At 73.0% G+C, this 103,421-nt stretch carries 98 protein-coding genes, 3 tRNA genes and 2 pseudogenes; 63 read left to right on the top strand and 40 right to left on the bottom strand.

All coding sequences use genetic code 11. The features are described 5' to 3' along the window. On the top strand, positions 1-976 hold a 976-nt coding region (locus GXB85_RS11170), incomplete at its 5' end, for an RHS repeat-associated core domain-containing protein (RefSeq protein WP_161917725.1). Positions 977-1,056: 80 nt separating this feature from the next. Next, entirely contained in the window at positions 1,057-1,296 is a 240-nt protein-coding gene (locus GXB85_RS11165) for a hypothetical protein (protein ID WP_161917724.1), read from the top strand. 79 nt (positions 1,297-1,375) lie between these two features. On the opposite strand, the pseudogene GXB85_RS11160 reads toward GXB85_RS11165, so the two are convergent. After that, positions 1,376-1,885, bottom strand: a pseudogene (locus tag GXB85_RS11160) (transposase); the annotation flags it as partial. A gap of 670 nt (positions 1,886-2,555) precedes the next feature. Between GXB85_RS11160 and GXB85_RS11155 the strand changes: the two are divergent. From GXB85_RS11155 to GXB85_RS11140, 4 genes are all read left to right on the top strand, one after another. Continuing rightward, positions 2,556-3,041 carry a hypothetical protein gene (locus tag GXB85_RS11155; RefSeq protein WP_161917723.1) on the top strand — a complete coding sequence of 162 codons (486 nt, stop codon included), beginning with the start codon at positions 2,556-2,558 and terminating at the stop codon, positions 3,039-3,041. Between the two features lie 629 nt (positions 3,042-3,670). Continuing rightward, the gene (locus GXB85_RS11150) at positions 3,671-3,988 is read left to right on the top strand and encodes a hypothetical protein (RefSeq protein ID WP_161917722.1); all 318 of its coding nucleotides are present in this window, start codon (positions 3,671-3,673) and stop codon (positions 3,986-3,988) included. A 195-nt stretch (positions 3,989-4,183) separates the two neighbouring features. After that, entirely contained in the window at positions 4,184-4,408 is a 225-nt protein-coding gene (locus tag GXB85_RS11145) for a DUF2283 domain-containing protein (protein WP_370524181.1), read from the top strand. A gap of 117 nt (positions 4,409-4,525) precedes the next feature. Next, the gene (locus GXB85_RS11140; RefSeq protein ID WP_161917720.1) at positions 4,526-5,056 is read left to right on the top strand and encodes a hypothetical protein; all 531 of its coding nucleotides are present in this window, start codon (positions 4,526-4,528) and stop codon (positions 5,054-5,056) included. A gap of 485 nt (positions 5,057-5,541) precedes the next feature. Here the strand turns inward: GXB85_RS11140 and GXB85_RS11135 are convergent, their stop codons facing one another. The 4 genes from GXB85_RS11135 to GXB85_RS11120 all read right to left on the bottom strand — a co-directional run bounded on the left by GXB85_RS11135 (position 5,542) and on the right by GXB85_RS11120 (position 10,035). Continuing rightward, positions 5,542-6,843 carry a Fic family protein gene (locus GXB85_RS11135; protein WP_161917719.1) on the bottom strand — a complete coding sequence of 434 codons (1,302 nt, stop codon included), beginning with the start codon at positions 6,841-6,843 and terminating at the stop codon, positions 5,542-5,544. Positions 6,844-6,992: 149 nt separating this feature from the next. Then, entirely contained in the window at positions 6,993-8,201 is a 1,209-nt protein-coding gene (locus GXB85_RS11130; RefSeq protein ID WP_161917718.1) for an ABC transporter permease, read from the bottom strand. Continuing rightward, the gene (locus GXB85_RS11125; protein WP_161917717.1) at positions 8,198-9,007 is read right to left on the bottom strand and encodes an ABC transporter ATP-binding protein; all 810 of its coding nucleotides are present in this window, start codon (positions 9,005-9,007) and stop codon (positions 8,198-8,200) included. The genes GXB85_RS11130 and GXB85_RS11125 overlap by 4 nt, the downstream gene beginning before the upstream one ends. Next, positions 9,004-10,035 carry an efflux RND transporter periplasmic adaptor subunit gene (locus tag GXB85_RS11120; RefSeq protein ID WP_161917716.1) on the bottom strand — a complete coding sequence of 344 codons (1,032 nt, stop codon included), beginning with the start codon at positions 10,033-10,035 and terminating at the stop codon, positions 9,004-9,006. Before GXB85_RS11120 ends, GXB85_RS11125 begins: the two co-directional genes overlap by 4 nt. A 210-nt stretch (positions 10,036-10,245) precedes the next feature. On the opposite strand from GXB85_RS11120, the gene GXB85_RS11115 reads away from it, so the two are divergent. The 5 genes from GXB85_RS11115 to GXB85_RS11095 are packed head-to-tail and all read left to right on the top strand — an operon-like array spanning position 10,246 to position 14,785. Further along, positions 10,246-11,109 carry a DUF4129 domain-containing protein gene (locus GXB85_RS11115; protein ID WP_161917715.1) on the top strand — a complete coding sequence of 288 codons (864 nt, stop codon included), beginning with the start codon at positions 10,246-10,248 and terminating at the stop codon, positions 11,107-11,109. Next, positions 11,106-11,729 carry a hypothetical protein gene (locus GXB85_RS11110; RefSeq protein WP_161917714.1) on the top strand — a complete coding sequence of 208 codons (624 nt, stop codon included), beginning with the start codon at positions 11,106-11,108 and terminating at the stop codon, positions 11,727-11,729. The genes GXB85_RS11115 and GXB85_RS11110 overlap by 4 nt, the downstream gene beginning before the upstream one ends. After that, positions 11,726-12,736, top strand: a complete 1,011-nt coding sequence (locus tag GXB85_RS11105) for an AAA family ATPase (RefSeq protein ID WP_370524180.1) — start codon at positions 11,726-11,728, stop codon at positions 12,734-12,736. Before GXB85_RS11110 ends, GXB85_RS11105 begins: the two co-directional genes overlap by 4 nt. A 4-nt stretch (positions 12,737-12,740) precedes the next feature. Beyond that, positions 12,741-14,135 carry a DUF58 domain-containing protein gene (locus tag GXB85_RS11100; RefSeq protein WP_370524179.1) on the top strand — a complete coding sequence of 465 codons (1,395 nt, stop codon included), beginning with the start codon at positions 12,741-12,743 and terminating at the stop codon, positions 14,133-14,135. Next, positions 14,132-14,785, top strand: a complete 654-nt coding sequence (locus GXB85_RS11095; protein WP_161917713.1) for a hypothetical protein — start codon at positions 14,132-14,134, stop codon at positions 14,783-14,785. The genes GXB85_RS11100 and GXB85_RS11095 overlap by 4 nt, the downstream gene beginning before the upstream one ends. A 26-nt stretch (positions 14,786-14,811) precedes the next feature. On the opposite strand, the gene GXB85_RS11090 is transcribed toward GXB85_RS11095, so the two are convergent. Then, positions 14,812-15,822, bottom strand: a complete 1,011-nt coding sequence (locus GXB85_RS11090; RefSeq protein WP_161917712.1) for an EamA family transporter — start codon at positions 15,820-15,822, stop codon at positions 14,812-14,814. Positions 15,823-15,953: 131 nt separating this feature from the next. Between GXB85_RS11090 and GXB85_RS11085 the strand changes: the two genes are divergently transcribed. From GXB85_RS11085 to GXB85_RS18260, 3 genes are all read left to right on the top strand, one after another. After that, positions 15,954-16,214, top strand: a complete 261-nt coding sequence (locus GXB85_RS11085; protein ID WP_161917711.1) for a hypothetical protein — start codon at positions 15,954-15,956, stop codon at positions 16,212-16,214. Then, complete coding sequence (locus GXB85_RS18265) at positions 16,211-17,659, top strand: hypothetical protein (protein ID WP_161917710.1); 1,449 nt, start codon at positions 16,211-16,213, stop codon at positions 17,657-17,659. The genes GXB85_RS11085 and GXB85_RS18265 overlap by 4 nt, the downstream gene beginning before the upstream one ends. 166 nt (positions 17,660-17,825) lie before the next feature. After that, the gene (locus GXB85_RS18260) at positions 17,826-18,398 is read left to right on the top strand and encodes a VanZ family protein (RefSeq protein ID WP_161917709.1); all 573 of its coding nucleotides are present in this window, start codon (positions 17,826-17,828) and stop codon (positions 18,396-18,398) included. Positions 18,399-18,410: 12 nt separating this feature from the next. On the opposite strand, the gene GXB85_RS11070 is transcribed toward GXB85_RS18260, so the two are convergent. Beyond that, on the bottom strand, positions 18,411-18,797 hold the full coding sequence (locus GXB85_RS11070) for a phage holin family protein (RefSeq protein ID WP_161917737.1): 387 nt from the start codon (positions 18,795-18,797) through the stop codon (positions 18,411-18,413). A gap of 85 nt (positions 18,798-18,882) precedes the next feature. On the opposite strand from GXB85_RS11070, the gene hisC reads away from it, so the two are divergent. The 7 genes from hisC (at position 18,883) to GXB85_RS11035 (ending at position 27,223) form a co-directional block, all read left to right on the top strand. Next, on the top strand, positions 18,883-19,992 hold the full coding sequence (gene hisC / locus GXB85_RS11065; protein ID WP_161917708.1) for a histidinol-phosphate transaminase: 1,110 nt from the start codon (positions 18,883-18,885) through the stop codon (positions 19,990-19,992). Positions 19,993-20,510: 518 nt separating this feature from the next. Next, the gene (locus GXB85_RS11060; protein WP_161917707.1) at positions 20,511-21,260 is read left to right on the top strand and encodes a cysteine hydrolase; all 750 of its coding nucleotides are present in this window, start codon (positions 20,511-20,513) and stop codon (positions 21,258-21,260) included. Next, on the top strand, positions 21,260-21,979 hold the full coding sequence (locus GXB85_RS11055; protein ID WP_161917706.1) for an AmiS/UreI family transporter: 720 nt from the start codon (positions 21,260-21,262) through the stop codon (positions 21,977-21,979). The genes GXB85_RS11060 and GXB85_RS11055 overlap by 1 nt, the downstream gene beginning before the upstream one ends. A 71-nt stretch (positions 21,980-22,050) precedes the next feature. Continuing rightward, complete coding sequence (locus GXB85_RS11050) at positions 22,051-23,154, top strand: AAA family ATPase (RefSeq protein ID WP_161917705.1); 1,104 nt, start codon at positions 22,051-22,053, stop codon at positions 23,152-23,154. Positions 23,155-23,418: 264 nt separating this feature from the next. After that, a complete protein-coding gene (gene pdhA / locus GXB85_RS11045; RefSeq protein WP_370524178.1) occupies positions 23,419-24,537 on the top strand; it encodes a pyruvate dehydrogenase (acetyl-transferring) E1 component subunit alpha in 1,119 nt (372 codons plus the stop codon). Beyond that, a complete protein-coding gene (locus GXB85_RS11040; protein WP_161917704.1) occupies positions 24,534-25,535 on the top strand; it encodes an alpha-ketoacid dehydrogenase subunit beta in 1,002 nt (333 codons plus the stop codon). The genes pdhA and GXB85_RS11040 overlap by 4 nt, the downstream gene beginning before the upstream one ends. An 89-nt stretch (positions 25,536-25,624) precedes the next feature. Further along, positions 25,625-27,223 carry a dihydrolipoamide acetyltransferase family protein gene (locus tag GXB85_RS11035; protein WP_161917703.1) on the top strand — a complete coding sequence of 533 codons (1,599 nt, stop codon included), beginning with the start codon at positions 25,625-25,627 and terminating at the stop codon, positions 27,221-27,223. Between the two features lie 13 nt (positions 27,224-27,236). On the opposite strand, the gene GXB85_RS11030 is transcribed toward GXB85_RS11035, so the two are convergent. Then, on the bottom strand, positions 27,237-28,907 hold the full coding sequence (locus GXB85_RS11030) for an MDR family MFS transporter (RefSeq protein WP_370524177.1): 1,671 nt from the start codon (positions 28,905-28,907) through the stop codon (positions 27,237-27,239). Between the two features lie 67 nt (positions 28,908-28,974). On the opposite strand from GXB85_RS11030, the gene GXB85_RS11025 reads away from it, so the two are divergent. From GXB85_RS11025 to GXB85_RS11005, 5 genes are all read left to right on the top strand, one after another. After that, positions 28,975-29,997, top strand: a complete 1,023-nt coding sequence (locus tag GXB85_RS11025; RefSeq protein ID WP_161917702.1) for a hypothetical protein — start codon at positions 28,975-28,977, stop codon at positions 29,995-29,997. A gap of 121 nt (positions 29,998-30,118) precedes the next feature. Continuing rightward, on the top strand, positions 30,119-31,117 hold the full coding sequence (gene trxB, locus GXB85_RS11020) for a thioredoxin-disulfide reductase (RefSeq protein WP_161917701.1): 999 nt from the start codon (positions 30,119-30,121) through the stop codon (positions 31,115-31,117). Next, positions 31,114-31,434 carry a thioredoxin gene (trxA, locus tag GXB85_RS11015; RefSeq protein WP_161917700.1) on the top strand — a complete coding sequence of 107 codons (321 nt, stop codon included), beginning with the start codon at positions 31,114-31,116 and terminating at the stop codon, positions 31,432-31,434. Before trxB ends, trxA begins: the two co-directional genes overlap by 4 nt. Positions 31,435-31,522: 88 nt before the next feature. Next, positions 31,523-32,884, top strand: coding sequence for a PLP-dependent aminotransferase family protein (locus tag GXB85_RS11010; protein WP_161917699.1), 1,362 nt, complete (start codon positions 31,523-31,525; stop codon positions 32,882-32,884). Further along, the gene (locus GXB85_RS11005; RefSeq protein WP_161917698.1) at positions 32,881-33,819 is read left to right on the top strand and encodes a D-alanine--D-alanine ligase; all 939 of its coding nucleotides are present in this window, start codon (positions 32,881-32,883) and stop codon (positions 33,817-33,819) included. The genes GXB85_RS11010 and GXB85_RS11005 overlap by 4 nt, the downstream gene beginning before the upstream one ends. Positions 33,820-33,832: 13 nt before the next feature. Here GXB85_RS11005 and GXB85_RS11000 read toward each other — a convergent pair whose 3' ends face one another. The 8 genes from GXB85_RS11000 to rpmH form a co-directional block, all read right to left on the bottom strand. Further along, entirely contained in the window at positions 33,833-34,975 is a 1,143-nt protein-coding gene (locus GXB85_RS11000) for a ParB/RepB/Spo0J family partition protein (protein WP_161917697.1), read from the bottom strand. Beyond that, positions 34,975-35,997 carry a ParA family protein gene (locus GXB85_RS10995; RefSeq protein WP_370524176.1) on the bottom strand — a complete coding sequence of 341 codons (1,023 nt, stop codon included), beginning with the start codon at positions 35,995-35,997 and terminating at the stop codon, positions 34,975-34,977. The genes GXB85_RS11000 and GXB85_RS10995 overlap by 1 nt, the downstream gene beginning before the upstream one ends. 104 nt (positions 35,998-36,101) lie before the next feature. Then, positions 36,102-36,833, bottom strand: coding sequence for a 16S rRNA (guanine(527)-N(7))-methyltransferase RsmG (gene rsmG, locus GXB85_RS18255; RefSeq protein WP_370524175.1), 732 nt, complete (start codon positions 36,831-36,833; stop codon positions 36,102-36,104). Positions 36,834-37,990: 1,157 nt separating this feature from the next. Beyond that, positions 37,991-38,506 carry a R3H domain-containing nucleic acid-binding protein gene (locus GXB85_RS10985; RefSeq protein ID WP_161917695.1) on the bottom strand — a complete coding sequence of 172 codons (516 nt, stop codon included), beginning with the start codon at positions 38,504-38,506 and terminating at the stop codon, positions 37,991-37,993. Between the two features lie 25 nt (positions 38,507-38,531). Beyond that, positions 38,532-39,689, bottom strand: a complete 1,158-nt coding sequence (gene yidC / locus GXB85_RS10980) for a membrane protein insertase YidC (RefSeq protein WP_161917694.1) — start codon at positions 39,687-39,689, stop codon at positions 38,532-38,534. Then, a complete protein-coding gene (yidD, locus tag GXB85_RS10975) occupies positions 39,686-40,039 on the bottom strand; it encodes a membrane protein insertion efficiency factor YidD (protein WP_161917693.1) in 354 nt (117 codons plus the stop codon). The genes yidC and yidD overlap by 4 nt, the downstream gene beginning before the upstream one ends. Then, on the bottom strand, positions 40,039-40,398 hold the full coding sequence (gene rnpA, locus GXB85_RS10970) for a ribonuclease P protein component (protein WP_161917692.1): 360 nt from the start codon (positions 40,396-40,398) through the stop codon (positions 40,039-40,041). Before rnpA ends, yidD begins: the two co-directional genes overlap by 1 nt. Before the next feature lie 6 nt (positions 40,399-40,404). Then, positions 40,405-40,542, bottom strand: coding sequence for a 50S ribosomal protein L34 (rpmH, locus tag GXB85_RS10965; protein WP_013885212.1), 138 nt, complete (start codon positions 40,540-40,542; stop codon positions 40,405-40,407). Between the two features lie 457 nt (positions 40,543-40,999). Between rpmH and dnaA the strand changes: the two genes are divergently transcribed. The 12 genes from dnaA (at position 41,000) to GXB85_RS10910 (ending at position 53,826) form a co-directional block, all read left to right on the top strand. Further along, positions 41,000-42,457, top strand: coding sequence for a chromosomal replication initiator protein DnaA (gene dnaA, locus GXB85_RS10960; RefSeq protein ID WP_161917691.1), 1,458 nt, complete (start codon positions 41,000-41,002; stop codon positions 42,455-42,457). 477 nt (positions 42,458-42,934) lie between these two features. After that, a complete protein-coding gene (dnaN, locus tag GXB85_RS10955) occupies positions 42,935-44,065 on the top strand; it encodes a DNA polymerase III subunit beta (protein WP_161917690.1) in 1,131 nt (376 codons plus the stop codon). Between the two features lie 10 nt (positions 44,066-44,075). Then, positions 44,076-44,972, top strand: coding sequence for a phosphogluconate dehydrogenase (NAD(+)-dependent, decarboxylating) (gene gnd / locus GXB85_RS10950; RefSeq protein ID WP_202627852.1), 897 nt, complete (start codon positions 44,076-44,078; stop codon positions 44,970-44,972). Position 44,973: 1 nt separating this feature from the next. Then, positions 44,974-46,191, top strand: coding sequence for a DNA replication/repair protein RecF (gene recF / locus GXB85_RS10945; RefSeq protein WP_161917688.1), 1,218 nt, complete (start codon positions 44,974-44,976; stop codon positions 46,189-46,191). 22 nt (positions 46,192-46,213) lie between these two features. Next, positions 46,214-46,789: a DUF721 domain-containing protein gene (locus tag GXB85_RS10940; RefSeq protein ID WP_370524174.1), complete on the top strand. Its 576-nt coding sequence runs from the start codon at positions 46,214-46,216 to the stop codon at positions 46,787-46,789. Positions 46,790-47,052: 263 nt separating this feature from the next. Further along, positions 47,053-49,113, top strand: coding sequence for a DNA topoisomerase (ATP-hydrolyzing) subunit B (gyrB, locus tag GXB85_RS10935; protein ID WP_161917687.1), 2,061 nt, complete (start codon positions 47,053-47,055; stop codon positions 49,111-49,113). Positions 49,114-49,234: 121 nt separating this feature from the next. Continuing rightward, on the top strand, positions 49,235-51,823 hold the full coding sequence (gene gyrA / locus GXB85_RS10930) for a DNA gyrase subunit A (RefSeq protein ID WP_161917732.1): 2,589 nt from the start codon (positions 49,235-49,237) through the stop codon (positions 51,821-51,823). Beyond that, positions 51,820-52,509: a DUF3566 domain-containing protein gene (locus GXB85_RS10925; protein WP_161917686.1), complete on the top strand. Its 690-nt coding sequence runs from the start codon at positions 51,820-51,822 to the stop codon at positions 52,507-52,509. Before gyrA ends, GXB85_RS10925 begins: the two co-directional genes overlap by 4 nt. A gap of 98 nt (positions 52,510-52,607) precedes the next feature. After that, positions 52,608-52,681 (top strand) — tRNA-Ile (locus GXB85_RS10920). Positions 52,682-52,703: 22 nt separating this feature from the next. Then, positions 52,704-52,823 carry a DLW-39 family protein gene (locus GXB85_RS18250; protein ID WP_237728181.1) on the top strand — a complete coding sequence of 40 codons (120 nt, stop codon included), beginning with the start codon at positions 52,704-52,706 and terminating at the stop codon, positions 52,821-52,823. 15 nt (positions 52,824-52,838) lie between these two features. After that, a tRNA-Ala gene (locus GXB85_RS10915) sits at positions 52,839-52,911 on the top strand. A gap of 60 nt (positions 52,912-52,971) precedes the next feature. Then, positions 52,972-53,826, top strand: coding sequence for a formate/nitrite transporter family protein (locus GXB85_RS10910; RefSeq protein ID WP_161917685.1), 855 nt, complete (start codon positions 52,972-52,974; stop codon positions 53,824-53,826). Between the two features lie 12 nt (positions 53,827-53,838). On the opposite strand, the gene GXB85_RS10905 is transcribed toward GXB85_RS10910, so the two are convergent. After that, complete coding sequence (locus GXB85_RS10905; RefSeq protein ID WP_161917684.1) at positions 53,839-54,489, bottom strand: ThuA domain-containing protein; 651 nt, start codon at positions 54,487-54,489, stop codon at positions 53,839-53,841. 49 nt (positions 54,490-54,538) lie between these two features. Here GXB85_RS10905 and GXB85_RS10900 point away from each other — a divergent pair, with 49 nt between their 5' ends. Together GXB85_RS10900 and GXB85_RS10895 are read left to right on the top strand one after the other, a co-directional pair. After that, positions 54,539-54,712 (top strand): hypothetical protein, encoded by a 174-nt coding sequence (locus GXB85_RS10900; RefSeq protein WP_161917683.1) that lies wholly within the window; start codon positions 54,539-54,541, stop codon positions 54,710-54,712. Positions 54,713-54,821: 109 nt separating this feature from the next. Then, entirely contained in the window at positions 54,822-56,114 is a 1,293-nt protein-coding gene (locus GXB85_RS10895) for an endo-1,4-beta-xylanase (protein WP_161917682.1), read from the top strand. A gap of 43 nt (positions 56,115-56,157) precedes the next feature. On the opposite strand, the gene GXB85_RS10890 is transcribed toward GXB85_RS10895, so the two are convergent. Further along, positions 56,158-56,547: a VOC family protein gene (locus GXB85_RS10890; protein WP_161917731.1), complete on the bottom strand. Its 390-nt coding sequence runs from the start codon at positions 56,545-56,547 to the stop codon at positions 56,158-56,160. A 97-nt stretch (positions 56,548-56,644) separates the two neighbouring features. On the opposite strand from GXB85_RS10890, the gene GXB85_RS10885 reads away from it, so the two are divergent. Both GXB85_RS10885 and GXB85_RS10880 read left to right on the top strand, forming a co-directional pair. Further along, the gene (locus GXB85_RS10885) at positions 56,645-57,631 is read left to right on the top strand and encodes a sigma-70 family RNA polymerase sigma factor (protein WP_370524173.1); all 987 of its coding nucleotides are present in this window, start codon (positions 56,645-56,647) and stop codon (positions 57,629-57,631) included. 94 nt (positions 57,632-57,725) lie between these two features. Then, positions 57,726-58,325 (top strand): NAD(P)H-dependent oxidoreductase, encoded by a 600-nt coding sequence (locus tag GXB85_RS10880; protein ID WP_161917680.1) that lies wholly within the window; start codon positions 57,726-57,728, stop codon positions 58,323-58,325. A gap of 73 nt (positions 58,326-58,398) precedes the next feature. Here GXB85_RS10880 and GXB85_RS10875 read toward each other — a convergent pair whose 3' ends face one another. Next, positions 58,399-59,544, bottom strand: a complete 1,146-nt coding sequence (locus GXB85_RS10875; RefSeq protein ID WP_161917679.1) for a hypothetical protein — start codon at positions 59,542-59,544, stop codon at positions 58,399-58,401. A gap of 58 nt (positions 59,545-59,602) precedes the next feature. On the opposite strand from GXB85_RS10875, the gene GXB85_RS10870 reads away from it, so the two are divergent. Beyond that, positions 59,603-60,142, top strand: coding sequence for a peptidylprolyl isomerase (locus tag GXB85_RS10870; protein WP_161917678.1), 540 nt, complete (start codon positions 59,603-59,605; stop codon positions 60,140-60,142). Positions 60,143-60,176: 34 nt separating this feature from the next. Next, on the top strand, positions 60,177-61,013 hold the full coding sequence (locus GXB85_RS10865; protein ID WP_161917677.1) for a rhomboid family intramembrane serine protease: 837 nt from the start codon (positions 60,177-60,179) through the stop codon (positions 61,011-61,013). A 652-nt stretch (positions 61,014-61,665) separates the two neighbouring features. On the opposite strand, the gene GXB85_RS18245 is transcribed toward GXB85_RS10865, so the two are convergent. Continuing rightward, positions 61,666-61,911, bottom strand: a complete 246-nt coding sequence (locus GXB85_RS18245; RefSeq protein WP_161917676.1) for a cell division protein CrgA — start codon at positions 61,909-61,911, stop codon at positions 61,666-61,668. Positions 61,912-62,000: 89 nt separating this feature from the next. Between GXB85_RS18245 and GXB85_RS18865 the strand changes: the two genes are divergently transcribed. From GXB85_RS18865 to GXB85_RS10845, 4 genes are read left to right on the top strand one after another with little or no spacing between them, the layout of a single operon-like run. Then, positions 62,001-62,771 (top strand): DUF881 domain-containing protein, encoded by a 771-nt coding sequence (locus tag GXB85_RS18865; protein WP_370524172.1) that lies wholly within the window; start codon positions 62,001-62,003, stop codon positions 62,769-62,771. Beyond that, complete coding sequence (locus GXB85_RS10850; RefSeq protein ID WP_161917675.1) at positions 62,768-63,577, top strand: class E sortase; 810 nt, start codon at positions 62,768-62,770, stop codon at positions 63,575-63,577. The genes GXB85_RS18865 and GXB85_RS10850 overlap by 4 nt, the downstream gene beginning before the upstream one ends. Beyond that, positions 63,574-63,732, top strand: coding sequence for a hypothetical protein (locus GXB85_RS17850; RefSeq protein WP_202627876.1), 159 nt, complete (start codon positions 63,574-63,576; stop codon positions 63,730-63,732). The genes GXB85_RS10850 and GXB85_RS17850 overlap by 4 nt, the downstream gene beginning before the upstream one ends. A gap of 1 nt (position 63,733) precedes the next feature. Continuing rightward, positions 63,734-64,393, top strand: a complete 660-nt coding sequence (locus GXB85_RS10845) for an aminodeoxychorismate/anthranilate synthase component II (protein ID WP_161917674.1) — start codon at positions 63,734-63,736, stop codon at positions 64,391-64,393. A gap of 9 nt (positions 64,394-64,402) precedes the next feature. Here the strand turns inward: GXB85_RS10845 and pknB are convergent, their stop codons facing one another. The 7 genes from pknB to GXB85_RS10810 are packed head-to-tail and all read right to left on the bottom strand — an operon-like array spanning position 64,403 to position 73,298. Beyond that, positions 64,403-66,424: a Stk1 family PASTA domain-containing Ser/Thr kinase gene (pknB, locus tag GXB85_RS10840; protein WP_370524171.1), complete on the bottom strand. Its 2,022-nt coding sequence runs from the start codon at positions 66,422-66,424 to the stop codon at positions 64,403-64,405. A gap of 2 nt (positions 66,425-66,426) precedes the next feature. After that, positions 66,427-67,887, bottom strand: a complete 1,461-nt coding sequence (locus GXB85_RS10835) for a serine/threonine-protein kinase (protein WP_161917672.1) — start codon at positions 67,885-67,887, stop codon at positions 66,427-66,429. Then, complete coding sequence (locus GXB85_RS10830; protein WP_161917671.1) at positions 67,884-69,335, bottom strand: penicillin-binding protein 2; 1,452 nt, start codon at positions 69,333-69,335, stop codon at positions 67,884-67,886. The genes GXB85_RS10835 and GXB85_RS10830 overlap by 4 nt, the downstream gene beginning before the upstream one ends. Then, positions 69,332-70,783 (bottom strand): FtsW/RodA/SpoVE family cell cycle protein, encoded by a 1,452-nt coding sequence (locus tag GXB85_RS10825; RefSeq protein ID WP_161917670.1) that lies wholly within the window; start codon positions 70,781-70,783, stop codon positions 69,332-69,334. The genes GXB85_RS10830 and GXB85_RS10825 overlap by 4 nt, the downstream gene beginning before the upstream one ends. Before the next feature lie 47 nt (positions 70,784-70,830). Further along, complete coding sequence (locus tag GXB85_RS10820; RefSeq protein ID WP_161917669.1) at positions 70,831-72,075, bottom strand: Stp1/IreP family PP2C-type Ser/Thr phosphatase; 1,245 nt, start codon at positions 72,073-72,075, stop codon at positions 70,831-70,833. Positions 72,076-72,079: 4 nt separating this feature from the next. Then, entirely contained in the window at positions 72,080-72,583 is a 504-nt protein-coding gene (locus GXB85_RS10815; RefSeq protein WP_161917668.1) for an FHA domain-containing protein, read from the bottom strand. A gap of 7 nt (positions 72,584-72,590) precedes the next feature. After that, complete coding sequence (locus GXB85_RS10810) at positions 72,591-73,298, bottom strand: DUF3662 and FHA domain-containing protein (RefSeq protein WP_161917667.1); 708 nt, start codon at positions 73,296-73,298, stop codon at positions 72,591-72,593. A gap of 246 nt (positions 73,299-73,544) precedes the next feature. On the opposite strand from GXB85_RS10810, the gene GXB85_RS10805 reads away from it, so the two are divergent. Next, positions 73,545-73,627: transfer RNA gene (locus GXB85_RS10805), tRNA-Leu, on the top strand. A gap of 73 nt (positions 73,628-73,700) precedes the next feature. Here the strand turns inward: GXB85_RS10805 and GXB85_RS10800 are convergent. Continuing rightward, entirely contained in the window at positions 73,701-74,111 is a 411-nt protein-coding gene (locus GXB85_RS10800; RefSeq protein WP_161917666.1) for a Rid family hydrolase, read from the bottom strand. 72 nt (positions 74,112-74,183) lie between these two features. Here GXB85_RS10800 and GXB85_RS10795 point away from each other — a divergent pair, with 72 nt between their 5' ends. Next, positions 74,184-74,552: a helix-turn-helix domain-containing protein gene (locus tag GXB85_RS10795; protein ID WP_161917665.1), complete on the top strand. Its 369-nt coding sequence runs from the start codon at positions 74,184-74,186 to the stop codon at positions 74,550-74,552. 20 nt (positions 74,553-74,572) lie between these two features. Here the strand turns inward: GXB85_RS10795 and GXB85_RS18860 are convergent. Both GXB85_RS18860 and GXB85_RS10785 read right to left on the bottom strand, forming a co-directional pair. After that, positions 74,573-75,283: pseudogene (locus GXB85_RS18860) on the bottom strand (serine hydrolase); the annotation flags it as partial. Between the two features lie 157 nt (positions 75,284-75,440). Next, complete coding sequence (locus GXB85_RS10785; protein ID WP_161917664.1) at positions 75,441-76,349, bottom strand: LysR family transcriptional regulator ArgP; 909 nt, start codon at positions 76,347-76,349, stop codon at positions 75,441-75,443. Between the two features lie 70 nt (positions 76,350-76,419). Between GXB85_RS10785 and GXB85_RS10780 the strand changes: the two genes are divergently transcribed. After that, complete coding sequence (locus tag GXB85_RS10780) at positions 76,420-77,031, top strand: LysE family transporter (protein ID WP_161917663.1); 612 nt, start codon at positions 76,420-76,422, stop codon at positions 77,029-77,031. Positions 77,032-77,042: 11 nt separating this feature from the next. On the opposite strand, the gene GXB85_RS10775 is transcribed toward GXB85_RS10780, so the two are convergent. Then, positions 77,043-78,062 carry a LacI family DNA-binding transcriptional regulator gene (locus GXB85_RS10775; RefSeq protein ID WP_161917662.1) on the bottom strand — a complete coding sequence of 340 codons (1,020 nt, stop codon included), beginning with the start codon at positions 78,060-78,062 and terminating at the stop codon, positions 77,043-77,045. 197 nt (positions 78,063-78,259) lie between these two features. On the opposite strand from GXB85_RS10775, the gene GXB85_RS10770 reads away from it, so the two are divergent. The 5 genes from GXB85_RS10770 to GXB85_RS10750 all read left to right on the top strand — a co-directional run bounded on the left by GXB85_RS10770 (position 78,260) and on the right by GXB85_RS10750 (position 85,598). Then, on the top strand, positions 78,260-80,284 hold the full coding sequence (locus GXB85_RS10770; protein WP_161917661.1) for a beta-galactosidase: 2,025 nt from the start codon (positions 78,260-78,262) through the stop codon (positions 80,282-80,284). After that, positions 80,281-81,201, top strand: coding sequence for a carbohydrate ABC transporter permease (locus tag GXB85_RS10765; RefSeq protein ID WP_161917660.1), 921 nt, complete (start codon positions 80,281-80,283; stop codon positions 81,199-81,201). Before GXB85_RS10770 ends, GXB85_RS10765 begins: the two co-directional genes overlap by 4 nt. A 77-nt stretch (positions 81,202-81,278) precedes the next feature. Then, on the top strand, positions 81,279-82,103 hold the full coding sequence (locus GXB85_RS10760) for a carbohydrate ABC transporter permease (protein WP_237728187.1): 825 nt from the start codon (positions 81,279-81,281) through the stop codon (positions 82,101-82,103). A gap of 62 nt (positions 82,104-82,165) precedes the next feature. Then, entirely contained in the window at positions 82,166-83,509 is a 1,344-nt protein-coding gene (locus GXB85_RS10755) for an extracellular solute-binding protein (RefSeq protein ID WP_161917659.1), read from the top strand. A 13-nt stretch (positions 83,510-83,522) separates the two neighbouring features. After that, positions 83,523-85,598 carry an alpha-galactosidase gene (locus GXB85_RS10750; protein ID WP_370524170.1) on the top strand — a complete coding sequence of 692 codons (2,076 nt, stop codon included), beginning with the start codon at positions 83,523-83,525 and terminating at the stop codon, positions 85,596-85,598. Positions 85,599-85,653: 55 nt separating this feature from the next. On the opposite strand, the gene GXB85_RS10745 is transcribed toward GXB85_RS10750, so the two are convergent. Then, positions 85,654-86,169, bottom strand: coding sequence for a hypothetical protein (locus tag GXB85_RS10745; RefSeq protein WP_161917658.1), 516 nt, complete (start codon positions 86,167-86,169; stop codon positions 85,654-85,656). A 107-nt stretch (positions 86,170-86,276) separates the two neighbouring features. On the opposite strand from GXB85_RS10745, the gene GXB85_RS10740 reads away from it, so the two are divergent. The 4 genes from GXB85_RS10740 to GXB85_RS10725 all read left to right on the top strand — a co-directional run bounded on the left by GXB85_RS10740 (position 86,277) and on the right by GXB85_RS10725 (position 90,899). Further along, positions 86,277-87,554: an MFS transporter gene (locus GXB85_RS10740; RefSeq protein ID WP_370524169.1), complete on the top strand. Its 1,278-nt coding sequence runs from the start codon at positions 86,277-86,279 to the stop codon at positions 87,552-87,554. Continuing rightward, positions 87,551-88,657 (top strand): DUF4118 domain-containing protein, encoded by a 1,107-nt coding sequence (locus GXB85_RS10735; RefSeq protein WP_161917657.1) that lies wholly within the window; start codon positions 87,551-87,553, stop codon positions 88,655-88,657. The genes GXB85_RS10740 and GXB85_RS10735 overlap by 4 nt, the downstream gene beginning before the upstream one ends. Next, complete coding sequence (locus GXB85_RS10730; RefSeq protein ID WP_161917656.1) at positions 88,654-89,343, top strand: response regulator; 690 nt, start codon at positions 88,654-88,656, stop codon at positions 89,341-89,343. The genes GXB85_RS10735 and GXB85_RS10730 overlap by 4 nt, the downstream gene beginning before the upstream one ends. A 149-nt stretch (positions 89,344-89,492) precedes the next feature. Beyond that, positions 89,493-90,899 (top strand): TrkH family potassium uptake protein, encoded by a 1,407-nt coding sequence (locus GXB85_RS10725; protein WP_161917655.1) that lies wholly within the window; start codon positions 89,493-89,495, stop codon positions 90,897-90,899. A gap of 40 nt (positions 90,900-90,939) precedes the next feature. On the opposite strand, the gene GXB85_RS10720 is transcribed toward GXB85_RS10725, so the two are convergent. Next, positions 90,940-93,279 (bottom strand): SpoIIE family protein phosphatase, encoded by a 2,340-nt coding sequence (locus GXB85_RS10720; RefSeq protein WP_161917654.1) that lies wholly within the window; start codon positions 93,277-93,279, stop codon positions 90,940-90,942. A 125-nt stretch (positions 93,280-93,404) separates the two neighbouring features. Beyond that, complete coding sequence (locus GXB85_RS10715; protein WP_161917653.1) at positions 93,405-93,803, bottom strand: hypothetical protein; 399 nt, start codon at positions 93,801-93,803, stop codon at positions 93,405-93,407. A gap of 76 nt (positions 93,804-93,879) precedes the next feature. Between GXB85_RS10715 and GXB85_RS10710 the strand changes: the two genes are divergently transcribed. After that, complete coding sequence (locus GXB85_RS10710; RefSeq protein ID WP_370524168.1) at positions 93,880-95,445, top strand: aspartate:alanine exchanger family transporter; 1,566 nt, start codon at positions 93,880-93,882, stop codon at positions 95,443-95,445. A 16-nt stretch (positions 95,446-95,461) separates the two neighbouring features. On the opposite strand, the gene GXB85_RS10705 is transcribed toward GXB85_RS10710, so the two are convergent. From GXB85_RS10705 to GXB85_RS10680, 6 genes are all read right to left on the bottom strand, one after another. Continuing rightward, entirely contained in the window at positions 95,462-96,523 is a 1,062-nt protein-coding gene (locus tag GXB85_RS10705) for a winged helix DNA-binding domain-containing protein (protein ID WP_161917651.1), read from the bottom strand. Positions 96,524-96,661: 138 nt separating this feature from the next. Then, complete coding sequence (locus tag GXB85_RS10700) at positions 96,662-97,954, bottom strand: EAL and HDOD domain-containing protein (RefSeq protein ID WP_237728184.1); 1,293 nt, start codon at positions 97,952-97,954, stop codon at positions 96,662-96,664. 78 nt (positions 97,955-98,032) lie between these two features. Then, on the bottom strand, positions 98,033-98,467 hold the full coding sequence (locus GXB85_RS10695; RefSeq protein ID WP_161917649.1) for a flagellar assembly protein FliW: 435 nt from the start codon (positions 98,465-98,467) through the stop codon (positions 98,033-98,035). Beyond that, positions 98,464-99,348, bottom strand: coding sequence for a flagellar hook-associated protein FlgL (flgL, locus tag GXB85_RS10690; RefSeq protein WP_161917648.1), 885 nt, complete (start codon positions 99,346-99,348; stop codon positions 98,464-98,466). The genes GXB85_RS10695 and flgL overlap by 4 nt, the downstream gene beginning before the upstream one ends. A gap of 5 nt (positions 99,349-99,353) precedes the next feature. Then, positions 99,354-100,787: a flagellar hook-associated protein FlgK gene (gene flgK, locus GXB85_RS10685; protein ID WP_161917647.1), complete on the bottom strand. Its 1,434-nt coding sequence runs from the start codon at positions 100,785-100,787 to the stop codon at positions 99,354-99,356. A 4-nt stretch (positions 100,788-100,791) separates the two neighbouring features. After that, positions 100,792-101,274, bottom strand: a complete 483-nt coding sequence (locus GXB85_RS10680; protein ID WP_161917646.1) for a flagellar protein FlgN — start codon at positions 101,272-101,274, stop codon at positions 100,792-100,794. A gap of 304 nt (positions 101,275-101,578) precedes the next feature. Between GXB85_RS10680 and GXB85_RS10675 the strand changes: the two genes are divergently transcribed. Together GXB85_RS10675 and GXB85_RS10670 are read left to right on the top strand one after the other, a co-directional pair. Then, on the top strand, positions 101,579-102,466 hold the full coding sequence (locus GXB85_RS10675) for a sigma-70 family RNA polymerase sigma factor (RefSeq protein ID WP_370524167.1): 888 nt from the start codon (positions 101,579-101,581) through the stop codon (positions 102,464-102,466). Between the two features lie 143 nt (positions 102,467-102,609). Continuing rightward, positions 102,610-103,421: flagellin (locus GXB85_RS10670; RefSeq protein ID WP_161917645.1), on the top strand; the 812-nt coding region annotated here is incomplete at its 3' end.

Genomic DNA, 103,421 nt, shown 5'->3' with positions numbered 1-103,421 from the left:
CAGCGCGGTCGGGGCCCGCTACTACGACCCCACCCTGGGCCGGTTCATCTCCGTGGACCCCGTGATGGACCTGACCGACCCCGCCCAATGGCACGGGTACTCCTACGCCAACAACAACCCCATCACCTACACCGACCCCACCGGCCTCAAGCCCATGGCCATCGACGGCGGACACGGCGTGGGCAAGCGCACCACGCCTTCCAACTCCGAGGCAGCCGCCAAGAGCGCCCCGGCGAGCTCAAGCACCAGCCGGGGCGACACCTTCAGGGCTCCCGTGAGCACGCCGTGCGTACGCATGTCCTACGGCTGTCTGAACGGCAGCTCTGGAAGGCCGGGAAGGGCCGTCGCTGGGCCATCGCGTGCCAACAACCTCCCTCCGGTCTACGTCGTGCAGCAAGGCACCAGCCCAGAACAGGTGGCGATCAACGCCGCCTACGCCAAGCTCTTCGCCGACGAGGCGATGAAGAACCAGGAGCCCTGGCAGCAGGACCTCTACGAGTTCACTCAAGGTCTCGATGCCGTTCTCGGGCCGATGATCCCGCTGCTGATGGCCGGGGCCGGTTCGATGCGCGCGGCTCCGCGCACAGCCCCCCGGGCTGCCGCGGGAAGTGCCAAGGCACAGTTCGTGCTCTCCCCCACCCTGGTAGGCAAGCCAACCGCTAGCACCACTGGAAGCGGATGGACGCGCGTGGGACGGTGGACGAGTCCCGCCGAGCACGCGGCCATGAAGGAGACCGGCAGCATCCAGTGGAACGCACGCGGTGTTCACCGCGTCGCTACCCCTGCATCGCCTTCGACCTATCGAAATGCACCAAAGGGGGACATTTATGTCGAGTGCGATGTTCCAAGTGGAGTTCTGAAGCCGCACAGTGAGGGAACTTCGATCATCTACGGACCGCAATCCCTGCAGGCGAGGTTGCCCGGTAGGGCGCAAACTGGGCAGGTGCCCTTCCAGAACCTGGTCGAGTCGAGGTAGGTATGCCTGAGTCAAATGTCAAGTTTCTTGACGCCGTAGTCTCGTGGCACGGGCGCAATGCCAATGCTCTCCCGCCTCAGGTGCTCGTGCAGCTCGTCGGGCCCACCGCGGGGGACAACAAGAACTCGGTCGGCTTGGAGTTCACGGCGCCATCCCTAGCTGCAACTGTGGAGGTCTGGGACTCAGGCGAGTGTGAGGTGATTGCATCAGAGATGGACGATCCGGAGGGCGATCCTGCGGTCAGCGTCCTCGAACTCGCCGATCCAAATGAGGTGGGTGACGTCTTGGCTCACGTTGTTGCGCAGCTCGCTGCACAGTGACGCGTGGGTCGCGAGCTGACGGGAACTGGGCAACCTCGCCTCAGCTTCTTGAGTCGCCCTGGGTCTGATGGAGGCTCGGCTATGGGATTTCGACCAGGTGCTGGTCGATCCCCTGGGCAGCGTAGAAGGTCGTCTCGAACTCGGTGGGCGGGACATCGCCGAGGTAGCCGTGTAGCCGCTGGGTGTTGTGCCAGTGGACCCAGCCGAGGGTGGCGAGTTCGACGTCCTCGACGTTTCTCCAGGGGCCGGTGCGGGCCGGGCCGCGGATCAGCTCGGCCTTGTCGTAGCCGTTGACGGTTTCGGCCAGGGCGTTGTCATACGAATCAGCCACCGTCCCGATCGAGGGCGTCGCGCCGATGTCGGCGAGTCGTTCGCCGTAGCGCAGCGAGGTGAATTGACTGCCGGCGTCGCTGTGACACCGCAGCCCGGTGATCGTCGTCCCGCGGGACCAGCAGGCCATCTCGATCGCGTCGAGCACGATCTCGGTGCGCATGTGCAGTGCGACCCGCCAGCCCACGATCATCCGGGAGAAAACGTCGGTGATGATGCAGACGTAGGCCACTCCCGCCCAGGTCGGCACATAGGTCAGGCCCCGTGCGTACGCGCGTCGTACGGCTGCCTCAACGGCGGCTCCGGAAGGCCGGGAAAGGCCGTCGCTGGCCCATCGCGTGCCAACGACCTCGCTCCGGTCTACGTCGTGCAGCAGGGCTCCAGTGCCGAACACCTGGCGATCAACGCGCCCTGCGCCAAGATCTTCGCCGACGAGGCGATAAGGAACCAGGAGCCCTGGCAGCAGGACCTCTACGGCTTCACTCAAGGTCTCGACGCCATTCTGCTCCCGCTCTTCATGATTGGTGGGCTCAAGCGTCCCGTGGGTCCCCGCACGGGCGGCCCACGTGCCCTCCCAGGAAATGGAACCGGAGGCGCACAGTTCGTCCTCGCCCCGAATCTGTTGGCCAAACCCGCCGCAACCACCTCAGCAAGCGCAGGGTGGCGAGTCGGCGACGACATCTAGACCCTGACGAAGGCGGGAAACTCGCCGTCCTGGTCGACGGTCCGCGCGCGGTTATGGAAAAGTGAGGCTGCGAACCCGCAGTACGGCACGTGGACAGCGGGGCAACTCGACCGAATGGGCACCGGCAGAGCGCCGCAGCGCTACAATCCCGACAAGGGCGGCATCGAGTCCATGGATCTGAGCCACGAGCCCGTACCGTTCAGAAACGGCGGCACGACCGTCGTGCCACGGTGGCCGCAGGACCATGCAGCCGTGGACCCGTTCCGACACCCGGGATACTGATGTGGTTGATCTCTCGATTCTCTTTGCGCAACAACAAGCCAGCAGAATTGACTGGGACGGGCCTGTCTTCAGCCTCTATGAGCTGCCGACACACACGACCCGGCTGGGCGTGGAGTTCATGCGGGCGGGATCAGAACTGCGTCAGGGCGTCCGTCTGAAGATCCGTGGTGGCAAGCTTGAAGCCAACGGCGTCGCGACCTCGGACCTCGTCTTATGGCAAGACTCGAGCCCCACGTGTGTTGATGTGCTGGTGCGGTGGGGGAAGCAAGGCTCTCGCTCCCTACGCGTATGGAACTGCTGGGAGGTCAACGGCGTCATGCATGCATGGCTCGGCAACGCCGGCATGCGAGTCGAGCGGACGCCCGAGGGCGTCATCGTCCTCAACTGCAGTGATGGCCGCGGCGAGCCCGACTTCGGCGATCTCCTCGTCAAGATCGCGCCCGAGTGACCTGAATCGACAAGTCGCGCGATGGCTATGCGGGTCGACTGGAAGCGATGGAGCGATGGAGCGACGACGAGGTCGGCGTTCGCTAACGAAGAGCAGCTGGCCCGAACCCTCTTGCATGAGCGCTTCCACGTCGACCAGATCCGTTCCGGAATGGGGTACCCGGCGTCGCCTGCCGCGGCCGGTCCTTGGGAATCGGCGGCGCACGCCGCCGAGGAAGCGCGGTGGGGCTCACGATGACGACCGGGTCGCGATCGTCGGCTAGCGAACGCGAGCGCTGGCTCGATGCCTACGAGATTGCCTACTCCTTCGCGGATGGAGCCGACGGGCTCGTGTGTCCCCCTGCGGCCGGCAAGGGTTGTGCCTCGTCTCCGTGTCCTTCGGCTCTAGTGGTGCGTCGGTCATGCCGGCCTTCTGGTGCCCGGAGTGCATGCGCGGGCTGCCGCCGCTGCGCGCGCGTTGCTCCGTGGGCGCGAGCAGTCCCGTGGGAAGATGCGCAGGTCCCTGAGTACCGCATGCTCTCGGAGTGACCTCGTCGGCCGAGAGCGTCGCGGGCTGTCTGAACGCGCCCACCACGTCACCTGCGAATGGCACGACTGCACTTGCGACGACGAGTTGAACTGGATGGCTCCTTGACCGACGACGCGCTGACCTCCTGGGGTCTCGATCTGCCTGGCCTCGACGCCGACGGGGCTCACCGAATCGCTGCCGTCATTCGCGACACGTTGCCCGATCAGCACGTCATCGTCAGCGATCCGTCCCTTGCGCTTACGTTGCGCATGGACAGGGCGACGGTCGCGGCTCTCCGGCGCACTGTGGCACTTGCGCTTCGGGACATCAGTAGTGCCGCCGAAGAACCCGTACTGCGAGGGCTGGCCGAGGATTTCGAAGAGTGGCTGTCAGGTGGAGGCGAACAGGGGGACGACTTGCTGTCCGACAGGAGGCGCTGAGCCGGCGTGGGCCATGAAGGCGGCTGGGGCCTTCACTCGCTGAACGATCATGGGCGGCGGTCGATGAGAGGCCTGCGCGCCGCCGCGGCTCGGGCTCGGGCGCCTAGCTGGGACAGCCCTCGACCGCCGTTTCCGGACGGTCCGAAGCAACCACCAACCTCGCGGCGGTAGACCATGAACGATCACAACTTGTCAGTGCGCGTCACCTACGACGCGGCGACGGACGCTGCATACATCTACCTCGATGGCGAGACGTGGTCGGGCGGCGTCGCTGACACAGTGCCTGTCGACCCCCTCGTCGCACGAGGAATGATCAACCTCGACTTCGACCGAGAAGACCGCCTTGTCGGGATCGAGGTGCTCGCGGCGAGCCGCCGCCTCCCTCGCTCCTTCCTGGAGCCACACGCTGGGAGCGACTGACGACTCATGGAGTCCCGGCCGGGGATAATCGTGCCCGCGTGCTGACGGCCGCTGGCGTCGCCAGTGACGTCCGGATCGGCATCGAGACTCGGCTACCTACGAGTGGAAAGGTCCAAGGTGACGGTATTCCGCCCGGAGGAGTGGCCCGAGGCTGAGTGGCTCTCTGGTGTGCCGGGTGCAGCGAGTGTCTTCTCGACAGCGCACGTGTCAATGGCCAGCGCGGCGGCATGCCTAGCTCTCTTCTCGCCCGACTTCATCGAGCACGAAGGTTTCGTCGTCCCCGTGCATGACATTTTCGACGAGCGCAAGATCGGCTCCATTATTGCGTCATGGCGCTCTCAGCCGCAGATCGCACAGGCACAGGTCAGTTCTCGCTCGCTCCTCGAGGTCTTCGGCGAAGAGGAGAGCGGACGACACGTCCCTGACGCCGTCCTCGACGCGTTGGGGACGGCCATGGCCGCGAGCTGGGAGCGCGCATTACGTGAGCAGCTGCCGGATGCTCCCTTTCGCGCACGAGTGATCCCGTTTGCGGAGGATGGGTGGGGCACGACGGTTGACGTGGTTCGGACGACGGAGTGGCCCAGGCCGAGTCGTCGTTGGTTCAGGCGTACCAGGGGACGCGCCAGCCGCGAACCTCGCGCAGGCTGAGGTGCCGTGAGTCGCCGGCCTTGACACCGTCGGGCTCGACGGGTCTCTCAGTAGCGGGTCGCGTCGATGACCTTGACGCGCACGGCGACGGTCGCGGGGATCAGGCCGGCCAGTGCGCCGACCCCGGTGGTGCACGCCATGCCCGCCAGTGCGGCAGCAGTCCCGAACTCTTCGGGTTCTGGCAGGTCGGCAGTAGCGAGCCTGAGGACGAACAAGTGGCCGAGATCATTCCTCACCCCGACGTCGTGGGCGCTATCGCGTTCTTCCGGTGGGCTGTAGCGGAGCTTGCCGTCTCGGACCCGCCTAGTGCTGCGGTGCTGGCGGACATCCGGACTAGCGCAGCGGTCCTGAGTGGCGCGTGGCGGTGACCCGGGAGGGCTTCACCCGCGGCGACAGCGTCGTGGACCACATGCACGTCCATTTCCGTGGCGGGTGACTCGCCCGCGGTCGAGCCGGCGTGGAACGTGCGCTGAGCGGCTGGCCGGTCAGGGTTCGCTGAGCTGGCGACGTCCGGCGCGGGCCGCGAATGCGTCCAGCGCGCTGAGGACCTCACTGGACTGCCACAGGATCGAGCGCCGGCGACCTCCCACCGGGGCCAGCACCCCGGCCTCGACCAGGCGTCGGACAGCCTTCATCGCATTGGTGTGGGAGACGCCGACCTCGTGCTGCACAACCGCGGTGTTGATCACCGGTTGGCGCAGCACCAGGTCCATCAGGGGCCAGACCGTCGAGTCCGAGCGTGCCTTGATCTTGCTCGCCCACTCTTCGCGGACCGCGCGCAGGTCATCGACCAGGCGCCGGCCGTTGGCGACGGCGTCGAAGGAGGCCTGCGCCATGGCGTCGACGATCGGGGCGGCGTCACCGCGCCGGTAGGCGGTGAGGGCGTCGAAGTAGCCGCGGGTGTCGACCAGCAGCCCGGCGGAGACCGGGACGGTCACCGAGCGCGTGAGTGCCCGCTTGCGCAGCAGGGCGTGGATCAGTGCGCGTCCGGTGCGGCCGTTGCCGTCGGGGAAGGGGTGGATGGTCTCGAACTGGGCGTGGGCGATCGCGGCGTGCTGCAGCGCGGGGATGTCTTCCCGAGCGGTGAACGCGACGAGGTCGTCGATCGCGGCCGCGACCCGGTCGGCGTGCGGTGGGACGAATGCGGCCCTGTGGGGCGAGTACCCACCGCCGCCGATCCACACCTGCTGGGCGCGCCACCGGCCGGCGATGTCCGGCTCGGCGGTCTCCATCAGCGAGCGGTGCATCTCGAGGATGGAGGCTGCGTCGAGGCGTTCGGACAGCTCGATGGCGGCCTGCATGGCGTGGACGTTGCCGACGATCTGGGTGGCGTTGCGCTTGGCGTCCTCCCCGAGTGCTGCCAAAGCGATCTGCTTGGCGCCGGAGGTGAGGTTCTCGATCTGGGAGGACGACGCGGACTCCGACCGCAACAGGATCGCAGCGAACGGGGCGACGTCACGGCCGAGCTCGGCGTCGAAGTCGCGGACCACGACGGACGCCTCCTCCGCAGCCGCAGCCGTCGCGCGCGGGAGGCGCACCTCAAGGTCAGCGATCTCTGGTGTGATGGCCGCCCAGTACGGCTGGCCGAGCAGCTCGCGCTGGGAACGGGAGAACAGCTCCGGCGGGAAGGAGGACCGCCACGGCAGCTCCTCCCAGTCGACCGCAGGCCACGTGGCCTCGGGCGCCGCGACCACGGCGGGCCCGGTCTCGGAGCGGGCACGGGTTGCCCGCGCGCCGCCAGCGGCGGAGCCGGCCGGGGTGCGGGACTCCTCGTCAACCGTGGCCACGCTTCGACGCTATCACTCGCTACGACGCTAAAGATGGATAACAGCGAGCGCAGTGCATCCTTGCTCACGCGCGGTGGGGTGTGCGGCAACTTAGAGTGCAAGCACCGGACTTCGAGCGGCGGGCGGCAGGTTCATTGCGCGAACATCGCTCAGTATCGGATCGCGTCGATGACCTTGACGCGCACGGCGACGGTCGCGGGGATCAGCCCGGCGAGCGCACCGACCCCGGTGGCGCAGGCCATGCCCACCAGCGCGGCGGAGACGGGGAAGGGCGGCATGTCCTGGATCCCGCCGCCGAACACGGCCTCGACCGGCACGTTCCTGATCACCACCACGGCCAGGCCCACGCCCACCAGCCCGGCGACGAAGGTCGCGACCACGGACTCCATGAGCACCCCGAAGAAGATCCGGCCCGACGTCGCGCCGAAGCTGCGCCGGATGCCGATCTCCCGGATGCGGTGCCGCACCGTCACCAGCGCGATGTTCACCAGTCCCAGCCCGCCCAGCAGCAGCGCGAACGCACCTACGCCCAGGCCCACCCAGCGCGCGCCGTCGTCCAGGGCCTGCATGCCCGTGTCGCGGTTGTCCCACACCTGCACGTCCCAGCCCGGCAGCACCGCCATGACGTCGCGCCGCAGCATGGGCGAGAGCTCGTCGACCACCTCGGGCGGCACCCACACCTTGAGCGACGGCGCGGGCGCACCCCAGCCGCTGCTCGCGTCCACCGTGTACCAGCGGGTGAGCTGGTCGTAGAGCACGTAGGCCATGGGCTCGGCGCCCGGCCACGTGTCCGGCACCACGCCCACCACCGCGCTGCGCACGGGCATCTCGTCACCCAGCAGCACCGTGGGACGCGCGTCGAGCCCACCGACACCCAGCCGCGTGAGGAACGCCTGGTTCACCACGAGCTGGGGTGCGAACGACTCCGTATCGGCGTCCGTGAACCAGCGGCCGTCCTGGACCCGTACGCGCTGCATGGTGCCGAAGTCCGGGTCCACCGCGCGCAGCTCCACCTGCGCGGTGCCCTCGGGGAAGCGCATGGGGGCGTTCGTGTACCAGTCGCGCGTGGCCCACGTGATGTCGTAGCGCTCGAGGGCCGTCGTGTAGACCGCGTCGAGCTCGGTGGCCGGCGGCGCCTGGTCGCTCATCGGGTAGGCGTCGAGCGACAGGGTCACCTGCCGCCCCATGTCGCGTTCCATCTGCTCGGTGAAGCCCTGCGTGAGCATCGCGACGGCCGCGGTGACCCCGGTGATCGCCATGACCGCCACCGCCACGCCGATCAGCGCGAGCAGCACGCGCAGCCGGTGGATGCGCAGCTCGTCCCAGGCCTCGACGACGGCCCCCACGAACCCGGTCACGGTCGCACCTCGGTGGCGGGAACCCCGTTCGAGGCCGTCGGCACGGACGGCCCCAGCTCGGGGATCGCGGGGAGCGCCGTCGGCACGTCACCCACCCAGTCCGTGCGCCCCACCGCACCGCCCAGGTCCACCGGCACCAGCACGCCGTCGGCCAGGCGGTAGTGCCGCTGCGCGCGGGCCGCGACCGCGAGGTCGTGCGTGATGGTGACGAGCGCGGCACCGGTGCCCGAGGCGATGTCGTCGAGCAGGGCCATCACCTCCTGGCCGGTCTCGACGTCCAGGGCACCCGTGGGCTCGTCCGCGAGGATCACGCGCGGCCCGCGCACCAGCGCCCGCGCGATCGCCACGCGCTGCTGCTCCCCGCCCGAGAGCTTCTCGGGCATCGTGTCCACGCGGTCACCCAGGCCCACGCGCTCGAGCATCTCGGCCGCGAGCCGCCGTCGGGCCCAGAACTGCCGGCCGCTCGCGTACATCAGCGGGGCCGCGACGTTCTCGAGGGCCGTGCGCCCGGGCAGCAGGTTGAACTGCTGGAACACGAAGCCGAAGTCGCGCCCGCGCCGCCGCGTGCGGGCCCGGTTCGAGAGCTTGCCGATCGGTACGCCCTCGAGCAGGTACTGGCCCGTGGTGGGCGCGTCGAGCAGGCCGAGGATGTTGAGCAGCGTCGACTTGCCCGTGCCCGAGCGCCCCACCACGGCCACGTGCTCACCCGTGTCGACGCTCAGCGTCACCCCGCGCAGGATCTCCAGCAGCCTGTCGTCCGGCAGGCGCACCGAGCGCGTCACCTCGGTCAGCTCGAGCAGGCTCATCCGCCGCACACCATGGGGTCCCACTGCATCGGGTCGGCGCAGTCCACCTCGCCCGAGCCGCCGGGCACCGGGATGAACTGGAGCACCAGGTCGCCCAGCGCGAGGCCCTCGGTGACCTGCACGTTCTCGCCGTCGGTCAGGCCCAGGGTGACCGCGCGCTCCTCGGGCTCGGCACCCTCCTCCGCGACCACCCACACGTTGCCGGTCTGGACCGTGCCCTGCACGGCCGTCACGGGCACGACGACGGCGTCCTCCGCGCTCCCGTTGACGATCTCCAGGTCCGCGCCCAGGCCCGGGAAGGCCGTGACCTCCGCGGGCAGGGCGCACGTGACCGTGCCCGACGGCGATCCGCCACCCGGGTCCGTGGGCGCGAGCGGGTCCGCCGTCGGGTCCGCGGCCGCCGCGCCGATGCGCAGGCCCGTGCACGTGAAGGGCGCCGGCCCGCCCTTGAGCGTCACCTGGGCCTCGGTAGGCGCGCCGACCAGGCGGTACTGCTGGTCGGGGGTGAGGGTGCCGCTGACCGAGAGCGTGCCCGGGGTCACCTGGCCCACGGTGTCGCCCACCGAGACCACCTGGTCCTTGAGGGTCGGCATGCTCAGCACGCCCGCGACGGGGGCCTTGACCTCCTCGAGCACCACGATCGGCTTGCGCTCGATCATCGTGGTCTCGCCCGTCTCCGGGTCCGTCTTGGTGATCGGGTCCCGCGGCGTCTCCTGGCGCAGCTGGAGCACGGCCGTGCCCGCGTCGACGCGCTCGCCGTCGGCCACGAGCACCTTGGACACCGTGCCCGCGAGGGTCGCGCGCACCGGCACCGGCGGGTCAGCCACCACCGAGCCGCGCACGGTCACGCTGTTGGTGACGGTGGCCGTGGTGGCCTCGATCACCGGCTCGACCACCTGCCCGGTGGGCTGCTCGCCACTCGCCTCGACGGACACGTCCGCACCCGTGAACGCGATCTTGACCAGGGCGACGGCGATGACCGCCCACACGACGAGGCGCAGGGCCGGGAAGACGTAGCGGCGGACCACGGGCAGGCTCCTGACGACCGGACGGACGGTGCACGGGGAACCCGGCGGTCGCGCCCTCGCGCCCGCTCCTGCCCCCGCGCCGCACCGTACTCCCGGGCACCCCGGAAAAGGTACGTTCCGGGCACGGACACGCGACGATGATCACCCGGACGGCCCCGGGTACGACGGCGCCTCCTCGGCCGTGACGGAGGGCTCGGCCATGATGGGGGAGTGGACCGGGCGACGGAGTCGGGGGCCGCGCCACCGCGCGGTCCGCACCCGCACGCGCCCGCTCCCGACGAGCCCGGGCCCGGCGCCGCTGGACGCGTGCTGGGGGCCGGGGTGCTGCTGGCGCTCGGGGTGGCCGCGGCGGCGCTCGCCGGGCCGTGGCAGCCGCGCACGGGCCCCGGTGCCGAGCCGCCCGAGGTCCCGCCGCCGTCGTTCGCCCCGCAGACGCTGTCCCCCGACGAGGAACAGCTGTGGCAGATGCTCGACCGCCAGGGGCAGCAGCAGCCGTGGGACCTCACCTACGTCGGCATCGGGCTGCTCGCGCTCGTCCTCGGCCTCGTGCTGTTCGGGGTGCTGCGCGTGCTGCGGCAGCTCGCCGAGCGGCGGCGCGGCGAGGGCGCGCCCGACGACGCCGGGCTGGAGCAGGGCGCGCTCGTCGCCGGGGGTGACGTGGCCCCGCACCTGCCCGCGCTGCGCGACGGCGTCGAGGACGCGGGGGACCGGCTGCGGCGGGTGCCCCTGCCGGGTGATGCCGTGATCGCCGCCTGGGTGGCGCTCGAGAACGCGGCCGCAGGCTCGGGCGTGGTGCGTCGCGCGTCGCAGACCCCCACCGAGTTCACGCTCGCTGTGCTGGACCGCACACCCGCGGACCCTGCCGCCGCGCGTGAGCTGCTCGACCTCTACCTGCGCGCGCGGTTCGGCGACGAACCCGTGGGGCCGCGTGACGTGGACCTGGCGGCCGACGCCGTGCGGCGGCTCGCCGACTCGCTCGACCCGCCACCGGCGGGGGAGGCGACAGGGCCGGGCGGGCCGGGGCGCGAGGGGCCCGGGACGCCGTCGTCGGATGCGCCGGGAGCCGGCTCATGAGGCTCGACTGGCGGCCGTTCGCGGTGGCCGCGGGCCTGGGCGTGGCGTCCGGCGTGCTCGGTCTGGGGGCCGGGGACGCCGTGCTCGTGGGGCTCGTGTGCCTCGTGCTCGGCCTGGTGTGGGTCACGTTCGCGCACGGCGACGCGCACCCCTGGCCCGAGGCGCGGCTCGAGGAGAAGGACGGCACCCGGCTCGATGTCGCGTCGCTCACGTGGGCCTTCCTGGGGCGCGACGGACGCGTGTCCGAGGCCGCCGTCCGGCGCCTGCGTGAGGTCGCCGCGCGCCGTCTGCTCGACCACGGCGTGCACGTGACCGGCGCGCTGGGCCGCACCGGCTCCGCCTGGCAGAGCCACGGCGACGACGTGCTGCGAGCGCGCGAGCTGCTCGGCGAGCGCGCGTGGCGCAGCCTCACCGCCCCCGGCGGGATGATGCCGACCGTCGCCGACGTCGCGCACTGCCTCGACGTGGTCGAGCAGCTGGGTGCGGTCGAGGGGCGCGGCGTGCGTGACCCGCGCGACCCCCGCCTGCCCCGAGCCGCCGTCGGCGGCCGGAGCCCTCGCACCCCCGAACCCGGCCCGGCCGCGCCGGCCCGCACCCCCGACGGAAGGTCCGCCACGTGAGCGTCCCCAGCCCCGAGAACCCCGCCGCACCTGCCCAGGTGCTCCCGCCCGTCGAGGTCGCGCGGCGCTGCCAGGCGGTGCTGGCCGAGGTGGGCAGCGCCGTGGTCGGCATGCGCGAGCCGCTGCGCATCGCGCTCGCCGCGGTGCTCGCGGGCGGGCACGTGCTGTTCGAGGACGTCCCGGGGCTCGGCAAGACCCTCGCGGCGCGCAGCCTCGCGACCACGCTCGGCCTGCAGTTCAGCCGGATCCAGTGCACACCGGACCTGCTGCCCGCCGACATCACGGGCAGCTCGGTGTACGACCCTGAGCAGCAGGGGTTCCGGTTCCGCCCGGGCCCCGTGTTCGCCGGCCTGCTGCTCGCCGACGAGATCAACCGCACGGCCCCCAAGACGCAGTCGGCACTGCTCGAGGCCATGGCCGAGCGGCAGGTGACCGTCGACGGGCGCACCTACCCGATGGCGCGGCCCTTCCACGTGATGGCGACGTCGAACCCCGTCGAGTACGAGGGCACCTACCCGCTGCCCGAGGCGCAGCTCGACCGGTTCATGGTGCGGCTCGCGGTGGGCTACCCCGAGCGCGAGGCCGAGGCCGACGTGCTGCTGCGCCGCCTCGACCGCCGGCAGGAGGCCGCACCCGTGCGGCAGGTGGTCGACGCCGCGACGCTGCTCGAGATGCAGGCCGGGGTCGAGGCCGTGCACGTAGACCCGGACCTGGTGGGCTACTGCGTGGACCTCGCGGCCGCGACCCGCGGGCACGAGGCCGTCGAGGTGGGCGCGTCGCCGCGCGGGTCGCAGGCGCTGCTGCTGGTCTCGCGCGCGCTCGCCGTGGCCGAGGGGCGGCGGTTCGTGACGCCCGAGGACATCAAGGCCGTCGCCGTCCCCGCGCTCGCCCACCGGCTCACCCTCACGCCCGCGGCCTGGGCGGCCGGTGTCGCGCCCGAGGACGTGGTGCGGGACGTGCTGGCGCGCACGGCCGGCCCCGCGACGGTCCCGACGGACGGTCGCTGAGCACGTGACCTACGAGCCCGTCGACCCCGACGCCCCGCGCGAACCCACCGGGCCCCGCGCGGGTGACGTGCCGCCGGACGACAGGTGGCCGGCCTCGCCGCGGCTCGTGCACGTGCTGGGCGTGGGGCTCGTGCTGCTGGTGCTCGGTGCGGTGAGCGGGCGGCCCGACGTGATGCTGCTGGTCGCCGGGCCGGTGGTGGGCGGGCTCGTGGCGCTCGGTGCACGGCCGCGCGGGATGCTCTGGGCGGACGTCGAGCGCATCGACGCCGACGACGTGCCCGGGACGGAGGCCGCCGGCGCCCCAGGGGGGCGACCCCGTGCCGTTCTCGCGGCGCGGCTGCACCTCGCGGCACCGCCCGGCACGGACGCGGCGCGTGTGCGCGTGAGCCGCCCGGGCCACGGCGCGGTCGAGGCGCTCGTCGACGTGCCGCTGCGGCGCGAGCTCGACGTGACCGCGGCGTCGGTGCGGACGGGCGCGCAGCCGCTCTTCCGGGTCGAGCACCAGGGCGTCGGCGGGGGAGCGGCGCTCACCGGGCCCGTGGGCGAGGCGCCGGCCGACTCGGTGCTCGTGCTTCCGCGCGGTCGCACCATGCCGGCCCTGCCGCTGCCGTCGCGGCTGCGCGGCCTCACGGGTCAGCACGAGGCCCGGCGTCCGGGCGACGGCGGCGGGCTGCGCGACATCCACCCGCTCATGCCCGGAGAGTCGATGCGCCGCGTCGACTGGCGCGTCACGGCCCGTCGGTCGCCGGGGCTCGAGCAGCTCTACGTGCGACGCACCCTCACGTTGTCCGAGGCGCTCGTGACCCTCGTGGTGGACTCGCGGGACGACGTCGGGCCCGATCCCGCGACGTGGAGCGGCACGCGCCTCATCCGGCCCGACGACGCCACGAGCCTCGACCTCGCGCGCCAGGCCGCGGTGACCGTCGCCGAGGGCTACCTCGCGGCCGGGGACCGCGTGGGCGTCGAGGACCTCGGGGTACGTCGTCGGGCCCTGCGGGCCGGAGCGGGGAGACGGCACCTGGACCGCGTGGTGCACCAGCTCGCCGTCCTGCGTCCCGAGGGCGAGCCGCGGCGCCGCCTGCGCCCGCCGCACGTGCCCGCCGGCTCGCTCGTCTACCTGTTCTCGACGTTCCTCGACCCCGAGCCCGCCGAGCTCGCCGTGGTGTGGCGGCGCGCCGGGCACCGCGTCGTGGCCGTCGACGTGCTCCCGCGGCTGCGCGAGCAGGGCATGGACAGGCGCGAGAGGCTCGCGCTGCGGATCGTGCGGGTCGAGCGGCAGGACAGGCTGGCCGACCTGGTGGGCGCGGGCGTCGAGGTGGTCGAGTGGGCCGACCCAGGCCGCGCGACCGCTCGCCTCCAGGTGCTCTCGCGCCGCTCGCACGCGCGGGGCTCGGCATGACGCGCCTGGTCGACCGCGTGCGGCGCAGGCTCGGCATGCGCGTGCGCGACCCTGAGGCCGTGCCGCCCCCGCCCGCGGTGCGCCTCGTGCTCGCGGGGGCCGTGCCGGGCGCCGTGGTGCGGCTGCTGCCCTCGGCGCTCGTGCTGCTCGCGGTCGCGCTCGCGGCGCCGCACCCGGTGCTGTGGCTCGGGGGGCTGGCGGCTGCGGTGCTGGTCGCGTGGCGGCCGGCGTGGCCCACGGTGCCGGTGCTGCTGCTCGTGCTGGGCGTCTGGCTGCTCGGCGGGGAGGACAGGCTCACGCCCGCGCGGGTGGCCGGCGGGGGGCTGCTGGCGGTCGCGGCGCTCGTCGCGGTGGTGCACCTGCTGGTGCGGATGGCGGCCCTCAGCACGCACGTGACCTGGGACGGCCTGGTCGAGGTGCCGGTGCTCCTGCGGCTGCTGCGCTCGGTGGCGGGCATGCAGGTGGTGGTCCAGGCGCTCGTGCTCGCGACCGTGTGGCTGCGCGGCAACCTCGGCCTGTCGACCCTCGGGCAGGGCTGGGTGCGACTGGTCGCGGCCGTGGCCGTCGTTGCGGTGGTGCTCGTGGTGCTGCCGCGCCCCTGGCTCGTGCGCCGCCCGCCCCGCATCGAGGAGTCCGCTCGCTACGACTGACCCGGCGCGGCGCGGTGCGGCCTGGCTCAGCCGAGGACGGCGTCGGGCACCGGCGGGACGGTCGGGCGTCGGCGCGCCGTCTCGGCCAGCGCGACGCCCACGAGCACCACGACACCGCCCACCAGCTGCACCGGCGTCATCGACTCGCCCAGCACCACCCAGGCCGTGGCCGCTGCGCCCACCGGCTCGAGCATGCCGATCACCGCGGACCGGCCCGGGCCCAGGCGTCGCACGCCCACGAGCACCAGCACGTACGGGATGACGGTGCCGAGCACCACGACCCACGCGACCAGCAACCACAGCGGGACCGCCACGTCCAGGCCGGCGGGCAGGGCGACGTCGTCGGCGAGCACTCCCGAGTCGAAGGTCCACAGCGGCTGCGCGACCATCCAGAACAGCGCGGCGAAGACCAGCGACCAGGTCTGGGTCGAGAGCGGGTCGCGGCGGCGCACGAGCCGGTCACCCAGCACGTAGTAGGCCGCGAGCGACACCGCCGCGCCACCGGCGGCGACGAGGCCCAGCAGGTCGAGCCGCACGTCCGGCCCCACCTGGGCCACGAGACCCAGCCCCGCGACGCACGCCGCGAGCGCCCACCACACACGTGCGCGCACGTCCTCACGCAGCACGAACCGCGCCCACAGGGCGACCAGCACCGGCGCCGTGAACTCGATCAGCAGCGCGAGCCCCACGGGCAGGCGTGAGATCGCGACGAAGTACAGCCACTGCACCATCGCCATGCCGACCACGCCCAGCAGCGCGAGGCCCGCGAGCTCGCGCCCGCGCGGCAGCCGGGCACGCGGGGTCACCACCAGCACGACGACGACGAGCACCACGGCAGAGCCCACCGAGCGCAGCTCGACCAACCGCTCGGGGCTCAGTCCCGACTGCATCGCGAGCTTCGACACCGTCCCGTTGACGGCGAAGAGCAGGGTGCTCACGAGCACGGCGCCGACGCCGACGGCGGTGCCTGCGGTCCCCGACGACGCGGACCCACCCGACGGCGACGCGGTGCCCGGGCTCACGGAGGGCGCGCTCACGAGCGCGAGCATAGGACCGTCCCCAGGCCGGTCTCGCCGGCCTTCTCCCCAGGTGGGACGGGCTCGTGCCCGGCGGGGTCCTGAGCCCCACCTAGCGTCCCGACCGGTCAGCCGAGAGGGAGGGGGCGCGCGTGGGTGCGACGAGCGAGGCGCAGGCCGCGTTGCGGCAGCTCGACGAGCAGGTGGGCGAGGCGGTCGCGGCGCTGCGGGCGTGCGCCGGGGTCGACTGGACGGGGCCGGCCGCGCGCGGGTTCGCCGCGCGTGTCGAGGAGGACCTGGCGGGGCTCGCCCGGGTCGCGAGGCACGTCCCTGCGGCCGGTGCGCTCGTGCTGCGGCACGGCCGCGCCGTGGACGAGGCACGCGCAGCCCGCCTGGTGGGGACGGGAGCGTGAGCGACACCGGCGGGATGACCGTGGTCGGCGGAGCGGGCGGCACGGCGGCGCAGCTCGAGGAGCTCACGGCGCTCGCGCGCCGGCTGGGTGGTGTGGCGACGCTCCTCGACGGCGCGCACGTCCACGTGCGTCGGGTGTCCCGCATGGTCGAGGCCACGTGGGACGAGTCACCGGGCACGGCGGCTGCCGCGCACGGTGCTGCGCAGTCCCTCGACGTCGGACGCAGCGGACTCACCACGGCGGCGACGGCGGTACATGCGCTCGCCGACGCCGTGGCGCGGGCCGCCGAGGCGTACCGGCGCGCCGAGGACGACGCGCTGGCCCGGATGCGGCGCGTGGTGGTGGCCGGCGGGTGGGCGCTCGGCGAGGCGGGGCCGGGGGCGTGGCTGCTCGCGGGCGCCGGTCTGCGTCTCGTGCTGCCGTCGGTGCTGCTCGCGACCGGGGCGGTGCTGCTGAGCGGGCGCCGGCCGACGGGGGCTCAGCTCGAGGTGGTGACGGCCGGGGCCGCGGCGTTCGGGCTCGGGGCGGTGCCGGGATGTGTCCCGCCCGGCCAGGCACCGGTGGGCCGGCTCGCGGGCGCCGTCGGCGGCGGGCTCACGGCCTACGGCAACGCCACGGGGCGACCCTCGACGCTCGTGGTCGCTCCGGTGCTCGGTGCACCGGCCCTGCGGCCGACGACGGCGCCGCGTGACCTCGGCACGGTGGTGCGCCGGACCGCCGAGCTCAGCCCGAGCCGCGGCGGGCCTCCCGGCACGGTCGCGGTGCAACGGCTCGACCACGCGGACGGGCGTCGCACGTGGGTGGTCGCCGTGCCGGGCACCCAGAGCACGAGCCTCGGCGGTGGGCGCAACCCGCTCGACATGGGCTCGAACCTGCGCCTGGTCGGTGGCCGGGCGAGCGACTCCTCGCACGTGGTGCGGCAGGCGATGGAGCGCGCCGGGGTCGAGCCCGACGAGCCCGTGCTGATGGTCGGCCACAGCCAGGGCGGCATGGCCGTGATGGACGTCGCGGGTGACCCGGCGCTGCGCGACCGGTTCGACGTCGCCGCCGTGCTCACTGTCGGTTCGCCCGTGGCGCACCAGCCGCTGCCCGCCGACGTCGAGGCACTGCACGTCGAGCACGTGCAGGACTACGTGCCCGCGACCGACGGCGCCCCCAACCCGGCGGACCCGCACCGCACCACGGTGCACGTGGACCTCACCGAGGCTCCGTCGGCCGAGCAGCGCGCGGCCGCTCTGAGCCCGGTCGCGGCGCATGAGGCCGACCTGTACGCGCGGACCGTGGAACGGATCGGCGCGCTCGACGACGTCTCGCTCGCCCGGCACGAGGAGGCGGTCGCCCGTGTGCTGGGCGACGGGTCGGCGACCGGCACCACGCAGCTGTGGTCGGGCACGCGCGTGCCCGACGGCGTGCGTGGGGACAGGGGCGGCGGCGGTGGGTTCTGAGCCCGGAGCGGCCGGGAGCGATCTGGCTCACGCGCATGCGACCCGCGACGGCGCTGGTCACCTCCCGATCCGACCCCGGGTGGATGCCGCTGGTGTGCCGGTCGTGCGACGGTGCCCGGGGCCGGTCCCTCGACCCGCCCGTCCCCGAGCAGGAAGAGCAACGCCCGTGTTCCGGCAGGTCCCCGTCCTCCCCGTCGTCCTCCCGCTCGCGGCCGTCGCGCTTGCCGCGCTCCTGTGGTCGCTGCACCGACGCGGTCGGCTCACCGTGCAGCGGGGGGCCGTCGCGCTGGCGCTGTGCGTGTACCTCGCCGGGATCGTGGCGAACACCGTCTTCCCGATCTTCCTCGACAAGCCGGTCGGTGACGCGCCGTGGAGCAGCCAGCTCGTCCTGGTCCCGTTCGCCGACTACGAGGTCGCCGACGCCGTGATGAACGTGGCTGTCTTCGTGCCGCTCGGCGTGCTGCTCGCGCTGATCCTCGGGTGGTCGCCGTGGTGGCGGCCGGTCGCCGCATCCGCGGCCGTCAGCCTGGCGATCGAGGTTCTCCAGCTGCTCACGAACCACTTCCTGGGCAGCGGTCACGTCGCCGACGTGAGCGACCTGCTCTCGAACGTCGCCGGTGGCGCCGTGGGCGTCGCTCTGCTCGCCGGGGCCGCGCGCACGTCATGGGGCCGGGTGGCGGTCACGGCTTTCCGGTGGGACGCCCCTGGCGTCGAGACGCCGCTCCCCGTGGGCCGGTAGCCGGGCGACCCGTCAGCGCTTGTCGCGCGCCCCGGGGATCACGACGCTCAGCAGGAAGCTCGCGATCGAGATGATCAGGGCACCCAGCACCGCGGTGCCGAAGTTGTCGATCCGCAGGCCGTAGTCGGTCTGCTCCGAGAGCCAGGCCGTGAGCATGAGCATGAGCGCGTTGACCACGAGCGTGAACAGGCCCAGGGTCAGGATGTACAGCGGCAGCGAGAGCAGCTTGACGACGGGCTTCACGATCGCGTTGACCAGCCCGAACACGAGCGCGAGCACCAGGAACACGATCACCGTGGTCGCGGTGTCGTCGCCGCCGATCACCTCGAGGCCGGACAGCATGACCGTGGCGAGCCAGATCGCGGCGGCATTGATGATCACGCGCAGCAGGAAGCTCATGGTCGTCATGCTTCCACGAACGGGCGCCGGCGCGCAGGTGCCCGGGGCGCACGGGTGAGCGGCACGACGTCGTCGGCGGCGGTGCATGGGCGGTACACGTGCACGGTGGCATCCTGAGCGCGTGACGACCTCCCCCGTGCCGCCGCTGCGGCAGGCCGTGCAGCAGATCCCCGCCTACGTGCCTGGCGCCCGCCCGCAGGGCGCCTCGGCGCACAAGCTGTCCTCCAACGAGAACCCGTTCCCGCCGCTGCCCTCGGTGCGCGCCGCCGTCGAGCGCGCAGCGGGCGACCTCAACCGCTACCCGGACATGTTCGCGACCGAGCTGGTCGGTGCCCTTGCGCGCCGCCACGGCGTCGAACCCGCACAGGTGGTCGCCGGTACCGGCTCGGTCGCGGTGCTGGGGCACGTGCTCCAGGCCGTGTGCGACGCGGGCGACGAGGTGGTCCACGCGTGGCGCTCGTTCGAGGCGTACCCGATCCTCGTGGGCCTGCAGGGTGCCGTCGGTGTGCGCGTGCCGCTCGACGCGCACGGCGGGCACGACCTCGAGCGCATGGCCGACGCCGTCACGCCGCGTACGCGTGTGCTCATGCTGTGCACCCCGAACAACCCGACCGGCCCGGCGCTGCACCACACCGAGGTGCTCGACCTGCTCACGGCCGTGCCGCAGGACGTGCTCGTGGTGCTCGACGAGGCGTACGTCGAGTTCGTGCGCCAGGCCGACCCGCTCGACAGTCGCGCCGTGCTCGCGTCGCACCCGAACGTCGTCGTGCTCCGCACGTTCTCCAAGGCGTACGGGCTCGCGGGCCTGCGCGTGGGCTACGCGCTCGCGCACCCCGAGGTCGCGCGGGGCATCCGCACGGCCTCGACGCCGTTCGGCGTGAACCACCTCGCGCAGGTCGCGGCACTCGCGTCGCTCGAGGCGGCCGACGAGCTCGCGCAGCGCGTGGACGCCGTCGTCGCCGAGCGCGAGCGGCTGGTGACCGGGCTGCGTGCTCAGGGCTGGACGGTGCCCGACGCGCAGGGCAACTTCGTGTGGCTCGCGACGGGTGCCCGCACGGCCGACCTCGCGGCCGACGCCGCCGCGCAGGGCGTGCTCGTGCGCCCGTTCGCGGGTGAGGGCCTGCGCATCAGCGTGGGCGAGCCGGCCGCGAACGACGCCGTCCTGCACGTCACCTCCGCCTGGCCGACCACCTGACCGCGGCGGCACGGGTGCGGGCCGCCCCCGCGCGCGTGCCGGGTGCCGCCACGCGTCTCGGAGCGCGGGACGCGGGGTTCCGGTGCGTGGATGCGCGCGAGTACGGTCCGACCGTGAGCACCGCAGGGGAGCACCTGACCGACGCGCCGTCGCGCGCCGTCGTCCGGCTCGCACGCGCGACCGGACCTGCCGTCGCCTCCTGTCGAATGCCCTGCTGAGTCCCGCACGAGCGGGCCACCCCACGCCGACGACGGCGTGCGGTGCCGTGACCTGAGCCGCTGACGTCCGTCCCGGCCTGGTCACCCCCTGAGTCGCCGCCGCGCGCGCCCGTCGCCCGGCCGTGACTCCGCCCCGAGGTCCCGCCTGCGCGCGGCCCTCGCTCCGTCGCACGCACGGTGCCGTGGCCCTGCCGCGTGCCCGAGCCGCGCCGTCGTCGTGCACGCGCACCGTGCCGACCCCGTACCCGCTGTGCCATCCGCCTGTCCGCCCGCCCGGGCGCCACCACGAGAGGACCGACCATGACCGTCGTCGACACCACCCGCACCACGCCGCTCGAGCCCGCACCCCTTCCCGCCGAGGCCGCGGACTTCCCGCCCACCAACCACGCGTCGATCCCGCCGCTTCCCGAGCACTGGCGCAAGCTCGACCTGCGCGAGGTGCTCAGCCGCCCGGCGGCGTTCCTGTCCGTGAGCCAGTCCAACTCGCTCTACCGGCCCGGCGGCGCGCAGTACCACGAGGCCCACGCTGTGCGCGGCAGCCTCGAGGCGACCGTGCGCTCGGTGCAGGCCGCCCGCCGCGCCCCGAACTTCGTGTCCTTCAACTGGATCGGGTACTCGATCTTCCGCGACGGCTACCCGCAGACGGACTTCGACCGCGCCCAGTACTCGTCGTGGACGGGCCACATCGACGCGACGCCCGAGCAGATCGCGTGGGACGACGCCCTGGTCGACGAGCTGCGCGAGCTCGTCGAGCCGGGCGACAACGAGCTCTACGAGCGCGCGCTCCAGACGGCGTTCGTGGGGACGGACCTGCCCCTCGAGCTCGCCCGCAAGCGCGTCGAGGTGGTCGTGATCACCGGGATCCACCTCGACTGGTGCATCGAGGGCAACGCGCGCCTGGCACGCGACCATGGCCTGCTCCCGATCGTGATCGGCGACGCCACGGGCGCCCAGCACCCGAGCCAGGAGCCGGCGACGTTCGAGCGGATCAGCAACTTCTTCGCGCCCGTGATCACGTCCGAGCAGTTCGTCGAGCTGGTGTCCCGCTGATGGGGAACGTCGGCCTGCTCCTGGTGGGTGTGGTGCTGCTGGTCAACGGGCTGAGCTCGCTCGGCGTCGTCCCGGCCCGCAGCGCGGCGCCGCTCAACCTCTTCGTCGGCGCCGTACAGGTGGTGCTCCCGACGATCATCCTGGTCCAGCACGGCAGCGACCCGGCCGTGCTGAACGCGACCTGGCCGAGCTACCTGTTCGGGTTCACGTACCTGTGGTTCGGGCTGCAGATCCTGTACTCGATCGAGCCGCAGGGCTTCGGGTGGTACTCGGCGTTCGTCGCCGCGATCGCGGGGTACCACGCGGTGCTGTCGATCGGCACCGACCCGGTGTTCGCCGTGATCTGGGCGACCTGGGCCGTCATGTGGTCGCTGTTCTTCGTGCTGCTCGGCCTGGGCCGCACGCAGGTGGCCGGCTTCGACCTGGGCCGGTTCACCGGCTGGTTCCTGGTGTGGCTCGGCGTGCCGACGTGCACCGTCTCGGCGCTGTTCCTGCTCCAGGACCGCTGGACCACGAGCCCGACGGCGGGGCTGGCCGCGCTCGCGGGGCTGCTCGCCCTGACGGCGCTGTCCGTCGCGCTCACGCGGGTCGGCGCACCGCGCCTCGAGGCGGCCTCGGCCGGGCAGCTCGCACCGGACCAGGGCACCCCGGACGAGGCCACCCCCGGCCAGGGCACCCCAGCCGAGCGCCTCGAGCCCGCGCTCACGACGAGCGCCTGAGTGACCCCCGCGGCCGGGCCCCGATCGACGGGCCCGGCTCGCGGGCGGGTGGTGGTCGGTACGGTGCACGGGTGATCCGGACGCTCGCGGTCGAGGGGTACCGCTCGCTGCGGGAGCTCACGCTCGAGCTCGGTGACCTGACCGTCGTGACGGGCCCGAACGGCAGCGGGAAGACCAGCATCTACCGCTCGCTGCGCCTGCTCGCCGACCTGGTGCGCGAGGGCGCGATCTCGACGCTCGCCCTCGAGGGCGGCATGCAGTCCGCCCTGCACGCGGGCCCGCGCGAGCGCGGCAGCGTCGCGATGCGGCTGGGGTTCGCGAGCGACGACCTGTCGTACGCGATCGATCTGGGCCTCCCGCAGGGCGGGCCGTTCCCGCTCGACCCGGAGGTCAAGGTCGAGGCCGTGTGGTCCGGGCCCGTGCTCCGCCCCGCGACGCTGGTCGCGGACCGCAAGGGTCCGCGGGTGCGCACCCGGGACGACGACGGCGTGTGGCGCACCGCGGACTGGAAGCTCGCCGCGCACGAGTCGCTCATGGCCGCGCTCGCGGACCCGTCCGAGACCCCCGAGCTCTACGCGATCCGGCAGCAGGCCACCGGCTGGCGCTTCTACGACCACATGCGCACCGACGCCCAAGCGGGTGCCCGGCGTCCCGGCGTCGCGACCTTCACGCCGGTGCTCGCACCCGGAGGGGAGGACCTCGCCGCAGCCCTGCTGACGATCGAGCGCGTGGGAGCGGGCGCGCTGCTCGCGAACGCCGTCGCGGAGGCCTTCGACGGTGCCGACCTCTCGATCCCGGTGGACGAGGACGGCGTGTGCCGCATCGCCCTGCACCAGCCGGGCCTGCGGCGACCGCTCGGCGCTGCGGAGCTCTCCGACGGCACGCTGCGGTTCCTGCTGCTCGCGGCCGCGCTGCTCTCGCCCCGACCGCCGTCGCTCCTGGTGCTCAACGAGCCCGAGTCCAGCCTGCACCCCAGCCTGGTGCCCGCGCTCGCGGCCCTGATCAGCTCGGCGAGCGAGCGCAGCCAGGTGGTGGTGGTGACGCACTCGGCCGAGCTGGTGCGCGGTCTGCGACCGGAGGCGGAGCTCGTCGAGCTGTCGCGCACCGGCGCCGCGACGTCGGTCGAGGGCCGGCTCCGCTTCGAGGGCCCCGCCTGGACCTGGCCCAAGCGCTGACCCCGCCCAGCCCTGAGCTACCGCCGAGATCGGCCTTTCCGTCGCTTCCCGGCCGTGCCGAGCGACAGAACGCCCGATCTCGGCGGAAGGGGTCCGGGTGGACAGGGTGCGCGCGAGGGAAGAGCGTTGGAGGGTGCGTACAACGGTGTCGCCCGGAGGTTTGTGGGACCAAGCACCCCACAACCTACGGAGCCGTAGCCTACGCTGACGTAAGTTGGCCTGCCGCTCCCGTCCCGGCACCCCCGGACCCCCGGAAGGACCCGTGTGAACGAGCCCGACCTCGTCCAGCTCCTCAGCCCCACCGGGCACCGAGCGGACCCCGACGCCCACCCCGACCTCGAGGCCCGCGTCGCGCACCTCGACGCCGCCGCCCTTCGCGAGCTCTACCGCGACATGGTGCTGGTGCGGCGCTTCGACACCGAGTCCACGAGCCTCCAGCGCCAGGGTGAGCTCGGCCTCTTCCCGCAGGCGCTCGGCCAGGAGGCCGCGCAGGTGGGCTCGGGCCGCGCGATGGCCCGGCAGGACTACGTGTTCCCGTCCTACCGCGAGCACGGCGTCGCCCACGTGCGCGGCGTGGACATGGTCGACGTGCTGCGCCAGTTCCGCGGCATCGACCACGGCGGCTGGGACCCGGCCGAGCACAACTTCCACCTGTACACGCTCGTCATCGGTTCGCACACGCTGCACGCCACCGGGTACGCGATGGGCGTCCAGCGCGACGGTCTGGTCGGCACAGGCGACCCCGAGCGCGACACCGCCGTCGTCGCCTACTTCGGCGACGGTGCCACGGCCCAGGGCGACACCAACGAGGCCTTCGTCTTCGCGGCCGTCAACAACGCGCCGCTCGTGCTGTTCTGCCAGAACAACCAGTGGGCGATCTCGGAGCCCACCACCAAGCAGTCGCGCGTGCCGATCGTCGAGCGCGGCCGCGGGTTCGGGGTGCCGAGCGTGCGCGTCGACGGCAACGACGTGCTCGCCTGCTACGCCGTGACGGCCGAGGCGCTGGAGCGGGCGCGCACCGGCGGCGGCCCCACCTTCATCGAGGCGTACACCTACCGGATGGGTGCGCACACCACGTCGGACGACCCGACGCGCTACCGCTCGGCCGCCGAGGAGGAGGAGTGGCGCCGCCGCGACCCGATCGACCGGCTGCGGCTGCACCTCGAGCAGCTCGGCGCGCTCGACGGCGAGTTCCTGGCCGAGGTCGAGGCGCAGGGCGAGGCCTTGGGCGAGCGTCTGCGCCGCGAGGTCCGGGCCATGGCGGCGCCGTCGTCGGGCTCGATGTTCGAGCACGTGTACGCGACCCCGCACGCCGGGGTCGAGGCCGAGCGCGCGTGGTTCGCCGAGTACGAGGCGCTGTTCGTCGAGGAGGGCACGCGATGACCGGGACGACGACGGCGACCACCGAGCGCCTCACGCTCGCCAAGGCGCTCAACCACGGCATGCGCCGCGCGCTCGAGAACGACCCCAAGGTGCTCCTCATGGGCGAGGACATCGGCCAGCTCGGCGGGGTGTTCCGGGTGACCGACGGGCTGCAGAAGGACTTCGGCCCGGACCGCGTGGTCGACACGCCGCTCGCGGAGTCCGGCATCGTCGGCACGGCGGTGGGCCTCGCGATGCGTGGCTACCGGCCGGTGTGCGAGATCCAGTTCGACGGCTTCGTCTTCCCCGCGTTCGACCAGATCACCACCCAGCTCGCCAAGGTGCACTACCGCTCGCGCGGCCGCATCAGCCTGCCCGTGGTGATCCGCATCCCCTACGGCGGGGGGATCGGCGCGGTCGAGCACCACAGCGAGTCGCCCGAGGTGCTGTTCGCCCACACCGCCGGCCTGCGCGTGGTCTCGCCCGCGACGCCGTCGGACGCCTTCACGATGATCCAGGAGGCCATCGCCTCACCCGACCCGGTGATCTTCCTCGAGCCCAAGGGTCGCTACTGGGACAAGGGCGACGTCGACACGAGCCTCACCACGGGCGGCGGGCTCGACGGCGCCCGCGTGGCGCGCGAGGGCACGGACGTCACCGTGGTCGCGTACGGACCGACGGTCGCGACCGCGCTGCGGGCCGCCGAGGCCGCGGCCGCCGAGGGCACGAGCATCGAGGTGGTGGACCTCCGCAGCATCTCGCCCATGGACACCGCGACCGTCGCCGCGTCGGTACGCCGCACGGGCCGCTGCGTCGTGGTGCACGAGGCCCCCGTCTCCTACGGCAGCGGCGCCGAGCTCGCCGCCCGCATCACCGAGGAGTGCTTCTACCACCTCGAGGCACCCGTGCTGCGGGTGGGCGGCTTCCACACGCCCTACCCGGTCGCGCGGCTCGAGCACGACTACCTGCCGAGCCTGGACCGCGTGCTCGACGCCGTGGACCGCGCGCTCGCGCACTGACGCCCGCGACGGGGCCGACGACGTGACCTGACGTCCCGACCGGCCCGGCCAGAACACCCGACCACGACCACCGCACCGAGGAGCCACCAGTGCCGAGGTTCGAGCAGTTCCGACTCCCCGACGCCGGCGAGGGCCTGACCGAGGCCGAGATCGTCGAGTGGCGCGTCGCCGTGGGCGAGCGCGTGACCGTCAACCAGCCGCTGCTCGAGATCGAGACGGCGAAGTCGCTGGTCGAGCTGCCGAGCCCGTACGCGGGCGCGGTGCACGAGCTGTTGGTCGAGCAGGGCGCGACCGTCGAGGTCGGCACCCCGATCATCGTCATCGACACCGATCCGGAGGCCGGCCCGGCGCCCGCCCCCGAGGGCGGCGTGACGGACGCGGCCGACGACGTCGTGCCCTCGCCGCGTGGCGAGGCCGGTCCCGCTGCCCAGGACGTGGGCGGCCAGGCCGCCGACGACGTCGCCTCGGGTTCCGGTGGGGGCAGTGGTGCGGTGCTCGTCGGCTACGGCGTGCCTGAGCACGCGACCGCGCGGCGGGCCCGCCGCGCGGGACCGGCGGACCGCGCGTCGGCGGCGGACGAGGCCGCAGCTGTGCGGCCGGCGGGGGACCCGGTGGCGGACGGCGCCGAGGAGACGCCGCCCGGCGGGACGCCGGGGGTCGGGAACGACGCGCCGTCGTCGGGCGGGTCCGCGGGCCGGGGCGCGGTCGCTGGATCGCCGTCGTCGGCCGGGGGGCCGAACGGGAACGGCCGAGGTGCGAGCACATCGTCGTCGGGTGAGCGGAACGTGATCCTCGCGAAGCCCCCGGTGCGCAAGCTCGCGCGTGACCTGGGCGTCGACCTCGCGACGGTGAGCCCCACGGGTCCTGGCGGGATCGTGACGCGCGAGGACGTGCTCGCGCGCAGCAAGGAGAACGAGCCGCAGACCCTCGCGACGTACGCGAGCGACGACCAGCCGTGGCTCGCGTCGGGCACCGTGACGCAGGACGGCCGCGCGACCCGCGTGCCGGTGAAGTCGGTGCGCAAGCGCACGGCCGAGGCGATGGTGTCGAGCGCGTTCACCGCCCCGCACGTCTCGGTGTTCCACACGGTCGACGTCACCAAGACGATGCGCCTGGTGAGCCGGCTGCGCGAGGACCGTGAGTTCGCCGACGTGCGTGTGACGCCGCTGCTCATCGCGATGAAGGCCGTGCTGCTCGCGGTGCGGCGCCACCCGGAGGTCAACGCGAGCTGGCAGGACGAGACGCAGGAGATCGTCTACAAGCACTACGTGAACCTGGGCATCGCGGCGCAGACCCCGCGGGGGCTGATCGTCCCGAACATCAAGGACGCGCACCGGCTGAGCCTGCACGACCTCGCGCTCGCGCTCGCGGACCTCACGTCGACCGCGCGGGCCGGGCGCACGACACCGGGGGACATGAGCGACGGGACCATCACGATCACGAACGTGGGCGTGTTCGGGATCGACACGGGCACGCCGATCCTCAACCCGGGGGAGTCGGCGATCCTGGCGTTCGGGGCGATCCGTGAGCAGCCGTGGGTGCACAAGGGCAAGATCAAGAAGCGGCACGTGACGCAGCTAGCGCTGTCGTTCGACCACCGCCTGATCGACGGCGGCCTGGGGTCGCGGTTCCTGGCCGACGTCGCCGCCGTGCTCGAGGAGCCGGGTCAGGGCCTGGTCTGGGGCTGAGGCCCCGGCGGGGTCAGGCGCCCTGGGACTCGGCGTCGAGGCGGTCCTGGATGCCCGAGGTCTGGCGCAGCGGCACCGCCGGCAGCAGCCACGAGAGCGCGAACGCCACGAGCATCACGGCCGCGGCGCTCATCAGCACCAGGCTGGTGCTCTGCGCGAAGCCCTCGGTGAACGGCACCGCGAGCCGCGGGTCGAGGGCCCCGATGAACGACGAGTCGTCGAGTGACGGCACGCCGCCGGTGCCGTTGACCAGGTCCACCACCGGCGCGTTCGCAGGGTCGGCGACCACGGCGTCGTCGGCGAGCGCGGCCCGGAAGGGTTCGGTCCCCAGCGCGTCGGTGAGCGCTGAGCGGATCCTGTCGCCCACGCTCGTGAACAGGATCGACAGGAACACCGCGGTGCCGAGCGTGCCGCCCATCTGCCGGAAGAACAGGGATGCCGAGGTCGCGGTGCCCAGGTCACGCGGTGGCACGGCGTTCTGCACCGCGAGCACCAGCGGCTGCATGCAGAAGCCCAGCCCGAGCCCGAACACCACCGAGCGCGCGCCCACGTCGACCAACGACGAACCCGCCGTCAACCCGCTCAGCAGCACCGCGCCCACGGTCAGCAGCGCCGTCCCGAGCACGGGGAAGCGCCGGTAGCGGCCGGTGCGCGCGACGGTCTGCCCGGACACCACCGACGCCGTCATGATCCCGAGCGTGAGCGGCAGCAGCGCGAGCCCGGCGGCCGTGGGCGACATGCCGCGCGAGATCTGCAGGTAGAGCGGGAGCACCGCCATCCCGCCGAACAGCCCCGTGCCGATCACCAGGTTGATCAGCGCCGCCGTGCCGAAGGTCCGGATGCGGAACAGTCGCAGCGGCAGCAGGGCGTCGTCGCCCGCGCGTCGCTCGGCGAGCACGAACAGCGCGAGCCCCACCACGCCCAGCGCGTAGGCGCCGAGCGCGCGACCCGAGCCCCAGCCCCAGTCGCGGCCCTGCTCGGCGACGAGCAGCAGCGGCACGAGCCCGACGACGAGCGCCACGGCCCCCGGCCAGTCGATCCGGTGCTGCCGGCGCGGCACGGGCGGCAGCTTGAGCACGCGCGTGATCACGAGCATCCCCGCGAGGCCCAGCGGGACGTTGATGAGGAAGATCCAGCGCCACCCCGTGAGCCCGAGCAGCGACGGGCTGCCGGCGAGGAAGCCACCGATGATCGGCCCGATCACCGACGACGTGCCCCACACCGCGAGGAAGTACGCCTGGTACTTGGCGCGCTCGCGCGGGCTCAGCAGGTCACCGAGGATCGTGATCGCGAGCGACATGAGCCCGCCGCCGCCCAGGCCCTGCACCGCGCGGTAGGCGGCGAGCTCGTACATCGACCCCGCCGTGCCGCACAGCAGCGACCCGAGCAGGAACAGCGCGATCGCCGCGAGGTACAGCGGCTTGCGGCCGTAGAGGTCCGAGAGCTTGCCGTACAGCGGCGTCGAGATGGTCGACGTGATCAGGTACGCCGTCGTCACCCACGCCTGGAGCGACAGGCCGTTGAGGTCGTCCCCGATGGTGCGCACCGCGGTCGCGACGATCGTCTGGTCGAGTGCACCCAGGAACATGCCCAGCATCAGGCCGCCGAGGATCGTGAGGATCTGCCGGTGGGTGAGCGTGAACGTCGCGGGAGGCGCACCCGCAGGGGTGCCGGTGCTGGTCACCTCGGCACCTTACGTCCGCCCTCCGACGCCGGCCCGACGGCGTCCGGCCGGGACCTACCCTGGTGCGGTGCCCTCCTCCACGTCCGCGCTGCGCGCTGCGCCGACGACGCCCTACGCGCGCGTGGGCGTCGCGGCGGGGGCCGTCGCCGCCGCGCCGGCGGGCCGCGGGGCCGCCGCGAAGCCCGACGAGGCGCCGCCCGCGGGGCCCCCCGTCACGTCGGCGTCGACGAAGGGCGCCACCCCCGCCTCGGGACCGGACTCGGACACGACGGCCCTGCCGCTCGTCACGGCCGCTGCTCCGGCACCGACCGACCGAGGTGCATCCGCCCGGGCCCCTCGGTCCGTGGCCGACCCGCGACCGGCCGCTGCCGGTGCGGGCGCCGGAGGGGCGGGCACGCTCGCACGGGTCCCCGAGGTCGCGACGCGCCGGTTCGATCCCACGCCCTGGGTGCTCGGCCTCGTCCTCCTCGCGCTCGTGATCGCCGTCGTCGTCGCGGTCAGCCGCATCACGGCGCCGCTGCCACCCATCGGCGGCAGCGACGGGTTCGGGGACGTGACGGACACGGTCGAGAGCCCTGCCCCCGAGGAGCCCGAGGAGCCCGAGGGTGACGGCGAGGGCGAGGCCGCGCCCGAGACCACCGACGAGCCGCCGGTCCCGCCCACGATCGCGTCCGCCACGCAGATCGACCCGCCCCCCAACGGTGACAACAACGAGCACCCCGAGGCCGTCGACCGCGCGATCGACGGCGACCCGGAGACGTTCTGGTTCTCCCGCACGTACGCCTCCGCGACGTACGGGATGAAGGCGGGGATCGGCTACGGGCTGACGCTGGCCGAACCCACGATGGTCGCTTCGGTCACGCTCGACGTCGCGGGCTCGGGGGGCAACGTCGAGGTGCGCGCGACCGACCCGGCGACGCCCACCGAGGGCGACGTGCTCGCGTCGGGTCCCGTCGGGCCGGACACCGTGCTCACGTTCGCCGAACCGGTCCGGGCCTCGAGCATCGTGCTCTGGTGGACCGAGCTGCCCCAGACCGCCGACGGCAGCAACCGGATCGAGCTCCGCGAGGTCTCCGTCGCCGGTCCCTGAGGCGGCCGCACCGGGAACACGTGCGCCCTAGGATCTGTTGAGGCAGACGAACCCACGGGACGACACCCCGGGCTGAGCCCCGCACGCGTCCCCTCCCCGAGCACGAGGACGGCGACACACCTTGACCGAGCCCAGAGATCTCGTCATCGTCGGGTCCGGCCCGGCCGGCTACACGGCGGCCGTGTACGCCGCGCGCGCGGGCCTCGCGCCCGTCGTCGTCGCCGGTGCCGTGACGGCCGGCGGCGCGCTCATGAACACCACCGAGGTCGAGAACTTCCCCGGGTTCGTCGACGGCATCATGGGCCCGGAGCTCATGGAGAACATGCAGAAGCAGGCCGAGCGCTTCGGTGCGCAGGTGGTCTACGACGACGCCGTCGAGCTCGAGCTCACCGGTCCCGTCAAGACGGTCCGCACCGGCAACGGCGAGACCTACACGGCACGGGCCGTGATCCTCGCGACCGGCTCGGCGTACCGCGAGCTCGGGCTGCCCGACGAGAAGCGGCTCTCCGGCCACGGGGTCTCGTGGTGCGCCACGTGCGACGGCTTCTTCTTCCGTGACCAGGACGTCGTCGTCGTGGGCGGCGGCGACTCGGCGGTCGAGGAGGCGACCTTCCTCACGAGGTTCGCGCGCAAGGTCACGATGGTGCACCGTCGCGACGAGCTGCGCGCCTCGAAGATCATGGCCGACCGCGCGTTCGCCGATCCCAAGATCGAGTTCGCCTGGAACAGCGAGGTCGTCGCGATCCTGGGTGAGGACAAGGTCACCGGCGTGACGCTGCGCGACACGGTCACCGGTGCCGAGCGCGACCTGCCCGCCCAGGGCCTGTTCGTCGCGATCGGCCACATCCCGCGCAACGAGCTGCTCGTGGGTCAGGTGGCCCTCGACGCGGACGGCTACGTGCTGGCGGGCGGTGACGGCCGCCGCGGCACCGCGACCGACCTCGACGGCGTCTTCGCGTGCGGCGACCTCGTCGACCACGTCTACCGGCAGGCGATCACGGCCGCCGGCACGGGCTGCGCCGCGGCCCTGGACGCCCAGCACTACCTGGCGGACCTCGTCCACGCGACGACGCCACCCGACCCGGCACACCTGCCCGAGAAGATCGAGGAGACCCTGTGAGCACCGTCACCGTGACCGACGCCAGCTTCGCCGACGACGTCCTGAAGTCGGACGTCCCCGTGCTGGTCGACTTCTGGGCCCCGTGGTGCGGGCCCTGCCGCCAGGTCGCGCCGATCCTCGAAGAGCTCTCCGAGACCTACGCGGGCCGCATCACGGTCGCGAAGCTCAACTCGGACGACAACCCGCAGACCACCGCGGCCTACGGCATCACGTCGATCCCCACGCTGAACATCTACAAGGGGGGCGAGCTCGTCAAGCAGATCGTGGGCGCGCGCCCCAAGCCGGCCCTCGTGACGGAGATCGAGTCCGTCCTCTGAGTCGACGCCTTCCTGCGACGGGGCCCGTCGCGTCCTCCTGCCGGAGCGGCGCGACGGGCCCCGTCGTCTGCGTGGCAGACTCGGGCGCATGACTCCCGAGAACGGCGAGCCGACGGGGCGGGTGACACCTGCCCCCGGCAGCGCCGCCCACCCCGCCCAGCCCGCCGCCGGGACCCGTCTGGACCCCTGGCTCGGCGCCTACGCCGACCGCACGCACGGCATGCGCGCCTCCGAGATCCGCGCGCTCTTCGCCGTCGCGAACCGTCCCGAGGTGGTCTCGCTCGCGGGCGGGATGCCCAACCTCGACGGCCTCCCGATGGACGCGCTCGCCGAGTCGGCCTACCAGCTCGTGCTCAAGCGCGGCACCACGGCCCTCCAGTACGGATCGGGCCAGGGCGACGAGACGCTGCGCGAGCAGATCCTCGAGGTCATGCGTCTCGAGGGCATCGAGGCGCACCCGGACGACGTCGTGGTCACGACCGGCTCGCAGCAGGCGCTCGACCTCGTCACACGCCTGTTCGTCAACCCGGGCGACGTGGTGGTGGCCGAGGCGCCGTCGTACGTAGGGGCGCTCGGTGTCTTCCGTGCGTACCAGGCGGACGTGGTGCACGTGCCCCTCGACGAGCACGGGCTGGTCCCGGAGGCGCTCGACGAGACGCTCACGCGACTCGCGGCCGAGGGACGCACGGTGAAGCTGCTGTACTGCGTGCCGAACTTCCACAACCCGGCCGGCGTGACGCTGAGCCTCGAGCGCCGGCCGCGCGTGCTCGAGATCGCGCGGCGCCACGGTGTGCTGGTGGTCGAGGACAACCCCTACGGCTTGCTGGGCTTCGACGGCGACCCGCTGCCGGCCATGCGCTCCATGGAGGACGACGGCGTCATCTACCTCGGCTCGTTCAGCAAGACCTTCGCGCCCGGCTACCGCGTCGGCTGGGCCGTCGCACCCCACGCGGTGCGCGAGAAGCTCGTGCTCGCGAGCGAGTCCGCGATCCTGTGCCCCTCGAACGCGTCGCAGCTCGCGATCTCGCAGTACCTGGCCCACCACGACTGGCGCAACCAGATCAAGGTGTACCGCGAGATGTACCGGCAGCGTCGCGACGCCATGATCGGCTCGCTCGCCGAGCACATGCCGGAGGCCACCTGGACGGTACCCGCGGGCGGTTTCTACACCTGGGTGCGGCTCCCGGACGGGCTCGACGCCCAGGCGATGCTGCCCCGAGCGATCACGGCGCTGGTCGCGTACGTCTCGGGTACCGCGTTCTACGCCGACGGTCAGGGAGCGGACCACATGCGACTGTCCTTCTGCTATCCGACGCCCGAGCGCATCCGCGAGGGGGTGCGCCGGCTCGCGGGCGTGGTCGAGGCCGAGCGTGAGCTGGTCGAGATCTTCGGCACGGCCGCCGCGCGCGAGGGTCGCATCGTCGAGTCGCCCGGTCCGGACCTCGCATGAGCCCCCAGGTGCTGGTGCTCGCCGGAGGCCTCTCGCACGAGCGCGACGTCTCGCTGCGCTCGGGGCGTCGGGTCGCAGAGGCGTTGCGCGGATCGGGCGTGGACGTCCAGGTCCACGACGTCGACGCGGACCTGCTGGGCACGCTCCGGGAGGTAGGTCCCGACGTCGTCTGGCCCCTGCTCCACGGCGCGGGCGGTGAGGACGGGTCGGTGCGTGACGTGCTCGAGATGGTCGGGGTCCGCTACGTGGGGGCGGATCCACGGGCGAGCCGCTGCGCCTGGAGCAAGCCGGTCGCCAAGACGATCGCGGGCCGCGCGGGGATCGCGACACCCCGATTCGTGACGCTGCCGCAGAGCCTGTTCCGCGAGCTCGGTGCGCCGCGGGTGCTCGACACGGTGCTCGAGGCGCTGGGGCTCCCGCTCGCGGTCAAGCCTGCCAAGGGCGGCTCGGCGCTCGGTGTCACCGTGGTGCGCCAGGCAGGCGACCTCCCGCGCGCGATGGTCAACGCCTTCGCCTACGGCGACACCGCGTTGATCGAGCAGGGCGTCGACGGTGTCGAGCTCGCGGTGAGCGTGGTGGACACGGGCGCCGGGCCCCAGGCGCTGCCCGCGGTCGAGCTCGTGACGGACGGTCCGTACGACTACGACGCCCGGTACTCGCCCGGGCGCACGGAGTACTTCGTCCCGGCCCGTCTCGACGCGGACGCCGCTACCGCGGTCGCCGAGGCGGCGGTCCGTGTGCACGAGGTTCTCGGGCTGCGCCACCTGTCGCGCACCGACATGATCCTCACCGCGGACGGGACCCCGCACATGCTCGACGTCAACACGGCCCCCGGGATGACCGAGACGTCGCTGCTGCCCCAGGCCGCGGTCGCCGCGGGCCACGACCTGGGCGCGCTGTACCGAGCGCTCGTGGAGAACGCGCTGCGCTCCTGACCGTGCGTACGCGTCAGCGCAGCAGGCCAGGGTCCTCGGGTGAGATGACCTCGAGGATCCGGTTGAGGTCCTGCACAGATGCGAACTCGACCGTCAGGCGGCCCTTGCTCTTGCCGAGGGCGATCTTGACCCGGGTGTCGAAACGATCCGAGAGCCTCGACGCCAGGTCGTCCAGGGCGGCGTTCCGGTCCCCCGGGCGTGGGCGACGTGCCGGGGTCGGACGCTCGGGCTCGCCACCGAGCGTCACGATCTCCTCCGTGGCGCGCACGGATAGGCCCTCGGCCACGATCCGCTGCGCCAGGCGCTCCATCGCGGCGGCGTCAGGCAGGCCGAGCAGCGCCCGGGCGTGGCCTGCCGAGAGGACGCCGGCTGCGACGCGGCGCTGGACCAGCGGCGGGAGGCGCAGCAGGCGCAGCGTGTTCGAGATCTGCGGCCGCGACCGGTGGATGCGCCGGGCCAGGTCCTCGTGCGTGCAGTCGAAGTCGTCGAGGAGCTGCTGGTAGGCGGCGGCCTCCTCGAGGGGGTTGAGCTGGCTGCGGTGGAGGTTCTCGAGCAGTGCGTCGCGAAGGAGGTCGGCGTCGTCCGTGTCGCGGACGATCGCCGGGATACGAGCGAGGCCGGCCTCCTGGGTCGCGCGCCAGCGACGCTCCCCCATGATGAGCTCGTAGGCCGGTTCGTCGCCGCTCCCGGGCACCTTGCGCACCACGACGGGCTGGAGCACACCGATCTCGCGGATCGAGCCGACCAGCTCGGCCAGCGCCTCCTCGTCGAACACCGTGCGCGGCTGACGAGGGTTGGGCTGGATCGCGTCGACGGGAAGCTCGGCGAAGTGGGCGCCGGGGACCGGGACGAGCTCGACCGCGTCCGAACCCACCTGCTTCTCGTCCGGAGCACCCGGCCCGGCGTCCCCCGACGCCGCCGGCTCTGACGACGCAGGCTCGGCCGACGACGACGCTGGTGCAGGCTGGCGTGCGTCGTCGGTGGATGCGACGTCGCGCCCGTCCTGTCCCGGCTCCTCGGTCGCCGGACTCTCCTGCTGGGCTGGGACGGCGGTGCTTCCCGGGAAGAAGACGTCGACCGGACGGGCGTCTCCGCTCGGGGCGTTCGGGATCAGCGCCCCGAGTCCGCGGCCCAGTCCCCGGCGCTTCTCGGCCATCAGCTCTCCTCCGTCGTCGTACCTGTCGACTGGGCCACCGCGGCGGTCGCGGCGCGCTCGGCGATCTCACGTGCGGCCGCGAGGTAGGACAACGCGCCTGTGGAGCCGGGGTCGTACGTCATCACGGTCTGTCCGTAGCTCGGGGCCTCGGAGATCCGGACCGAACGGGGCACGGTCGTCCGCAGGGTCTGCTCGGGGAAGTGCTCGCGCACCTCGGCGGCCACCTGCTGGGCGAGGTTCGTCCGGGCGTCGTACATGGTCAGGAGGATCGTCGAGACGTGCAGCGCCGGGTTGAGGTGGTTCTTGATGAGCTGGACGTTCTTGAGGAGCTGGCTCAGACCCTCGAGCGCGTAGTACTCGCACTGGATCGGGATGAGCACCTCGCGAGCGGCGACGAAGGCGTTCACCGTGAGCAGGCCCAGGCTCGGAGGACAGTCGATGAACACGTAGTCGAGGCGGTCCTCCCCCGCGGCGGCACGGGCGTCCAGGTACGCCTCGATCGCGTTGCGCAGACGGTTCTCGCGGGCCACGAGCGACACGAGCTCGATCTCCGCCCCCGAGAGGTCGATCGTCGCGGGAGCGCACCACAGCCGTGGGACGCGCTCCGTCGGCTGCACGACCGCGGCCAGGTCCTCGTCCTCGACCAGCACCTCGTAGACGGACGGCGTACCAGCGCGGTGGTCGACACCCAGGGCCGTCGACGCGTTGCCCTGAGGGTCGTTGTCGATGACCAAGACGTTGAGCCCGGCCTGCGCGAGAGCAGCCGCCAGGTTGACGGTGGTCGTCGTCTTGCCCACGCCACCCTTCTGGTTGGCGATCGTAAGCACCCGGGTGCGTTCGGGACGCGGGAAGCGGCGACCCGAGAGGTCGATCCGCCGACGCGCGTCCGCCGCAAGCTGGGCCGCGAGCGGTGTGGAGTCGTCGACGGCGGGCAGGCTCTGGATGATCGCTTCCCGGCGTTCGTCGTCGGACCACGTTTCACGTGGAACGAAGTCGTCCCGCGCTCGGTCGTGCTGCTCCACCAGGTCTCCCGTCATCGCGTGCGCACACATCCTGCCACTGCTGCAGCGCTCCTCCGTACCGCCCCGGCGAGCGCACACCCGTAGTTCGCCCGCGCGCGTCCGCCTCAGCGCCGTCGACGGCGCACGCGTGGTCGCGACCGGCCTTCCTCGCGCCGCGGCACCTCGGGCGCCGTCCTACGCACGCGGACCACCGAGGTCGCACCCAGGCCCTCGAGGGTCCTTGCCTCGAGAACCTCTCCCGTCCCCGCACCCAGGCGTCCGAGTGTCTCGTGGGCCGCTGCGAGCTCCTCGGCGGACCGATCACCCTTGAGCGCGAGCAGAACCCCGTCCTTGCGCAGCAGCGGCAAGGTCCATCCGGCGAGCCTGTCGAGCGGCGCCACCGCTCGTGCCGTGACCACCTCGGCGTAGAGCTTCCCGTGGAGCTCCTCGGCACGCGCGCGCACCACTCGAACAGAGCTCATACGGAGCGTCTCGACGACCTCCTCGAGCCACGTGACGCGCCTCAGCATCGGCTCGACGAGCACCACGTCGAGGTCGGGTCGCATGGCGGCGAGCACAAGACCCGGGAGCCCCGCTCCCGATCCGACGTCGACGACCGTGCCCTCGGACGGCAGGAACTGGGCCACCGCAGCCGAGTTGAGGATGTGCCGTTCCCAGAGGCGCGGGAGCTCACGGGGTCCGATGAGACCCCGCACCACACCGTGCTCGGTGAGCAGGTCCGCGTACGAGCGCACCGCCGCGTACCTCGCCCCGAGGTACTCCTCGATCTCTGCAGTCGCCGGGCTCGCCGCGCCTCCTTCGGACCCGCTGGTGATGTGCCCTGTGTGCGTCTCCACTCCCCCACCGTACGGACATGCTCCGTTCCACGTGAAACCACGTTCCACGTGGAACCAGCGACGGGGCCCAAGGGTGCCGCTGCGGTCGCCGGCGGCTGCGCTGCGCCTGCGGCCACAGGCCGCGTTCACGGACGGGAGCACGACAGCACGTGCACGCGCGATCTGCCCATCTGGGGACGACGACGACCGTGCGCGCAGTGGGCCCCGTGGACGGGCGTGGGACCTCGAGCAGCCGCGCCCCCCAATGTCGAGCCGCGCCGCACTGGATCGACCGTCGCCCATGCTGCACGCACCTACGGCCGCACGCCACGGAGGCTCCTACGTCGGCGGCGAGGCCATCAGGTGCCGCCGCGCAGCCAAGCGCACACCCAGTCGTACGCATGACTGACAGAGCGCCCGTTGAAGCACCGGCGGTCAAGGTGACAGCCGAACATCCTTGCCAGGCGACACATGAGTGCACTTCGTCGCCTGCGACAGCTCCCCCCCTTGCTGGTCCGCTACTGAACTGCCAGCCCTGGTACGTCCCACACCGCCAGCGTGGCCACGTCCCCCTGGTGCACGAGACGTGCGCGCGCAGCTCTGTCGCTCACCGTGTCCGAGCGCCTCCTATCCAACTGGCCGAGGAGCCGCGGCGCCTTCGTTCCACGTGGAACACGAAGGGTCGCCCGACCCCGGTCCTCAAGTCGCGTCGTGAAGAGGCCCAGGCGAGCCAGCCCTCTGTCGGTACGGATCGACGACGCACCCCGCGAACGGGCCTCTGCGTCTCGCTCGCGGCTCCTGTTCCACGTGAAACATCGGGGTGACGCTACCCCCGCGCCCTCGGGCCGACCGTCTGGCCCGACCTCGGTCCTACGCCATCCCGAGAGCCCGGTCCACGGATCGGCGGAGGCCACACGTCACGAACCCGACGTACATCCGTCCGTGGACGTGCTCTTCACGGACGGTGCCGGCAACGAGGGAGCGCTCCACGTTCGATCTACCCCCGCGGCGCACGTCCCCCGCGGACCTCGGCTCGCCCAGCCCCCTGGTGAACCCTTCCATCGACCGTCAGAGGCGCCCGATCCTCCTGCTCGACGGGACGCATGATTCACGTGGAACGTCGGAAGACGACGACGGCGAGCTCCCCGGGGAGCTCGCCGTCGTCGTCCTGACCCAGCTCAGGCCGGGTGGATCACCACGTAGCGTTCAGGCTCCACACCTTCGCTGTCGCTCACGAGCCCGGCCTCGGCCACGACATCGTGGACCACCTTGCGCTCGAACGGGTTCATCGGGTCGAGCGACACCGAGGAGCCGGACGCCCGGACCTCCGCGATCGCCGAGCGGGCGACCTCTGCGAGCTCCGCACGCCGGGCGGCGCGGAAACCAGCGATGTCGAGCATGAGCCTGCTGCGGTCACCCGTGCGCGTCTGCACGGCCAACCGGGTCAGTTCCTGGATCGCGTCGAGAACCTCACCGTCGTGACCCACGAGGCGCCGCAGAGCTCGCTCGGATCCAGGCTCCGCCACGATCTCGACAGCCGCCCGTCCGTGGTCGATGTCGATGTCGATGTCGCCGTCGAGGTCGGCGATGTCGAGCAGTTCCTCGAGGTAGTCCGCCGCGATCTCACCCTCCTCCTCGAGACGCTTCAGGGTCGGGGTGTCGGACGCGTCCTGCGCCGGCGTGCTCTCGGTCATCGGGGTCTCCTCGGGGGCTGCAAGGTCAGGGGCGGGGCTTCGGCGCATCGCCGCTACCCGTCCCGCCGTCGGGACGTGGCTTCTTCTTCTTGCGCGGGGCCGGGGCCTGAGCCCCGTCGCCCGGACGCTGGGGCTCGGCAGGCGCCGCGGGCTCCGACGCGTCGGCCTCCGACGGAGCGGGCTCGGTCGGTGACGCGTCCCCGGGCTTCGGCGCACCACCGACACCCTTCGCGCGGTCCTTGCGCTTGGGCTGCGGGCGCTGCCCGCGGGGCTTCTCCTCGATCGCGGGCTTCTCCTCCTCGAGGACCTGCCCACGTGCCGCCGCCCGGCGTGCCCGGCGCTCCTTGAGCATGCGCTCGGCCTCCGAGCCAGGGGTGGGGTTACGTCGGATGACGTAGAACTGCTGACCCATCGACCACAGGTTCGTGGTGGTCCAGTAGATGAGCACACCGATCGGGAAGTTCACGCCCGAGACGGCGAAGATCACCGGGAGCAGGTAGAGCAGCATCTTCTGCTGCTGCGCCATCGGTCCCTGGAGCGCGGTCGCCGGCATGTTCTTCTGCGTCAGCTGGCGCTGGGTGAAGAACGTCGTCGCCGACATCAGGATGATCAGGACGACGGTCACGATGCGGGTCTGGGTGCTCGCGCCCTCCTGGAGGAAGAAGCTCGAGATGTCCGCACCGAAGATGGTCGCCTCGTTCGCCTGCTGAGCGAGCTCCTGCGTGAGCGGACCGATCGCAGTGACGTCACCGTTGGCGTAGCGACCCTCGGCCAGCGGTGTGAGCTGGTAGAGCACCCGGAACAGGGCGAAGAAGATCGGTGACTGCGCCAGGATCGGCAGGCACGACGAGAACGGGTTCGTCCCGTGCTTGCGGTACAGCTCCATCGTCTCGCGGCTCATCGCCTCGCGAGAGGCCGGGTCGGTCTTCCCCTTGTACTTCTTCTGGATCTTCTGCAGGTCGGGCGCAAGCAGCTGCATGCCGCGTGACGCCTTGATCTGCTTCACGAAGAGCGGGATGAGCAGGATCCGGATGACGATCACGAGACCGACGATCGACAGCGCCCACGACAGGCCGGACGCCTCGTCGAGGCCGAACAGCGTGCTGGTGAGCTTGTGGAACTGCACCATGATCCACGCGACCGCCACCATGAGCGGCCAGAGGATGTTGTCGGGAAAACTCATCGGGTGGAGCTCCTCGTTGGGTCGGTCGCGTGCTCGGTCGAGCGCTGGGGACGAGCACCTGCATCAGGAACCTTCGCCGGAGGCACGTCGTCGACACCGCCCGGACTCCAGGGGTGGCAGCGCAGCAGCCGTCGCCCGGCGAGCCAGCTCCCGCGGAGGGCACCGTGGCGCTGGACGGCGACCAGGGCGTACTGCGAGCAGGAGGGGTAGTAGCGGCAGCTGGGGCCCGTCATCGGCGACACGAGTGTCTGGTACACGCGGATGAGTGCGACGAGGAGCAGCCTCGGCACGGCGCGTACGAGCTCGAGGCCTCGCCTCGGGAACGACCTCCCGGCCGTGGCCGCGGTCATCACGCGTCGCCGTCGACAGGACGCGCGCGGCGCACCGCCGTGCCGAGCGCCGAGAGGTAGTCGTCACGCAGGCGCGCGTACGGCGCGGTCGCGGCAGCGGGCAGGGCGCGCACCACGATGTGCGCACCACCGGGCAGGGCGTCGCTGTGCTCGACCACCACGCCTCGCAACCTCCGTCTGACCTTGTTCCGGACGACCGCGTTGCCCACCGACCTTGCGACGACGAAGCCCACGAGCCCGTCGGGCCCGTGGGTCCTCACGCAGTGCACGACGAGCGTGTCACGGCCTGCCCGGGCACCCCTGCGGACGGCATGCGCGAAGTCCTCGGACCGGCGCAGTCGCAGGGGTGCGGGAAGCACCCGCGCTCAGGCGGAGAGCTCGGACCGACCCTTGCGCCGGCGAGCGGCGAGGATCGCGCGGCCGGCCCGGGTGCGCATGCGCAGCCGGAAGCCGTGGGTCTTGGCTCGACGCCGGTTGTTCGGCTGGAAGGTGCGCTTCGACACGTCGGACTCCACTGGTTCGGTTCAGGTCACCGCCTGGTCGGCGGACACTCGGTACGGTCGGGCGGCTCCTACCCACACCTCCGCCCAGCACTGGCCTCGGTCGGGGACCAGGCCGGCGGGCGATGCACGGGCACGCTGACAAGAGCCGTCACGAACGGCTGTGCAACGGTACGCGGAGGGCACGCGGGGGTCAAACCACACGTCTCGCTCGCGCGGGGCGACCACAACTCTCCAGGATCCACCCTTCCGGCCGAATCGTGCCGCCGACACACCGAGGCAGGATGATCGGCTGCACCCACAGCTCTGCACAACTCTGTGGACAGACCGGGTCCCTCACGTCCCCGTCCCGTGCGGCGGACCTGCACGCACAGTCTGTGGACAACTGTGTGGATCACGGTTCACCGTGCGAGACTTCTCGCGGACGACGCCTCGCGCAGCGCAGACCAGGAGCCCCTCAGTGCCAGCACAGGACGACCCCATCGCCGAGGTGTGGGCCACCGCCATCGACCTCATCTCGCGCGACCCGGCGACGAGCGCGCAGCAGCTGGCGTTCATCCGCCTGGCCGAACCCATGGGGTTGCTCGACGGGACCGTGCTGCTCGCCGTGGGCAACGACTTCACGAAGGACTACCTCGAGTCCCGCGTCCGCACGGAGATCACACGGGCCCTGACCGCCGTGCTCGAGAGGGACGCCCGGTTCGCCGTGACCGTCGACCCGGCGCTCGACGACGCCGAGCCCGCGCGCACCGCAGACGACGGGTACCGGCTCGGCACCGTCCGCCGCCCGGACTCCGCAGCCGAAGGCGACCTCGAGGACACCGGACCCCGTCCCGAGGACCGCGCCCCCGCGCGGCCCACCTCGAGCCGGCCGCCCGCCGAGCCGGCGCGGCTCAATCCCAAGTACCTCTTCGAGACCTTCGTCATCGGGTCCTCGAACCGGTTCGCCCACGCCGCAGCCGTCGCTGTCGCCGAGGCGCCCGCCAAGGCGTACAACCCGCTGTTCATCTACGGCGACTCCGGGCTGGGCAAGACCCACCTCCTGCACGCCATCGGGCACTACGCGCAGTCGCTCTACTCAGGGATCAGGGTGCGGTACGTGAACTCGGAAGAGTTCACCAACGACTTCATCAACTCCATCGGCGAGGGCCGCGCCGGTGCGTTCCAGAGGCGCTACCGCGAGGTGGACGTCCTCCTCATCGACGACATCCAGTTCCTTCAGGGCAAGGAACAGACGATGGAGGAGTTCTTCCACACGTTCAACACGCTCCACAACGCGAACAAGCAGGTCGTCATCACCTCCGACCTGCCGCCCAAGCAGCTCAACGGGTTCGAGGACCGCATGAGGTCGCGGTTCGAGTGGGGGCTCATCACCGACGTCCAGCCGCCGGACCTCGAGACGCGCATCGCGATCCTGCGGAAGAAGGCCGGCAGCGAGAACCTCCAGGCGCCGCACGACGTGCTCGAGTACATCGCCTCGAAGATCTCCACCAACATCCGCGAGCTCGAGGGCGCACTGATCCGCGTCACCGCGTTCGCGAACCTCAACCGGCAGCAGGTCGACCTTGCACTCGCCGAGATCGTCCTCAAGGACCTGATCACCGACGACGACACCGCCGAGATCACGGCCGCGGCGATCATCGGGCAGACCGCAAGCTACTTCGGGCTCACGATCGACGACCTGTGCGGCAGCTCGCGCTCGCGCGTCCTCGTGACCGCACGGCAGATCGCGATGTACCTCTGCCGCGAGCTGACGGACATGAGCCTGCCCAAGATCGGTCAGCAGTTCGGCGGCCGCGACCACACCACGGTGATGCACGCCAACCGCAAGATCCGTGAGCTGATGGCGGAGCGCCGGTCGATCTACAACCAGGTCACCGAGCTCACGAACCGCATCAAGCAGCAGCACCGGGGCTGAGGCACTACCGGGTCGCTCCCGGTCGACCCCCGCCTCCACGCCCGCCAGGGATGAAGGCGTGCGATCTCCCCTCGATGGAAGTTCTCGTCATCGTCATCGGTCGTGTGGAGAGTGTGGACACACGGTCGACGTGCAGGTCAGCGAGCGGATCTGGGTGTGGACCGGCTGAGGACGGAGTAGTTGACGGCGCGGGGTCGTCGTGGACGACGGGATGTTGTTCACCTGCCGTCCACGGACGGGACCACACGTGTCCACACGGACGGGTGCCTCTGTCCACGGCCGTCCACAGGGATGTCCACAGGTGTGAACAGTCGTCCTACGGGTGCGCCCGACGAGCGTCCGGGTGATCACGCAGAGCCGCCCCGGACGACGTGGTCCGCGTGCGTACCCCGTGACGGTCGTCTCGCGTACTGTTCACACGGATCAGCCGCGCGCCGTCGGGCACGCGGCGCTGCCTGCGTGCGGAGGGAAACAGCGATGAGGTTCAGGGTCGACCGGGACGTCCTTGCCGAGGCGGTCACCTGGACCGCTCGGTCGCTGCCCACCCGCCCCCCGGTCCCCGTGCTCGCCGGTGTGCGCCTCGAGGCCGACTCCTCGGGCGTCGTCCAGCTCTCGAGCTTCGACTACGAGGTCTCGGCACGTTCGGAGATCGCGGCAGACGTGAGCGAGCCGGGAGTGGTGCTCGTCTCCGGCCGGCTCCTCGCGGAGATCTCGCGCGCGCTGCCCCCCAAGCCCGTGGACGTGGTGCTCGACGGCTCCAAGGTGACCGTGACCTGCGGTGCGAGCCGGTTCACCCTGCTCACGATGCCGGTCGAGGACTACCCCGCCCTCCCGGCCATGCCCGACGTCGTGGGGAGCATCGCAGGCGATGCCCTCACCCAGGCGGTCGCCCAGGTGACCGTCGCCGCGAGCCGTGACGACACGCTCCCCCTCCTCACGGGCGTGCGCATGGAGATCGACGACGACACGATCACCATGCTCGCGACCGACCGTTACCGCCTCGCGCTGCGTGAGCTCACGTGGACGCCGGCCAGCCCCGGCATCTCGCAGGTCGCGCTCGTGCGTGCGCGCACGTTGTCCGACGCCGCCAAGTCCCTGGGTGGCTCGGACCAGGTGACCGTCGCGCTCGCGACCGGTGCGGGTGTCGACCTCATCGGCTTCGAGGCCGGTGGACGTCACACGACCTCCCTCCTGGTCGACGGCGACTACCCGGCCGTGCGCCGCCTGTTCCCGGACGAGACGCCGATCCACGCGGTCGTGTCGACCCAGCAGCTCACCGAGGCGGCCCGACGTGTCTCGCTCGTCGCCGAGCGCAACACCCCGATCCGGCTCGCGTTCTCCGAGGGCCAGGTTGTGCTCGACGCCGGCCAGGGAGACGATGCCCAGGCGTCGGAGGCGCTCGAGTCCGCACTCACGGGTGAGGACATCACGGTCGCCTTCAACCCGCAGTTCCTGCTCGACGGGCTCGGTGCCCTGAGCACGGACTTCGTCCGGATGTCGTTCACCCACCCGAACAAGCCGGTCGAGTTCACCGGTCAGGAGAGCCTCGAGGGGGACGACGACAGGAGCTATCGGTACCTCCTGGTGCCGATCCGATTCGCCAGCTGAGGTGGAGCACATGCACATCGGTCTCGTCGGTCTCGGCAAGATGGGTGCGAACATGCGCACCCGCATGCGCGAACGCGGGGTCGAGGTCACGGGCTACGACCGCAACCCCGACGTCTCGGACGTCGCGAGCCTCGGCGAGCTTGTCGCGGCGCTGCCCGAGGGCGGGCGCGTCGTATGGGTCATGGTGCCCGCAGGGGACGTGACTCGCGGTGTGGTCGAGGAGCTCGCCGGCCTGCTGACGGCCGGGGACCTCGTGGTGGAGGGTGGGAACTCCCACTTCACCGACGACCGCGAGCACGCGGCCCGCCTCGCCGAGCACGGGATCGGCTACGTGGACGTCGGCGTCTCGGGCGGCGTCTGGGGCCTCACCAACGGCTACGGCCTCATGGCGGGCGGCGCCGAGGACGACATCGCGCGCCTCATGCCCGTGTTCGACGCCCTCCGTCCCGACGGTGAGCGCGCGAACGGCTTCGTCCACGCGGGCTCCGTGGGCGCGGGCCACTACGCGAAGATGGTGCACAACGGCATCGAGTACGGGCTCATGCAGGCCTACGCCGAGGGTTACGAGCTGCTGGTCGCCCAGGACGTCGTCACCGACGTGACGGGCACGCTCCGCGCGTGGACGCAGGGCACCGTGGTGCGGTCCTGGCTCCTCGACCTGCTCGTCGAGGCCCTCGAGCAGGATCCGTCGCTCGCCTCGATCGACGACTTCGTCGAGGACTCCGGCGAGGGACGTTGGACGGTGGACGAGGCGATCGACCAGGCGGTCCCGCTCCCCGTGATCTCGGCCGCGCTCTTCGCGCGCTTCTCGTCGCGCCAGGTGGACTCCCCCGCGATGAAGGCCGTCGCCGCACTTCGCCAGCAGTTCGGCGGGCACGCCGTGCGGCCCGCCGGCCCGCCCGCCTGACGTGCACGTCAGCGCCCTCTCCCTGACCGACTTCCGCTCCTACGAGCAGGTCGACGTGACGCTGGAGCCCGGCGTCAGCGCCCTCGTCGGTCCCAACGGCCAGGGCAAGACGAACCTCGTCGAGGCGGTCGGCTACGTCGCGACGCTCGGCAGCCACCGGGTCCCGACCGATGCCGCGCTCGTGCGCGCGGGTGCCCCGCGCGCTGTCGTGCGCCTGCGTGCTGCGCGTGGGGACCGCTCGAGCCTCGTCGAGCTCGAGATCAACCCGGGCCGGGCCAACCGTGCGCAGGTGAACCGTGCCCCTACGCGTCGCGCGCGTGACGTCCTCGGCATCCTGCGCACCGTGCTCTTCGCGCCCGAGGACCTGGCGCTCGTCAAGGGGGACCCGGACACGCGCCGCCGCTTCCTCGACGACCTCGCGGTGCAGGTCGCGCCGCGGACCGCGGGCCTCCTCGCGGACTACGAGCGTGTGCTGCGTCAGCGTGGTGCGCTGCTCAAGTCGGCAGGTGCCGTGCGCCGCGGACGGCGCGGGGACGAGGAGGCTGACCTGCGCACCCTCGACGTCTGGGACGGGCGCCTCGCCCATCTCGGCGCGCAGATCCTTGCGCGCCGGGTGCGGCTCGTGAACCACCTGGCGCCGCACGTCGAACGCGCGTACGCGCAGGTCAGCGACGGGCAGGGGGCCGCAGAGCTGGGGTACCGGTCGTCGCTCGTCCAGGCCCAGGACGACGAGCCGGGCGGCGCCGAGCGGGTGCCGCACCTCGACGCGACCACCGAGCTGCTCGAGGCGCAGCTGCTCGAGGCGATGAGCCGGCGCCGAACGCAGGAGATCGACCGGGGCGTCAACCTCGTCGGCCCGCACCGTGACGACCTCGTCCTGACCCTCGGTGGGCTCCCCGCCAAGGGCTACGCGAGCCACGGCGAGTCGTGGTCGTACGCGCTCGCACTCAGGCTCGCGTCCTACGAGCTGCTGACGCACGGCACGCCCGACGACGCCGCGGGGACCGGCATCTCGGACTGGGGCGAGGGCTCGGAGCCGGTGCTGATCCTGGACGACGTCTTCGCCGAGCTCGACTCGCGCCGCCGGGGGCGCCTGGCGACCCTCGTGGCGCGTGCTGAGCAGGTGCTCGTCACGGCCGCGGTCGCCGAGGACGTGCCCGAGCAGCTCGAGGGGGCGCGTTACGACGTCATGGCGGGGCAGGTCACGCGTGTCCGATGAGGTCCCCGGCCGGGATGAGGACGTGGCGGACGAGGTGCCGGCGCCGCCGGCCGGTCGCACCCCGCTGGACCCCCACCGTCCCGTGGCCGAGCAGCTCGGCCTGACGCCGCCGGCCGAGGTGGCGCGCGCCGCGCTCAACCGTGCGGTGGCGGCCGCACGCGCGAGGGGGGTGCGACCCGGGGCACCGGGCAAGCCGCGACCTGCACGCACGTCGGGTCCGACGTCGGGCCCGGGCGCGGACGGCAGGGACCCGGCCCTGCTCGGCGACACCCTCGCCCGGCTCGCGGCCGAACGCGGCTGGTCCGCCGAGCTGTCGGTGGGTGGCGTGGTGGGCCGCTGGCGCGAGGTCGTCGGTGACCAGGTCGCGGACCACTGCACGCCCGAGACCTTCGAGGAGGGCAGGCTGGTCATCCGCACCGACTCGACCACGTGGGCGACGAACCTGCGGCTGCTCGTGCCCGAGCTGCTCGGCAGGCTCGAGGTCGAGCTGGGCAGCGGGGTGGTCCGCGAGGTCACCGTGCTGGGCCCTGCGGGGCCGGGGTGGGGCCGTGGCGGACGACGGGTCGCGGGTCGCGGGCCGCGCGACACCTACGGCTGACGTCGATCGGCGGGAACCGGCCTGAGACGCCTCGAGCCGCCCCGCGCCACCACCTGGTCACACCCTGGGTTCGGATTCGGCCCACACCGCTGGGGAAACCGCTGAGACGGGCTGTTGACGGGGTAGACTGACTCCTGTCATTCCTGGTGCTCGCACGGGTGCGCGGGGGGCCGTTCCGGTGCTGCTGTGCGGCGTCCGGCGTGGTGCCCCGGTCCGGCGGGCGCCGCGTGCGCGCACGTCCACCCGAAGGAGCACCACGGCCCGTGGCTGACAGTCCTGCAGCGCCCGACGGCGCGACGACTCCCACCCCCGCCACCGGCACCGGCTACGACGCCAGCGCCATCACCGTCCTCGAGGGGCTCGAGGCCGTCCGCAAGCGGCCGGGCATGTACATCGGGTCGACGGGGCCGCGCGGCCTGCACCACCTGGTGTACGAGGTGGTGGACAACTCTGTCGACGAGGCCCTGGCCGGGTACTGCACCGAGATCGACGTCACGCTGCTCGCCGACGGCGGCGTGCGCGTGAGCGACGACGGACGTGGCATCCCGGTCGCGATCCACCCCACCGAGGGCCGGCCCACGGTGCAGGTCGTCATGACGATCCTGCACGCGGGCGGCAAGTTCGGCGGCGGCGGCTACGCGGTCTCGGGGGGTCTGCACGGCGTCGGCATCTCGGTCGTGAACGCGCTCTCGACGCGCGTCGAGACCGTGGTCAAGCGCGACGGCTTCACCTGGCACCAGTCGTTCGCCGACGGCGGCAAGCCCGTGGGCGACCTGCGCAAGGGTGAGGCGACGGACGAGACCGGCACCACTCAGACCTTCTGGCCGGACCCGGCGATCTTCGAGACCGTGGAGCTCGACTACGAGACGCTGCGCTCGCGCTTCCAGCAGTACGCCTTCCTCAACAAGGGCCTCAAGATCACGCTCACCGACGAGCGGCCGGAGCACACCGGGACCGAGGACGAGGTCACGGCGGCACCCGAGGCCGAGGACGCCGAGGGCACGCCGCCGGGGGCGAGCCTGCGGACCGTCACGTACAAGTACGACGGCGGCCTCATCGACTACGTGGCCCACCTCAACGACGCGAAGAAGGTCGACGTCGTGCACCCGCAGGTGGTCGACATCGAGTCGGAGGACACCGACCGCAAGATCTCCGTCGAGATCGCGCTGCAGTGGACCAACGCCTACTCGGAGTCCGTCCACACCTACGCGAACACGATCTCGACCACCGAGGGCGGCACGCACGAGGAGGGCTTCCGCGCCGCGATGACCTCGCTGGTCAACCGGTACGCGCGCGACAAGGGTCTGCTCAAGGAGAAGGACGACAACCTCACGGGCGACGACGTGCGCGAGGGCCTGACCGCCGTCATCTCCGTCAAGCTCGGTGAGCCGCAGTTCGAGGGCCAGACCAAGACCAAGCTCGGCAACACCGAGGCCCGCACCTTCGTGCAGAAGGTCGTGCACGAGCAGCTCGGCGACTGGCTCGACGCGCACCCGGGCGAGGCGCGCGACATCATCCGCAAGTCGATCCAGGCGGCCACGGCCCGGATGGCTGCGCGCAAGGCGCGCGAGGCGACGCGGCGCAAGGGCCTGCTCGAGTCCGGTGGCATGCCCGGCAAGCTGCGCGACTGCCAGTCGAACAACCCCGCCGAGTGCGAGGTGTTCATCGTCGAGGGCGACTCGGCCGGCGGCTCGGCGGTGCGGGGCCGCAACCCGCGCACCCAGGCGATCCTGCCCATCCGCGGCAAGATCCTGAACGTCGAGCGCGCGCGGCTCGACCGGGCGCTGGGCAACCAGGAGGTCCAGGCGCTCATCACGGCTTTCGGCACGGGGATCGGCGAGGACTTCGACATCGCCAAGCTCCGCTACCACAAGATCGTGCTCATGGCCGATGCGGACGTCGACGGCCAGCACATCTGCACCCTGCTGCTCACGCTGCTGTTCCGCTACATGCGCCCGCTCATCGAGGGCGGGTACGTGTACCTCGCCCAGCCACCGCTGTACCGGCTGAAGTGGTCGAACGCGCCGCACGACTACGTGTACTCGGACCGTGAGCGCGACGCCTTCCTCAAGGAGGGCCTGGCCGCGGGCAAGCGGATCCCCAAGGAGAACGGGATCCAGCGCTACAAGGGTCTCGGGGAGATGGACTACTCCGAGCTGTGGGAGACCACGATGGACCCCGACCAGCGCACGCTGCTGCAGGTCACCCTCGACGACGCGGCCGCGGCCGACGAGATCTTCGCGGTGCTCATGGGCGAGGACGTCGAGCAGCGCCGCAGCTTCATCCAGCGCAACGCCAAGGACGTCCGCTTCCTCGACATCTGAGGCCCGGCGAGCAGCAGCACGACACGACGCGCGCACGCGCGCGCACGAGAGGTAGAGACCTGTGACGGACGTGACTCCCCCGGTCGGTGACCGAGTGAGCTCGGTGGACCTGCAGCTCGAGATGCAGCGGTCCTACCTCGACTACGCGATGAGCGTGATCGTGGGGCGCGCACTGCCCGACGTGCGGGACGGGCTCAAGCCCGTGCACCGCCGCGTCCTGTACGCGATGTACGACGGCGGCTACCGGCCTGACCGGCAGTTCTCGAAGTGCAGCCGCGTGGTCGGCGACGTGATGGGCAAGTACCACCCGCACGGCGACACGGCGATCTACGACGCCCTGGTGCGCCTGGTCCAGGACTGGTCGCTGCGCTACCCGCTCGTGGCCGGGCAGGGGAACTTCGGCTCGCCCGGGAACGACCCGGCCGCCGCACCGCGGTACACCGAGTGCAAGATGGCCCCGCTCGCGATGGAGATGGTGCGGGACATCGACGAGGAGACCGTCGACTTCCGCGACAACTACGACGGCCGTACGCAGGAGCCCGCCGTCCTGCCCGCGCGCTTCCCGAGCCTGCTCGCCAACGGCAGCGCGGGGATCGCCGTCGGAATGGCCACGAACATCCCGCCGCACAACCTGCGCGAGCTCGCGGAGGGCGTGCGCTGGCACCTCGAGAACCCCGAGGCCTCGAAGGAGGAGCTGCTCGAGGCACTGATCGAGCGGATCCCCGGCCCCGACTTCCCGACCGGCGCGACCATCCTGGGCCGGCGGGGCATCGAGGAGGCGTACCGCACCGGCCGCGGCTCGATCACCATGCGCGCGGTCGTGACGGTCGAGGAGATCCAGAACCGGATCTGCCTCGTGGTGACCGAGCTGCCGTACCAGGTCAACCCCGACAACCTCGCGGCCAAGATCGCGGACCTCGTCAAGGACGGCCGCGTGCAGGGCATCGCGGACATCCGCGACGAGACCTCGGGTCGCACCGGCCAGCGCCTCGTGATCGTGCTCAAGCGCGACGCGGTCGCCAAGGTCGTGCTCAACAACCTCTACAAGCACACCCAGCTCCAGGACACGTTCGGCGCGAACATGCTCGCGCTCGTCGACGACGTCCCACGCACGCTGAGCCTCGACGCGTTCGTGCGGCACTGGGTGACGCACCAGCTCGACGTGATCGTGCGCCGCACCACGTACCGGCTGCGCGAGGCCGAGGAGAAGGCGCACATCCTGCGCGGCTACCTCAAGGCGCTCGACGCGCTCGACGAGGTCATCGCGCTGATCCGCCGCTCGCCCGACGTCGAGGAGGCACGCGCGGGCCTCATGGACCTGCTCGAGGTCGACGAGATCCAGGCGACCGCGATCCTCAACCTGCAGCTGCGCCGCCTCGCGGCCCTCGAGCGGCAGAAGATCATCGACGAGTACGACGGCCTGATGGTCAAGATCGAGGACCTCAAGGACATCCTGGCCAAGCCCGAGCGGCAGCGGCGGATCGTCGGCGAGGAGCTCGACGAGATCGTCGCGCGCTACGGCGACGAGCGGCGCACGCAGATCCTGCCGTTCGACGGTGAGGTCTCGATGGAGGACCTCATCGCCGAGGAGGAGGTGGTCGTCACGATCACCCGCGGCGGGTACGCCAAGCGGACCCGGAGCGACCAGTACCGCGTGCAGAAGCGCGGCGGCAAGGGCGTGCGCGGGGCCCAGCTGCGGGCCGACGACGTCGTCGAGCACTTCGGGGTGACGACCACCCACCACTGGCTGCTCTTCTTCACGAACCTCGGACGGGTCTACCGCGCCAAGGCGTACGAGCTTCCCGAGGGCGGCCGCGACTCGAAGGGGCAGCACGTCGCGAACCTGCTGGCCTTCCAGCCGGGCGAGGAGATCGCGCGCGTGGTCGACCTGCGCGACTACGACCAGGCCGAGTACCTGGTCCTCGCGACCAGGCGCGGGCTGGTCAAGAAGACGCGCCTCGCGGAGTACGACTCCAACCGCTCGGGCGGGCTCATCGCGATCAACCTGCGCGAGGACGACGACGGCGTGCCGGACGAGCTGGTCTCGGCCGTTCTCGCCGACGAGGACTCCGAGCTGCTGCTGGTCTCGCGCAAGGGTCAGGCCGTCCGGTTCCGGGCGACCTCGGAAGAGCTGCGTCCCATGGGCCGCGCGACGTCCGGCGTCACCGGCATGCGGTTCCGCGAGGACGACGAGCTGCTGTCGATGGACGTGATCCAGGAGGGTTCGTTCCTGGTGACGGTGACGGACGGCGGCACGGCCAAGCGCTCGGACATGCACCGCGTCAACTCCGACGGCAACCTCGACTACCGACGCACGCGCCGCGGCGGCCTGGGCGTGCGCGCCGCACGCCTGCCGGACGACCGGGGCGTGCTCGTGGGCGCGACCATGGTGGCCTCGACCGACGAGATCCTCGTGGTCATGGAGCGCGGCAAGGTGGTCCGCTCGCTCGTCGAGGAGATCCCGGTGCACGGTCGTGACGCGACCGGTGTGATCCTCGCGAAGCCCGACACGGGGGACCGCATCCTCTCGGTTGCGCGCAACGTGGAGAGAAACCTTGAGGCTGATGCGGCTACCGTTGACCAGGACGCCCTGACGACGGACGCTGGGGCGACGGACGAGCCGCAGGGGACCACCTCGGCTGACGAGCAGGGCGGCGCCCCCGCGGGCGAGCCCGTGGACACCCACCCGGCCGACGAGGGAGACCGATGAGCACCGGCACCGACGGCACACCTCCGCCCTCGATCGCGCCGCGCAAGCCTGCGGGGTCGACGGGCGTGCGGACCGAGAACCCGCGTCCGCGCCCGGCGACCGGACCTGTCTCCGGCACCACCCCGCCGTCGTCCGGGGGCGGGCGGCCGTCCACCTCCGAGACGACCTCGAGAGGTGGTGGCGTCACGGATCGGCTCAAGCGGGCCGCCCAGGGCGTGACCGAGACGGCACGCAACGCGATGCCGACGCGGTCCGGTGACGTCGAGGTCGAGCAGGACGAGGCTCCTGCGACCCGGCCGTCCGCCGAGCCCGCGGCCGCCGCCGGCCCGCGCAAGGTGCGGCTCGCGGTCTCGCGCATCGACCCCTGGTCGGTCATGAAGCTCTCGTTCCTGCTGTCGGTCGCGATCGGGATCATGATCGTGGTCTCGGCCGCCGTGATCTGGCAGACCCTCAACAGCCTCGAGGTCTTCACCCAGGTCAACACCACGATCGCGGAGATCACCGGCTCGACGTCGTTCTTCGACCTGCTCGAGTTCGTGGCGTTCGACCGGGTCATCTCGCTCGCCGTGATGGTCGCCGTGGTCGACATCGTCCTGCTCACGGCGCTGTCGACGATCGGTGCGTTCCTGTACAACATCGTCGCCGCGCTCGTGGGTGGCATCCACCTGACCCTCACCGACGACTGAGTCGGGCGAGGGGGCGGCCAGGGGCGCGGGGGCGAGTTGGGTCCGGCGGCGGCCCTGGGGTAGTCTCGTGCGGCGCACGTCGGCGACGTCGTGCGCGAGGGCCTATAGCTCAGACGGTTAGAGCGCTTCCCTGATAAGGAAGAGGTCAGAGGTTCAAGTCCTCTTAGGCCCACTCCCCCACCCGCGGAGGACCGATGAAGAAGCTCGTGGTCGCGCTGCTCGCCGCTGCGGCGGCATACGTCCTCTGGCGCACGTACGCGGAGGACCGCGACGAGCGGGACCTGTGGACCGAGGTCACCGACACGGTCGACTGACCGACTCCGCACCCAGGGGCCATGGCGCAATTGGTAGCGCACCTGCTTTGCAAGCAGGGGGTTAGGGGTTCGAGTCCCCTTGGCTCCACATCCGGGCACGCGCGCCCACCGGCGCGCAGGGCCGTCACCCGTGCCGCAGACTGCACGGGTGACCGAGAACTCCCCCGAGCACGACGCGTCGTCGTCGGCGAACGCCACGTCGAAGGACGAACCGCACGAGCGTGAGGACGACGCCGGGACCACCGAGGAGAAGGACCACGCGCTCGACCGGGTGATCCTCGAGGGCCGGCCGCGGCTGCACCGCGGGACGGCCGACCTGCTCGCGACAGGGGCCGTCGCCGGCATCGAGGTGGCGATCGGCGTGCTCGCCCTCCTGGCCGTCGAGGCAGCGACCGGAAGTCGCCTGCTCGGGGCGCTCGCGTTCTCCATCGGCCTGATCGCACTGCGGCTCGGCCACAGCGAGCTGTTCACCGAGGGCTTCCACGTGCCCGTGATGGTCGTCCTCGCCGAGGAGGCGACCTGGTGGCAGCTCGTCCGGCTGTGGGTGGGCACGCTCGTGGGCAACCTCGTGGGCGGGTTCGTGCTCGCGTGGCTCATCGCCGTGGCGCTGCCGGACCTGCACGAGACCGCGGACACCATGGCGCGGGAGTTCACCGAGGCCCCGCTCGACCTGCAGACCTTCACCCTCGCGGTGCTCGCCGGTGCGGCGATCACCCTCCTCACGCGGATGCAGGGCGGGACGGACGACGACCTGGCCAAGCTGGTCGCCGCCGTCGGCATCGCCCTCGTGATCGTGGGGGGCGGCCTGTTCCACTCGATCCTGGACTCGCTCATCATCTTCGTCGGCATGCACGCGGGCTCCCCCGCCGCGGCGTGGGACGCGTGGCTGCCGTGGTTCGGGTTCGTGGTGCTCGGCAACCTGGTCGGCGGGCTCGTCCTGACCACGCTGCTGCGCGTGGTCCGCAGCCGGGAACGCCTCGAGCAGTGGCGCAGGGCGGGCTGACGACGCCCGGCCTCAGGCCAGCAGGCTGCGCAGACCGCCGCGGAGGTGGGCGACGAACGTCGGGTCGTCGAAGGTCTCCGCCGCGTGCCCGAGCGAGGTGTACCAGGTGCGCCCGGCGCCGTAGCCGCCGTGCCATGCGACCGGGTGGTCCGCGCCCATCGTGCCCCCGGCGTACGTCGCCTCGTCGACGGTCAGCAGCACGGTCTGCTCGGGGCCCGGGCGACGCCGGAAGTTGTACCACTCGTCGGTGTGCTCCCAGGTGACGGGGAGCTGCGAGGTGGACGGGTGCGATGCGTCCGCCACGCGCACGCGAGCCGGCTGGATCTCGGGGTGGTCGGTGAAGACCGCGCCCGCGATCCGCTCGAACTCGGGCCACCCCGGCTCCGCGACCGTCGCGCCGTGGACCCCCGCCCAGGCGCCACCGCCCGCGAGCCAGGAGGCCAGGGCCCGCCGTCCGTCGTCGTCGAGCACGTCTCCGGTGGTCGAGAGCCACACCACGAGGTCGTAGCGGCTGAGCGACGTGGCGTGGAAGGCCGCAGGTTCCTCCGTGTGGTCGCTCGCGACCCCGTCGTCGGCGAGGAGGCGCCGCACGACCGCGGTGCCGTGCTCGATCGACTCGTGCCGGTAGTCGGTGGTGCGGGTGAACACCAGGGCGCGGGACATGGCGGCAAGCGTGGCACGCGCGTGGGCGCCAGGCTCTAGGGTCACGGCCATGGAGATGCTCTTCGGCCCGGTCGTGCTGCTGCTCTACCTGGTGATCCCGGCAGTGATCCTGCTCGCGCTCTACTGGGTGATCCGGCTCGCGGTGCGCCACGCGCTCACCGACGTGCGCGGGGCCGCCGGCCCGTACGCGCCCCCCGACCACGGCCCGGGCCCGCAGGGCTGACCCCGCCGGACGACGGGCGGCGGCGCTGACCCGTGACCGCGTCTCAGCGCTCGAAACGATTCGGCCACATGTGGCAGGCTGGTGCCCTCGACGAGGAGGAGCACGCCGTATGAGCCGCGACCTGAACCAGAGCTGGACCCCGGACCCCACGCTCGCCCACCGGCAGGGCGCGACGTCGGTCCAGGTGCTCGGGCCCGACGGCGCACCGCTCGCGGACGTCGAGGTGACCCTCGCGCAGACCCGGCACGCCTTCGGCTTCGGCAACATCGGGTTCGACTTCATCCCCCTGGCCAACGGCGAGCACCAGGCACGCCCCGAGGACGTCGAGACGTTCGGCGGCGCGTCGCTCGAGCGGCTCGAACAGCTCGCCGCGCTGTGGCTCGACCTGTTCAACACCGCGACCCTGCCGTTCTACTGGGGCCGCTTCGAGCCGGTCGAGGGACGGCCTGACACCGAGCGGCTGCAGCGCACCGCGCAGTGGTTCGCCGAGCGCGGGGTCGAGCTCAAGGGTCACCCGCTCATGTGGCACACGGTCCAGCCCGCGTGGCTCCTCGGCCGCCCGCTCGAGGAGGTCGAGCGTCTCCAGCGCGCAAGGATCCGCCGCGAGGTGACGGACTTCCGTGGGCTGGTCGACACCTGGGACGCGATCAACGAGGCCGTGATCATGCCGGTGTTCGACAACGGCGAGAACGCGATCACACCGCTCGCCCGGGCCAAGGGCCGCCTCGAGACCATCCGCCTCGCGTTCGACGAGGCGCGCGCCGCGAACCCCGACGTCAGGCTGCTGCTCAACGACTTCGACATGTCCACCGCGTACGAGTGCCTGATCGAGGGCGTGCTCGAGGCGGGGATCGAGGTCGACGTGCTCGGCCTGCAGAGCCACATGCACCAGGGGTACTGGGGCGAGGAGAAGACCCTCGCGACACTCGAGCGCTTCAGCCGCTACGGTCTGCCCATCCACTTCACGGAGACCACCCTCCTCTCGGGCGAGGTGATGCCGCCCGAGATCGAGGACCTCAACGACTTCCAGCCCGAGCACTGGCCCTCGACACCCGAGGGCGAGGAGCGGCAGGCCGACGAGGTGCTGCGGCACTACCGCACGCTGCTCTCGCACCCGCGGGTCGAGGCGACGACCTACTGGGGCCTGACCGACGACGGGATGTGGCTGGGGGCGCCCGGCGGGTTCGTGCGCGCCGACGGCACGCCCAAGCCCGCGTACGACGAGCTGCTGAGGCTCGTGAAGGGTGAGTGGTGGCTCGCACCGACGGCTGCGCGCACCGACGCGCAGGGTCGCGTGACCCTGCGCGGCTGGTGGGGCGACTACGAGGTGAGCGCGCGCGGCACGTCGTCGGGCCTCCGGCTCGAGCCCGGGGCTGCCGAGGTGACGGCGCGGCTCGCCTGAGCCCGCACGGCACCGTCGTCGGCGGGGGTCGCTCTCGCGGCGCTCACGGGACGCCCGCGAGCTCCATGTGCAGCACCTCCCAGACGTGGCCGTCCGGGTCGTCGAACGAGCGGCCGTACATGGGGCCGTCGGCGAACGTGCGACCGCTCCGGCCGCCGTGCGCCTCGGCGGACGCGACGAGGGCGTCGACCTCGTCGCGCGAGTCCGCCGACAGGCAGTTGACGACACCCGTGCTCGCCGTCGGGTCCGCCGTGGGCCGGTCGGTGAAGTCGGCGAAGCGGTCGCGGTCGAGCAGCATCACGAAGATCGCGTCGGAGACGACGACGCACGCGCACCTGTCGTCCGAGAACATCTCGTTCACCCCGAAGCCCAGGCCGGTGTAGAAGCGGCGCGAGGCCTCGAGGTCGGCGACCGGCAGGTTGACGAACAGCATGCGGTCCACGGGAGCCCTCCTCCTCGGCGCCGCGGTGACGCCGTCATGGGTACCGACCTCTTCCGCACGCGAACTCATCGGGGGTAGCGTCACGCGGGTGACCCTCGCCGCGACCGAGGAGACCTTCCTCACGCAGACAGAGCCGCTCCGGCGCGAGCTGCTCGCCCACTGCTACCGCATGGTCGGCTCAGTCCAGGACGCCGAGGACCTGGTCCAGGAGACGTACCTGCGTGCCTGGCGCGCGTTCCACGGCTTCGAGAACCGCTCGTCCGTGCGCACGTGGATGTACCGCATCGCGACCAACACGTGCCTCACGGCGCTCGAGGGACGCGCGCGCCGACCCCTGCCCACGGGCCTCGGCCAGCCCGCGGCGGACCCGGCGCACGAGCTCAACCCACGGCACGAGGTCCCGTGGCTCGAGCCGGTGCCCGACGACGTGCTCTGGTCGGGCCCGGCGACGGACCCGGCGGACGAGGTGGTCACCCGCGACAACGTGCGCCTCGCCCTGGTGGCCGCGCTGCAGCACCTCACGGCGCAGCAGCGCGCCGTCGTGCTGCTGTGCGACGTGCTCCGCTGGCGGGCCGCCGAGGCGGCGGAGGCGCTCGGGATCTCCGTCGCGTCGGTCAACAGCAGCCTCCAGCGCGCGCGGGCCCACCTCGCGAAGGTCGCCGAGCAGGAGCCGGTCGCGCTCGACGACGGCGACCCGCGCCTGCGCACGTTGCTCGAGGAGTACGTGCGCGCGTTCGAGGAGTACGACATGGAGCGCCTCGTCGCGGCGCTCACCGAGGACGCCGTGTGGGAGATGCCGCCGTTCCTCGACTGGTTCGAGGGCGCTCGGCAGATCGCGGCCCTCATCACCCAGCACTGCCCGGCGAACGGTCCGGGCGACATGCGGCTGCTGCCCGCACGGGCGAACGGGCAGGTGGTGCTCGGCCTGTACATGCGCGGCGAGGACGGCGTGCACCGGGCGTTCAACCTGCACCTGCCGACGGTCACCCCCGACGGCGTCGCACGCGTGACCGCCTGGTTCGACACCGCGCTGTTCGCGCGCGTGGGCCTGCCCGCGGAGCTCCCCGCGGACTGAGCTCCCCGCGCGGTCGCGCCACGGGCCACCGTCGTGCCCGGGATGCGGGGCGGCGCCGCGCGACGGACGATCGAGGCACCACACAGGAGGTGCCATGACGAACGTCGCGATCATCTACTACTCCGCCACCGGGAACCTGCACTCGATGGCGCAACGCCTCGAGCAGGCCGCCGTCGGGCACGGCGCCGAGGTGCGGCGCCGGCAGGTCCCGGAGATCGCCCCGCGCGAGGCGATCGAGGGAAACCCCGACTGGGCGGAGCACGTCGAGCGCACCGCGGACGAACCTCGCGCCACGCCCGACGACGCCGCGTGGGCCGACGTCGTGCTCTTCGGCTCCCCCACCCGCTTCGGCAACGTGACCAGCCAGTTCCAGCAGTACGTCGACACGCTCGGCCCGTTGTGGGCCGAGGGTGGCCTCGTGGACAAGGTGTTCGCGGGCTTCACGTCGTCGCAGACCAAGCACGGCGGCCAGGAGTCCACGCTGCTGTCGATCTACCGCATGGTGTGCCACTTCGGCGGGATCCTTGTGGCCCCCGGGTACACGGACCCGCTCAAGTTCGCCGACGGCAACCCGTACGGGGTCTCGCACGTGTCGGGGCCGCAGAGCGACTGGGAGCCGGGTGACGACGTGCTGGCCGCGCTCGACCACCTGGCGGTGCGGACGATCGACGTGTCGCGCCGGCTGACCGGCTGACCGGCACCGCCCCGTACGCACGAGAGCCCGTCACCGCGGTGGTGACGGGCTCTCGTCGCTGCCGGTGCGGAGGTCAGGAGGCGGAGCCGCCCGTGTCCCCGGTCGTGGGCTTGGTTCCCGAGGTGCCCGTGCTCTTCTTGCGGGTGGTGCCCGAGGCACCCGTGCTGCTGCTGGTCGAGGAGCGGCGCGTGGTCCCGGCCGCCGAGGTGCTCGAGCCGCCCGTGGCCTTGCCGCCCTTGCTGCCCGAGGAGGTGCCGGTCGCGGACGACGACGTCGCTCCGGTGCCCTTGTCGCTGGTGCCCTTGTCCGTCGAGCTCGTGCCGGTCGAGGCGGACGACGACGTCGAGGTGCCCGAGGTCGGCAGAGCCTGCGTGGTCTCGGTGTCCGCCGAGGAGGAGCGTCGCGGGCCTGCCTTCGCGCCGGCCTCACGGGCCTTCTCCGCGGCCTTCTCGGTCGCCTCGCGCGCCTTCTCGGTGGCCTCGCGGGTCTTGGCGACGGCTCCCCCGGCGGCCTCGCCGACGGCCTCGGCGGCCTCGCCGATCCCGTGGCGCACCTCGCTCAGCATCTCCTCGCGGCGCTCGGCCGGCTCCCACGGCTGCTCCGCCCACGGGTCGGTCTGGGGCTGGCTGCGGCGCCAGGCCGTGAACGCCGCGCCGAGGGCGGCGAGGCCCGCGAGGAACCAGAAGACCTTGGCTCCGGTGTGCTTCTTGGGCGGTGCCGGCGGCTCGAGGTGCGCGATCTCCGAGAGCTTGGCCGACGCGACGTCGTGCGCCTTGTCGACGCCCACCGCGGTCGCCGCGGCGGCAGCGTTGAGCGCGGCGACGACCTTGGGCAGCAGGTCCTCGAGCAGCTTGTCGTGCGCCGTGTCGACGAGCGGGACCGCCTTGCCGGCCGCCTTCTCGACCTTGGGGCCGGCGGCCTTGCTCACGTCGTGCCACGCCTTCTCGACGCGGGGCGACGCCCAGTCGACCGCGTGCTCGACGCGCGGCGAGGCCCACTCCCTCGCGTGCTCGGCTGCGACCTTCGCCTGCTCGGCCAGCTGCGTCGCCGTCTTGCCGGCGTGGCTGCCCGCGTCGGCCAGCACCGCACCCACCTCCGCCGCCTGGCTCTTGAGACGCTCGGCATCGACGCTCGTGCGGGCAGGACGGCGTGTGTGGAACATCATCGACTCCCTGGTCGGCGGCTGCGTGCGGCCCCGCGCGGGGGCCCGTCCGTCCATGCTGCCACCGTTGGGCCCGGTCTGCGCGGGGGTCGGCGCCTCGTGCGAGGATGGCGACATGTTCGCGACCCTGCACACCTCCGCCGGTGACATCCGCATCGAGCTCTTCGAGAACCACGCCCCGAAGACGGTCCGCAACTTCGTCGGCCTCGCCACGGGCGAGCAGACCTGGACGGACCCGTCCACGGGCGCCGAGCGCACGGACCCGCTGTACTCGGACCTGCTCTTCCACCGCGTCATCGCGGGCTTCATGATCCAGGGTGGGGACCCGCTGGGCACCGGCACCGGTGGCCCGGGCTACACCTTCGACGATGAGATCCACCCCGAGCTGAACTTCGGTGAGCCCTACCTGCTCGCGATGGCCAACGCGGGCCAGCGCCGGGACCCGGTCACGGGCAAGCCGGGCGGCACCAACGGCTCGCAGTTCTTCATCTCTGTGGCCGCGACGCCGTGGCTCAACGGCAAGCACACGATCTTCGGCAAGGTCGCGGACGACGAGAGCCGCGCGGTCGTGGACGCGATCGCGACGACCCCCACGCGCCCGGGCGACCGGCCGGTCGAGGACATCACCCTGACGTCGGTCTCCGTCGAGCGCTGAGCACTCCCGCTCGCACGTCTCAGGGACCGAGCCGATGAGTACCGACGACCCGTCGGCCCAGGTCGAGACGCCGGTCTGCCCGCGACACCCCGACAGGGTGTCCTACGTGCGCTGCCAGCGCTGCGGGCGGCCGGCGTGCCCCGAGTGCCAGCGTCAGGCCGCCGTCGGCATCCACTGCGTGGACTGCGTGCGCGAGGCCGCGCGCACGGCACCGCAGACGCGCACGCGGTTCGGCGCTCCCGTGCGAGGCGGTCGGCCGGTGGTCACGCTGACCATCCTGGGGCTGTGCCTCGTGAGCTTCGCGCTGCAGCTCGCGCTCGGCTGGGCGTGGGAGTCACGCTGGATCTTCAGCCCCGCCTGGGGCGAGTACGAGCCGTGGCGGTTCCTCACCGCGGCCTTCCTGCACAGCCGCGGGATGGTGCTGCACATCGCCTTCAACCTGTACGCGCTGTGGCTCGTGGGGCCGTTCCTCGAGCAGCAGCTGGGACGGGCGAGGTTCGTGGCCCTGTTCGTGCTCTCGGCGGTCGGCGGGTCCGTCGGCTTCCTGCTGCTCGGTGAATACCTGCAGTGGGTGGTCGGTGCGTCAGGAGCCGTGTTCGGGCTCTTCGGCGCCGTCCTCGTGGTGCTGCGCCGCGTGGGCGCCGACGCACGGCAGATCCTGGTGCTCCTCGCGATCAACGCGGTGATCGGGTTCGTGGTGCCCGGCATCGCGTGGCAGGCGCACCTGGGCGGGCTCGTGGTGGGCGCCGCCCTCGGCGCGGCGTTCGCGTACGTGCCCCGCGACCGCCGGGCGCTCGTGGGCTGGGCCGCCCCCGTCGTCATGGCGGTGCTGCTCGTCGTCGTCGCGCTGACGGCGTACGCCGCCCTCTGATCCCCCGCTGAGTCTGCGCGGCGGACGTCGAGGGTGCGGGGCATGCTGCCCGCCCCGGGCCGTGGAGGATCTCACTCGCACGGCGACGGGAGCCTTCCACACGTCTCGGTGACCCTCCCCGCAGGCCCCGTGCGGTGGGCCTGCGTCGGCGTGGAGGAGGGTGGCCGGAGGTACGCGCTCGTCGTCCCCAGGGTTGCTCACACCTGTGGAACTACACCCGTGTAGTTATCCACAGAGATCTCCACCCCTGGGGACGGACGAGGCCTCGCCGCCGAGGGCGAGGCGCGGCGACCCGAAGCCCTCCGTGGTCGGGGAACGGCCACCAGACCCGTGACGTCCGGACGCCGGCCCACGGCCCTGCGCGGTCCGTCGTCGCGGTGCTTGGTGCGGGAGTGGACGGAGTGTCGGATGTGACGTCCCATCGGCCACGGGAGTCCCGTCCGTCACAAGGACCGCCGGGACCGACCGCGGCGGAGGGTATGGCCGGCCCCGGCGGCCGGACGGACGAGGGTGGACGGTGCGCGGGGACGGACGAGGGTGGACCGCGCGCGGGGACGGACGAGGGTGGACGGTGCGCGGGGACGGACGAGCCCCGCCGACGCTGGTGCGTCGACGGGGCCCGTGGTGCGGTGTGCGGCCGGAGGCCCGGGGGTCAGCGCCAGCGGGTGGTGAGCCCGAAGCCCGCGATGATGAGCGCGAAGCCGATGAGCAGGTTGTAGTTCCCGATGTTCGGGATGGGCCACGCGGTCTGCGTGATGTAGGTGACCACGACCCACGCGAGGCCCAGCAGCATGAGCCCGACCATCGTGGGCACCAGCCACGGCGGGTTGCCCTTCTCGGCCTTCGCCTCGGGCGGCGGCGTGTAGGCGGGCTTCTTGCGGGACCGGGACTCGGGCACGACATCTCCTGGCGAGCGTGGGGCGACGGGCACCGTCGCCCGTGGTTCGTCGTCTAGCGTAGTGGGCGCACCTGTCGACGAGGAGCCGCGTGACCACCGACCCCGGGGCCGAGAGCCCACCGCCGGCCCGACGCACCCGTAGGGGTGTGCGCGGGGCCGTCGGCGTGGGCCTCGTCCTGGTGCTCGCAGGTTTCCTCTTCGCGGCGAACGCCCGTCTCTCCGGCGGGGTCGGGGACCGCGAGGCCCAGGACCTGCTGGGCCTCGTCCAGGCCGAGGTCGACCGCTCGGAGCAGCTCGCCGGCGAGGTCGAGGAGCTGCGTGGGGAGGTCGACCGCCTCACGGACGTCGGTACGGCGGGTCTGCCCTCGGTCGACGACGAGCAGCAGCTGCTCACCGAGCTGGTCGCAGGACGCACCCCGGTCGCGGGAGACGGGGTCACGGTGCGCCTGACGGACGCGCCGACCAACCTGCCGCAGCCCGACTGGGTCACCAACGACATGCTCGTGATCCACCAGCAGGATCTCGAGGCCGTCATCAACGCGCTGTGGGCCGGGGGCGCCGAGGCGATGACCCTCCAGGACGAGCGCGTGGTGTCCACCTCGGCGTTCCGCTGCGTGGGGAACGTGCTGCTGCTGCACGGCCGCACGTACTCCCCGCCCTACGTGGTGCGCGCGATCGGTGACCCGGAGGACCTGCGCGACGCCCTCGCCGACTCACGCAAGGTGCAGGCGATCGAGGACGCCGCCGCGACCATCGGTCTCGGCTACCAGGTCGAGGAGTCGACCGACCTCGAGCTCGCCGGCTACCAGGGCAGCCTCGAGCTCAGCCACGCCCGGCTGCCCGAGCAGGCCGACGCGTGAGCACCACGACGGCACCCGTCCGTCCCCCGGCGCGACGACCCTCACCCGGGCACCTCGTCCTGACCGTCCTGGGCGAGCTGCTCGTCACGCTCGGCGTGCTCGTCGCGCTGTTCGTGGTGTGGCAGCTGTGGTGGACGGACGTCGAGGCGGGCCGCGAGCAGCGTGCCGTCGTCGAGGACCTCGACTGGGCGGTCGACACCGACGACGTCCCCCTGCCCGAGGCCGCGTCCGAGCCCACGACGCCGTCCGACCCACCCGTGCTCGACGAGCCGGCCCACGCCACGACCTTCGCCACCCTGCGCGTTCCGCGGTGGGGCAGCGACTACGTGCGGCCCGTGTCGCAGGGGACCAGCCGGCCGGACGTGCTCGACGTGCTCGGCATCGGTCACTACGAGGGCACGGCGATGCCGGGCGAGGTGGGCAACTTCGCGCTGGCCGCGCACCGCACGACCTACGCCAAGCCGTTCCATCTGGTCGAGGACCTCCAGGTGGGTGACCCGCTCGTGGTGCAGACACCCGAGGCGTGGTTCGTCTACCGGGTCACCGAGACCCGGGTGGTGCTTCCCCGCGACGTCGAGGTGATCGCGCCGGTCCCCGGCGACCCGGGTGCGGAGCCCACCACCGCGATGATGACGCTCACCACGTGCCACCCGATGTTCAGCGCGCGCGAGCGGTTCATCGTCCACGCCGAGCTCGACACGTGGCAGCCGGTCAGCGAGGGTCTCCCAGAGGCCCTCGGCGAGGTGCCGGCCGAGGCCGGGGCGGGCACGGACGTCGAGGCACCCACCGGCACGGGAGGCGCATGATGTACGGATGGCTCTGGCGCGCGCTGCCGGGACCCGCGTGGCTGCGCGTCGTCGAGCTGGCCGTCCTCGCGGTCGCCGTGGTGGCCGCCTGCTTCCTGTGGGTGTTCCCGGCGATCGCGCCGCACCTGCCCTTCAACGAGATCACGGTGGAGTGAGATGACCCGCATCCTCGTCGTGGACAACTACGACTCGTTCGTCTACACGATCGTGGGCTACCTCGACCAGCTCGGGGCGCAGACGGTCGTCGTGCGCAACGACGCGGTGCCCGCAGCCGACGAGCGCGCGGAGTACGACGGCGTGCTCGTCTCGCCCGGTCCCGGCACCCCCCGTGCGGCGGGAGCGAGCATGGACGTCATCCGCGACTGCGCGCAGACGGGGACCCCGATGCTCGGCGTGTGCCTCGGGCACCAGGCGCTCGCGGAGGTCTACGGCGCGACGGTCACCCATGCCGCCGAGCTCATGCACGGCAAGACGAGCGAGGTCGAGCACGCCGGCACCGGCGTCCTCGCCGGTCTCGCGAGCCCGTTCACGGCCACGCGCTACCACTCCCTCGCGGTGGTCGACGGCACGGTGCCCCTTGAGCTCGTCGTCACGGCCCGCACGCACCACGACGCCGACGACGGCGCGCCGGGCGTGATCATGGGCGTGCAGCACCGCGAGCTCCCGCTGCACGGCGTGCAGTTCCACCCCGAGTCCGTGCTCACCGAGGGCGGTCACCGCCTGCTCGCGAACTGGCTCGAGGTGTGCGGGCTCGAGGGTGCCGTCGAGCGGTCGTCGGGCATGCACCCGCTCGTGCGGGAGACCCCGCACGCCTGACGCGACCGCTCAGGGGTTCGGCTGCCCCTCGCCCTCCCCCTGCCCCGGGCCCCCGGCCTCGGGGGCCGGGCCGGTGGAGATGACGAGGACGACCGTTGCCCCGACCTCGAGCGACGCGCCGGCGCCGGGCTCCGTGCCGATGGCCCGGCCCTCGGCGACCTCGTCGCTGGCCTCCTCACGCACCGTGAAGTTCAGGTTCGCGCCGCCCAGCCGCTCCTCCGCCGCACCCTGCGGGAGGTTGAACACGTCCGGCACCTGCACCGTCTCGGGCTCGGGCTCCTCCGCCACGGTGACGGTGACGGTGGCGCGCTGCTCCACGGGCCCCGGGAAGCGGTCCTGACGCAGCACGCGTCCGGGATCGGCCTCGTCCGTCGGCTCGTACTCGACCTCCATGCGCAGGCCGAGCTCGGTGAGCGCCTCGGACGCCTCGACCTCGGTGAGTCCCGTCAGGTCGGGCAGCTGCACCTGGCCCGTCGACAGGAAGATCGTGATCTCGGCGTCCGGTGCCACCGACTCCCCGCTCGCGGGCTCGGACCGGGTCACCCGGTCCTCCTCGACGGTCGGGCTGTCCTCGGTGTCGACCGAGACGGACCCGGTGAGACCCGCGGACTCGAGCGCCGCGCGCGCCTGGTCCTGCGTCATGCCGCTCAGGTCCGGCACGGTGACGGCCTCGGGGCCGCCCGAGACCACGACGGTGACCTCCGAGTCCACCTCGGCCTCCTCGCCGGCCGCCGGGTCGGTGCTGATGACGAGCCCGGCCTCGACGTCGGTGCTGCGTTCGGTCACGGGCTTGGCGCGCAGCCCGACGTCCTCCAGGGCGGCCACCGCCTCCGCCTGCGTCTGGTTGGTGACGTCCGGGACCTCGACGGTCTCGGGGGCGCCGTCCCCACGCAGCGCCAGGATCAGGATGATGCCGACGATCGCGGCGACCGCGACGGCCACCAACGTCCACACGAGCCAGCGGCGGCTCTTGGGCTCGTCGTCCTCGACCGCGGGCTGCACCCCGGTGCTCGGCCCGTCCGCGTCGGTGCGCTCCCACGGCATGACCGCGGGTGCCACCTGCGTGGGGCTCGCCCCGGCGCCGATCACCTGCGTCGCCGCGGTGGGCTGGTCGACCGCGGCGCCCGCGAGGGCACCGGCGCCGAAGGCGCCGAGCGCGGGCGCGCTGACGTGGCCGCCCCGCACGGCTGCCTCGAGGTCCGCGCGGAACTCGGCGGCCGAGCCGTAACGGTCCTCGCGGTCCTTGGCGAGTGCCTTCATCGTGATCCGGTCGAGCGACTCGGGGACGTCCGACGCGAAGGAGCTGGGCGCCTGCGGGACCTCGCGCGCGTGCTGGTACGCGACGGCGACGGGGGAGTCACCGATGAAGGGAGGCCGCCCGGTGAGCAGCTCGAACAGGAGGCAGCCCGTCGAGTAGAGGTCGCTGCGCGAGTCGACCGCCTCGCCGCGCGCCTGCTCGGGGGAGAGGTACTGGGCGGTGCCGATCACGGCCTGCGTCTGCGTCATGGTGCCCGCGGCGTCCGCCATGGCGCGGGCGATGCCGAAGTCCATCACCTTGACCGCGCCGGCGGGCGTCAGCATGACGTTGGCCGGCTTGATGTCGCGGTGGACGATTCCCGCGTGGTGCGAGTACTCGAGCGCCGAAAGGACGCCCGCCGTGATCTCCGCCGCCTCGTCGATGGGCACGGCCGAGCCGTCGCGCAGGATGTCCCGCACCGTGTGGCCCTCGACGTACTCCATGACGATGAACGGCACGTGCGCGACGGCGCCACCGGGCTCGGTGAACACGTCCTCGCCGGTGTCGTAGACCGCGACGATCGCGGGGTGGTTCAGCGACGCGGCGGCCTGGGCCTCACGGCGGAAGCGCGCCTGGAACGAGGGGTCGCGCGCGAGGTCCGAGCGCAGGATCTTGATGGCCACGGTGCGGCCCAGGCGCGTGTCGTGGCCGATGTGGACCTCGGCCATGCCGCCGCGACCGATGAGCTCGCCGACCTCGTAGCGGCCGCCGAGGATCCGGGGTGCGTCGTCCACCACTACAGGTCCTTCGCTGTCGTCGTCTGCGGGTACGGGCCGGCGCCGTCCCGGGCGTGCGTCGTGATCATCCCACTCGTCCCGGTCCCGGCGGCGGAGGCGCTCACCTGCGACCGGCTCGTGCCGTCGTCCTCCGCGCGGGAGGGTCCCCAGACCCTATCCGCGAACGCCGCGCCCAGGAGGGCGAAGACCACCATCAGGATCAGCGCGAGCAGGGGCCGGGAGAACTGCCCCCAGCGTAGTCCGGTGGTGGTCGAGGTCCGCAGCGGGTTGCGGTGCGTGCGCGTCGCGCGCAGCTCGGCGCGGGTGGGGCTCGCGGGGACGAAGACGGGCGGGTGCGCCTCCGTCTCCGGGGCGCCCGGGGGCCGTTCCTGACGACCGGGCACGGCGACGGCGCCGTCGGGCGCGAGCAGCGGCAGGGCCGACGGCGCCGCGGCCGCCTCGGTCGACGTAGGGCCCGGGCTCCACGACCGCACCCCCGTTCCGGCCGCCCCGGGCGCAGCGGCGTCCGCGGAGGAGGGGGCGCCACCCGCCGGCGGCACCTCGGCGCGCTGCGGCACGGCCAGGCTGCCGGTCTCGACGGCGTCCACGACGTCGACGAACCGCGTGTGCCGACCCCCGGCCACCGGGACGCCCCCCGGCGGCGTGCCGTCGAGCAGGTCGTCGAGCTGCCGCGCGAGCGAGGCCGCCGAGCGCGGGCGCTGCTCGGGGTCCTTCGCGAGCATCCGCATCACGAGGTCGGCGAGCTCGGCGTCGACGTCCGACGGCAGCGGCGGCACCGGTGTGTTCACGTGCGCGACGGCGATGTCGACCGCCGTGGGGCCCGTGAACGGTCGGTTCCCCACGAGGGCCTCGTAGGCGACGATCCCGAGGGAGTACACGTCCGACGCGGGCGTCGCGGCCTTGCCGATGGCCTGCTCGGGCGACAGGTACTGCGCGGTCCCCATCACCATGCCGGACGCCGTCATCGGCACCTGGTTGACCGCCATCGAGATGCCGAAGTCCGTGATCTTCACCTGGCCCGAGCGTGCGAGCAGGATGTTGCCGGGCTTGACGTCGCGGTGCACCACGCCGCCCACGTGCGCCGCGTGCAGCGCGCGGGCGGTCTGGGCGAGGATCGGCAGCAGCCGCCTCGTCGGCAGCACCGGCTGCCGGTCCAGCAGGTCGGACATCGGCTCGCCGAGCACGAGCTCCATCACCAGGAACCCCGAGCCGTCCTGCTCGCCGTAGTCGTAGAGCGAGGCGATGTTCGGGTGCGAGAGCCCCGCGCTGTTGCGCGCCTCGGTGCGGAACCGCTCGAGGAACCCGGCGTCACCCGCGAACTCCTCACGCAGCACCTTGACCGCGACGTCACGCGCGAGCGAGTCGTCGTGCGCGACCCACACCTCGCCCATGCCGCCGACGGCGATCCGGGAGACCAGCCGGTACCGGCCGCCCATGGCCCTGCCTGCCTCGGGCTTCACTCGGCCAGCACCGCCTCGATGACCGCGCGCGCGATCGGTGCGGCGACCGCACCGCCCGTGGCCTCGCTGCCCAGGTCCCCGCCGTTCTCGACGATGACGGCGACCGCGACCTGGGGGTCGTCCGCCGGGGCGAAGGCCGTGAACCACGCGTGCGGGGCGACGTCGTCCGTGGTCTCGGCCGTGCCGCTCTTGCCCGCGACCTGCACGCCAGAGATCTGCGCGCGCTGCCCGGTGCCGCTCTCGACCACCCCGACCATCATGTCGCGCAGGGTCGCGGCGGTCTGGGTCGAGACGGGTCGGCCCAGCTCGGTCGGGTCCGTCTCGGTGACCACCTCGAGGTCGCCGCTGCGCACGGCCCGCACGAGGTGGGGCTCCATGAGGACGCCGTCGTTGGCGATGGCGGCGGAGATCATGGCCACCTGCAGGGGAGTCACGCGCACCTCGTACTGACCGATCGCGGAGAGCGCGGTGTCGGGAGCCGAGGGGTCGGCGGGGAAGCTGCTCTCCGTCACCTTCATCGGCACGTCGAGCGGGGTCCCGAAGCCGAACGCCTCGGCCTGCTCGCGCAGCAGCCGGTCGCCGAGCTCGACGCCGAGCTGGGCGAACGCCGTGTTGCACGAGATGCGGAGGGCGTCGGCGAGCGTGGTCTCGCCGGTCGGGCTGCAGGAGGAGCCGCCGAAGTTCCCGAGCGAGGTGCTCGTCGTCGGCAGCGTGTACGTGTCCGGCGCCGGGATGGGGGCGTCCGGGGCGAGGCCGCCCTCGAGCGCGGCCGCGGCCGTGACCAGCTTGAACGTCGACCCGGGCGGGTACGTGGTGCCCGCGATGGCCCGGTTGGCCATCGGGTCGCCCTCGGCGGCCTGCAGGTCCTCCCACGCGGCGACGACGGCGGCCGTGTCGTGCCCCGCGAGCACGTTCGGGTCGAAGCTGGGCTTGGAGACGAGCGCGAGGATCGCACCGGTGCGCGGGTCGAGGGCGACGACGGCGCCGCGCTGGTCGCCCAGCGCGTCCCATGCGGCCTGCTGTGCCGCGGGGTCGATCGTCAGCTCGACCGCGGCGCCCTGCGGCTCGCGACCGGTCACCAGGTCCTGCAGGCGCGAGTAGAACAGCGAGTCGGCCGAGCCGTTGAGCTCGGTGTTCATCGCCGCCTCGATGCCCGAGCGCCGGTAGACCACCGAGTAGAAGCCCGTCACGTGCGCGTACAGCGGTCCCTGCGCGTAGGAGCGCTGGTAGCCGAACGCGTCGTCGACGGGAGCCGACGAGGCGATCGACTCGCCCGCGACGACGATCGGGCCCCGGTCGCTGCCGAACTCCCGGTACAGGGTGCGCACGTTGCGCTGGTCGGCGTTGAGCTCACCCGCCTGGAAGAACTGGACCCACGTGGCCCCGCCCATGAGGGCGAGGAACATGACGACGACGACGGTCGCGAGCCTGCGCAGCGGGGTGTTCATGACGGACGCACGTCGATCAGCTCGGTCGCCTGGTCGGAGCCCGCGGGGGCGGGGCCCGTGACGGCGTCGGGCACGTCGTCGTCGCCGGGGCCACCGGGTGCGGCGAGCTCGGAGGCCGGCCGTCGCGCGCTGTCGGAGATGCGCAGCAGCAACGCGACGATCACCCAGTTCGCGAGCAGCGAGGAGCCGCCGTAGGCGAGGAAGGGCATGGTCAGGCCCGTGAGCGGGATGAGCCGGGTCACGCCGCCCACCACCACGAAGCACTGGAAGGCGACGACGAACGCCATGCCGCCCGCGAAGAGCTTGCCGAAGCCGTCGCGCACGCCGATGGCGGTGCGCAGGCCGCGCTGCGCGAGCACCAGGTACAGCACGAGGATCGCGAGCAGGCCGGTGAGGCCGAGCTCCTCACCGAGCGAGGCGACGATGAAGTCGGACTCGGCCCACGGCACGAGGTCCGGCCGCCCCTGCCCCCACCCGGTGCCGAAGAGGCCGCCGTTCGCGAGCCCGTACAGGCCCCGGACCAGCTGACCCGAGCCGCCGAACTCGGCGTTGAAGTTGGCGTCGTCGAACGGGTGCAGCCACGCGTCGAAGCGGTCGCCCACGTGGGTGAAGACGCGTGAGGCGAGCAGCGCCCCGCCCACGAACAGGGCCAGGCCGATCGCGACCCAGCTGATCCGCTCGGTCGCGAGGTAGAGCATCCCGACGAACAGGCCGAAGAACAGCAACGAGGTGCCCAGGTCGCGCTCGAGGACGAGGACGGCGAGCGACGCGGCCCAGGCGAGCAGGATGGGGCCGAGGTCCCGCGGGCGCGGGAGCTGCAGGCCCAGCACCTTGGGACCCGCGAGGGCGAGCGTGTCGCGGTTGGTCACGAGGTAGCCCGCGAAGAACACCGCGAGCACGATCTTGCCGATCTCGGCCGGCTGGAACGAGTTGCCCGCGACGCGGATCCAGATGCGCGCCCCGTTGATCTCCGTGCCGAGGCCCGGGACCAGGGGCAGGACGATCAGCGCGAGGCCGACGACCATCGCGGTGTACGTGTAGCGGCGCAGCGTCCGGTGGTCGCGCAGCAGCACGAGCACGACGGCGGCCAGCACCATCCCCAGAGCCGTCCAGCCGAGCTGGCGCTCCGCGAACCCGGCGGCACGCTCGCGCGCCTCGTAGGCGAGGTCGATGCGGTAGATCATCGCGAGGCCGAGGCCGTTGAGCGCGACGACGGTCGGGAGGATGACAGGGTCCGCGTAGGGCGCGCGCCAGCGCAGCACGAGGTGCAGGCCCACCGAGAGCCCCACGAGACCCGCGCCGTAGCCGAAGATGTCAGCCGGCAGCGTGCCCGTCTCGGCCAGCCCGACGAGTGCGTAGGCGCTCACGCCGAGGGCGAGGGCGAGGGCGAGCAGCCCCAGCTCGACGCTCCTCCCGGGGCGCACGCGGTGCGGTGCGACGGTCGCCATTCACCGCACCCCCCGCCGGGTGCGGGCGTCCGGTGTCCCGGCCACCCTCACGACGATCCCGCCGCCTCTGCCTCGAGATCCGCGAGCCGTTCGCGCGCCTCCGCGAGGCTGTCGGCGGGCAGCGCACGCCGCACGCGCTCGCGCATGAACTCGGGCAGCTCGTCGACGCGCGTGCCCGACGTCTCGACGACCGACGAGAGCTCGAGCGGACCCACGGTCTGCGGGATGCCCTGGAACACCGCGATGCGGTCCTCCGACACCCCCACGTAGTACTGCTCCTGCGTCCAGCGGTAGCCCAGCACACCACCCGCGCCGAGCGCTGCGAGCACCACCAGCACCCCGAGCGCGACCAGCCAGCGACGTCCGCGACGGCGCGGCTCGTCGTCGTCCACCTCGCGGTTCGGCGGCTCGCCCTCGGGCCGGGACGCGGCGCGGGTCTGCGCGGAGTGCTGGGCGGCGCGGGCCGCAGGGCTGTCGCCGCCGAGGGTGGGCCGGTGGCGGTCGAGCGCCGCGGCGCCCACCACGTGCGACGTGGTCGCGGGTGCGGCGCCGTCGGGCAGCTCGTCCACCTCGAGCACGTCGCCGATCACGACCGTGACGTTGTCCGGGGCGCCGCCGCGCAGCGCGAGCTGGACGAGCTGGTCGGCGCACGCGTCGGTGTCCGTGACGTCACGCAACGTCGCCGCGAGGGTGTCACCGCTCACCACGCCCGAGAGGCCGTCCGAGCACAGCAGCCAGCGGTCGCCCGCGCGCGCCTCGCGCACCGACATGTCCGGCACGATCTCCATGTCGAAGTCGCCCAGCACCCGCAGCAGCACCGAGCGCTGCGGGTGGTGCTCGGCCTCCTCGGCCGTGATCTTCCCGGTGTTGACCAGGTGCTGCACGAACGAGTGGTCGGTGGTGACCTGGCTGAGCGTGCCGTCGCGGAGCAGGTAGGCCCGCGAGTCGCCGATGTGCGCCATCGCGAGCTTGTTGCCCGAGCGCAGCAGCGCCGTGACGGTGGTGCCGAGGCCCGCGAGCTCGGGGTTCTCCTCGGCGCGGGCCAGCAGCTCGTCGTGCGCGGTGGTGATCGCGCGGCCCAGCTCGTCGAGGGCGTCGTCGGGGCCGTGCGCCTCGTCGTCGAGCGGGGCCAGGTGGGCGACGGCCACGGAGCTCGCGACGTCGCCGCCCGCGTGACCGCCCATGCCGTCGGCGACCACCAGCAGGTGCGGACCCGCGTAGGCGGAGTCCTGGTTGTTCGAGCGCACGAGGCCCACGTCGGAGCGCGCGGCGTAGCGCAGGGCGATGGTCACGCGGTCACCTCTGCAGCTCGAGGGTGCTCTGGCCCACCCGGATCTGGGTGCCGGGACGCACGGGCGTGGGCTCGGTCACGCGCTCGCGGCCCAGGAACGTCCCGTTGGTCGAGCCCAGGTCCTCGACCCACCAGTCGCCGTCCTGCGGGAACACGCGGGCGTGCCGGGACGACGAGTAGTCGTCGTCGAGCACGAGCGTGCACGACGGCGCGCGGCCGATGAGGATCGCCGACGTGCTCAGCGGGAGGGTGGTGCCGCGCAGCGGGCCGGCGGTCACCACCAGGCGGCGCGGGTTGACCTCGCGGCGCGGGATGGGCCCGGGGCGGCCGGGCGCGGGCGGGGGAGCGGTGACCGCGGGGCTCACGGTGCGCTCGGCCCGGCGCAGACGTCGGTTCACGATCTTGGTGCCGTAGAGGTCGCGGCGCAGGACGCCGATCGCCGCGAGGACGAACAGCCACAGCAGCACCAGGTAGCCCAGCCGCAGCAGGGTGATCGTGAGCTCGCTCACCCGGCGCTCACCCGTCCCCGGCCTCGTCGGCACCTGTCCAGAACAGGATGCGCGTGCGGCCGATGGTCAGGGTGTTGCCGTCGACGAGCGTCGCGGCGGTGACCTTGTGGTCCTCGACGAAGGTGCCGTTCGTCGAGCCGAGGTCCGTCGCGATCACGCCGTCGGGCGTCACACGGATCTCGAGGTGCCGACGCGAGATGCCCGGGTCGTCGACGATGATGTCCGCCTCGCTGCCGCGGCCGATCACCGTGACCGGCCCGGTGAGCAGGTAGCGCTGGCCGTCGATGTCGACCAGGGGGTGGCGGGCGCTCGCGGCGACGGTGGTCGCGGGGGCGACGGCGCCGCGCACGGTCGCGCTGCGCACCTGGAAGCGACCGGTCTCGAGGGTCTCGTCCTCGACGAACGCGACCGTCACCGGGCCCACGAACGCGTAGCGCTGCTCGGTGGCGTGGTCGGTGACGTTGGCCGCGAGCTCGTCCGCGAGGGGCTCGGCGCCCCAGGCCTCGACCTGCTGGTGGTCGGCCGGCGAGAGCTCGATGGTGAACTCGTTGGGCACCACGGTGCGGTCGCGGCCGACGACGGCGGCGCGGTCGTCCACCTCACGGCGCAGAGCGGAGGCCAGCTCGACGGGCTTGACCTCGCTGCGGAAGGCCTTGGCGAACGCTGTGTTGACCACGCGCTCGACGCCCTTCTCGAACCTGTCGAGAACTCCCATCTCACCTCCTCCGTCCGTGGTGCCCGGCCTGCGCCGCCGGCACCGCGACGACGTCGTCCCGGGACGGCTGGCCGCCCAGCCTGCCACGGCAGCCGACGCCGTGCCGGGCTGCGTGACGCGCCGACCGGTCGTCCGACCGCCCAGAGGTCCACGGTGATCGTATCCGCCGCACGGCCCAGGAGCGGTGCACGGTGGGCCGAACGGTGGGCGTGGCGACCGTGTTAGCCTTCTGCCTGCTCTGCACGCGCGCGAGTGGCGAAATGGCAGACGCGCTGGCTTCAGGTGCCAGTGTCCGAAAGGACGTGGGGGTTCAAGTCCCCCCTCGCGCACAGAGGGTCACACGAAGAGCCCGGCCGGTCGGCCGGGCTCTTCGTCGTCGGGGGACCGGTGGGTACGGCCGGCTCAGGCGAGGACGGCGGTGGCCTCCACCTCGACGAGCACGTCGGGCTCGAACAGGTAGGCGACGCCGATCAACGACGACGGCGGCAGCGGCTGCGGCAGCCCCAGCTCGGCGGCGACCTGCTCGACCCCGGCCATGAACGGACCGATCTTCTCCGGGGTCCAGTCGACGACGTAGAACGTGAGCCGGACGACGTCGTCGTACGTGGCCCCCGCGGCCGCGAGGCCGGCGGCGGTGTTCCGCAGGGCGTGGGCGACCTGGGCGGTCAGGTCCCCGGGCGCGACCTGGGCGCCCTGGGGGTCGCGCGCGATCTGACCGGCGACGTGGACGTGGCGGGTGCCGGTCGCGACGGCGACGTGGTGGTAGGGGACGGGCTGCATCAGGGTGTCGGGGCTCATGAGCCGGACAGGCACGGGAGTGCTCCTCTCGATCGGTAGCTCAGGGATACCTGGTCACCGGAAGGCACTTCAACGAGACTAGGTGGCGTGACGGAAACCGCCCACGCCCAGCTCGATCTCACCGCGCCCCACCGGGAGCTGCTCGGCCAGGTGCTCGACACCTGGTCGCTGCAGGTCCTGGAGCTGCTCTGCGAACGTCCCCTGCGGTTCAGCGAGCTCCGACGCGCCATCCCCGCCGTGACGGGGAAGTCGCTGACGACGACGCTGCGGCGTCTCGAGCGCAACGGGATCGTCGAGCGCCTCGTGGTGCGCACCAGGCCGGTCGCGGTGGAGTACCGCATCACCCCGCTGGGCAAGACGCTGCGCGAGCCCGTGGACGCGCTCCTGGCCTGGTGCACCGCCCACCTGCCCGAGGTCGAGAACGCCCGCGACCGCTTCGACGACGCCTCGGACTGATCGGACCTCGGCGTGCGGGGTCAGACGAGGGCGGTCAGGACGGTCTCCGCCACGCGAGCCACGAGGGCGTCGTCGTACGCGGCGGCCGGATCGCGCTTCTCCGTGAGGATCGTCAGGAGGATCGGGGCCCGGCCGGGTGGGGTGACGACGGCGACGTCGTTGCGGATCGCACCGGCCCCGCCCGACTTGTCCGCGACCTCCCAGCCGGCCGGCGCGCCCGCACGGACGAGGGCGTCACCGGTCGCGTTGCCGCTCGCCCAGTCGAGCAGCAGGGCACGGTCGTCGTCCGTGAGCGCCGCGGTGAGCAGCAGCGAGCGGAGGGTGGCCGTGAACGCCCTCGGGGTGGTCGTGTTGGCGGCGTCCGCAGGATCCACGCGGTTCAGACCCGGCTCGACGTCGGCGACCTTCGTGGTCGCGTTGCCCAGGTCCGCGAGGGCTGCCTCGAGGCCTGCGGGTCCGCCGAGCCGCTCCATGACCAGGTTCCGGGCGGCACGTCGCGCAGCAGCGCGGCCGCGGCGAAGAGCTTGATCGTCGAGGCGAAGCCGAAGCGCTCGTCGGCCCGGTGCTCCACGGTCGTGCCGGTGCCCGTGTCGACGACGCTCACGCCGACCCGGGCCGCGAACTGGTCCTCGAGCGCACCGATCTCGGCAGAGAGGTCGACCGTCTCCGGCTCGGCGCTCGGTGTCGGTCCGGCCGAGGGCGGCGCGGCTGAACGGGTGCTCTCGGGAGATCGTGACGCCGTCGTCGACTCCTCGGGCGTCGCAGCGCCGCAGCCGGCAAGAGCGAGGGCGAGCCCGAGCGCAGCGGCGGACGAGGTCGGTCCGGTCGTCCGCACGAGCAGGCCTCCGAAGGATCGGGTCGGGGTGTCGCCCGCCGGTCACCCCGAGACTACGGCGTGTGCGAGAGGGCAGGGGTCAGGGGGCGGAGGTGGGTGCGGGCGGCGCGCGTGAGGGCGTCCGTCAGCTCGTCGAGCAGGGGTGAGCGCAGCTTCCAGCGCTGCCAGTGCAGCTCGACGTCGAGCACTCCCGCGGGGTCCAGCGTCACCAGCTCGCCGCTCGTGAGGCCTGCGCCGGCGTGCAGCTCGGGCACCATGCCCCAGCCCATGCCGCTGCGGACGGCGGCGAGGAAGTCGGCCGACGACGGCACGTGGTGGGCCGGGCCCGCGTGCTCGGGCACGCCGCGCGTGCGCAGGTAGCGGTGCTGCAGGTCGTCCTTGGCGTCGAAGTGCACCACGGGTGCGCGGCGAAGTGCTGAGCTCGTCGGGCCCTGCGGGAACCAGCGCCCGACGAACGACGGCGTGGCCGTGGGTCGGTAGCGCAGGGCACCCAGCCGGGTCACCGCGCAGCCCGGCACGGGCGCGGTGTCCGTGGTGATCGCCGCGACCACGACGCCCGAGCGCAGCAGCTCGGCCGTGTGCTCCTCGTCGTCGCGGTGCAGCTCGAGCGAGGCGACGTCCGCGAACGGAGCGAGGGCGGGCAGCACCCAGGTGGCCAGCGAGTCCGCGTTGACGGCGACGGGCAGGGTGCGCGGACCGTCGCCCTCGGCCCCCAGCTCGGCCAGGGCGTCGCGCGTCGCGGCGTCGACCTGACGCGCGAGGCGCAGCACCACCTCGCCCGACGCGGTGGCCTGTACGGGCCGGCTGCGGACCAGCAGCACGCGCCCCGTGGCGACCTCGAGCCCGCGCAGCCGCTGGCTCACGGCCGACGGCGTGACGTGCAGCTCGCGGGCGGCCGCCTCGAGCGAGCCGGTGGCGACGGTGGCCGCCAGGGCGCGCAGCTGCGCGGGGTCGAGGTCCATGAAGCGACGCTAATGCATACGTAGCAACCTGAGCTGTGCTTCATCGGCCGTGCCCCTTAGCGTCGCCTGCGTGACGCACCTCCTCGCCGCGGCCTCGGGCCTGGGCCTCGGGCTGTCGCTCATCGTGGCGATCGGCGCGCAGAACGCCTTCGTGCTGCGCCAGGGCCTGAGACGCGAGCACGTGGCTGCGATCGTCGCCGTGTGCGCGGCCTCCGACGTCGTGCTCATCGGTGCCGGTGTCGCGGGGGCCGGCGCGCTGGTGCAGGACAGGCCCGGCCTGCTCACGGCCGTCCGGCTGGGCGGAGCCGCGTTCCTGGTGGTCTACGCGCTGGTCGCGGCACGCCGGGCAGCACGCCCGCAGGCGCTCGACGCGGCACAGGGCGCAGCGCCCGGCTCGCGGGCCGCGGCGGTGGGCACCGCGCTCGCGCTCACGTGGCTCAACCCCCATGTGTACCTCGACACGGTGGTGCTGCTGGGCTCGATCGCCCACGGGCACCCGGGCGACGAGTGGTGGTTCGCGGCCGGGGCCGCCGTGGGCAGCGTCGTGTGGTTCACGGCCCTGGGCCTCGGTGCGCGTCTGCTGCGACCGGTCTTCGCACGGCCGGGCGCCTGGCGCCTGCTCGACGGCGCGATCGCGCTGGTCATGCTCGCGATCGCGGCCTCGCTCGTGCTCGCGGCGTGACCTGGGTCGCGTCAGGCGGAGCCGCGCACCACGACGTGCGTCTCGAGCAGTGAACCGTCGAGGTCGGCCGGCGCGCCGCGCAGCTGCGCGAGCACGGACTGGGCCGCCCGCTCGCCCAGCACACGGGCCGGCTGGTGCACGGTGGTGAGCGGGGGGTCGCAGCGCAGCGCCCACGAGCTGTCGTCGAACCCGACCAGCGCGACGTCGTCGGGCACGCGGCGTCCCGCGGCCCGCAGCGCCTCGAGAGCGCCGGCCGCGACGGCGTCGGAGGCTGCGAACACGGCGTCGAGCTCGGGGGCGCGCGCGAGCAGCTGCGTCATCGCGGCGCGGCCCGCCGTGTACTCGTAGAGGGGCAGCTCGACGACGAGCTCCGGGTCGAACCTGTCGCCCAGGGCGTCGCGGAAGCCGGCGAGGCGATCGGCGCCCGAGTCGCGGTCGAGCGCGGCCGCGAGCATGCCGACCCGACGGCGGCCCGTGGCGAGCAGGTGCGTCGCGACCGCGGCCGCGGCTCCGCGGTTGTCGATCCCCACCCAGGGCATCGTGATGCCCTCGGGTGGGCGGCCCACGAGGGTCGCGGGCACCGAGAGCCGGTGCAGCACGTCGAAGAGGCTGTCGTCCTGCCGCGCCGAGACCACGATGGCGCCGTCCACGAACCCGCCGCTGAGGTAGCGCGCGACGCGCTCGCTGTCGCGGAGCGAGTCGATGACGATGCTGACCATCTGGAAGTCGGCTGCCGAGAGCACGCTGTTGGCGCCCAGCAGGATCGACCCGATGTTCGGGTCCTCGAGGAACAACGCGTGGGGCTCGTGCACGCAGAAGCCGATCGCGTGCGTGCGGCGCAGGGCGAGGTTGCGCGCCGCGGTGTTGGGCACGTAGCCGACCTTGGCGACCGCGCGCTCGACCGCCTCGCGGGCCGCGGGGGACACGTAGCGCTCGCCGTTGAGCACGCGCGTGACGGTGCCGCGGGACAGTCCGGCCTCGACCGCGACGTCGCGGATCGTCGCCCGCCGAGGGGCTCCGGTGGACGGCATGCCACGGATGCTAGTGCCCGTCACGACGGCGCCCTCCTGGGTGGTCCCGGACCGGGGTGTTGACATCCGGAAACGGACGTTCCTACTCTGTGACCGGTCACAGAGAACTTTACGCCACAGACGGCCGACTGCGTTCTGTGACCGGTCACAGACCCTGCGAGAGACCCGTTCACCGAGGACCAGTGCGAAGGAGCACGATGAGCGCCGACGTCGCCGCCACCCGCCGCGAGGCAGGAGTCGGCCCCGTGCCCGGGCTCGTGCTCGGCTGCGACTACAACCCCGAGCAGTGGTCGCCCGAGGTGTGGCACGAGGACGTCGCCCTCATGCGTGAGGCCGGGGTGTCGCTGGTCGCGGTCAACGTCTTCGGCTGGTCCGACGTGGAGCCCGAGCCCGGCAGGTACGAGTTCGAGCGTCTCGACGCCGTGCTCGACCTGCTGCACGCGCACGGGATCGGCGTGAACCTCGGCACGGGGACCGCGAGCCCGCCGCCGTGGCTGAGCACGCAGCACCCCGAGATCCTGCCGATGGCCGCGGACGGCACGCGCCGCCACCCGGGCGGCCGCCAGGCGTGGTGCCCGAGCTCACCGGTGTTCCGGGAGCGCGCGGTCGCGCTGGCCGAGCAGGTCGCCCGCAGGTACGGCAGCCACCCCGCCGTCCGGCTGTGGCACGTGTCGAACGAGCTGGGCTGCCACAACGCGCACTGCTGGTGCGACGTCTCGGCGGCGGCGTTCCGGGACTGGCTGCGCGCGCGCTACGGGACGATCGAGGCGCTCAACTCCGCGTGGGGGACCACCTTCTGGAGCCAGCGGTACGGCGCGTGGGACCAGGTGGGCACGCCGCGCCTCACCGTCTCGACGCCCAACCCCACGCAGGTGCTCGACTTCCAGCGCTTCAGCTCGGACGAGCTGCTCGCGCACCACCGGGCCGAGGCCGAGGTGATCCGCCGGCACAGCGACATCCCGGTCACCACCAACTTCATGGTCACGGCCCACCGCCGCGACGTGGACTACTGGCAGTGGGCCCCGCACATGGACCTGGTCGCCAACGACCACTACCTCGACCACCGCCTCCCCGACCCGCTCGCCGAGCTCGCCTTCAGCGCCGACGTCACGCGCGGTCTCGCGGGCGGGCGGCCGTGGATGCTCATGGAGCACTCGACGAGTGCGGTGAACTGGCAGCCGGTCAACGTCGCCAAGCGTCCCGGCGAGCTGCTGCGCACCTCTCTGCTGCACCTCGCGCGCGGTGCCGACGCGCTGTGCTTCTTCCAGTGGCGTGCCTCGGCCCAGGGCGCCGAGAAGTTCCACTCGGCGATGGTGCCGCACGCCGGCACGGACACGGGGGTGTGGCGCGAGGTGGTCGAGCTCGGCGCGACCCTGGGGCGCCTCGAGGAGGTCGCGGGCAGCACCGTGCGCCACGACGTCGCACTCGTCTTCTCGTTCGAGGCGTGGTGGGCGGCCGACGGCGAAGGGCACCCCTCGCAGCACGTGCGGTACCTCGAGCAGGTGCACCACTGGTACCGCGCGCTGCGGGCCGCCGGGATCGGGGTCGACGTCGTCGCCCCGGGCGCCCCGCTCGACGGGTACCGCCTCGTCGTCGTGCCCGAGCTGTTCCTGACGCGGGACGGCGACGCGGCCGCGGTCGAGCGGCTCGTCGCGAACGGCGGCCACGCCCTCGTCACCTACTTCAGCGGCATCGTCGACGCCGACCTGCGCGTACGCCTGGGCGGGTACCCCGGCGCGTTCCGGGACCTCCTCGGCGTGCACGTCGAGCAGTTCCACCCGTTGCTTCCGGGCGAGATGCTCACCCTGGACGACGGCGGCGCGGGCAGCCTGTGGGCCGAGGAGCTGCGTACGACGACGGCCGAGACGCGGGTGCACGCCACGGACGGGCCGGTGCCCGGGGCGCCCGTCGTCACCCGCAGCGCGCACGGCGCCGGCGCCGCCTGGTACGTCGCGACGACCCCCGACCTCGACGCCACCACCCGACTGGTGCGCGAGGTCGCCGACGGCGCCGGGGTGCGACCCCTCCCCGGCGCGGGTGCCGACGTCGACGTGGTGCGCCGCACCGACGGCGCACGGAGCTGGCTGTTCGTGCTCAACCACGGCAGCACCCCGGTCGAGGTCGAGGCGGCAGGCTTCGAGCTCGTCGAGCAGCAGCCGATCACGGCGCTCACCGTCCCCGCCGGGGCCGTGCGCGTGGTCAGGGAGGAGGTCCCGCGATGACGCCCACCGCCGTCGCACCCACCGTCGCGTCCCCAGCACCCCGGGCGCGCACCCGTGTGCCGCACAAGCGAGCGATCGCGTTCTTCGTCGTGCCCTTCGGCGTGCTGTTCGCGCTGTTCTACCTGCTGCCGATCGGCACGGCCGTGTGGCGCTCGACGCAGGTGGTCGAGCGCGAGGGCACGTTCGGACCGCCGCGCGAGGTGTTCGGCGGGCTCACCCAGTACCGCGAGGTGCTCGCGAACGACGCGTTCTGGTCGTCGATCGGCCGCGTGCTGCTGTTCGGCGTGGTCCAGGTGCCTGTGATGCTCGGGCTGGCCCTCGTGCTCGCGCTGCTGCTCGACTCGCCACTGGTGCGCGGCCGCAGGTTCTTCAGGCTCGCGTTCTTCGCGCCCTACGCGGTTCCCGGGGTGGTCGCCGCGATCATGTGGGGCTTCCTGTACTCGCCCAACCTCTCCCCGTTCCGCGACGTGACCCAGGCCGTCGACCTGCTCTCGGCCGACCTCGTGCTGTGGTCCATGGCCAACGTCGTGACCTGGGTGTTCGTGGGCTACAACATGCTGATCATCTACTCGTCGCTGCTCGCGATCCCGGCCGAGGTGTACGAGGCCGCGCGGCTCGACGGGGCGTCGCAGCTGCGCATCGCGTGGTCGATCAAGATCCCGCTCGCGATGCCCGCGATCATCCTCACCGCGGTGTTCTCGATCATCGGGACGCTCCAGCTGCTCGCCGAGCCGCTCGTCTTCCGCACCTTCTCGACGGCGGTCACCAGCACGTACACGCCGAACCTGCTCGTCTACACGACGGCCTCGGTGCCCAACCAGCCGCTCGCGGCGGCGTTCTCGGTGGTGCTCGCGCTCGCGACGTGCGTGCTGTCCTTCACGTTCCTCAGGTTGACGCAGCGGAGGGCCTTCCAGTGAGCACCCGTCCCGCCCCCCGTCCCAGCCGGGCAGCGGCCACGGCCGCCTCCCGCCCCGCCGGCCCGCGCGAGTCCGTGCTGTCGCGCAGCGGTGCCATGCTCGTCATGGGACTGGCCACGCTGTACTTCCTCACGCCGATCTGGTGGCTGCTGGTCGCCTCGACCAAGAGCCGCGGTGACCTCACCTCGACCAGCCCGCTGTGGTTCTCGGACGTACGGCTGGGCGAGAACCTCGCGGCCGTCTTCTCCTACGACGGCGGCGTGCTGCCCCGCTGGCTGCTCAACAGCGTCCTGTACGCGGGCGGCGGGGCGCTCGTCGCGACGCTGCTCGCGGGCATGTGCGGGTACGCGATCGCCAAGTACCGCTTCCCGGGCCGCGACCTGTTCTTCAACGTGGTGCTGGGCGGGGTGCTGGTACCCGCGACGGCGCTCGCGCTGCCGCTCTTCCTCATCTTCAGCCAGGTGGGCGCGACCAACACGTTCTGGGCCGTGTTCCTGCCGAGCGTCGTGAGCCCGTTCGGCGTGTACCTCGCGCGCATCTACGCGGCCTCGGCCGTGCCGCTCGAGCTCATGGAGGCTGCGCGGCTCGACGGCGCGGGCGAGGTGCGCACGTTCTTCACCGTGTCGGTGCGGCTCATGGTCCCGGCCCTGGTGACGGTGTTCCTGTTCCAGTTCGTGACGATCTGGAACAACTTCTTCCTCCCGCTGATCATGCTGCGTGACGAGGCGCTCTTCCCCGTGACGCTCGGTCTCTACAACTGGAACACCGTGGTGAACCAGGTGCCCGAGCTGCGCCTGTACGTCCTCACCGGCGCGTTCGTCTCGATCGTGCCCCTCATCGCCGTCTTCCTGCTGCTCCAGCGCTTCTGGCGCGGCGGCCTCGGCACGGGCGCCGTCAAGTGAGTCGACCCGCCCTCCGCACTCCCCGACCGACCCATCCCAACCCCCGGAAAGAAGGACCAAGGATGCGCATCACACGACGAGCGGTCAGTGTCGCCTCGCTCGCCCTGCTCAGCCCGCTCGCGCTCGCAGCCTGCAGCGGCGACGCCGACGGCGGGGGCGCAGCGGGGGGCGGGGACGCGGCGGCCTGCGAGCCGTCCGACGGCGAGGTCACGCTGCAGTTCACCTCCTGGGTGCCCGGGATCGAGGACGTCGTCGCGATCTGGAACGAGCAGAACCCGGACGTGCAGGTCGAGGTCCAGACCGGGCCCAACGGCAACAGCGGCACCTACCAGAACTTCTTCAACCAGCTCGAGGCGGGCAACGCCCCCGACCTGGGCCAGATCGAGTTCGACGCGCTGCCCAACTTCCGCGTGCAGGACGGCCTGCAGGACATCGGCGCGTGCGAGGGCGTCCAGGAGGCCGCCGACCAGTTCGTCGACTGGACCTGGAGCCAGGCGACCCTGGGCGAGGAGGGTTCGGTCTACGCGATCCCGCAGGACAGCGGCCCCATGGCCATGTTCTACCGCGAGGACCTGTTCACCGAGGCCGGCATCGAGATCCCCACGACGTGGGAGGAGTTCGCGACTGCGGCCGAGCAGGTGCGTGAGCAGGGCGGCTACATCACCAACTTCTCGGTGGCGGACATCAACCAGTTCGCGGGCCTGGTGTGGCAGGCGGACGGCTCGTGGTTCGCGAACGACGGCGACGCGTGGGAGGTGGGCCTCGACTCGGCCGAGTCCGTCGAGGTGGCCGACTACTGGCAGGACCTGATCGAGCGCGACCTGGTCTCGACGCTGCCCGGCTGGACCAGCGAGTGGGACAACGCCTACAACACGGGCCAGGCGTGGACGTGGGTCTCGGCCGTGTGGGGCGCGAACTCGATCATGACGGGTGCGCCGGACACCGCGGGCTCGTGGCGCGTCGCACCGATGCCGCAGTGGGAGGCCGGCGGCGGCGCCGCGGGCAACTGGGGCGGCTCGACGACCGCCGTGTTCAACGGCACCGAGCACCCCTACGAGGCCGCGCAGTTCGCGCTCTGGCTCAACACGTCCGACGAGGCGCTCGACGCGCTCATCGAGGCGGCGAACCTCTACCCGGCCACGATCGAGGGTCAGCAGCGTCCCGCGCTCGCCGAGGGCGTCGAGTTCTACGGCGGTCAGGAGATCTACGAGGTGTTCGGCGAGGCCGGGCCGGGCGTCCCGGCGGGCTGGACGTGGGGCCCCACGATGACCCAGGTCTACAACGACCTGTCGGACGGGTTCTCGGGTGCGATCTCGGGTGACGGCAGCCTGGGCGACGCGTTGGGCGACGCGCAGGAGTCGACGGTGGCCGCGCTCGAGTCGCAGTCGATCCCCGTCGCCGAATGAGGATGATGGCCTGGTGATCTGTCACCTGAGGGCCGCGGGCACCGGCCTCGTGCTGGATGCCCGCGGCCCTGCCGTGCCCGCGGTCGTGCACTGGGGCACGGACCTGGGCCCGCTCGACGACGCCGAGCTCGAGCGGCTCGTGGACGCGCGGGTCCCGGCCGTCGCCCCGAGCTCGCTCGACGTGCCGTTCCGCCTGAGCCTGCTGCCCACGGCCCTCGAGGGCTGGACGGGACGCCCCGGGATCAGTGGCGCCGTGGACGACGGCCCCGTGCACGGCCCCTGGGCCCTGCGCGACGTGACCGCCACGCCGTCGTCGGTGACGTACGGGCTCGCGGCCGACGACGGCACGCGGGTCACCACCGAGGTCGAGCTCACCGACCAGGGCGTGCTCCGCGTGCGGCACACGTGGACCAACGTGGGTGCCGCCGTCGTGCGCCCCGCGGCCCTCGCGACGGTGCTTCCCGTGCCCGACCGGGCGCAGGAGGTGCTCGACCACAGCGGGACGTGGGCGCACGAGCGCCGCCCGCAGCGCGGGACCGTGCGCGACGGCGCCTGGGTGCGCGAGTCCCGGCACGGCCGGCCGGGCCACGACCACCCGTACCTGCTGGTCGCCGGCACGCCCGGCTTCGGGTTCGGGCACGGCGAGGTGTGGGGGCTGCACGTCGGCTGGAGCGGCGACACCGTGCACTGGGTCGAGCGTCAGCCGCTCGGTGTCACGGTGCTCGGGGGAGGCGAGCTGCTCGCGCCCGGGGAGCTGCGCCTGGGGCCGGGCGAGGAGTGGACCACGCCCTGGACGTACGCGGTGTGGTCGGACGCCGGCCTCGACGGGCTCGCCGAGCGGCTGCACGGCTGGGTGCGCGCCACCTCGCCCGTCCCGGGGCCGAGGCCCGTCACGCTCAACACGTGGGAGGCCGTGTACTTCGACCACGACCTCGACCGGTTGCGCGCGCTCGCCGATGCGGGCGCCCGCATCGGGGTCGAGCGGTTCGTGCTCGACGACGGCTGGTTCCAGGGACGCACCGACGACCGTCGGGCCCTGGGCGACTGGACCGTCGACACCGAGCGCTGGCCGCACGGGCTGCACCCGCTCGCGGACCACGTGACGGGCCTCGGGATGGAGCTGGGCCTGTGGGTCGAGCCCGAGATGGTCAGCCCCGACTCGGCGACCGCGCGCGAGCACCCCGACTGGGTGCTGTCGCGCGGACCCACGTGGCGCCACCAGCACGTGCTCGACCTCGCACACCCCGACGCCTACGCGCACGTGCTCGAGCGCCTCGACGCGCTCGTCACCGAGTACCCGATCGCCTACCTCAAGTGGGACCACAACCGCGACGTCCCCGCGGGGGTGCACGCGCAGACCACGGCGGTCTACCGGCTGCTCGACGAGCTGCGCGCGCGCCACCCCGGGCTCGAGGTCGAGGCGTGCGCGTCCGGGGGTGCGCGCGTGGACCTCGGGATCCTCGAGCGCGTCGACAGGTTCTGGACGTCGGACGACAACGACCCGCTCGAGCGCCAGACCATCCAGCGCTGGAGCGCGGGCCTGGTGCCGCCCGAGTACCTCGGCAGCCACGTGGGTCCCTCGCCCGCGCACACCACGGGGCGCGCGAGCGACCTGGGACTGCGGCTCGCGACGGCCCTGTTCGGCTCCGCAGGTCTCGAGTGGGACCTCACCCGCACCACGCCCGACGAGCAGGCGGCCCTGGGGGCGTGGGTCGGCACGTACCGCGACCTGCGCGGTTTGCTGCACTCGGGTCGCGTGGTGCGCCTCGACGGCACCGATCCCGCGGTCGTCGCGCACGGCGTGGTCGCGCCCGACGGCGGTGAGGCCCTCGTCTCGTACGCGACGCTCGCGAACCCGCGTGCCGCGGTGCCCGCGCCGCTGCGCATGCGCGGGCTCGACCCGACGCGCGACCACCGCGTCGCCGTCGTGCCCCTCGGCGCGGAGCCGCGGATGCTGCAGGACGCCCCGCCGGCCTGGTGGGCCGCGGGCGGGCTCACCGCGTCGGGGCGGGTGCTCACCGAGCTCGGTCTCCCGATGCCGCTGCTGCTGCCCGGGCAGGCCGCGGTGCTGCGGTTCACCGCGGTCTGATCGACCCCCCGCGCGCGACCGCCCGGACCGCGCCGCCCGGACGGCGGCGTACGCGTCAGCTCTCGCGGGGTCCGCGCGGGGTGAGGAGGGTGAGGGCGACCGCCGCGACGCCGGCGACCACGCCGATGCGCGTGTGCGCCCACGGCCGGCCCGCCGCGTGACCGCGCTCGCCCAGCGCGAAGAGACCTCGCTCGATCCCCACGGTCAGCGCGAGGCTCGCGGCCGCGACCGCCGTGCCCAGCGCCAGCCGGGCCACCGGCAGGCGACCCGGGGCGGCGAGACCGACCGCGGAGCCGTCCAGCACGGGAGCCGTGCCGGTGAGCGCGCGGATCCGGGCACGCGTGCCCGGGTCGCCGGGTGACGTGGACGGCACCGCGGCGTCGTCGTCGGCGTTCCCGCGGCGCGGGGCGGGCAGGCTCATGCCCGCGACGCCGGCCGCGACCAGGCCGACCTTCAGGACGGTGCGCGCCGGGCGCGACCGGACGACGTCGGGCGCGGCGTACCAGAGGGTCGTCGTGACCCCGGCCACCACGCTCTCGCGCACCGTCGTGGCATCCAGCTCGACCCGCATGCATCCCCCTCGTGACCGCTCGCCCGTGCGTGGCTGACACCGGTGCAACGGGCCCGGCCGGCAAAGCGTTCCAGGCGCCGCCGGGGACGCGGGTAGGTTCGCCCCTCGTGGGCCTCGTCGAGATCGTGCTGCCCCGGCGCCTCGGCACCGGCTTCCGCTGGCTGCTCGCCTCGTCGTGGGTGACCAACCTGGGCGACGGCGTCGCGCTCGCGGCCGGCCCGCTGCTGATCGCGTCCCTGACCCGCGACGCGCGGCTCGTCGCGCTCGGCGCGACCCTGCAGTGGCTCCCGCCGCTGCTCTTCGGCCTGCTCGCAGGTGCGCTCTCGGACCGCCTCGACCGCAAGCGCATCGTCGTCGCGGTCAACCTCGTGCGTGCGCTCGTGCTCACGGGCCTGGCCGTCACGATCGCGACCGGTCACGTCACGGTGGCGCTCGTGCTCACGGTGCTGTTCGTGCTCGGCACGTGCGAGGTGTTCGTGGACAACACCTCGCACACCTTGCTGCCGATGCTCGTGCGCCGGGACGACCTCGCGTTGGGCAACGCGCGCATGCAGGCGGGCTTCATCACGCTCAACCAGATGGCCGGCCCGCCCGTGGGTGCCGCCCTGTTCGCGCTGGGCGCGGTGTGGCCGTTCGCGGGGCAGGTGATCGTGGTCCTCGCGGGAGTGCTGCTGGTCTCGCGCGTCGTGCTGCCCGCCGTCGAGCGCCCGCACGAGCGCACCCACCTGCGGCACGACATCGCCGAGGGCTTCCGCTGGGTGGTGCGGCACGCGGCCGTGCGCACCCTGGTGCTCACGATCTTCAGCTTCAACATCACCTTCGGTGCCGCGTGGGGTGTGCTCGTGCTCTACGCGACGCGGCGCCTGGGCATGGGCGAGGTGGGCTTCGGGCTGCTCACCACGGCGAGTGCGATCGGGGGCCTCGCGGGGGTCGCCGCGTACGGCTGGATCACCCGACGGGTGAGCCTCGCGAACGTCATGCGCGCCGGCCTGATCATCGAGACGTTCACGCACCTGGGCCTCGCGCTGACCACGACACCCGCCGTGGCCCTCGCGATCTTCGGCGTGTTCGGTGCGCACGCGTTCGTGTGGGGCACCACGTCGGTGACGATCCGCCAGCGCGCGGTGCCCACCGCGCTCCAGGGCCGCGTGGGCAGCGTCAACACCCTCGGCGTGTTCGGGGGCCTCGTGCTGGGCTCGGTGCTGGGCGGTGTGCTGGCCGAGCGCTGGGACGTGACCGCGCCGTTCTGGTTCGCGTTCGTGGGATCGGGCCTCTTCGTGGTGCTCATCTGGCGTCAGCTGCGGCACGTCGCGCACGCCGACGAGGAGGCCACCACGCCCGGCGGTGGGGCCGACGACGGCGCACCTGGCACGCTGGGCACGTGACGTCACGAGCCCCGGCCGTCCCGTGGCTGCGCCGGCCGGCGCCCCTCGGACGGCGGCGCGTGACCGCAGGCTGGTTGCTCGCCCTGGCCGGCCCGCCCGTCCTCACCGTGGTGCTGCTCCAGCAGCGCGGCCTGCTCGGACTCGCGACCGACCTGCTCTTCTTCATCACGCTCGTCGTCGGCACGGCCCTCGTGGGCGGCCTGTTCCCCGCCCTCGCGTGCGCCGTGCTGGGCTCGTCGCTGCTCAACTACTTCTTCACCGAGCCCACGGGCGGGCTGACGATCTCCGACCCCGAGCAGGCGCTCGCGGTGGTCCTCTTCACCCTGGTCGCCCTGGCGGTCGCGTCCCTCGTCGAGGTCGCCGAACGTATGCGCACGCGGGCCTTGCGCGCGGCCGAGCTCGAGCACGCCGCGGGCGTGCGCACCGCGCTCCTCACGGCCGCGTCGCACGACCTGCGCTCACCCCTCGCCACGATCCGCACCGCCGTGGACGGCCTCGCCGTCCCCGGGCCGTCGCCGTCCGAGCGACGTGAGCTCGTCGAGGCGATCGACGCGTCGACGAGCCGGCTCGAGCGCCTGATCGACAACCTGCTCGACCTGTCGATGCTGCACACCGGTGCGTTGAGCCCCGAGCTGCGGGCCGCGAGCCTCGAGGAGTTCGTCCCCGCGGCCGTCGAGGGTGCGGGCGAGGGCCACGCCCACCGGGTGGCCCTCGACCTCGACGAAGGCCTCCCCGACGTCCGCACCGACCCCGGGCTGCTCGAGCGGGTGCTCGCCAACGTGATCGGCAACGCGCTGCGCTTCACCGCCGAGCGCGTCGAGGTGCGGGCCGCGGTGCGCACGGACTCCGTGGAGGTGCACGTCGTCGACCACGGCCCCGGCGTCACCACCTCGGCCCGAGGCCGTATGTTCGAGCCGTTCCAGCGGCTCGACGACGTGTCCCCTGGCCCGCGCCCGCCGGGCCTGGGCCTCGGTCTCGCCGCGGCCCAGGGGTTGTCGGCGGCCGTGGGCGCCCGGCTCGAGGCGCGCGACACCCCGGGCGGCGGACTCACGATGGTGCTCGTCGTCCCGCGCGACGTGCCGCCCGTCGAGGTGCCCGCATGAGCCTCGCCGCCGAGCGCACGGTCGTCGTCGTGGACGACGACCGCACGCTCACGCGCACCCTCGTCATCAGCCTCCGCTCGCGCGGGTGGCGGGCCCTCGTCGCTCACGACGGCGCGACCGGCCTCGAGCTCGCGGAGACGGCACGGCCGGACGTCGTGGTGCTCGACCTCGGGCTGCCCGACCTCGACGGCCACGACGTGCTCGCCCGCCTGCGCACGTGGTCGCAGACCCCCGTCGTCGTGCTGACCGCGCGCCACGCGCGGGCAGAGGCCGTGCGTGCCCTCGACGCGGGCGCCGACGACTACGTGACCAAGCCCTTCTCCGTGGACGAGCTGCTGGCCAGGCTGCGCGCCGCGGTGCGCCGGGCCGACCCCGCGCAGGACGCCCCGGTCGTGGAGACGGGCGCCCTGCGCATCGATCTCGCGCGCGGACGCGTCCACCGCGAGGGCGTCGAGGTGCGGCTCACCCCGACCGAGTGGGCGGTGCTCGAGCTGCTCGTGCGACGCCGCGGCCACGTGGTGCCGACGGCCGAGATCCTCCGGGCGGTGTGGGGCCCGGCGTACGGCACCGAGAGCAACTACCTGCGCGTCTACACGGCGCAGCTGCGGCGTAAGCTCGAGGCGGACCCCGCCCGGCCGCGGCACCTGGTGACCCGGCCGGGCCGGGGCTACGTGTTCGACCCATGAGGTTCGCCCGGACGGACGCGCCGCCGTCAGGAAAACGTCAAGATCACCGCCGACGCCCGCACGGGCGCGTCCGGCCCCGTCGCCGCGCGCGCACACTCGACGCCGGTGTGCGAACGACGTGCACCGGTCCCCACGAGAGAGCGTCCGCGATGCTGGAGCACCTCCCGGACGCGCGCGACACGCGTCCGACGCTCATCGGCCGCGCCCCCGCACCCGCCGCCCACCACCGCACGGGCGTGCGCCGGCGGCCGGGCCAGCTGGTCGCGCTCGGCTTCGCCGCGGCGATCGCCGTCGGCACCGTCGTGCTGCGGCTCCCCGTCGCCAGCCAGGACGGGCCCGCCACGTGGCTCGAGGCCCTCTTCACCGCGACCTCGGCGGTGTGCGTGACGGGCCTCGTGGTGGTCGACACGGCCACGCACTGGAGCGGGTTCGGCCAGGTGGTGATCCTCGTGCTCATCCAGGTGGGCGGCCTCGGGATCATGACGCTCGCGACGCTGCTGGGCCTGCTGATCTCACGCCGGCTGGGGCTCGGGTCGCGCCTGGTCGTGGCCGCCGCGACGCGCACCGTCGACCTGGGCGACGTGCGCTCGGTGCTGCTGGGCGTGGTGCGCGTGAGCCTGCTGGTCGAGTCGGTGGTCGCGGTCGTGCTCACCCTGCGGCTGTGGCTCGGCCTCGGCGAGACCCCGGGCAGGGCCGCGTGGTTCGGCGTCTTCCACGCGATCTCGGCGTTCAACAACGCCGGGTTCTCGACCCGCAGCGACAGCCTCATGGGCTACGTGGCCGACCCGTGGGTGCTGCTCCCGGTCGCGGGCGCCGTGGTGCTGGGCGGCATCGGCTTCCCGGTGCTGTTCGAGCTGCGCCGGCAGCACCGCAGGCCGTCGCGCTGGAGCCTGCACACCAAGATCACGCTCGTCGCCACCGGTGTGCTCCTGCCGCTCGGGGCGTTGTTCGTGCTCGCCGCCGAGTGGGGGAACCCGCGCACCCTCGGCGGGCTCGACGTGCCCGGAAAGCTGCTCGCGGGCGTCTTCGAGTCGGTGATGACCCGCACGGCGGGCTTCAACGCGCTCCCCACGGGCGACATGCGGGACGGCACGTGGCTCGGCACGGACGTGCTCATGTTCATCGGCGGCGGGAGCGGCGGCACCGCGGGCGGGATCAAGGTCACGACGTTCGCCGTGCTCGGCTACGTCATCTGGTCGGAGCTGCGCGGCGACCCCGACGTCACCACGTTCGACCGGCGCATCTCGCCGACGGTCCAGCGCCAGGCGCTCGCCGTCGCGCTGATCAGCGTGGCCGCGGTGGTGGTGAGCACGCTCGCGATCGCCCTCAGCTCGCCGTTCACGGTGGACCGGGTGCTCTTCGAGGTGGTGTCGGCGTTCGCGACCGTGGGTCTGTCGACCGGCATCACCGCCGACCTGGGACCCGGGCACCAGCTGCTGCTCGTGGTGCTCATGTTCGTCGGTCGGCTCGGGCCGATCACGCTGGGCACCGCGCTCGCGCTGCGCGAGCGCAACCGGCTGTTCCGTCACCCCGAGGCCGCGCCCATCGTCGGCTGACGCCCTCGGTGCGCCCGGGAGCGAGCGCAGACGGCGGTGCTCAGGGGGCGCGGAGCACGCCGTCGTCCACAGCCGTCACCCGGGCGTCGCGCGTCGAGCGCTGCAGCACCACGAGGGTGACGTCGTCGGACGTCGTCGGGCCCGCGGCGCGCAGCGCGCGACCCAGGGCCTCGCGGTCGGGACCCACCTCGGCCGCACGTGCGCGGAACCGCTCGAGGCTCGTCGACATCTGCGCGCCGCGCTCCTCGACCAGGCCGTCGGTGTAGAGCACCAGGCAGTCACCGGGCTCGAGGTGGACGCTCGCGCTCGTGAAGGTCCCCGCGGGCCCGAGGTCCAGCCCGAGGGCCGGACCGTCCGCACCTGCGACGAAGTGCGCCCCGTCGGCACGCACGACGAGCGCGGGCAGGTGACCGGCCCGCGACACCAGCACCTCGTTGGTCGTCGGGCACACCTCGGCGGCCACGACCGTCGCGAGCTCGCCGGGCAGCAGGGTCGAGATGAGCGAGCTGATCCGCCCGAGTGCGGCGGCCGCTCCGCCGTCGTCGACGAGGTAGGCGCGCAGCGCGTGGCGGATCTGGGCCGTGATGGCCGCGACGGCGATCCCGTGGCCCGCGACGTCACCCACCATGAGCACCACGCGACCGTCGGGCAGGGCGGTCACGTCGTACCAGTCGCCGCCCAGCGCATCGGTGCCCGAGGGCTCGAAGACCTGCGTCAGCTCGTAGCCGGCCGGCAGCTGTGGCCGCTCGGTCAGGACGATCCGGCGCAGCGCGGCCGTGACGCGCTCCTGCTCGGAGCGCTGGCGCACCAGCAGCTCGTCGACGTCCTGGCCGAGCCGCGTGACCGCGGCGACCTGCGCGGGGGTCCACGGCTCGCTCGTGCCGCGCACCTGCTCGACCCAGTCGGCGAACGACGCGCGCGGGGTGAGCCGCAGGCCCTCGGGCGTGGCCGCGTACCCCTTCGTCCCGGGGTCGCCCGCCCAGTGCACCTCGCGCAGCACCTCGGGCCGCAGCCACGCGAGGAAGTCGCGCCCGCCGCCGGCCGCGAGCCGCACGCCGAGCACGCCGCTCGCGGTCGCGACGACGTCGTCCGAGACCTCGGCGCGCAGGTCGCGCCCCACGGTCGCGCTCGCGACGACCGCGGTGCCGGGTGTCCAGAGCAGGCCGTGCAGACGCTCGACCTCGGCGCGTGACGGCGTGCGACCCACGAGCACGGTCTCGCCGTTGATCCGTGCCACGGCGCCCGTCGCACCCTCGATCAGGTCGAGCATGCGATCGCCGTCGGCGAGGACGCCCAGGGGGTCGTGCACGCGCGCACCGAGCTCGCGGACCAGCTCACCCGACGCCGCCGCGACCGCGAGCGTGTCGACGTTGGTCGCCGCGTCGGCCATGCCCTGGAGCAGCAGCGACGCGGTGCGGCCCAGGAACTCCGCGGCACCGCGGGTCGCGGCGTCGGGGAAGTGCGGCCCGGACTCGTGATGGCACGCGACCAAGCCCCACAGGCGTCCGTGCACCAGGAGGGAGACGGACATGGACGCGCGCACGCCCATGTTCGCGAGGTACTCGAGGTGCACGGGGGAGACGCTGCGCAGGGCCGAGCCCGCGAGGTCGAGCGGTGCGCCGTCGTCGGGCCGGAAGGGCGGCACCAGAGGGCTGGGGGTGTAGCGCGCGTCGGGGATCGAGCGCATCCACTGGCGCGCGTAGAGCTCACGCGCCTGCGCGGGGATGTCCGAGGCCGGGAAGTGCAGCCCCGCGAAGGTGGCGAGGCCCGCGCGCACCTCCTCGGCGACCACCTCGCCGTTCCACTGGTCGTCGAAGCGGTAGACCATCACGCGGTCGAAGCCCGTGAGGTCCCGCACCTGACGGGCGAGGTCACGCGTGAGGTCCTCGGGGGTTCCCGCGCGCTGGAGCGCGCGCAGCGCGGGACGCACGCGCAGCGCGCGTGACGGACCGGACGAGCGCAGCGGTTCGACCTCGACCACCAGGAGGCCGTCCGCCTCGTGCACCAGCAGGTCCGCCTGCCGCCGCGTGCCGTCGGCGAGCGTCAGGGTGACGGTCCGGGGGTCGAGCGCGTCCTCGGCGAGCGGCAGCGTCGGCACGGCCTCGGCACCGAGCACCTCGGTGAGCTCGCACCCCAGGACGTCCTCGGCCGCGAGCCCCAGGTGCTCGGCGCTGCTCGCCGACGCCATGGCCACGCGGAACGTCGCCGGGTCGACCGCGAGCAGCACGCCGTGCGGCTGGACCGATCCGGGGATCCGGATGGGCTCGTCGGCGCAGTCGATCACGTCGGTGGGCTCGCCCGTCGCCGGGGTGGCCGGCGCTGCGGGTGCGGGCACAGCAGGCGTGGGGGCAGCGGGGGTGGCCTCGGGGGTGCCGGGCATGGGTCTCCTGACGTCGGTCCGGCGAGTCAACCAAGCCGACGTGGCGGCGTCGCCCCGAACGCTCCTGGACCGGTCGCGACCGCACACCGACCGGGTGACGACCGGAGGACGGCGCGATCCACGCGTCAGGCGGGTGGCGCCCAGGTGCCACCGGACCGCGCGTCGGCGTCGGTGAGGTCCTCGCGTCCCGGGGCCGACGGCGGCACGACGGGTGGCGGCGTCCGGCGGTGCGCGACGCCGGTGGCTGAGCGCCTCGGGGCGACCGGGGTGACGGTCGCCCCTGGGCGGACCACGGGTTCGGCGCGCCGCGCGAGCCCGTGCGCGAGGGTGCCGATGAGTGCCGCGGCCTCGTCGGCCGTGAGCCGCACGCTCGCCACGCAGCGCCCGTGACGCCACGAGCTCACCACGACCACGCCGTCGTCGTCGTGCCACGTGACCTGGAGCGCGCGGTGCCCGCCGCGCGCGTCCGGGAGCGACGCGGCGGTCGCGGCCCCCGCGGCAGGAAGTGCGACGACGTCTCCCATGGAGCCACTGTGCTCCCCGCCCGGGTGGCTGTCCAGAGCACGCTCACGGCTCCGGACGGCGTGCCAGGCTGGGGCCGTGCTCGACGTGCTCGCCGCCTCGCCGCTGCTGACCCTCTTCGTGGTCGTCGCGCTCGGCACTGCCGTGGGCGCCGTGCCGCTGGGACCCGTGCGGTTCGGCCCGGCGGGCGCCCTGTTCGTGGGCCTCGCGCTGGGTGCGGCCGACGAACGTCTGGGTGAGGGCCTCGCGCTGGTGCAGACCCTGGGCCTCGCGCTGTTCGTCTACACGGTGGGGCTCGCGGCGGGCAGCACGTTCTTCCGTGACCTGCGCCGCCAGCTCCCGCTCATGGGGGTGGGCGTCGCGGTGCTCGCGGTCGCGGGCACGACGGCGGTCGTGGTGGGCCGGCTGCTCGGGCTCGACGCGCCGCTCGTCGCGGGCGCGTTCACCGGCGCGCAGACCTCGACGCCCGCGCTCGCCGCCGCCCAGCAGGCCGCGGGGAGCACCGAGCCGGCCGTCGGCTACTCGCTCGCCTACCCGGTGGGCGTCACCCTGACGATCCTCGTGGTCGCGGCGACCGTCACCCGCACCTGGCCGGGCCCGCGCGACCCGCAGCCCGCCGCGGGTGTCGGGCTCGAGGCGGTCACGGCGCACGTGCGGACGGCGACGACCCTCGCCGAGGTGCCCGGGTTCACCGAGCAGCGCGTGCGCCTGTCCTACCTCGCGCGTGACGGCCGCACGCGCGTGGTGGACCCCGGGGAGCGGCTCGAACCGGGGGATCGCGTGGTGGTCGTGGGGCCCGCCGAGCAGGTCGCGCTCGCGGTCACGCACCTGGGCGACGAGGTGGCCGAGCACCTCGCTGACGACAGGTCGGTGGTGGAGAACCGGCGCTTCGTGGTCTCGGACCGCTGGGTCGCGGGTCGCACGGTGGCCGAGCTCGACGTGCCGGGACGGTTCGACGGGGTCATCACCCGTGTGCGCCGGGGCGACCTCGACCTGCTCGCACGCGACGACCTCACCCTCGAGCTGGGCGACCGGGTGCTCGCCGTGGTGCCGCGCGAGCGCCTCGACGCGGCGTCGGCGTTCTTCGGCGACTCCGAGCGCCGCGTGTCGGAGATCGACCCGCTCACGGCCGGGGCGGGCCTCGCCCTCGGTCTCGCGGTGGGCCTCGTGACGCTCGCGCTCCCGGGCGGGGCGCAGTTCGCGCTGGGCTCGGCCGCGGGGCCGCTCGTCGTCGGGATGGTGCTGGGCAGGCTCGAGCGCACCGGGCCGTTCGTGTGGGGCATGCCGCTCGCGGCCAACCTGACGATCCGGCAGCTGGGCCTGGTGCTGTTCCTCGCGGCGGTCGGCCTGGCCTCGGGTCAGGCGTTCGCGTCCGAGGCGTTCACCCTCACCGGGCTGCGGGTCGTGGTGCTCGCGGTCGCGGTGGTGGGCGTGACCGCCGGGCTCATGGTGCTCGGCGCGCGGCTGGTCGGCGTGAGCGCACCGCGCGCCGCGGGCGCGCTGTCGGGGCTCGTCGGGCAGCCGGCGATCCTCGCCTACGCCGCGGGCCGCGTGACGGACGAGCGGGTCGAGGCCGGGTACGCGGCGCTGTTCGCGCTCGGGATCATCGTGAAGATCCTCCTGGTGCAGGTGATCCTCGGCTGAGGGCGCCCCGCGGGCGCTACGGCAGCGCCGCGAACCGCTCGTCGACGGCCGCGGCCACCTCCGGCGCGAGCTCGGTGAACGGCTCGACCGTGACCGGCGGGTCGCTGCGTCGCTTCCCGCGCCGCCAGGTGCCGACCGCGACGCCGTCGTGCAGCACCGTGGGCCGGAACACGCCGTTGCCCCCCGGGACGATCGCGTCCGCGAACTCGGGCGGCACGGTCGCGCTGCGATCGGCGTAGCCGAGGACGATCTCGTCGAACCCGGGCAGCAGGTGCACGCCGCGGGCCTCGGCCCTGAACCGGGCCGTGAGGTCGGGCACCTCCGGGTCGAGCAGGTGGTCGACGCCGTCGACCTCGAGCGTCGCGAGCGCGTCGCCCGCGGCAGCGATCCCTCGCCGCACGTCACCCCTCGGCAGGCCCGACCAGCGTGCGAGGTCGGCCACCGTCGCGGGGCCGTGCGAGCGGAAGAAGCGCAGTGCGAGCTCGCCCAGGGCCTCGTCGGGCTCGAGCCGTCGCGCGCCGGGCGCCCACGCGTCGACCAGCACGAACGCCTGGTCCTTGCCGCGGGTCGGGCCCAGGCAGATGAGCTGCACGTGCGCCAGGTGGGCCAGCAGGTGGTAGCCGTGCCCACCCGCCGTCGAGATCCCGTGCTCGCCCCAGAGCGCGAGCACCTCCGCCCGGGTGAGGGCACCGCCGTCGTCGAGGGCCCCGGTCAGCAGGTCACGGGCCCGTGCGAGGGTCGCGTCGTCGAGCCCCAGCTCGACCCGCCGCCGGGCCATCTGGCGCATCGGGCCTGCCGCCAGGAGGTCGAGGGGCCAGCGCACGTCCTCGGCCCGCAGGGTGTGCAGGGTGCCGCGCATGGGCCAGGTCCGCACGATCCGGCCGTCGTCGAACGCGCTCCGCACCGCGTCCGACGAGCGCGCGGAGGTCCGGAGCGCGACCGACGTGATCGAGCCGGGAAGGTCCTGCGCCTGCACCGCCAGGAGGTGCCCGACGGCGTCCTCGGGGGTCGCGTGGGGTGGGCCCACCACGCGCTGCGCGACGAGCCGCATCAGCGCGACGTCGTGCCTGTGCGTCATGGCCGCTCCGTCCTGCCGCGAGGGCGTTCGTCGGCAGGCTAGCCCCCGGCCCCGACACGGGGGCACGTGACTGCACAGGCCGCCCCGACGACGCGGCCGACGACGCCCGTGGTGCGCGGCTCGACGCCGGCCGGTGGGTCAGAGCCCGTCGCCGCGCGTCACGGCGCGCGCCGTCGCGAGGGCGTTGCCGAGGCAGCTCACGTAGGTCGAGGACACGACGGCGGGGTTGAGGCCCGTCGCGAGCACGCCGTCCGAGTCGTTGCGCTCGTGCGACCGGACCGCGAACAGCACGGTGCCGAGCGGGCCGGCCTCGTCGCGGATCGCCTGGGCGACCGTGGGCGAGACGCCGACCTTGTCGACGATCGCCGCGGCCGGGACCCCGAGCTGCTCGGCGAGCGCCGAGAGCATGCCCACGGTGTAGCCGGCCTGGTCGTCCGCGAGCTCCTCGCACGTGAGCGCCCGCGCCAGGATGAACCATAGGCTGTCCATCGCGTCGGGGCGCGCGTCGAGCAGGAGCGCCGAGACGAGGGTCGAGACCTCGCGTGCGCCGAGCAGCACGACGGCGCGCTGGACGGTGTCGACCTCGTGGTTGAGCGCGAACGCACCGCTGTTGACCAGGTGCAGCACGCGCAGGGTCAGCACCGGGTCGGTGTCGATGACCTGCGAGACCTCGTCGAAGTCGACCTCGGGCCGGCCCAGCAGGTCCATCACCGCGAGGCACTGGAGCTCGCCCGCACGCAGCACGCGCGCCGAGCCACCGGGGGGCGGGGTGCTCGCCTCACGCGCGCGCTCGGCGTGACCGCCGCGCAGCGCGTCGACGCCGGCGGCGCGGCACTCGTCGGCCAGGGCGGACGTGCGGACGTCGGCCGCGAGCACGCGGCAGCCGTGACCGTGCAGGTGGTGCACCACGGGCGACAGCGGCATCTCGGGGTCGTCGGCGCGCACCACGACGAACCCGACGTGGGGCAGCAGCGCCTCCTGCGCGGGCTCGCCGCGGTAGTCGAGGAGCGTCAGCTGCACGCCGAGGGCGCGCAGGGCCGCGGCGCGCTCGACGGCGTCCGGGCGGTCCTCGTAGCCGGGCGGCAGGTCGAGCACCAGGCGGCCCGGGACGACGGGCGGCGGGAGGAACCCGTCGAGCATCGCCTCGGTCGCCGGGAGGAACACGTAGCGGTCCGCGACGATGTTCGGCAGGTCGAGCGCCATGTACTGCGCGTGCAGCAGGTCCGCCGAGACCGGGGCCGAGGCGTCGACCGTCACGCTCACCGCGTAGCCGACGATCCGGCCGTCGAGCGTCGCGACGGGCTCGCGGTGGACCGTCGAGCGCGTGCTCGCGAGCGGCGAGCCGGCGTCCGGCGCCTGCGCGGTCGCCGGGACGGACTGGGCGCCGAGCTGCACGGGCGCACCGACGGGGCTGCTGGTGAGCGGGGGCATGCTGGTCACGAGGGCTCCCGGGTCGGTCGGCGGCCGGCCGCGGTCCGCGTGCCGGTGGGGTCGGTGGGTGGGGTCGGGTCAGGAGGCGCGCATCGGGGCGCGCAGCGGCCACTCGTCGCCGTCGAGCACCACCTGGACGGCGCGGCCGCTCGTGGGGTCGACGACGATCGGGGCGAGCAGGTTCGCCGTCGGCGGCTCGCCGTCCTGGCCGGGGTGCACCACGACGAGCAGGACGGGCTCGACGCCGTCGAGCGCGAGAGACGCGAGCGCGGCGGGGTCGACCCGCGGCGCGTACTCGGGGAAGTAGGGCCGCGGGGGGACGACGAACAGCCGCACGCCGGGTCGCTCGACGCTGTGCAGCGCGAACAGGAACCCGGTGTCGTCGAGCGCCGTGAGGGTGAAGCGACGCAGGTCGGCCATGCCGGGCGGGGGCGAGGTGAACTCGAGCTCGTCCGACGCCGTCGTGGGGACGGACGTCGTCGGCTCGCTGTCGACGCAGATCGTGACGCTCATCGCAGGAAGTCCATGAGGCTCGGCTGGAGCACCCGGGCGGTCGCACCGAGCGCGGCTTGGTAGGCGACCTCCTGCGACTGGATGTCGACCAGCGTCGCCGCCAGGTCGATGTCCTCGATCGCGGAGATCTGCCCCTTGAGGTCCATGAGGGTCTTCACGCTCGCACTCTGCGCGGCCTCGGCCTGCGCGTAGCGGGTTCCGGCGGCGGCGAGCTCGCCGAGCATCGTCTCGAGGTGGGCGTCGATCTCGTTCAGCCGGGGGCCCACGTTCGTGCCCGAGCGCAGATCGGCGGCGATGGTGTCGATGAGGGCGAAGACCGACGTCGCGCCCTCGCCGAAGACGGCGCTGCCGTCCGCGTCCGCGCGCACCGTCGTGTCGGACGCGAGGCGGCGCTCGACCGACGCGCCTGCCTGGCCGGACCAGGTGAAGTCGGGCCGGAACGCCACGCCCTCGTTCGAGGTGCCGGCGAAGACCGAGCGGCCCAGGTACGTCGTGTTCGCCTGGGCGAGCATCGCGTCCCGGATGCCCTCGAGCTCGACCGCGATCGCGTCGCGCGAGGTCTGGCCGAGCGAACCCTCGTTGGCACCACGGACCGTGAGGTCGCGGGCCTGGCGCAGGGCGGCGACCGAGGCCTGGAGCGCCGAGTCGACGGTCGTGAGCCAGCCCAGGGCGTCGTCGGTGTTGCGGGAGTACTGCTCGGCGGCGCGCTGCGAGGCCCGCAGCTGCAGGGTGCTCGCGGTGCCACCCGGGTCGTCGGACGGCCGGGTGATGTTCTTCCCGCCCGAGAGCTTGGCCTGCAGGTCGCTCATCTTGCCGAGGTTGAGCTGCAGGTTCGCCAGGGTCGAGGCCTGGACCGTCTGGTGCGTCACGCGGTTGATCACTCAGGTCACCTCCCCACGACGCCGGTGCGGTTGATCAGCACGTCGAGCATCTCGTCGACGGCCGTCAGGACGCGGGCCGCGCCCTCGTAGGCCCGCTGGTAGGCGAGCATGTTGACGGACTCCTCGTCCAGATCGACCGAGGCGTTCGAGAGCTGAAGGTTCTCGGCCGTCGCGCGCGAGGCCTCGGTGACCGTCGCGCGCTGCGTCGCGGCCCGGGTGTCGACACCGATCTGCACGACGAACGCGCGGTAGAGCGCGTCCGGCCCGCCGACGGCGTCCGCGAGCCGGGCGATCGCGTCGGCGTTCGAGCCGTCGAGCGCGCCCTGGCCGGGCGTGGCGGCGGCGATGTCGTCCGCGTCCGTGATCGCCACGTGCAGGCCGAGGGCGGCCGGGGGCGCCGGCGGGCCGGCGTCGAAGCCGAAGAAGGGGGTCCCGGCCGCGACCGTGGGGTCGGCGACCGTCGCGCCCGCGGCGTGCGTCGGGTTCACGGTGTCGGCGAGGGACTGCGCCACGCCGTTCCACGAGGCGGCCGCGTTCGCGAGCAACCCGCTCGGGGAGAGGTCCGCGAGGTGGCTCGCGAGCTTGCCACCGTCGAGCGGGAGCGCCGTGCCGGTGCCCACCCACTGCAGGGCGACCTGCTGGCCGTTGGTGCCGTCGATCGCGACACCCATGGTGTACGAGCCGGTGACCTCGATCGGGTTGGCGCGGGTGCCGCGGACGAGGGCGTTGCCACCCACCATCACGTCGAGCGTGCCGTCCTCGCGCTCGCGGCCCTGGGCCCCGACCAGCTCGGACAGCTTGGTGACCAGCACGTTGCGCTGGTCGATGAGCTCGTTGGCGCTCCCGCCCGAGACGAGCACGGCGCGGATGCGCTCGTTGAAGTCGGCGACCGACTGCGCGGTCGAGTTCACCTCGACCACGAGGGTGTCGGCCTCGGTGCGCATCTGCGACCACTGCGTCTCGACGGCCCGGTAGCCGCTCGCGACCTGCTCGACGAGCGCCCGGGCGTCACCCAGCAGCACGTTGCGCGCCGCGGCGTCGTCGGGTCGGTTGCCGACCTCCTGCCAGCCGGCCCAGAACTTCTGCAGCTGGGTCGCCACACCGGTGTCCGAGGGCTCGGCGATGGTCGACTCGAGCCGCGAGAGGGACTGCGCCTGCGCCTTCGCGAAGCTCGAGCTCGAGGTCTCGGCGCGCACGCGGGCGTCGAGGAACACGTCGCCCATGCGCGTGATCCCGGTGACCTTGACGCCGTTCCCGGCCGCCTGGGCCGAGGAGAACATCGAGGGCGCCGAGAGCGCCTGCACGGCGGACATGTCCGCGCGCTGGCGCGTGTAGCCCTTGGTGTTGGCGTTCGCGACGTTCTGGCCCGACACCTCGAGCGCGGCGCGCTGGGCGATCAGGGACGACAGGGCCGTGGAGAGGCCGGCGAAGCTGCTCATGCGATCACAGGGCCTGGTCGAGCAGCTGGACGCTGCCGGTCGCCGAGCTCGCGGTGCCCCGCGGGTCGTAGGTCTGGACGGTGTCCTGGAGGCTCATCAGGGTCTCCTGAGCCGCACGGTGGGAGGTCGCGAGCAGGTCGCGGTTGCTCTCGGCGAGGCTCTTGATCTCGTCGGTCAGGGACACGAAGGCCTCGTGGTGCTCACGCAGCAGGTCGTCCCACGGGGCGGGGGCGGACGCCGCGAGCACCGAGAGGCTGCTGCCCTCGGGGACGCCGAGCTCGCGGGCGGCGGCGTCGGCCTCGACGGCGCGGCCCAGCTCGGCGGTACGGATCTGCTCGAGGACGCTCTCGACCTCACGGGTCGCGTGTCCGAGCCACCGCGTGCGACCGCTGGTCAGCACGAGCTGCTCCTCCTCGAGCTTGAACAGCAGGAGCTCGAGGAGCTGGCGTTCGCGCCACAGCACCCCGGAGAGCTCGTTCAGGCTCATCTGCTCCACTCCTCGTCTGCCGGGACCATGCCGTCCCGCGTCTGGTTACTGATCGGCGCGTCGCACCGCCGTGTGACGGATTCCGTGCGGAAAACTCTCGCGCGGCGCTGCGCCGGGCGGGTGATGTGATCTAAGTCACAGGTACAGGTCGGACACGTGCCGGTGTGTCCGGATCCGGAATCGGACACATCGCGTCAAGGCATACCGACTCCGCACCGCCGTCGGGCCCCCGACACGCGGTGCCACGATCCTTCACCCGCTCGCGCCGCTCAAGTCCGGTCGCCGTGACGACGACACCTGCTCCGTGACCGCACCAGACCGCATCGCCGCCGACGCCCTCGTCGTCGAGAACCTCGCCCTCGTGGGCTACCACGTGAGCTCCATGCTCGGCCGGGTTCCCGCCTACGTCTCGCGTGCCGAGCTCGCCTCGGCCGGCTACCTCGCCCTCGTCCAGGCCGCCCGTGCCTACGACGCGAGCACCGGGGTGCCGTTCGCGCGCTACGCAGCGGTCCGCATCCGCGGCGCGCTCGTGGACGAGCTGCGCGGCATGGACTGGATCAGCCGCGGCGCCCGCCGTCGCGTCCGCCGGTTCACCGAGGTGTCCGACGCGCTCACCGCGCAGCTGGGCCGTGTGCCCTCGCGCGAGGAGCTCGCCGAGGCCCTCGGCGTCAGCGCCGACGAGGTGGACGCCGCGCGCGGCGACGCCGACGTGCGCGTCCTCAGCATGGACGGCATGGAGGGCTCGGGTGCCGAGACCGTCGCCGACGAGGACCTCACCCCCGAGGACCGCGTGCTGGCCGACGAGCGCCTCACCTACCTGCGCGCGGGCGTCGACTCGCTGCCCGAGCGCCTCCGCCACGTGGTCACCGAGCTCTTCTTCCACGACCGCCCCGTGGTCGAGCTGGCCGCCGAGCTGGGCGTCACCCAGTCCCGCATCAGCCAGCTGCGCACCGAGGCCCTCGCGCTGCTCAAGGACGGCATGAACGCGAGCCTGGACCCCGAGCTGGTGCCGGCCGCCGAGCGCCCCTCGGGCGTCGCCGAGCGCCGTCGCCAGGCCTACTTCGCCCAGGTCGCGGCACGCGCCGCCCAGACCTCGGCCGCCGCGACCCTGGCCCAGGTGCCCGCGCAGCGTGTGGGCGAGCACGACGGCATCGAGGCGTACCAGGCGGCCGGACGCGCGCTCGCGGGCTGACACCCGGATCCGCTCCCGTTCGGGTGCGGCGGTCGACCCGCCCGCCCGAACTGCTCAGCTTCCACGTCACGCGGCCGATCGGACCAGTGGCTCGCCCATGGATGGGCGGCACGCAGTGACCCCACTCACGGAGGAGCTTCATCATGGGTCTGTCGATCAACCAGAACATCGCGGCGATCAACTCGTACCGCAACCTGTCCAACACGCAGAACGACCTGAGCAAGTCGCTCGAGAAGCTGTCGTCGGGCTTCCGGATCAACCGGGCCGCGGACGACGCCGCTGGTCTGGCGATCTCCGAGGGTCTGCGCTCGCAGGTCGGTGGCCTGAAGGTCGCCGCCCGCAACGCCCAGGACGGCATCTCGGTCGTGCAGACCGCCGAGGGTGCGCTGACCGAGGTCCACGCGATCCTGCAGCGTGTGCGTGACCTCGCCGTCCAGGGCGCCAACGACTCGAACAACGCCGACGCGCGCGCCAACATCACCACCGAGGCCACGAGCCTGGTCTCGGAGCTGAGCCGGATCGCGGAGTCGACCAACTTCAACGGCACCGCCCTCCTCAAGGGCAACGCCGGGTCGGCACTCGCTGCAGGCGCCCGCACGGGTGGCACGGCGCTCGCCTTCCAGGTGGGTGCCGACGGCAACACCAACTCCGCGATCACCGTCGACCTGAACGCCGCCTCGGTCGACGCCGTGGCCTCGATGCTGACCGTGTCCAGCGGTACCGCGACGATCGCCGCCTCGGGCTTCAACGTGTCGACCCACGCGAACGCTCAGGAGTCGATCAAGTATATCGACGCCCAGATCGGCAACGTGTCGACGGCGCGTGCCCAGCTGGGTGCGTACCAGAACCGGTTCGAGCACACGATCAAGAACATCAACGTCGCGGTGGAGAACCTGTCCGCGTCGGAGAGCCGGATCCGTGACACGGACATGGCTCAGGAGATGGTCTCGTTCAC

Origin of the sequence: Cellulomonas sp. APG4, assembly GCF_009996735.1 — a bacterium.
Taxonomy (GTDB): domain Bacteria; phylum Actinomycetota; class Actinomycetes; order Actinomycetales; family Cellulomonadaceae; genus Actinotalea.
The sequence above is the reverse complement of the archived record's forward strand: the minus strand, read 5'-3'. Positions and strand labels throughout refer to the sequence as shown.

Excerpts from the sequence above, each read along its gene's own strand:
- GXB85_RS11155 (WP_161917723.1), top strand. The coding sequence starts at position 2,556 with ATGCAGCCGTGGACCCGTTCCGACACCCGGGATACTGATGTGGTTGAT.
- GXB85_RS11125 (WP_161917717.1), bottom strand. The coding sequence starts at position 9,007 with ATGAGCCTGCTCGAGCTGACCGAGGTGACGCGCTCGGTGCGCCTGCCG.
- GXB85_RS11110 (WP_161917714.1), top strand. The coding sequence starts at position 11,106 with ATGAGGCTCGACTGGCGGCCGTTCGCGGTGGCCGCGGGCCTGGGCGTG.
- GXB85_RS11095 (WP_161917713.1), top strand. The coding sequence starts at position 14,132 with ATGACGCGCCTGGTCGACCGCGTGCGGCGCAGGCTCGGCATGCGCGTG.
- GXB85_RS11070 (WP_161917737.1), bottom strand. The coding sequence starts at position 18,797 with ATGAGCTTCCTGCTGCGCGTGATCATCAATGCCGCCGCGATCTGGCTC.
- hisC (WP_161917708.1), top strand. The coding sequence starts at position 18,883 with ATGGGCGGTACACGTGCACGGTGGCATCCTGAGCGCGTGACGACCTCC.
- GXB85_RS11060 (WP_161917707.1), top strand. The coding sequence starts at position 20,511 with ATGACCGTCGTCGACACCACCCGCACCACGCCGCTCGAGCCCGCACCC.
- GXB85_RS11055 (WP_161917706.1), top strand. The coding sequence starts at position 21,260 with ATGGGGAACGTCGGCCTGCTCCTGGTGGGTGTGGTGCTGCTGGTCAAC.
- GXB85_RS11040 (WP_161917704.1), top strand. The coding sequence starts at position 24,534 with ATGACCGGGACGACGACGGCGACCACCGAGCGCCTCACGCTCGCCAAG.
- GXB85_RS11010 (WP_161917699.1), top strand. The coding sequence starts at position 31,523 with ATGACTCCCGAGAACGGCGAGCCGACGGGGCGGGTGACACCTGCCCCC.
- GXB85_RS11005 (WP_161917698.1), top strand. The coding sequence starts at position 32,881 with ATGAGCCCCCAGGTGCTGGTGCTCGCCGGAGGCCTCTCGCACGAGCGC.
- GXB85_RS11000 (WP_161917697.1), bottom strand. The coding sequence starts at position 34,975 with ATGGCCGAGAAGCGCCGGGGACTGGGCCGCGGACTCGGGGCGCTGATC.
- GXB85_RS10985 (WP_161917695.1), bottom strand. The coding sequence starts at position 38,506 with ATGACCGAGAGCACGCCGGCGCAGGACGCGTCCGACACCCCGACCCTG.
- yidC (WP_161917694.1), bottom strand. The coding sequence starts at position 39,689 with ATGAGTTTTCCCGACAACATCCTCTGGCCGCTCATGGTGGCGGTCGCG.
- yidD (WP_161917693.1), bottom strand. The coding sequence starts at position 40,039 with ATGACCGCGGCCACGGCCGGGAGGTCGTTCCCGAGGCGAGGCCTCGAG.
- dnaN (WP_161917690.1), top strand. The coding sequence starts at position 42,935 with ATGAGGTTCAGGGTCGACCGGGACGTCCTTGCCGAGGCGGTCACCTGG.
- gnd (WP_202627852.1), top strand. The coding sequence starts at position 44,076 with ATGCACATCGGTCTCGTCGGTCTCGGCAAGATGGGTGCGAACATGCGC.
- gyrA (WP_161917732.1), top strand. The coding sequence starts at position 49,235 with ATGCAGCGGTCCTACCTCGACTACGCGATGAGCGTGATCGTGGGGCGC.
- GXB85_RS10925 (WP_161917686.1), top strand. The coding sequence starts at position 51,820 with ATGAGCACCGGCACCGACGGCACACCTCCGCCCTCGATCGCGCCGCGC.
- GXB85_RS18250 (WP_237728181.1), top strand. The coding sequence starts at position 52,704 with ATGAAGAAGCTCGTGGTCGCGCTGCTCGCCGCTGCGGCGGCATACGTC.
- GXB85_RS10905 (WP_161917684.1), bottom strand. The coding sequence starts at position 54,489 with ATGTCCCGCGCCCTGGTGTTCACCCGCACCACCGACTACCGGCACGAG.
- GXB85_RS10900 (WP_161917683.1), top strand. The coding sequence starts at position 54,539 with ATGGAGATGCTCTTCGGCCCGGTCGTGCTGCTGCTCTACCTGGTGATC.
- GXB85_RS10895 (WP_161917682.1), top strand. The coding sequence starts at position 54,822 with ATGAGCCGCGACCTGAACCAGAGCTGGACCCCGGACCCCACGCTCGCC.
- GXB85_RS10890 (WP_161917731.1), bottom strand. The coding sequence starts at position 56,547 with ATGCTGTTCGTCAACCTGCCGGTCGCCGACCTCGAGGCCTCGCGCCGC.
- GXB85_RS10880 (WP_161917680.1), top strand. The coding sequence starts at position 57,726 with ATGACGAACGTCGCGATCATCTACTACTCCGCCACCGGGAACCTGCAC.
- GXB85_RS10875 (WP_161917679.1), bottom strand. The coding sequence starts at position 59,544 with ATGGACGGACGGGCCCCCGCGCGGGGCCGCACGCAGCCGCCGACCAGG.
- GXB85_RS10870 (WP_161917678.1), top strand. The coding sequence starts at position 59,603 with ATGTTCGCGACCCTGCACACCTCCGCCGGTGACATCCGCATCGAGCTC.
- GXB85_RS10865 (WP_161917677.1), top strand. The coding sequence starts at position 60,177 with ATGAGTACCGACGACCCGTCGGCCCAGGTCGAGACGCCGGTCTGCCCG.
- GXB85_RS17850 (WP_202627876.1), top strand. The coding sequence starts at position 63,574 with ATGATGTACGGATGGCTCTGGCGCGCGCTGCCGGGACCCGCGTGGCTG.
- GXB85_RS10845 (WP_161917674.1), top strand. The coding sequence starts at position 63,734 with ATGACCCGCATCCTCGTCGTGGACAACTACGACTCGTTCGTCTACACG.
- GXB85_RS10830 (WP_161917671.1), bottom strand. The coding sequence starts at position 69,335 with ATGAACACCCCGCTGCGCAGGCTCGCGACCGTCGTCGTCGTCATGTTC.
- GXB85_RS10825 (WP_161917670.1), bottom strand. The coding sequence starts at position 70,783 with ATGGCGACCGTCGCACCGCACCGCGTGCGCCCCGGGAGGAGCGTCGAG.
- GXB85_RS10810 (WP_161917667.1), bottom strand. The coding sequence starts at position 73,298 with ATGGGAGTTCTCGACAGGTTCGAGAAGGGCGTCGAGCGCGTGGTCAAC.
- GXB85_RS10785 (WP_161917664.1), bottom strand. The coding sequence starts at position 76,349 with ATGGACCTCGACCCCGCGCAGCTGCGCGCCCTGGCGGCCACCGTCGCC.
- GXB85_RS10775 (WP_161917662.1), bottom strand. The coding sequence starts at position 78,062 with ATGCCGTCCACCGGAGCCCCTCGGCGGGCGACGATCCGCGACGTCGCG.
- GXB85_RS10770 (WP_161917661.1), top strand. The coding sequence starts at position 78,260 with ATGAGCGCCGACGTCGCCGCCACCCGCCGCGAGGCAGGAGTCGGCCCC.
- GXB85_RS10765 (WP_161917660.1), top strand. The coding sequence starts at position 80,281 with ATGACGCCCACCGCCGTCGCACCCACCGTCGCGTCCCCAGCACCCCGG.
- GXB85_RS10755 (WP_161917659.1), top strand. The coding sequence starts at position 82,166 with ATGCGCATCACACGACGAGCGGTCAGTGTCGCCTCGCTCGCCCTGCTC.
- GXB85_RS10745 (WP_161917658.1), bottom strand. The coding sequence starts at position 86,169 with ATGCGGGTCGAGCTGGATGCCACGACGGTGCGCGAGAGCGTGGTGGCC.
- GXB85_RS10730 (WP_161917656.1), top strand. The coding sequence starts at position 88,654 with ATGAGCCTCGCCGCCGAGCGCACGGTCGTCGTCGTGGACGACGACCGC.
- GXB85_RS10725 (WP_161917655.1), top strand. The coding sequence starts at position 89,493 with ATGCTGGAGCACCTCCCGGACGCGCGCGACACGCGTCCGACGCTCATC.
- GXB85_RS10720 (WP_161917654.1), bottom strand. The coding sequence starts at position 93,279 with ATGCCCGGCACCCCCGAGGCCACCCCCGCTGCCCCCACGCCTGCTGTG.
- GXB85_RS10715 (WP_161917653.1), bottom strand. The coding sequence starts at position 93,803 with ATGGGAGACGTCGTCGCACTTCCTGCCGCGGGGGCCGCGACCGCCGCG.
- GXB85_RS10705 (WP_161917651.1), bottom strand. The coding sequence starts at position 96,523 with ATGACGCACAGGCACGACGTCGCGCTGATGCGGCTCGTCGCGCAGCGC.
- GXB85_RS10700 (WP_237728184.1), bottom strand. The coding sequence starts at position 97,954 with ATGCCCCCGCTCACCAGCAGCCCCGTCGGTGCGCCCGTGCAGCTCGGC.
- GXB85_RS10695 (WP_161917649.1), bottom strand. The coding sequence starts at position 98,467 with ATGAGCGTCACGATCTGCGTCGACAGCGAGCCGACGACGTCCGTCCCC.
- flgK (WP_161917647.1), bottom strand. The coding sequence starts at position 100,787 with ATGAGCAGCTTCGCCGGCCTCTCCACGGCCCTGTCGTCCCTGATCGCC.
- GXB85_RS10680 (WP_161917646.1), bottom strand. The coding sequence starts at position 101,274 with ATGAGCCTGAACGAGCTCTCCGGGGTGCTGTGGCGCGAACGCCAGCTC.